Source organism: Candidatus Nitrospira salsa (assembly GCF_965152625.1).
Genome location: NZ_CBCUCO010000003.1, coordinates 461,372 through 576,714 on the forward strand (window position 1 = coordinate 461,372; position 115,343 = coordinate 576,714).

A 115,343-nucleotide genomic window follows, 5' to 3' on the forward strand; every position below is an offset into this window, starting at 1 on the left:
CGAAGACAATGATCTAATACTCGTAAATCCACATGTCTCACGACAAGAAGCGATCATTGAAATCGAAAATGGGAAAATGGTTCTGCATGACAAAAGCACGAATGGAATTTTACTGGATAGTCAGCGAGTTTCGGGGCTCATCACCTTACCGAACCGTTGCCTCTTAGAAATCTTCCCTTTCCAAATAGAATATCTCTGTTATCGTGAAGACGAGACCATTCCCTTACCCAAACTTAGCCAACCTCCTTCATCACCAAAGCCAGAACCAGTCGAACATTTTCGCAAACCTTCCCCCACTTCGTCTCATTTCACAGGACTCGTCGGGGAAAGTCAGGCGATGCATCAACTCTATCAACTCATCCAAGACGTTGGAGACAGTCCGGCAACGATCTTAATACGTGGGGAACATGGGACAGGAAAAGAGCTTGTAGCTCGTGCGCTCCACAACGTCAGTCAGAGACATCATAAACCATTTGTCCCAGTCAACTGTGCAGCCATTCCTCTAGACCTCATTGAAAGTGAATTGTTTGGCTACGAAAAAGGCGCCTTTACAGGAGCGCAAATCATGAAAACTGGGAAAATTGAAGAAGCACGAGGCGGAACAATTTTTCTCGACGAAATAGGAGAACTCAGCATGAGCGCCCAAGCCAAGATTCTTCGTTTCCTACAAGAAAAGGCGATCATGCGTTTGGGAAGCGCGAAAGAAGTTCCGGTGGATGTTCGGGTCATCACAGCCACGAATCGAGACTTAGAAAAAGCCATGCACGATGGTGATATTCGAGCTGATCTTTATTATCGTCTACGAGTCGTTCAACTGACGATTCAACCATTACGTGAGCGTGCAGAGGATATCCCATTACTTGTCAAACACTTTGTTCAAAAAATCACCAAAGAACTCGGATTATCGAGTGAACCCCTCATTACCGATGAAGCCAGAAATCGTCTGAACGGAGCACCTTGGCCAGGCAATGTGCGTCAACTGGAAAATGTACTGTATAGCGCAATCCTTCGTTCTCGATCATCTCATCTCATTGATGAGCCAGTACTCCTAGAAGATTCAACGACGTGGACATCCATTGAATTAACAGAACATGAAACGCCGTTGAACACCATCAATAAACAGGCCTTACTGCAAGTTCTGACTCAACATCATTGGGATACAACAAAAGCTGCCAAAGTGCTAAAAGTTAGTCGAGGAACTATCTATTATAAAATGAAAAAATATGGAATCGAACCACCGCGCCCACAGTCGAGAAGTACGAGCTCATAAGATAGGATGAGAATCTAATAAGAAGGGTTATACTGGGATACATGTTAATAGCATGTCTCACCTCACGGATCGCAGGGTCCGATCTATAACGCTGCAACGAGAGACCACCGTTAGTCCGAGGAGGAGAACATGCTTTCTGGGAGCGGAGCAGGAAACTGAAATCCAAACAATTCAGGGTCTTGTCCAATGACTGTTGCGGAAAAAATATATAACACATAATCTTTTGTTTGTTGTGGAATCTGAAACTGCTTCATGAGCTGCCAAAAATTTCGGTCTCTTGGATTCGGAGAAAGCTTTCGTATCAGCTTTTTGACACGAGTCGGCCCCCAATTATACGACGCCATCACGAGAAGCCCTGATGCCTGTGCTTCTGTCGTGTATAAATACCGCAAGTATTTTGCGGCAGCGCGCGTGGCCTTTTGAAAATTATGCCGATCGTCGCGGGGATCATACCGCTCAATATCAACTAACGGTCCGGTCTGCAAACCATACTCCACGGCCGTTGTTGGAATAAACTGCCAAGGTCCCTTGGCAATACCAAATCGAGTCTTTGGACCAACAGCCTTTAGATTAAATGCACTTTCTTTGAGTCCTAGATAAAAAAACTGTGGGGGCATATGTTCGGCGAGCATGGCTTTTGCCACACTGTCTCCGTAATGATGTTTATTGGCACGCGCAATGGCCTTCGCTAACGCATTAGTCGATTGCCATTTACGGATGTACCGTTTGACTTCTTGAACAAATTCTTCCGGCATTTCGACTTCACTTTCTCCAAATAATCTTGCCATCCGCAGAATAAGACGATCCTGTGGGGGCATAGTAGGTGAATAGATGCCAATATCCTCCAGGAATTTCTCATATTCTTGGGCCGTTCGTTGTCGGGCTAATTCAAGTTTTTTTTTCCTTTTCAACATATTTTCCACCTGTGTCGGACTTAATTCTCGCAAGACCATGTCCTCGAGATTCGCCAGCTCTAACTCCAGCGTCTTCATCGAATAAAACAGGTCAGACGCCATCACTCTGAGATGAGCCATCTTGGAGGTTTGATACCAAGCCACTCCAGCCAAAATCAGTGAAAGACAAAGACCAAGGGCAATAGCCATTTGATATTTGCGAGAGCGGCGTTTAAATACGTCATCGAATGTTCGTTTAATCATGATGGTCCGTTCGCCAGCCCCCTCGCCAGACCGCCGATCGAGCGCACTTCTGATGATTTGAGTCATCGAAGCTTGTTCGGGAGGAGAAGGCTCAGAAACCACCTCAGACCCCACGTCGGAAACAGGTTGAGATGGCGTCTCACTTGATGGCTGCTCAACAGAACTGGGCATCTCAGCCTCATCCTCAAATCGTTCCAAGAGTTCACAATTTTCCTGTGACTCTGGGATAGACTCACGATCGGTCGGCTTCAATCGCCGTGCTTCCGCAGCTTGTGCCGCTTTTTCTGCCAGCGCAATGCGGCGTTCAAGATCATCTGACGGATCTATAGGTCGCGGAACTTCCGGTTCAGGTGCCACTCCTAACGATGAGTTATCCTTGCTAGAATCTATTCTGACAAAACTAGCCGATGAAGAATCAACCGGAGACCGCTCCCGCAAATCCGCAAGCGCCTCAACCGTCACATCCAGAATGGGACCTCCACGTCCAAGTTCCAACCTATTCACTTCACCCAATGGTTCGCGTTCAACGCGAGTCCCATTCAGAAACGTTCCGTTACGACTCTGCAAATCATGAATCCACCACTGTCGTCCTTCGAACCGGATCTCCATATGCAATTTGCTCACAGAGCGATCCAGCAGCTGGAGATTGCATTCAGTAGATCGTCCGACACGAACGGTCGTCGTAAACCGATGTTCTCTCTCTTTTATCAAGCCTTTCTCCACGCGCACGATGATCGGGAACAATTCAGACAACTGAATAGTGCGATCATCGGTCATCGATACATCACTCCTTTGTGATCGAGGCTGACTTTACAGATGACAGAAAGACACATGAAACATTACAAAAAAGAGCACGAAGAAACCCTGAAGCTCCTACGGCTCTTTACTAGACATCAACCTTGCAAGAATTACCATTCCAATTTCCCCCAACTCTCTCCTTGCTTATCAATGGTTAATGTTTGTGTGCCAATAATGCGTTCACGCTCACGGCTAATCGGACGTCCCTGACGATCAATCATATTCTCTAATGTCACAACGACCGTCGCCGAATCAGGAGGATGCAACCGAACGCTCATTTTGATGGTGAACGAGGCCCAATACCGAAACAATCCTCGAAGCATGCGAGCACGACTTTCAGACATAGTTGTCATGTCCTCAAGTGAAGCTAAATCTTGGCGCTGATACGCTTCACGAAATTCTCCAAGAATTACGTCTAACCCTTTTTGTACTGATGGCTGCGCTTCTGGAAGAGCTAACGTCGTATTCATCTGAGTGACATATTGTTGCCATTCATTAGCAACTCGCGTCACCTGCGTTGACAAGCTTTGATGCGCAGCGAGGAGACCATTTCGTGTATGCTCTAATGTGTCCTGTATGGCTGGGGTCAATGACTTAAGAGGCAAAGAGACACTATCCTTCGATATCGCTTCGATTTCTGTCGAAAGACGCTCAATCATCTCATGTAAACCGACTGATTCCGATGCTCGTTCCTCCACAAGCACTTGCCAATTTTGAGAAATGATTTCCCGACTCCGCCTCTGTTCTGGGAGCAGGGATTGACGCCGACTGACTGCCACTCCTTGCTTCCGTTGTTCAAGAAGTTGTTGTGCAGCTCGTCCAAACTTCAGACCGTGTGAGGTCACCTGTGCTTCGATATTCTGGGTCTTTTTCTGAAGAACTACCATCTTCTCAATAATGTTTCTTGCGTTCTCGATTGCGACAGTGGCGTCTGGGACTGATCGATCTGCATCAGCGGAATCTTCCTCCTCAACCGGCGACACTGAGACAGGAACATCGAACGACGTTCGAAACCAAAGATACCCGCTCACACCCACAATCAAAATCACCGCAAACGACAGAAGCATCCAAGACGATGTCGCAAGAGGCTGACGTGCGCCACCGATTTCAAGAGTTGGAGAATCTTCACTGAATGACTCCGAAATGTCTGATGCCCCACGTCCAGATGTCGCATTTCCTTCACGTGAGAGCGTACCCGCAGTGGTGGAGCGTGCTACGGGCGGAGTAGAGGACCGATGAGATTCGGGGGATCCCTGAACATCTCGCTCATGGGCCAACTTGTGATCGCCAGGATTTGCTTGTTGTGATGAGGGTGGACTATCCAACACGACAGTCTTTTGCGATTGTGTAACATGAGAGTCAATGACACCACCCGCGGGTAAGAGAAAATCAGGATGATGTTGATAACCACGCAACGTCTCCAAGACAACAGTCGTGTCCTGTAAACGATCATACGGATTCTTCTTCGTGAGACCCCGAATAAGAAATTGTAACGACGAGGGCACGTGAGTCGGAAAAACATACTCGGGCTCAAAACTGTCATCGGCAAGCTTCAACAGTATAGTTTGGTAAGGAAGTCCCTTATAGGGAGTGATTCCCGTCACTATTTCGTACAACACCATTCCAAGTGAATACAGATCTGAACTTGACGTCAATTGCACTCCTTGAATTTGCTCCGGAGACATATACTCTGGTGTACCCAAGAGTGTGCTGGTCATCGTTGTAGACGACTCACCTAACGCCGCGGCGATTCCGAAATCAACAATCTTGACGTTGTACTGATTGTCAAGAAGCACGTTGCCAGGCTTAATATCTCGATGAATAAGTTCACGTTTATGTGCGTAGACCAGACCCTGCGTCACTGAAATAGCGATTCGAAGAGCTAATGGAAGCTCGAGTGGACCTTTATTCTGAAGAAGCTGTCTGAGATCTTGCCCCGGGAAATATTCCATCACAATGAAATGCACGCCTTCGTCTTCTTCGATTTCATAGATCCGAATTACATTTTCATGATTCATCTGCGCCATTCGCTGAGCTTCCTTGAGAAACTTGCGGACAAACTTAGGATCGCTGTTCAAATGTGGATGGGGCAGTTTAATCGCCACTTCGCGATGAAGCGTCTGGTCCACAGCCAAATAGACTGTTCCCATTCCCCCTCGAGCAATTTCCCGTTGAACGTGGTACTTTCCAGAGAAAATTTCGCTGTGCATACGGGTCATGTCAAAATAACTGAGACAAATGATGGGGCCATAATCAAGATTAGTATACCGATTTAACTTAATTTGGAAAGAGGGACGAAACGTATGCGGGCGAAGTATGTAGGAATAACGGGAAAACTCGGCAAGACAAACGAACGGTCTTTAGCGCAAGACAAACGTCTAATAGATATTACAGGCAACGAATGTAATCAGTCACATTCAAGCTCATTCTGGATAACAGAAGTCGTTATAGTCGAGACCACTTGCATCTGCACCCATCAAGGCACTCCAAATTTGAAATTCTGGTGTAAATGGTGGAAGTATTAGATAAAATCCTTGAGGAAAAATCATGATCTCAGACAAGCAAGTCTCTCTGATTTTGGAACTCAGGGGGCCGTATCAGATATATTCCCGGGCATGCGCGAGTCGAATGTCGGACAAATGAAGTTTCTCGCAAAACGGTTTGGCAACCAACCTATTCTCTGTACAGCCATTCGTTGTGAATGCCAATACTTGGTTTCTGGCGACAGAAAAGACTTCGGACATCTCTACGATCACACTGTTGAAGGGAGCACAATCATCAGCTTGGCTAAGCTAGCAAAAATTGTCGTGCAGATATGCAGGAGTTAGAACCTGTTTTACATCCGTTACCGACGATGGGCATCACTTATTTTATAGAGCTCCCAATATCAGGATTCACTCACAATCTATACCAGACTCTACTTGCATAAAGTCCATTATCCTGAGCTCTTCGGCAAGTGCATCCTGAGCGAAGTCGAGGAATCCAGAGCAGGCTTGTCAAAATGTCAAAGATGCTATCAAAGTATTCATGCTGAGCTGGTCGAAGCATGAGCCCGCCACAGGATGCATCCTGAGATCTTCGGCTTAGCTCACAATGTATTCATCGAAGGGTCGAAGGCTACATCCTGAGCTCTACAACCAATCACCCTGAGCCCAGTCGAAGGGTCGTTCTACACTTCTCACAACGGAAATGGTTCGACTCGTACATCATGAGCGGAGTCGAACGGCTCACCATGAAATCATCGGAAACGATCAAGGTATCCACTGGCCAGATATCGACAAAGACATTAGTGTCCGTGGCATACTTTCTTTTAAAGTATAAGAGTGTCTACCGATTCGAAGGAAGTCCATTTACGCATCAATTTCTAAATCGTAATTGCGCTAAGCCCTGAAGTAATGTCGCCATTCAGCAGCCCTATCATAAAGAACAAGCACACCAACAACAAAAAATGTATCGAAAGTTACAGAACTCATAAAACTAGATCTGACCCCTTTTTCTTTGTGACTACGATGTTCATCTGGTTAGGAGTCGAAAGTAATACTTATGGCAATTGGTTTACCCAACTTTTAAAGTTATACGGCAACAGTGGATTGGAACGATGGGACGCTGCAAATTCCTGTGGATAATTATAGGCCTTTTTGCAATTACCGAAGCAGACGTAATCACCAGACCCAGCAATGCGCCGATTAGAATCACTAAACTTTTTCAAACCAAAGGCTTGCAACCAAGCTGACTTTTGTACGGTCATTCCACAACCGAGTAGCGCCACAAATTTAAGATTAGGACTAGCTCCTTTCACGTCAGTAGGTCGTATAACTTGTCCATCTTTATCTGCAATATTTCCTTTCGGTTGATTAAAGTTGTTGTACTCACCGTGAGAATGCCAAACTAAGGCCCATGTAGACGGGTCAGAAATATGAGATAAAAGCCCCCGCTTGGATGTTAAGTCTTTCGACATTCCTAAGGTATATCCTTTATTCTGTAAATCCTTCTCATAACGTTTATAGATACTACGGAGTGTGGGGATTGCATTTTCAAAATCATGCATATCACCAAATAAAATCCAAACAATTTTAGTTTTCTCTGCCATTTTTGGCCTCACACATTGATTGATAAAATCAAAAAAGATCAATGCTTGCCTTTTAATCAAAGCATTTCTGCTGCCTCCAACCTGGCGCCCGAGTTTCGAAGAGTGGTGTGTCCGGTTGCCGGATCGCAAGTTCGATTGCGGCGGCTATGCGTTGACGTTGGTAGCCTGTCTTAAGAACTCCCTTAAGCGACTCAATCGTCATGGGTTTGCCACAGAGATACCGTGTTCCATTTTGATAATTCCTCTTGCTCTCATCCCTCCATTTATGAAGTAAATCGAAATTCGGCCAAGGCAGATCTTCATCAGCATCCATTTCCACATTTTCATCTTCGGGATCTTCTGTAGGTCCAGCCTCGAAACCTTCTGGCCATTCGCCCTCTAAATCATCGTAAGCCAGATCAACACCAGTGATCATGCTGAACGATTCCCCAGCGACTCTCGCCACTTCAGGAATAGCCATTTGATCAATCAACCAAGGCATAGAAACAGGATCACCAATCACGCCAACAGCTTGCACTGCCAATCGGTGTAACTCAGGTCGACTCGCTAACTCTCGTTGCCAAGCATGCGCCTCTTTGATCGGCATTCGTCGCAGAGCCATCGCGCTAGCTCGTTCGGCCAGCGACCCACTATTGATTGCTAATTCCTGTAAAACCTGGATAGACGCTGCATCGCCTAAACGAGCAGCAGTCCACGCAGCCGAAAACCGGCATGAAATATATTCAGAATGACAGTGGACTCGAACGTCGTTCAAAAGGTCCGATCTGCCTAATTCGCCAACTGCTTTCAGAGCACGAACTCGCAATTCTAGATTCTCATGAGCAAGAGCAGTTTTTAAAATTTCTCCAGCATCTTGTCGATGGATTGAACTCGCCGCAACTCCAATTCGTTTAAGAATTGTTGACTCTTCAGATAATAATTTTTGTATATGCTCAGAGGCTTGCTCAAAAGAGAGCCAACCCAAAGCAGAGATAACTCCGCGAGCAAGTTGATCAGACTTTGAGCCAACTTCTAAAACTAAATTAATCCAGTCTTGCTGGCCAGATTCAAAAGCGAGCCCAGATGCAGCAAAGACCTCCCCAGGCTCTTCTTGACTCAGCTGCTCTTTGCAAATCTCCCAGCCAGGCTCGCCAGCCACTCGAAGTCCATCAATATGCGCCTCAACTCGCTCATCATGCTCAGCCAGATCTTTGAGATTGTAATGCGGCGCCTTGGTCACCCCTTCCCTCAAGAGCCAAAGAAATGCGGCTTCTTCAGCATGTTGGGAAACAATTTCTGGAATTACTTTTTCCACCAAATTTTACCCCTGAATATAAATCCATTAGACTGGAATCTGATGACCAAAAAAGTACCTTGCCCCAGGTTCATAATTATCAACTTCGGAAGATTCTAAAAATGCCTCCAGAGTTGCCGATATATTTAATCTCTGTACCTCGGAATTCAGAAAAAACGCACTACAGTCAATCCCAGTACTAGCTTCAAATTTTTGTCTATAATCGATATAAGCCCCAACAACGTTACTTTTGATCTTGTACAAAAAATCTTTTGCAAAATTGACGACATCAAAAACCTGCCCATTCCAGACAACCACCTGATCAGTTCTGAATCGTTTTACCATTTCATCATACTTTTTCTGAACAAGTGTCGGAAACATTGGTTTCTTAAAAGCTAATTTTTCCCGAAGTTCAAACCCTTTTACGAAACGAGGATCGTCCAACATGCTTTGGGAAAGGGGAGGTGGAGGATATATAGATGCTTCAGCAGCAATTTCTCCAGACTCTGTTTCTAGTAGATCCGAAATTGCGTATCCAATTATCTCGTGATCGTGAAGCGAAATAGCTCTACCCCAAGCGTTCAGCATCGTCGGCACCAACCACAGATATCCAGTTTGGCATGCAGCTTGGCATGCAAATCTTCGAGTCTCTGAATCGTCACTTTGTATGGCCTGTACCAATAACTGCATGTCGTCATAAGTGCCTGCGTTACCAACCACTAGCAATGCAGTTCTGGCAAGAGCGAAAGGTTCCTTTAAGTGAAAGAACCGTCTCAGCTCTTTGATCGAAGAATGGTCCCTGACTTTTGCTCGTTCAACGACTCCAGCGAGGACAATCCAAGGGTTAGAGGAATTCAAAGAACTTGCATCAAGAAGATCGATTGACGAGGAAGCACTAATTTGGTAACCATTTTCCAACCAGTCAAAAGAGCCGTATAGAAATTCTGGAATTTCGTTGTCACTCATAAATATAACTATCAAAAAAAGTATTATTATTTTAGCGTCGGTGAAATTTTGCTATTTCTCCCTGCACACCACCGAGTTGATTCTCTACGTCGTAGCATTCTTGAGATACTGGAGAGGTATTTTTTTTCCCGAATGGGCACCCCCCGGCAGCAAGAGCGGTTTTATGCGCAATCGTTACTGCACCAGCTTTCTTTGCCTCCCTCAACTCCCGACCACGCTGACGAATTCTTTTCGCAGCCTTTCGACCGTATTTTTTAATAAGATAATTCCTAGGTGCAAGTGGGGACATCATTTCTTCGTCATACTGTTTACGTGCTGCCTGAGATTCATGGGTTTCTGCAGCATAGTGAGCAGAACATGGATCCTCAGGATCTTCTGATGGAAGAATATTTCCACATCCGCTTTCCTTGGCATACTCAAAGAGAAACTTGGCGTAGTCGATAGCGGCTTGCTCCTTCGCGTTTGGGGTTTTGTTAGAAGTGTCCGGGTTATACCACTCTGATGCGGACATTTTCTCTCCGTTCTTTTGTGCTTCAGAGTGCATCGGTGCTTTACAACAAGGACACATTTCTTCTTTATGGCTATCGCCCGAACCACTCTCTGCGCCAATCATAGGTCCAGCCGCGGTTGCCGTTGGGCTTGCATGATTCGATGTCGTGAGATCGAGATGCCGATCGACGTTTTGCCCTTCGAACTTAACGTCCATCGACCAAGCCACGTAGTAAGTCTTACCCGTAATGGTGTGAGTAATAACACCTGCCCCAAGACTCTTTGTGGCAGCCTCGTCGCCCAAGGGGGATGTCTTGTAGAACGACTTATCCTTGAGCATTACCTCTTTTCGATCAATTTTCACTTTCTTGCTACCCTTCTTCATATCCTTTGAGAAGGACGAATCGGGGTACGGAACAGGGATGGGTCCGGCAGGAGGCGAAGGCGGACTTAAGCAGACATCTGGGAATGCAGCAATGACCTTGGCATCCCCGGACTTACAAGCAACCTCCATCCCGTTTGCAAAAACTTCGTTGCTCATACGTTTGTCTTCCTGCCTACCCTGCGCGATGCGATCAGTGCCACGGCGCGTTTTCCCGAGTCCGCGCTCGTGAAACACATTACGATCTCTCCTTTAGCATAGCCTCTCTGGAAAGCATGGAACGCAATAATTAGCTGAATGACACCTGTCGCGGCACCTGTGTTACCAATGCACTCAGAACAGTGCCAAATAGGGTAATCCTCCTCACGGTGAACGCGGAGAATTCTTGCAATCATAAGTGCCTGCTCCCTGAATCCATAACTTTCTCCAGTCACATCTGAGAGGCGAAAACCGATCTCGTGCATTTGGATGCCCGCTTCTGAAAGCGCCATCTTGGAAGCCTCAGTCAACCCAAGGCCCAATAAAGGATCCTCATTCATTATCGTCGCTTGTTCGGTTCCAAAGCCAAGGCCGATGAGTTTCGTGCCGGTTACCGAATTCGTATTTTCATTGGCACAAGCCAATATTGCAGCTGCACCTTCTCCTGGAATGATCCCATCAGAATTCTTTTGTGTTTTGAGACGAAAAAATTGATCCAGCCAGAGTAATGATCGTGCATTTATGTAAGAGTCGACACTACAAATCAAACAGGTAGAAACATTTTTAGCCATAAACAACTCGCGAGCTATTTGAAGAGCCTGAAACCCTGAGGTATGTCCATTAGAAATCGTCCGAGACAGTTCTGGGTGGAATTTCAGTTGAAGTTTCTCCTCTATAAGCGCAATTATACGATCAGCCAATTCAACCGGTATTCCTGGCCTATCAGATTCAGGCAAGCACGCTATAAGTGGAATATTTTCTAGTGAGATAGTGGGAGAATCTTTCAAACAATCAGTCACTGCCGCTGTCATCATTTCTGTGAGTCGCTGTTCGAACTTGAAGTCGGGGTCTGATCCAGGCGTCATGGCACCAACGATAGGCTCACCATCATTATCGAGATATGGAAGTTCCCCGAACCCTGTGATACCTGCTCGCATGGCGGCACATGCGGATTCGGCGTTAAGACCAACAGGACAAACCATGCCGGTTGAGGTGATATACATCGAATTAGTTACTTCCTGCCTCCTGCTTAGGAGTCAAAAATATCCTGATTGCGGAATCATGGCGAGACTGTCGTTCCATATCTAAAGCCCATCGCCTTTCCTCACCCTTCGACAGGCTCAGGGTGAACATGCGAATTTTATGCGACCGCTACGCTATTCATTGCTCTGAAGCCCAATCACCTTTATTCCAAGCCACTAGGTCGTTGATGGACTTGAAGTGCAATTTTCCGGATTGAGTTCTCTTCGGGGGCACTGGAGTTGATGGCTTACCTATAATGACTTCACGAAGCGCATGGATTTTACGACCAAGAGGCACCATTGTCCGCCAAGTAACCATAACTCGGCCCACATCGGGTTCAATTATAAGCGTATCGAGTTTAGGCTTTTCTTGCACTTCACGGTTACGGAACTTATACATAATTGGAACCTTGACTATTGGCACGATAAACATCCAGGAACCCTGAGAAGTCATTCCCGAGCATCGAATGACCTCTCCTCCTGAAAAGTGAGGAAATTGTTGATCTGTTGGAGCCGACTGAAAGTATTGATAATCAAAATTGTTAGGCAAAAATGGAAAGCGATCTTTCAGCCATTGATCATCATAGGTACCAGCAAATTGAATACGAGGCTGCCAGCCTCGTCCCACAGGGCCGAAACCAGCAGGAGCCGGGGCATGCGACCATTTACGTATGAGAGATCGAGGATCTTCGAGATTCGGTAGCGGGGTATCGCGAATTGTCTTCGAGGCCGCGTTCTTGTGAAATCCTCTCCCCACCGGATTTCGCATCTCTGTTCCTTGTTTTTTAGGATTATCATGCGTATGGTCCGATCCCCCAAATGCCCGATCAAACGACAGCGGCATTTTAAGAAACGGGGTTGAGGTGGAGGGTCGAAGCCGAAATAGTCTTCGCCTCCATTGACGATCGCCAATTACCCGAACTTCTTTTTTGACTTTTCCTACCTCTAACGCAACAGTCATTTTCCTTATCGGCTTACCTGTTGGAGAGTACGCATGTCCGTTGAGGAGAACATCGGTACGAGACTTGAATGGTGCAAAGTCACATTCGTATTTTATAGCCGTTGTTCCTGGATCGCCATAGTGATCATCAGCATAGATCAGAGGTGTTTGCTCCTCCGCCAAAACTGCTGTGCCGTCCTTTTCAACGATAAATGTCCCTTTGACTACCACCACACAATGGTCTCGACCATCTTTATCGGTAAACATGGTGAGCCCAGCTTCCATTCCTGTGGTATTACTAGTTATTTGCATGGCCAATACTTAGTTGATTTGGACCGAACCACCCTTGACGACCACAACCAATAGTTCTCGACCATCGGGCTTCATCCCCATGGTATAGCCGGCTTGCATTTTTGTGGCATTGAGGAGTTCCATGATGACTGTTTTGTTAGGTGTCCATCCTTCGACAGGCTCAGGATGATTTATTAGATTTCATGGTGAGCCCGTCGAACCACTCAGCATGAACAGTTGGACATTGTTTCTTCCACCTTTTCAATTAATTTGGACTGATCCACCTTTGATGCGATTGACTCCAGAAGACCGACTGAGAAGATAGGACCCTCGAATTAGGATCTTTCCAGCTTTGGTTAGCGTGATGCTGGCCTTCCCGCACTTGAGCACGATTTCTTTCTTTCCCTCGATGACGACTTGTTCTCCATCCACTTTGGCTATTATTGGTTTGGTCTGAGCCAGTAGATTCTGTTCCTGGTGCCAGAGTAGCCCTACGATAAATGCGGATTTTGTTTCGCCTTCCTCAAACGCCACAAGTACTTCTCTTCCCACATCGTTCTGCGTAATCGGCACAGTGGACCGTGCCACCATAGGCTCTAGAAGAGACAACTGCGGCACCATGATTTGAATGCTTCCTGTCGTCTGATCGAACTCCGAGATGACACCTCGCATCACTCCATTCATCGAAGGAACTGTTCGCTCTGACGAATCTTCTATTGAGTGAGAATCCTTTGAGGTCAATACTTCGAAGACATTCTCAGTTGGGAATCTTTCCATTGCCCGATCCCTCCTAGTTTTGCAAAATCTTGCTGCCCTTCATCACGATGTCGCCAGAAGCCTTAATCGAAATTTTCTTTCCATCAATGATAATATCGCCATTCTTCTTGAGCGTGATCGAGGCTTTACCATTTTTGATGGTCACATCATCACCCGCAGAAAGGATCATGTTTTTCCCTGCGGTAACACTCACATCCTTCCCGGCACTCTCAGTGATATTATCTCCAGCATTCACACTTACATTTTTTCCTGCAGTCTCGGAAATACTGCCGCCTGCATCGACGGATTTATTGGCCGCAATATTTTCACTGCTTAAGGCTCCAACGACGACGGTTTTGGCACCGCCTATTTCTTCAGCCTTCAACCCACCAACTGTTTCGTTCATTGCCGCTCCTACAGTGACTTGATAGGCAGCGCCAATGGTCAGAGCTTTGGCTGCAGCAATCGTGTGAGCTGCCGCAATCCCAACCGTAACTGTCTCGTTACCCCCGATGGTTTCAGAGTGATCCCCACCGACACCAATCGTTTTATTGGCCCCTACAGTTTCACTTTGATTGACCCCGACGGTTTTGGTGCGATTGGTTGTGATCGCAATGACTTCGTTGTTGCCGACTGATCTCGTACGATCATTTCCTATGGCTTGCGTTTCATCATGGCCAACCGTTTGGTTCTTGTCGTTGTCGATGGCAATGGTCCAGTCTTTGGCGCCATGAAGATAGACTTCTTCAGATCCCGCTTTATCCTCAAAACGTAATTCGTTGGAATTGCCGCCGCCTTTGGAACTGTTCGACTTGATGGTACTCTTGGTTTGGTCGGCAGGAAGCGCATAGGGAACCGTCTGCTCGGCGTTATACACCCGACCGGTAATGATCGGGCGATCTGGGTCTCCCTCCAAGAATTCCACGATGACTTCCTGGCCAATACGCGGGATATTCATCGCCCCCCAACCTTTACCTGCCCAAAGTTGTGACACTCTCACCCAACAAGAGCTGTTTTCATCATTTTGACCTTCACGATCCCAATGAAATTGGACTTTGACGCGACCAAACTCATCGCACCAAATTTCTTCACCAGATGGTCCGACAATCACTGCCGTTTGAGGACCTTGTACCACCGGCTTCGGCGTCACTTGAGGTGGTCGGAAGGGCACCGAATGAGGGATACAGGTAATGGTGTTGGAATAGGCTTCTTCCCCTCCAGCAGCTCCACCGGGAGAATAGGCATCTCCCATGGACCCAACGTGTTGCACCTCGGTAAGGAGATAGGCTTGGTTCAGGTCGTCGGGTTTATAGTCAAGCAGATCAAATGTATATCCAGAGGTAAAGGCTCGACATGTGCTACTTCCACTAATAAGGTAGTGCTGGGCTTCTTCTTCCTGCATCCGGACTTTCGCTAAGGCCGCACCATCTGCTTTTTTAGGATATTCACCGGGATAGTCATAGATTTCGTACTTGCCATTTTCTCCAATATCGATCACGCTGGGTTCTTCCGCCACAAGGCTGGTACTGGGTGTTTTGAAGTTGTAATCGGTATGGGAGAATTTTCCAGGCCGTAGTTCTTTTTCAAATTCTAAGCTCGTAATCACATCTTCTTCTTGGAGACCGCTCCCTTTGGGTTCCCAATTCACTTTGGGTTGGGTGGGAATTTCCGGATGGGCATCTGGGGCATCAGCCAATACGAGCGTATGCTTGGTTTCTTCATGCTCGAAGAAATAATAGATCCCGTACTGTTCCATTAAACGGGCTACAAAATTGTAATCTGTCTCTCGATACTGAACACAATATTCTCGTGGTTGATAGGTACTCTGGAGTTTCAACTTATAATCAGTAAATCCAAGATCGTTAAAAATTTGTTCTATGATGTCGGGAATCGTTTTGTTTTGAAACATACGGCAATCGGACGTCCTGGTCAAAAACCAGATCCACGGCACCATCTCCGCTCGGTAATGAATGATGCCGGTTTCACTCCCGGTCTGGGCAAACCGGCTGATAAATCCATTGAAAAACCGTTCCTTCTCATCGATGAGTTCGACTCGAATCGTGACGTTTTCTCCGACAATGGCATTAAAGTCAATCGGTGGGCCTTCGGTGAACAGATCCAATTCAAATCGGGGCATTTGGGAAATCCCCTCCTGCCCGGTGAAGCCTTGAAGGAGGAGAACATCTTGACCCAACGGTGTGTCGATTCTGAGAAGTCGACCAGTTTGTGTGAATGGCATATGGACACCTAGCCTTGAGTTTTTTTACGGTGATCCTTCGACAAGCTCAGGATGAATCCTATTTACATTCATGGTGAGCCCTGAACTGGCCGAAGGGTCGAACCATTTCCTTGCTAAATCATGCATTCTATTTTTGGGACTCATAAATTATTAAGGCAAGGAAGATGCCATCCTTCGACAAGCTCAGGATGATACTTCAACTCGCTCAGGATGATACTTCGACCCTTCGACTGGGTGCATTCTGAGCCGTTCGGCTTCGCTTACGATGTACCTGTCGAAGAACTCAGGATGACTATTAGAGAGTGAGGCATTAACTGAGGTAAGGCCGCGAGGAAGTAGGCTTCAGGCCGTATTTTTTCATCCCCATACCTCGCTCATGACCTTCACTCACTCTCATCTCTCTTTTAATTTTTAAAACTGGTTTAAAGTTTTGAAACTTCTCCTTTAATTAATGCCCTTCGATCCTTCAACTCTTCGATCCTTCGATGACCTCAGGACACAGAGCTCAGGATGATGTATTAATCATCATGGTTCAACCTGAGCGCATCGAACTCATTTATCATTCATCCTGAGCCAGTCGAAGGATCACCTATATTCTTCTTTCCTCTCGACAACTTAGACAATTCGTTCCAATCTCCCTTTATCAGCGCTTCCTTTTTCTTTCGACTCCATCCTTTGATTTGTCGTTCTCTTGCAAAGACGTCTTGCCTTGACTTCATTTCTTCACAAAATACTAACTTCAATGGTCGTCGTTTGGATGTGTAGCCTGGTATTTCACCACCTTGATGTTCTGCAACACGTTTTTCTAGATCGTTTGTGTGTCCTGTGTAATATGAGCCGTCTGAGCATTTGAGAATGTAGACCCAGTAGGGCATTGGCACATTTCATTCATTTCAATATTGTTGCATGCTTCGAGACGCTCAGCATGATGATTAAATTGGGAAAATCACCCTGAGCCCGTCGAAGGGCGAACCGTAAATCAAGTGGCAGCGACACTTGGTTTTTCTGAAGGTTCAATACTAATCTTCAGCTTTGACTCTTTCGTTGGTTCCTTATTAGAAAACTTATACTGAAACTGCCCACCCTCGACCGTCACATGCACTCGCGAAATCGGTTCTCCGGAACTCATCCGTGATAAAAACTCACCAGACATTTCTGGAAGGAGCGTTCGAGTGAGAATGTGGTCGACATTTCGCGCTCCACTTTCGACTTCGGTACACCGACTGGCAATTTCGTTCCTTACCGATTCATCATAAGTAAACTTGGCTCCATGATTATCAGCCAACCGTGTTTCAATTCGACCCAGTTGAAGTTTGATAATTTCCCGCATGATGTCATCTGAGATCGGATAGTATGGGACCACAATCATACGGCCCAGCAACGCAGGCTTAAACACTTTGATCAACTCCGGCCGAATGGCTTCAACCAACCCTTCCGGTTCAGGCTTCGTATCTGGATCTGCACAAAGTTTCATGATGGTATCGGTTGCCGTATTCGACGTCAGCAAGATCACGGTATTTTTAAAATCAATTTCCCGCCCTTCTCCATCTTCAAGCATGCCTTTATCAAAGACTTGATAGAACAACTCCATCACATCAGGGTGGGCTTTCTCCACTTCATCCAGCAATACAACGGAGTATGGTTTTCGCCTGACGGCTTCCGTCAGGACACCCCCTTCCCCATATCCCACATAGCCGGGAGGTGAACCTTTGAGAGACGAAACGGTATGAGCTTCTTGATACTCACTCATATTAATCATGACGACGTTTCGCTCTCCCCCATAGAGCATGTCTGCCAACGTCAAGGCCGTCTCAGTCTTGCCGACCCCACTGGGTCCAACAAGCAGAAACACCCCAACTGGACGCCGTGGGTCAGTCAGATCTGCTCTGGCCGTTTGAATGCGTTGGCTGATAGCCTCCAATGCATGAGACTGTCCAATGACTCGTTGTTCCAGTTTATCCTTCAATGTTAAGACTGTATTGATTTCGTCGGTCAGCATTTTCCCTACGGGAATTCCAGTCCACCCAGAAATCACTTCTCCAATGGTCTGAGATGTCACACAGGCCTGCATTAATGGAGTTTCGCCTTGGATGGCGACCAACTCATCGTTGAGTTTCGACAGTTCTGCTCTCAAAGCCTCTACATTGATCTGTGGCGGTTCTGAGATGTTTGTTTCAACGTTGTCACTGCTCTCGTCTTTTTTCTTTGAACCCAAGGCCTGCGCTTCCAGTGTGGTTCGAATGTCACGGATGTTTCCAATCAGTTCCTGTTCCCGCTCCCATTGAGTTTGAAGCTGAGTCAATCTCTCCTCTTCTTGGGCTCTATCCGTTTTTCGTTCTTCGATCCGATCCCGATGATCGGCACCGATAACCGCTTCACGCTCTAACACATTGATTTCTACGCCAAGCTGATTGATACGTCGATTGGCATCTTCTATTGGCCCCGGTGTCGCAGCTTGACCAATCGCCACGCGGGCACAGGCCGTGTCTAACACACTGACGCATTTGTCCGGCAGTTGACGACCCGTGATATAACGGTGAGAAAGTTTGACGGCATCTTCAATCGCTTCATCGAGAATACGAACCTTATGATGATTTTCTAATGTTTCCGTGAGCGCACGCATCATGATGATCGCTTGCTCTTCAGACGGTTCTTCCACTTTCACCACTTGAAAGCGCCGCGTGAGTGCCGGATCTTTTTCAAAATATTTTTTATATTCAGCCCATGTGGTAGCCGCAATGGTCCGTAGTTCCCCGCGAGCCAGAGCCGGCTTTAATAAGTTCGCAGCATCGCCTTGTCCAGCTTGTCCTCCGGCTCCAATCATTGTATGGGCTTCGTCAATAAACAGGATAATAGGTTGTGGCGACCCTTTGACTTCTTCAATGAGCGTTTTTAATCGGCTTTCGAATTCGCCTTTTATTCCCGCCCCCGCTTGCAGTAACCCGAGGTCCAAGGTTTTTACGACAACATTTTTCAACGGACCTGGCACATCGCCTTGCGCAATCCGAAGTGCAAACCCTTCAACCACGGCGGTTTTTCCTACCCCGGCTTCCCCAGTCATGATCGGATTGTTTTGACGTCGTCTCGTGAGGATATCGACGATTTGACGAATCTCAAAGTCTCGCCCCAATACCGGATCGATGTGCCCTTCGCGAGCTTTGGCTGTGAGATCCACGGTATATTGATCTAAGGCCTGAGTCTTATTGGCGACAGGAGATCCTGAAGAATCCATCGCCGGTTTTTCTCCCAACCCCACCGCTGCTTTTTCTTCAACCGAACCATCTGTGATGGTTTGAAATTTTTTCACTAAAGCGTCCACAGAGATCGATGAAAAATCGGGAGATATATCCTGAACCATGCGAGCCAGATCCTCATTACTGAGAAGACCAATCACCAAATGTCCTGATCGGATTTTGGCGGAGCCATATTCGAGCGACCCAAACAGCCACCCTTCTTGAACCATCTTGATTAATTGTGACGAGATGACAGGATTACGGCCATTCCCCGTCTTGAATCGGTCAAGGGCTTGCGTGAGAGCCTTATTTGCTCGTGAGCTATTTATCTCAAAGTGTCGCAAGATATGGTCAAGGTCTGTGCTCGGTGTTTCCAACAGTTTGAGAAGGAGATGCTCAACCTCGACTTCATAGTGAGTCCGGCTGAGACACAGGCCCAAGGCCCCTTCCAAAGACGCCCGACATGTTTCGTTAAGGCGGCTCAATAATGATTTCATACTTACGCTCATAGCATCACCATCCCATTAGGAGGACTGTATCCTTCGACAGGCTCAGGATGATCTTAAAGACTTTCATGGTGAGCGCGTCGAACCATCACCTTACACTATGTTTTTTAAGTGCCTGGCCGAAGTTCTTCGACTCTTCGATGAACTCAGGACTCAGAGCGCAGGATAATCCTAATTTGGTTCACCCTGAGCTCGTCAAAGGGCGAACCATCACCTTACACAGAGTTCTTCTACAGGGCTCAGGATGAATCCAGTTGTAATCATGGTGAGCGCGTCGAACCATCATGCCACCGAAACCCTTCTCACACTCGGAGCCTGCCAGTCCGCTTCACCAGAAAAGACGACGTCATCGACATCCTGTGTAAACTCCTGACACTTGAGCCACGTCGTCCACCCTAATCGAGGAGCAAAGATCTCCGTCTCTTTCAACTTACAAGCGGGTACCTCTTCAGCTTTCAAAATGAGTCGTACGTCGAAATTGAGATCCTGCCCTGCAAAAAATCTAGTCAGCTGCACCAACGCCTTATACATCTTTCCGGATGGGACCATCTTCGTAAAGTCAGCCAAGTTTAACGGCCCTATATTAAGATGGAACCGAGCTTGCTGATCCCAGATATGCGTGCCAGCAACCGCCGTTTCTCCCAGAACATTATTCATTTCTCTTGACGAGAGTTTTGTTTGATCCTCCCCCGAGAGGTTGAGCCATTCACCAATGAATTGTTTCACCATCACCGGGAGTTGAAAGTAATCCTGTAACATCTGTTGGAGAGAGGTGGCAGAACGAGGACGTTGCCCCAGCAAGCCGACATATCCCAAAAGTGTCGAATCATGGAAACCCAGGTTTTCTTTCAGTCCTTTGGTCCCCATCCCCATCAACGCCATAAGCGATGCTGAAATAGGATCGTTGCCTTTTTGCCTTCCCACCGCCCGCTCATACAAATTGGGGACATAATGTTTTTCCCAAGCGCGATAAAAGAGAGAGACAAATCGATGGGTAAACAAATCGAAAAATTCTAAGAGTGTTCGATCTCTTTCTCTCAGACGATCCAAGACCATTTCGGTGTAGTGTCGGGGAAGAACCCCTTGAGGTCCTGTCAGCCCCATGAAGGCCACGGTCATATGAAGAGGTTCGTCTGGCCTTTCTCCAGCTTTCACCTCATAAATTGGGCTTGGAGGAAAACTCAGGGACGGAAGAGAATGGAAACGAACGACTTCTCGGCCAGGAGAAGCTTCCCTCCCTACTGGGTCACGCTCTGGATTCAGCCATTCCAAAACGCGAATAGCTTGGAAAAAGTTGAACCGATATCCTTCTTCCATTAACTGTTCTTGAATTGTTTTATCCGGCATATGCGTTCAACTCTCTTCTCTTAGTAGGACCTTACCCTTTTCCTAACGTCACTTTTCCGAAGTTCCTTGAAAAGCGTTGCCAAAGTGAACCATGATTGCTTACTTTTCATGCTGAGCCCGTCGAAAAATTCATGGTGAGCCCGTCGAAAAATTCATGGTGAGCCCGTCGAAAAATTCATGGTGAGCCCGTCGAACCATTCATGCTGAGTTGTTCGGCAAGCCTGTTCTGAGTTCCTCGACTGCGCTCGGAATGCACTTGTCGAAGAGCTCACAATGTTCGAGTCGAATCCATTCATGCTGATCCTTCGACGAGCTCAGGATGACTAGTTAAATTTCATAGTGAGCTCGTCGAACTATCGTAGCTATCCCTGAGCTGGTCGAAGGGTCGAACCAATCATGGTTCACCCTGAGCCCGTCGAAGGGTGAACCATCACAATAAAGTCTGCTCTCCTGCTCTTGGTGGCCAACGTCGTAATGCCCTCTCTCGTTGTGTCGTGTAGGCCACCAATTCAACAAACGAATTAATGGAGGTATAAAGACCTAAAAACTTTTCTAAAACCGAGGCAAACAGAAAGACTCCGCTTCCAACAAATTTATCCTCATCAAATTTCATACTGACTTCGAGCCCACGACAGAATCCGTTCCAGTCCATGGACGAGGGCCGTCGTACGACTCGTCGACTTGTCACGTTCACGATTCCAGCAATTTGTTGCCGAACGGCGGGAGAGCCCCCATAATCGTACAGTTTTAAGATTTCTTGTAAAGCATCCTGTCCCCCTTGCCCTAGCGATAAATAATTGAGGGAAAGATGCGAGATCAGCCGCCATTGATTGGCGCCACCCCAAGATGGACGAACCGACTTCGTGGGCTTCACTAAATACCGGATTCGAGACAGTGGGGCTGCATCTTCGAGCTCAAAGTAGCCTCCCTCCTCACTCATCGGAGGTAATTTTCCAGGCAGATCACGGTTCGTCCCCGTAATATGCAGAGTCAGCGTATCGGTAGCTGGCAACTTTGGATTAAATTTCAAATCGACTAATGAGATGTACATCTCACTTCCATCATCACCTTTTTTTTCAGATGGGCTTCTTTTGCCATACCAATACACTTCTTGTGGAGCTTCCGTTTCCGCATGCTTCACAGAATAAAACGGCAAGACAGTTTGGACGGATTCCCGATGTGGTGACGTACAGGTCACCGAATCGATTGAGTAGACTTCCATGGCTTTCTGTCGACGAACATCTGGAATGACACGGTATTCAAATTGTGTCTGATCAACTCGAATCGGTTCTGCTACTTGCTCAAATAGATTGACGATTGGGGCACATCCCAATCGAAAGAGTCCGGGATCAATAGCCTGTCCGATTTCCGGAGCTTGATCCATGAAGATTAAGACTTCGATCGTATCCCCAAATCCGGCTGCGGTGACTCGTTCGAGTTCGCAGAGATCAAAGAACAGAAATTTCTGAGGAAATGTGAAGTATTCTTGAAGAAGTCGATAGCCCATAAAGGAACGGGACAGATAGGGTAACAGTCCCTCATCCGGGCCAAACCCCACAGGCCGAAGACTATTTGACGATAGTTCGATTGCCTTCGTCTTGGGGCCCCCTTGAGCTCCCTGCACTCGAATACCGCATTCTTTGTTGAGCAATAATGTATTGTTCAGCAATAACTCATAGACATGATGCGTGATATGGGGCTCACCATGTAGATAGAAACGGAGCCGATCAAGTGGCAAGTCACTAAAACTCACCCCTCCCTGACCCTTCAACACCATACGAAGAGTCGTTTCAGCCTTTACCCCGAGCGGAGTTCGGTCAGGTGGTTCAAACCGGACATCTGTAACTTCGATAGGCCAAAGCGTGGTGGGGTAACACGTACGAAAACGGCATTGCGTTCCACCCACGGGACGAGAATACAACATCGCTCCCCGCTTAATCGTGTAGCCGGAAGTTAATTTTCCTTGCATCGGATCAGGAACAAACTGGACAACCGACATTGAAGGGATTGGGGCCAAATAATGCGGATATAAGATGCTCAACAAGGCATCCGTAATTTCAGGAAATTCATCATCGATTTTATGATGAATCCGTGCTGTCAGAAAGGCAAAGGCTTGGATGAGACGTTCCACATGTGGATCTTCACACTTACCGGTTTCAAGTCCCAATCGCCCAGCAACTTTAGGATATTCCTGCGCAAATTCCTGCCCCATTTTCCTAAAAAAGCTGAGTTCACGTTCGTAGTAATTGAGAAGGTTATCTTGCATAATATAAAAACTTCGTGAAACTGCCGTAGTTGTATATCTAGCCTTCCTACTCGATCGTCAGTGAGTCGTCATATCCTATTTGCATAAAATTTGCCGTACTCCACGCTAGTTGCTCTGCACATCATATGTGGCGGTACTTAATTGCAATACTGCATCAAACGTCACAGCTTCAGGATCTGGTTCAACTTGCAACAGCGCGTCAATGCGAAAGTGCAAAGATTGATCCAGGCCTGTCGGATCCAGAACTGTAACCTCCACAGATTTGAGTCTTGGTTCGAACGTGACGATCGTGTGCTGAATAACTCTGCGAATCTTTTTTCGATCTTTGTGACTCATGAGGCTCATGGCCGTAAAGTCGGGAAGACCGTAGTACAATAGCGATCCATCAAGCTCTTTAAAGGCAGCAGGTAATTCTTCCAGAAGTTCTCGTCTGGAGTTCAATAATGATTCAATATCGCGTGACACTGACTGCTTGAACTCTCGAATCGTATACGATGTCTCCTGTACCCGTCGGGTCCGTAAATATCGAGGATAGACATCTTCCAATAGATAGCGATTAAGAAACATGAGTCCCCGACCATCAGGTTTTTCCTGAATCAACCGAATCGTCGCTTCGGCCAATGAAACTTCTCGAAATCGTTCTGGTTCATAGAGGCATTCTCCATCGACTAGCTTGTTGAGCCCCTCAACAATGCCTTCTTGCAGAAGGCCAGGGACAGGAGCCCCGCTATTCAGGTTCTCCAAACTTCGTTGAATTTCAGAATTCATCTGCTCTCGAATATGAGCCGATACAGAGTCTTGAGCTTCTCGCAATTTCAACGCCAATCCGCCAGGGTTAACGAGATCAAACAATGTAAAGAGGGGAGAATTAATACGAGGATCATCGTCTATTAAACGATCCAACAGTGAAGGGGATAAGGTAGACGTGGAATCTATGATGGCCATAACGAAACGTGCTCTTCCATTATTCCTTTGGTCAATCGATCCTTTCACCTGTTCTATTGAAGATCTCAGCATCACTATTATTTACGGTTTTGCCTCAATCTTCATAAGAATTGCCAAGAACAACAGTCCATTCTTGAATAGTGGGAGGAAAAGGGTGAACAAAAAGGCTTCGCAGCTTTGAGCACTTTGTCCGTCAGCTCGGCCACCCGACATCAGAATCATGGGTGATCCTTCGACGGGCTCAGGATGATTCGTTAAGAAGCTGAAAGCCAATGCATGCTGCACTATGAGTTATTTGAAGAGTCGAAGCGTGTTGTGAGTCCGTCAGGGCATCTCACTATCGCTTCATTTAAGAAGACTCTTTGCCTCAGCCTTGTCCCTCCCGAATCAAGAGCAGTGCAAAAGCGAAGCCAATGCACCCTACTTTGTACTGGAATAATTCAGGCAAGGATAACAGTGGTTATGAAATGTTGACTTGGGGAAGGGATGAGTAATCGGCTTCTTGAACTCTCATGAAACGTATCCATTCAGATACAGGGTGTATCTAAATGGATAAAAACTCTGATTCTTATAGACAACAGGTTTTTAATGAGAACCCAATGAATATGACGATATCGAAATCAAAAAATCACTAATTGAATTGACCTGAAAAAGAGCGCGATGCCACACAAGGTTGGAAATTGATTGAAACATCTTAGGGCTTTTCCCACCACGTACCCATAAGATCATCGAAGGCAAGGGCGATATTCTGTCAGGCTCACTGTTTCATTAATAAACGCTCAACAACTCAACGCCATTTTTACTGTAGCCTTCGTACTTATACAGATATCATTCGAGGTGTACTTCGCGACGTTCATCGTGAATGATCCATTGCTTAATGTTACGATTGGCTTTTACTCGAAACGGATCGATAAGAATCAGCCATTCAAGATGTTCAATTTTTCCGTTACGAACACCCACGATTTCAATTTGATGAACTTCGTCACCATCCCGAACGCGGACTGGTTGCGGATCATTCGCTAAGGAAACGGCTGTGGTGATACCAGTCCAAACGAGTCCGGCTCCACCACTGACAAACCCAACACTGATACCCAAAAAGGTAGTAAGGATCGGATAGCTCTCTCCACCCGAAAGATCCTTATTTACCGATTTTCGAAATTTTTCGTTCTTTGGATTGAAGGAAAGCAGCTTGCGTCTTACGACATTCGTTTTTAATAGGTTCACATCTGGATCAGGAATCTGAACGTAGTGAGGCCCTTTGATCCAGCTACGCACTCGTTTCCCTTCGATTAGTTGCAACGGATCGCCCGTCATCGCGAAGCCGCCGCCAGCCTGTTCCGCCTTCAACCCAGCGATCGTTGAGGACATCAGTTTTCGATCAGTCTTCGCGGGAAGTTTAGAAAGTTTAGACAAAAGTTCAGATTTATCCACTATTGTACACTCCAACATTGAAAACATTCTTGTTGACTAGGATGGACTAGCGATCATCTATTCAATTAATAGTCGATCTAGCACTTCCGATTCTTCGCTCATTCCGTATAGGACTGGGACATAAACCGTCCATGCTTCCTTGACTTCCCAGGGGCCCTCGCACCCTGGATGAGCGGGGATGAGAGGGAGCTTCTTTTCCTACTCATTAATCGGTCGCGGCCTCCAGATTATAGGACGTGGTCGCGGTGCCGTAGCGCCAGGTGGCTTTTCGATAGCTGAGACAGATATTCTCATTGGGCCGAGTATCTCCCGTCGTATACCCCACCTGCACGTTCGTGATGATCACTTTTTCACACGTGATTGTCAGATAGGCTTCTGAGCCCGCCACCAGGTTTAACTCCACCTTGTCGTACTGCGTCTTATTCGCACAGGCATGCGCCAAGGCTGGACTGCCGTTATCCATGACCTTGCTAATATTGAGATCGCCAAACATGGTCACCCGCCCGGTGATTTGTTCGCCTTCTTCCCATTCGCCGGCTTGCGACACGCCATACGAGACCGCCTGCACCACGATTTGGTCTGTATACCCATCTACCGTCGCGTTCCCTTTGATGGCGCCGCCTCCGATGTCCAGAAAGCCATTTTGTTCGATTGCCATGATTCGTTCCTCCTAAACAAATGTTTAAGAATAAAATTTATTCTAGACGAGAATCCGCTCTATTAAATAGCCTATTCTCTTCTAACCGCTTGCTACTGCTTGATGATTGAGCAAAAGCGATGCCAAGGTAAGAAAGAGCCCGTCTTGGATTTTGAATGTGGCGTAACCACCTGAGTACACTCTATTTTCTAGAAAGTATATTGACTCAATCAAAGAACGACTGTTTAGATCATTTTGTCGTCTAGCGTTCAAAATCTTTGAAATCTTTCTGTAGATTTCAAAGATTCATCAGTACTCCACGGCATAAATCTATATGGACTTTCTCTCTCTTAGAGACGAGATAAACAAGTGAGTCACGTGTCTACTTAAACAACAAACAAATCGATCTGCATGCTTCGACCCTTCGACAGGCTCAGGGCGAAAAGTGCTACGTTGAACGACTCACTTTGATAGTTCGACGGACTCATCATGAATGACCAATCGATTCATCCTGAGCCTGTCGAAGGATCACCATGCTTCAAGACTCTTCGGCAGTTTCGTTCTGAGCCCCGTCGAAGAACTCAGGATAAATGAATATCAACGAGGTCGTTATCCCTTAGCCGGCGGTGGCAGCTCGGCCACTAGCCGCAGTGACACCGTCAGTTCATCCAACTGGAAGTGCGGTTTCAAGAAGGCTACGGCTCTGTAGCATCCTGGTTTCCCTGGCATCTCACTCACATCAATTCGTGCTTCTTTTAAGGGATATTTCGCCTTCACATCTTGCCCAGCCTCTTCCGTGCTCACCACATAATTTTTAATCCAGCGATTCAAATAGTCCTCACAATTTTTTCTGGTCATAAAACTACCGATTTTATCCCGCATAATAGATTTTAGATAATGAGCAAACCGTGAGGTCGCCATGAGATATTGCAACTGCGTTGATAAGCGAGCATTGGCATTGGCTGCATCCGTATCGTATTTCACCGCCTTTTGTGCCGATTGTGCTCCAAAGAAGGCCGCATAATCAGTGCCTTTACAATGGATCAACGGAATAAACCCAAGATCAGCCAATTCTTTTTCGCGTCGATCGGTAATGGCTATCTCTGTGGGACACTTCAGGGCAATTTCGCCGTCATCCGTATTAAACGTGTGAGTCGGTAAGCCTTCGACAAGCCCCCCACCCTCAACACCTCGAATCGCGGCACACCAGCCATACTTGGCAAACGCATTGGTTAGACGAGCACCCATAGCATAGGCCGCATTTCCCCATAAATACTTTTTGTGGTCTTTCCCATCCACATCCTCTTTAAAATTGAAGGCTTCCACCGGCACCGTTTCTTGTCCATACGGCAATCGCATGAGAATGTGAGGCAGGGTCAAGCCGACAAAGCGAGAATCTTCAGATTCTCTAAAAGACTTCCATTTGACATACTCCACACTCTCAAAAATTTTGGCCATATCTCGTGGATTGGGAATATCCGTATACGAATCTAAATTGAACATATGCGGGTCTGCCGCAGAGAGGAAAGGGGCATGCGCGGCTGCAGCGACATTGGAAATTTTCTCGAGCAGCTCCATGTCTTGTGGGCCTCGCCCAAATTCGTAGTCCCCAATCATGGCACCAAATGGAGCTCCTCCAAATGTGCCGTATTCTTCTTCATAGATTTTTTTAAACAACGCACTTTGGTCAAATTCCGATGCTTTTTGAAGATCCTTCAGGAGATCCTGTTTCGACGTGTTCATCACTCGAAGCTTGAGCATCGTGCTCGTTTCTGACTGTTGGACGAGATAGTGTAGGCCACGCCATGACCCTTCTAACTTTTGAAACTCTGGGGCATGCATGACGGCATTGAGCTGGCGGGAGAGCAGCTCATCGATATCCGCAATACGAGCACTAATCGTTGCCTCCACATCCTTCGAGACCGTCAATGTTCCCTTCATCACTTCTTCGATGAGCGTTCCGATCTGTTTCTTGGAAGCATCTCGTTGCTCTTGGTCTCGACCTATTCGCCCATCATCAATAATTTGATCGAGCAGACTTTTTTCTTCCTGCGTGGTCTCTGCTGTTTCCCCTTGTGCTTCTTGAACTTTGTCAGCCATCTTCATCCCTCCTTCGCCGGTTCTGCCCCTTCAGCACCAGGGGATTCAACGCCAGCATCTTTGGCCACTTGTTGTAGACTGTCTGTGTTGCCAATGATTTCTTGTAACCGTTCGCTGAGCCGATCGTTTCCATCGGTTTTGGCTAATAATTCAGAGAGTTGCCGCCGCACATCCAGAAGTTGCTTGAGGGGTTCAATTTGATTGACCACATGTTCAGGTTCAAAATCGTCCATCGAATCAAATCGGAGTTCAACACCCATCTTCGAATCATCATTCTTCAGTTTGTTCTCCACATTGTAGACAAGACGAGGCTTCATCCCTTTTAACACTGAGTTGAAATTATCTCTGTCAATTTCCACAAACTTTCGATCTTTTAATTTCGGGAGAGGGTCTTCTGGTTTGCCTGAAAGATCGGATAACACTCCCATGACAAAGGGGAGCTCTTTCATTTGTATGGCTCCTCCCGTCTCGACGTCATAGGTAATGTGAACTCTTGGTGATCGAATTCGATCCAGCTTATGTTGTGTACTTTCCTTCCCCATAAGATTTCCCCTTTCTTATTTGTTCCCAAAATTAATTATGACTTGGGCTTCTCATCCTTCAGTCCCAAGGTTTCTCGAACATTTCCAAGAACATCTTTACTTTTAATCACTTCATTCAACCATTCATCCAGTGGCATTTCTCCCCAGTTTGTGGCACGTTGAACTAAGTAGGAGACGGGGCTATGTGGTTCTGTTCTCCTAAAAAAGGTCGCAACAGCAGCCAATCGTCGAAGAGCATCAAGTCGATCAGCAGGCTCAATACCTCCAGAATGCTGTATTCCCGTGCTTATTCCAGGATTCACGCTTTTAGACACCTGTTGAACATCACCTTCCTGAGGAGCCTTTATTTCTGGACTACTCATGCCCGCCCCCCCTTTTTTTTGGATCGTCTCCTCCAAAAACACACGGCAATTGGCAACGACTTCCTTTACATTTCTGATACTAGGCCTATCTGGACTGTCCTCGCCAAATTTCTCCTGTATCACTTGGTCCAAGCTTTGAATTTCATCCGCGCATTGATTCACGTCCTCCAACAACGCCAAGCAATGTGTGAGAGGCGTGGCGACTTCAGCCTTGTCCAACTGCTCTTTGGTGACCTTCCCTTCGGCAACCGCCTCCGCCATCGCCTTTTGACTTTGACGTCCTAAATTATCAACGATTCGAGATTCCTCCCAATGATAAAATGAATACATTTCTCCGTCGGGGGAATGAAGTATCGGTATAAGTTTGACGGTGGAGGGGAAAAACGGCGATTTTTCTTTTTCATTCATCCACTCGATCGGCGAAGCTCGAAATTCCCGATCTCCATCTTCTATGATTGGATAGAGAGATTCCCAAAATCGTGCATGAAGTTCTCGAACTAATTTCAATCCGTCGCGAAGTCCAGCAAAGTAATGGCGTTTGACTAATGCCTCGAGCAACCACACGGCGACTTGAAGATCTTTGCTTTCAGCGGATAGGACTGCTGTCGAAATTTCGATAACTTTTCCCCAATCTGCAGTCTTCGGCGCACCTTTGGGTTTCCAATCACCTTGAGGCAAATCATCGTCTGCACGACGAGCCTCTTTGATAATGTCATAGCGCGTGTATCGCACATCAGCGCCAGCCGGATTCTCGCCAGGAATAGGAATCAACAAGGATTCAACGTCAATGGTAGGCGGCGATGCCATTTGTCACTCGTTCCCTTCCGACAATGGTTGACTATCAAATTCAACCTCGTGAACTTCAAGCATACCGCGATCTTGACCATCGATAAGAAAGAGACGTTGTCCAAGCCCTAACGTCACTCTTCCCTCGAGAGATTCCCATTGGGTCATTCTTCCTAATCGAACCTGATCATTATCAGAATTTGCCGAGTTGACGTATAAGACAGGGATGAAGGCCGGGCCGATCGGGCCATTGACTCCTTCCATGTCAGCATGAAGCCAAATGAGATCTCGAAGATATTTGGGAGCTGATATCACTATGCGCTTGATTTGTTCGAAAGGCACCCAAGCATACGAATCCTGTACGATGACCTCCAGAAAGGGAGAAATCCGATCATCAGCGTCCAGAAATTCAGTGAAAGGTCGGCCATCCGCATGACCAGTGAGAGGTGGTCGCTGTTGCTCTGACGCTTCCAGGAAGCTCTTGGCTTGCGCTACATGACCCATGCGCAACGATGACATCGCATCAAGATGAAACTGGACATATGTCGGTTTTTCAAAGAGAAAATCAGGCTCTTTTTCGGCGTAAAAAACCTGTCGCCTCTTCTCTTCGCCTTTGAGAACGTTTTGATAAATCTCGATCGCCAGCGCAGTAGAACTGTCTTGATGCGCAATGACATCCAGTTGTCGTTTCCCACCTTCTCCGTCCCCAACCAAACTCAGTAATTCAAACAACAAGGTTCGTAACTGGGCGTCAGACGGATGGGCTTTCACTTCCTGCTTGACCTCGGCAAGAGCCTCAGTAAGTTTTCCTTCATCAAGTAAGGACTTAGTCTTCATCATAATCCCATTGCCATTCACACCGTCCTCTCGCGACTCAGAGCGTTTCGTATTTCTGTGAGTGAAATCTTCGATGATGTATTCATTGTGAGTGCCGCCTCTGGAAGTTCATCTGTGACATGATCAAGGCTGTCGCTGTGTTGAAAAGGTTGAGAGTCATCATTGGTATTTTCATGAATAGCCGTATCCTGACTGTGACGCGATGCCTGAACGAGGCCCAGAAATATCTTTGGAGAGGCAGGTTGAGTCGTGACAAAGAGATACGGCATGTCGGCTTTTGGATGATGGACCCAGAAATACATTGAACCATTTCCCTGTTCATCCCATAGTTTGGATACGATTTCTATCCAAAATACGACATCAAATGCACTAAGAGTTTCTCTAGTTCGAAGCGGAATTCTGATGCTTGTGTCTGTTGAAGCCCCCTGGTCATCACGCAACGAAACCAGATGCTGCATCATAACCTCGCGAATATTTGACCTTCCCGTTCCAGCATCCTGTTCAAATATATCGTCAAAGAACTGAGGGACAGTGTGACTTTGAAGATATGTCTCGTATGCATCCTGCTGATCTTTCAATTCGGGAAATTCAACATTTTGAATTTGTGATCGAAATGTTTGAACATTTGAATTTTCCCATCCTCTTTCAGCCATCTCTCGAGCATGCTGTAAAAAATCGGCACACATCGCCGGCACTAAATACAAGGGTTTACTCCATTCCCTTCTATCTGTGCAGATGAACAACAAGAACGGAAAAGTGCGCCCAGCTCGATCCTGTTTCGGCGAAACGATACCAATTAAAAGTTCCTGATTATCTGGAGAAGTGAAGACAAAGTTCCATGTATCCATTTTCAGAAAATCCTCGCTCCACCCTTTGTGTTTGGTACGAGCATAGTGAATTCCCTCTTGCAACCACTGATCAAAGGCCTGCAGCGCACTCCCTGACGCATTCACCTTAATGAACTCAGGAGAAATGGGCAGCTTGCCAAAACATCCGATCTTCATGAAACGTCCTTCCTCAGACCTGCTTTAAACTCGACGTACAGGAAAACTTTTCGAAAAAATCGGGATGGAACGGATTTCTTGCACTTCGAGCTTTCAGATCGTATCGAAGATGCAATATCTTGGAATTGCTTGATTGAAACGCCCATTCGATCTTGAATGCGGTATCACTGATCGGCGTTATTCGTGCCCCGTCCAACAATCGAAACAATCCCCACCAGCCTTTCGCTTCACGCGGCTCCCAGGCACCATTCACTTTGACTTGAAGAGCAGCACCGCCAGATCCAGAGATTCCAGGCCACACCAATTGTTCCCATTCTTGAGGGCCCATCTGATACAGCATTTCTTGCTCTCCGAGAGCCAATCGGATTTCACTCACCAACGGAGCCGCGAGTCCTTGGTCAGGATAGGGAAAAAGATCAAATTCGACATGAGGACCGGATTGACCAGATGGAAACAAACTCTCCGAAAGAAATCGCGCATGTTCTAGTTTTTGAAGGACGGTTTCTGAAATCGGAAGCACAACTCCACGCCAAGGCTTGAGACGCCATCCATCTTGTCCTTGATGGATGAAGGGCTTCAATTGCTTGTCGAAAAAGGCCCAGAGAACACCACTTTGCGGATGAAAAAACTGACTCACATCATTAAGTGCCACGTCTTGGCCTGCCCGTTGAAATGGATAACGGCCAGCGATCGTCTGCTGACACGGCACAAACACCTCAGACTCCCATTGCGCATTCAGCACCGACAAGGAACGATTCATGACACTGCGCATCGCAATAGTCAGAGGTTCAAGTAGGAGCGGTTCGACAAGACGTCGCATATGTGGGTCCAACTTGAGACTGAGTTGTTCAACCTTCGTCATCGGGCGTGTCAAATCGTTCGCCTGTCCTCCTGCAATGGCTTGAGCCAGAGCGATCGGATCTTCGACGCTCCCGTCGGGCAAGACCGCTTGAAGAACAGCCCGGACGTTTTGCAATTGAGCGACATATTCCGAGACCGGAGGTTTGTCATCCTCTTGACCTGGCGGGACATCGACAAAGCGATGAATAGACCGAAATTCTCGATATACCGGATCTTCAAACGCAATTGCTGTCGTTGAGCTTTCCGGTAATGATTCCTCCCATAACAACTTACGTTTCATTTTTTGTATAAAACTTGAGTCACTATCGCCTATATGCATCATTGCATTTTGCATTAACCCCGTATTCACGCGAACTTGCTGTAGGACAAGCGTAATGGGAGACGGTTGCACACTCAGTTGCTCCATGAGTGTCAAGACATCTTCCACCGTGCCAGCTGAACGCACGTGCACTGATTGAAGAAACCGTTGCCAGTGTTTCGAGTAATCTCCGAAATAGAGCGCCTGAACCGAATTGGTCACCTCGCCTTCTAACGGTTGGGTTTCGCCCAAGACCCAATATTCCCGGCTGAACTCATTCAGTACTCGAGAAAGGGTCGGTCGAAACGCGACCTTCCATCCATTCCTCGTATAAATCCCTGGAATTTGATATTCACTTATTAAACTGCCTTCACCCTTTCCTTCTAGCGCAACATCCAGAGAGAACGGTTCAAGTGGTTCTGTCGCTCCATTGAGTGTTTGTGCATAGAGTCGTTGCGTGACTGGAATACGTCGTAAATAGGAACGTACCTTTTGAATAAGTGATTGATCCAGATCAGCTTGCATGGTCGCATCGCCAGCCATGTGATAACTATAGAAACGGAGGATCCGTTTAAACGAGTCAACAAATACCTCCATGTTCCCTTGAGCTGCAAACATCGATGGAATGAGGCTTTGAGACCAAACCTTCTGAAGTTGATGGTCGAGAAACTCAGAATCCAGATGAGTGTTGTCCGCCATCATTAAATAGGCTTTTAAGAGCGAATAGTGATTCGCTTCATAACTTGTGTCCGCACTAAACCTGATAGCATGCGCAAATAGGCCCAGTTGGCTTTCGACGATCTTTTTCACAGGCCGCGCTACCAGCAGATCAAATTCCCGACGATAGAGCGTTTTCAAGGGTTCGACAAGACGATCCCCCTCGTAAAATCCCCATAACCGAATCGGAAGCGATCCTTCGTCATAACTACTCAGTTGCTCCACACGCTCACGCATACGATCCAGACCAGTGATACTGGTGATATATTGAGGGGAATCGAGTTCATGAGTTCCTTCCCCTCGAATGAGAGGGAGGGCAACAGCTTCATCAAGGACCGAACCAATCAGAAACTTATTTCCCAAATAAGACGACGCGAATCCGAAAAGACTTAATCCAACACCCAAGATGGCTGCCCCAAAGACTGCGACACGCACATAGCCGCGCTGACGAAACACACTCGAGGAAGGATTTGACAGGCCTCGATCAGGGAAAATGACGTCGGTAAACAAGTTTTTTATAAAATAACTCTTGGGTTCCCCTTGCTCCTCTTTCTCTGATTGCACTCCCTGCAATCCAGCAGCTTCACTCACGGTGTGAATGATTCGATCGATAGGATTTCCCTCTTGGGTCCCGCTCGTAAAATAAAACCCTCGGAAGAAGGGACTTTCTTGATACGGGTTCTGATGAAACAATAGTTCGACGAATCGATGAAGCGCTGTCTGACATGTCGCAAACTGTAAAGGGAACCCTAACGCTCTGATCTTCTCTGAACCTCTTGCTGACATCAGTCGTTCAAGCCGCCAGGTTTGCAACGTCTCCAAGAGTTGACAAAACTCGCCGTCAAATTGTTCCTGAGGAGACGCATCCGACACCGTTCGTCTCTTCAAGGTACTCCCCCAAATCTGTTCGCGCTGTGCAACCGAAAGATTTCCAAAGAACTGGACAAACCCGTCTAGGAGGTCGCATTTGGTAAACACGAGATAGACGGGAAAGACCATACCCAGTCGTGTCATCAATTCATCAATACGCTCACGTATGGTTTTGGCATGAGACTCAATATCCTGGTCCGTCCCTTGAAGCAAATCAGCGATACTAATCGCTACAATGACGCCATTAATGGGTTTGTGTTTTCGGTATTTTTTTAGCAAGTCGAGAAATGAAAACCATTCCTCTCGATCTTCTTCTTCTGTCGTATACCGACCGGCGGTATCCAACAACACCGCTTCGCTTGTGAACCACCAATCGCAGTTACGCGTCCCCCCGACGCCTTGCACCCCTTTCCGATTTTCTCCAAGATACGGGAAGTGCAAACCCGATTCTCTCAGTGCCGTGGATTTACCGGATGCAGAGGGGCCAATGAACATGTACCATGGCAACGCATAAAGGGCGGATTGTCCACGATATTGTTTCCCTAACTTCGTCTGCTTGAGCGTGGACATGGCTTTCTGAAACTGCGTTCGTACGGCTTCAATCTCGTCTTTTTGATCGCTAGTCGCTTGGCTTCCAAACTCTTCGCTTTGCTGATGAAGTGATTGCTCCAACAACCGCGCACCCTGCTTCGCACGGTAACGATCATAAACGAGAAGTAAGATCCAGGAGAGAAGAATTCCTCCGATTAAGACGATTTTGACGGGGTCATCTTGCAGCCCGAGCGATGTTCCGCCAAACCAAATCAACAGGCATAACAGGATGACGCCAATCGCAACCAGCAGGTGTGGTCGACTCAAGAGAGCCAAAAACAGGTTTTTCGGAAGAGAGAAAAATCTTCTCATGGATTGGCCTGTACCGCTAATGTGTGTATTCGATCTGCCACGCTCAGACTCTCTTGATGAATCAACACCGAAAGCGCCACGTAAAAGAAGAACACGATGGAGACCGCACCAACGGCGACGATCCATGCAGGCAGATCCCGCTTGACGACATCGATAATTTCCTCATGCCGTTGACTATGTGGAGATAACGGCGAGGGACCTCCTCGCTTTGCGTGAATTTCACGAAACAGATCATGCCGAAGATCTTTCAAGCGCTCTCGTCCATGAACCTTGTACTGACCTTCAAAGCCCAACGTGAGACAGATTAAATACACTTCGAGCAAATCAGGATCAACTGGGAGTGCTTTTCGCAATGACTCCAAACGATTGAAAAATTCTTCCCCGGCGATGTTGGTTTCAAAAAATTGGTATTGTAGGGGTCGGGACGCCCATTCTTCCTTATGCGCCCATCCAGAGCTAAAGATCATCTCATCCAAAAACGCAATCACAGCAAAACGAGCATCGAGCAACACATCACGAGGGACCCCGATTTCCACGCCTTTCCCGTCTGCGTCATGTAGTAACTGCTCAAGACGTATGCGAAACGAATCTGGAGAACCAAGGTCCCGCGCATATTTGACTTGGGTCCCAAGTACGAATAAGTCGGAAAAGATATCGACGAGGACACCTTGAGATGATTGCGTCAGTTGTGGCATGGCTTTACTCTTTTGTGGCAAGCAATTCCAGTTCGACCCCCTGCACATCACTCGGGAGGTACACCGCCAGGATTTGAGCCTTCTTCACGCGATCCCAAAAGCCTCCATGGTTCTCCAAACTGAAATATTGATAGCCAGTCTTCGAGGGAATACTCGCCGGCGGTCTGGGAATATGATGAAACTTTATCCCAGGCATAGCGGCATTCAGAATCAGGTCCATATCATCCACCGCTCCAACCTTCACTCGCTTTAGTATCATTGAGCGAAGGTGATCTTCAGAGTCACCACCGACCACAGACAGGAAAAATTGTCCCTTATTAAGTAAGGCTTCGTCTGCGATCCGCCCCACCCACAGATATTCACCTCGTTTCTCAAGAGGGATCGTGACATATCGCGTAGGCGTGATGTGTTCCACTACATTGCGAATTCGATGATCTAATTCACGAAAGGATCGGTTCAAATTCGTGTGTTCATATTCCGGCAAATCCTTTGGGTGTGAATCTGATGACAAGACGGCAAGTTCTCCAGACAATCTTGCTAATGTCAGGTACAACCCTTCCGGATGAATTCGACCGACGTGGGTGTAATGAGATAAGATCGGAATATATGAATAAATGGTATGCAGCATGGAAAAACGTAAGAGATCCATGCCTCCATGCTCACGTATCCCACGTTGCTGATCGGCTAGGGCGCTACCCATCGACACCAGAAGCTCCAATAACGATCTCACTATTCGCATCAACGACTCGCATCCAGACATCCACAGCAACGGAGGAATGTAGGCATCACGTATGACCACCGTCCCGCCGGGTGTGCGAATAAGTTCCGCAATTTTCATAACACATGAATCTGGCATGTCTTCCCCTGAAAAGAATACGCGTAAGTTTTTTCTCGCCACCATAAGCTCTCGAGCATTTTCTCCAGTGTTTTGATCGGGAAGCGACACGTACTCCCCGGTATATCGTGATCGTCTTGAACTGGCAGTATTTCCGAGATCACAATTATTCATTCCCACGTGTTCCATGGAAATGCCCAGATACACATCCAGATGTTCTAGCGAAGGCAGGAAGAATTCTCCGATCGGACGCGTTTGTGGCGTAACATCCAAGTCAGGAATCCGAACTGGTAACCCATCAGGCAACACAGCACGTAACCCCAGCAATGTAAAGTTCTCGTTGGCAAGCCCGTCACGATCGATATCGATCTCACATACTCCCCAACCAAAAGGCATCAGTCCTTGAATTTTGTCTGACAACAAACCTTCATAGTACCGATCCCAATGCTGGAAATGATGAGGAGTCAACAGCATCCCCTCACTCCATACAATCTTGTGTCGTGCATCCATGAACGGCTATCCCTTTTGAGTTAGTTCAAAATGTCCATCACTCGATCTGCAATCCTGTATCTCAGTGGTTAGGCACAAGCTTTCTTTAGCCGATTAATCATCGTCAAACGGTCGTAGGCTGTTCTCGTCAAAACGAAGCTTCACTTCTGGTGTACCAAATGAAAAAAATCCAGGCTCTTCAATCGGAATAAGCATTCGCCACATATTTGGTATATGCTTACGAAACAGACCCATAATTCCGATGTAGTTTTCTTCTTTTTCTTGATCCGCCGTCATCTCGACAATATGTTCGTCATCTGGCTTCAACGTCATATCCATTCGTCGTATCAGACCATCGCCAAGAACCTCTGAGTCTCGTTTCCACAGCTCTTTGAAGGTAGACTGATGAAATCGATCCTTGAACCGCAAGATATAGATACGGACAACCAGTGGGGATGGTTGTCCTCCTTCTGTCAGATTCAACCGATTCGTTGAATGCATGATCAGCTCGAGTTCCTGTTTGGTCGAACCACACGCAACAAGCAGGGATAGCATCCCTCCACATAGCGCCCACATCAACCAGTGATTATTGCGACGTTTGCTGACCATAGACACTGAGGTATCCTTTCCCGAAATCTTCGCGCAGGACGTGTTTCATGGTATTGGCCTCTTCGTTCAGAAGGCTTTGATGTTTTGTAATAAATCGATCCCACGCGCGGCCCTTATTCAGCACCCCCGAAAACAGTGGATTCAGCCTGAAAGTCGAACGTTTCGCCTCCGATTCAAGTGTCACCGGATCTAGCTGCCGGAGGATTCCCCTCACACATTCGCGCAATCCCGCCATGACTCCCATTGGTTGCAAGGCGAGATCTTGCAGAGCTTCGCGTAACTGTCTCAGAACAACTTCAAAGTCGGCATCAGATCGTTGTTGATCAAAAAGATAGGATGTAATTTCCTCAGTAGAATCTGCCCACTTTATTGGATTTTGATTCTTCGATAAAATTCTCGTCACTTCGACTTCCATTTCCTGCTGAAAGATACGTCTGGCATTCAATGCATCAGTTAACGCTTGAAGAAATACGGTGAGCAGCGCTTCAACACGAGCTGAGTTCACAGCACGGGATGTGAAAGATTGAGAAACTTTTGGTGCGTGCGTCTCAACATAATTCGATTGAGCGGACAGTGTTGTGAGGATCTGTTCCTGTTGGTATTCCGTGTCAGGAAATGTTGCTTCGACATAGGCAAGCAGGCTCTCAGCTTCCAGCGGCTCCAATCCTGCGGTCGCTTCGGTCAGCACATTTTTTAAGGCCGTCACTCGTTCATGGGGTTGTTGATCAATCAGTTTTCGTGAGAGGGTCCTCAATTGTTCGACCACAAGCTCGAAACGTGAAGAGCTTGACGATAGACAAATCGTGGCATCCGAATCATCGTTTACGCCGGTCAACTGTTGAGTCACATCTGCAGGATGAAAGACTAGGACATATGGACCAATCCCGATTTCATCACCTTTCGACAGTGGATAAGCTTTTCCCGTTTCCAACAGCTCACCATTCAGTTGACTACCATTCGTACTCCCGACATCTTGCAAAACACATTGATCATGTGAAGAACGAATTTCTGCATGTCGAGACGAGACGAGCCGACGAGCATCCGGCAACACCACATCATTGACTTCACCTCGACCAAGCTTGATAACCGGGGCGCTCAACACATTCTCCAATGATGGAGGCAGCACATCCGCACCGGCTTTCATGGCTAGATAAAATTCCATCGGCAGTCTTAGTTGACGCGTGCACGTTCCTGACGGAGTTGCTGACAGACACTCAAGATTTCCCTGTTACGCTGCTGGGATTTAAATAATTCCTTGCTCAAGTCCTCACCAATGCTCATGACTTCGGACATCACGTCTTCCATCAAACAGTGCGGCTGATTCTTTACGTAGTCGCCAGCATGATGACAAAAGCTGAACCCTGGAACTCTCGTCATTAAGCGAAGCGCAAAGAGCAGGACCTTGTCCCATACATCATCAGAAACCTTCATCGCACCGGCTTGCGCAGAAACTCCTGGATATAACAACGCTCGCTTGCTAAACACCCCTCCATACTCTTTCAAGAGAGAACATAATCTCGCATGAAGAAGCTCTGGATTCTCAGGCCCGACACTTTTCACAATCTTTTGTATCGCCTCCATCACTTCAGGAAGGAGAGACACCACACGCTGCTTCTCCGGGCCTCTGGTACGTAAGACTGCATGGAGCGACAGCATTCCGAGGCTGTACAGATCGCTGGGAACATGAAAGGATCGATACACAAGAGTCCGTGTTTGATTCCAGACGTCGTGTTGTAGGGACTGAAGACATTCCCACGTCCTCATATCTATTGGCTCCGTCTTGCCATCGATAATAAGCCCTCGCTCAACTGATCCGACCTTTTTCCCCCACACCGCAATCGAACTCGTGTTCCCATTTGTCATGGACAGTGTGACCCGGAACATATCTTGGTCGGAAAATTCCGTAACAGAAAACTTATCTCCTAATATGTGGAGACGAACTATTCCCTGAACAGGTTCGGACAACGAGGTATTGTGGCGAATCTGTTCCAGTGAACGGATCAAGACGGTGGAAACCTCAGATTGTCCTAACGGCCAATAACGAATTTCCGGTGATTGAAAACTTTCCTCCATCCCTGCTGTCGGCCTGAACAGCATCACGTCTACACCTGAAGGCAAGCCGTCAGGAACTACGGGTACGGCAGAATTTGAATCGGCAATTTGGACCGTGAATTGCCAACGAGATGGCAGCAGAGGATCGATATTTTCAGGAAACAGTATGCAAAGATTATCTGGCTGAATATTCAGTAGCGGTCGTTGAGTTTCTGAATGAATTCGCAGTACCGCCCCACTGACTGTCGCCAAAAGACGCCATTTGAGCCAGAGGGTTTCCAAAGGCGCCACGGCACCCCCAGAATCAGCAAAATGAAATTGTGAACATTTCGTAAAACGAATTGCTAAGGAAGGAAGATCCACGCGTGCATCGGTGAAGACCTCTTCTTCCGTCCAATTCGCACACACGTCAGGCCATGAGGCGCCACTAAGAAGATCACAAAACGCCTCCCAGGGAAACCAGGAAAGTGAAGAAGAATAAATCTTCTCGATCTGAGGAGTGGGCTGACTCATCGTTGACTGCTGTTCCGGACAGAGAGGAGGCTCCTTCTTCGGCAGATGCCAAGAGCTATTTGATGTAGGTAAAACAGCAAGGCGGGATCCTGGCCGTGAATGAGGAATAAAGTAGGAATAAGGATCATGTGATATCATCGAATCCCTTTGCCTTGATACCAACGAACATGATGGAACCTCCCCACTTCAAGACCATTACGTTCTTCCGTGCTATTCCCAATATGCTTTTTTGATGCCAATTAAAAAGAACAAGCGTTTATTGCCAAACTGCTGTTAAGCTCAAGAAACCAAGAAATGTGCCAATTCAGATTGTGCTGATATCTAGTGAATCGAACACTTCAAGCGAACGTGACAATACAATGGGTGAGATAATGGAACAGGCACCTAAAATCTCTGTGTCCCTAAGACACATCCAGAAGACTGTATCTAAACAGATACAGCTTGTATCTGATCAGATACGCGACAGAGAAAGCGTGAAGTTTCGTGTTGTTTGAGAGAATAAACGATTGAGGATAGCCGAACGAGACAATGGAAAAGCTTTCTGGATAAGTAACAAGCTATTGACGAGGTTTTTCTACTGTGAGTGCACGCTCCAGGTCGAGAATCTCCTGACTTTTAGTGAAGATGGCGGCTGAGGCCCCGAGTAAAACCTTTACACCCCGCGTGCCTTCTTGATGACGGATCCCTTCTAGATTCCTCTCTAAGGCACGAACATATGCCTCGCCCTCACTGACGACGTCCTCAGATACGAGCTCTTGGGAAAATGGTCGTGTGCTGACAAAGGCTTTAATCACTTCGTCTCCAAAGGGTTGGGCAATGATAAAACGCTCAGCAGAATTTTCTCCTCCAAATTCATAGATCTCACCTTTCCGAATCCTCGCCTGCTTTCGGAACAGATTTGGGACTAAATGAACCACTTTCCCATCAGCCTGGAAGTAGTCTAACTTTAGATATCCATCTCTATCCGATTGCACATAAACGACTAAAGGTTCATTGTCCACGTATCGCCCGTCAGCATTATTCAACCAAATTTTGAGCGCAGTTGAAGGGCCGGGATTAAGAGACGGAGACATCAAGACATCCTTGCGCTGCTTGAGCTTTTTCCTTCTCGCAAGTTCTTGTGTGACTGACATTGGATCGAGTACCCCTGTAATACGAATACAGATCTCCTGACCTGTCTTGGTCGTATCTTTAATATGAACCTGCTCCAACATACCGGCACTAATACTATGAATAGAGTCTTTTTTTAGTTGAAAATCTTCAACCTGTGATGACGATTCCACCCAAACCTTATAACCACTGACGGCTTGCTCTCGAGCACGTGCCATGGCCTTCGCTTTTGCGTCACTTGGCGTTTCATCATCTCCATAGGCATAACACCCCAGACCTTCCACAGCCTCAAGCTCATTTGCGGATACATTCTGAATATACATTGGAGTGACGAACAACGAAACAATGATGACCAATCGCGACAATATATTTTTGACTTCCATCACACCCTCCTTCCTCACTAGGGCACACGCACAGGCTCCACTGCGAGCACCTGATACGGTAGAAATGACTGATTATCGATATCATCATGAATCTCGTTTAATGGCTTGATGAGACAGCTCTGATCTACATACGGGATAGTCTCAACTCCACAAATGATCTTGGGAGTGGACTGATCCCTGGATAAATCGAAGGCAACACGCTTAAGGCAAAGGGCCATGCGAACAGGTGTTCCTAATGTGGTGAATTTTAATCGTCCACGACTGCCTACTGTGGTTATCGTGGCACAGCCCGTACAGATTCCAGCGTACATATCCAATGGGGGGAGCTTATCACCTTTCCACCTTGCATGAATTTTGGCAAGAACGGCATGAATGGCGAATGCACATTGAACGGCATTCTGGGCATCTTGACGAATCTCACGCTCAGATTCACGCGGAACGGGAATTCCAAAATGTACAAGAAGTCCATCTTGCGCATAGTCCTCAACGACGCCACGATAGTGCATGATAGTTTGTTCGATTTCTTCAAAGTAATCGTTGGTCCATTCTAAGATCTGCTTTTGTCCGAGATGATCCATTGCGATAGAAACGCCATCCAGTCCAACCGCCAATGTCGTCACTGTAAGATCCTGAGACCGGTGACCATCTCCATGCAAGAGAGTCTCACGTCTATTCCATAGATGTTCCACAATCACAGGCGACATATATTGAGAAAACATCGACCGTAGTTGTTCTTTTTGTCGTGACATCAGATACCGTTGATACGCCATCCCAATCCCATAATGTGCGTTGACGAGCGACACGAATGGCGCAACATCCAACCAAAAATGTCGCACGTTAAAGAGCGCAACGGACACCACAACCACGAGCACAAGAAGGAGTAGTGAAAAGACTGACACTTGAGTCGCGTTGGTCGGATAGACCATGATAAAGATCCAACAACACACACCTAGCATTGCGAGGCTCCATTGGACGGTACTAGAGGACGAGCGATGGACAAACGATTTGTCGAGTATAGTTTGAACCACGTTTGCGTGGACTTCTAATCCGGCCATCAGTCGTCCTTCGCTTTCAGCATGAGACTGCGAGAGAGTTTTGACAGTTCCTTTGCCAAATGGTGTTTGATAATAATCATGCAACGTCACGGCTGTGCCTCCTACCAGAATAACTTTACCTTTCACGTCATCAGCATCAAATTCTCCCTTCACAACACGCCATAATGGTATGGAAGGAAACGTTCCAGGAGGACCGTAAAAATTGATGAACATTTTGCCTTGAGGATATGGAATCTCTATCGGACCAAATGTCGCAACGTCTGGAACAGTGACATCCAACGGAAATTGCCCAGTCGGATCTATAGAGAGACGCGCCACTTCTGCTCCGAATGTGATGAACGGTGTGAGCTGTGTGTTGGCATAGCTCACACCAAGGAATGGAATCGAACGGAGCACGCCATCTGTATCGAGAGAGAGATTGATCAGCCCTTCTCCCAACTCATATTTCCGAAATGTTTCAAGCGGACTTACGTGATCACCCGCTCCGATATATCGCGCAAGAACGACATTCCCAGCCTGCTGAATGGCCTGGCTCAGCGCCGCATCTTCCGCAGGAACTGTGCGTCCTGAAAACACCATATCAAACGCAATTAGGGCTGCACCGCTAGCACGAAGATGCTCGATCGCCTGCGCATAATGGATCCGTGACACTTTACTGGGAGACATTCCAAGATGTTCAATCGTCGCCTCATCGTTCTCGACCATGACAATTGATGTTTGGAGATCAGGTTCACCTTTCAATTGAACTCGCATATCGTATGTGCGCCGCTCCAACCACTCAAACCCATCAATGCGATAGAAAAAAAGAACGACAAGCGTAATGCCGATGCTGAGCCAGAGCCCAACGCACAGCTCGTGGCGTGATTTTCCACGAACAATCATAAATCTATTGAATATCTAGGACACTCACGTGCAGAATTCACCTTTTCCCATGATTACTTCCAATATCGCCTGACGTCATACCAGAGGCATCACCGTAAGACAGTGGTTATCCCGCATCCATAAAGAAATCGTAGATCAGATGCAATAGGCACTCGATATGCTCTAGAGTCGCAAATGACGGGTAACACATCTGGGGGAGAGGAAAGGACCGCACATTGTCGAGAATTCCTGCTCATCTTTCTATTACCTGAAAATGAAGAACGAACAAGTTCATTCGAATACCGTGAGTCCAAAACCAAGAATTCAGGAATATTAAAGAGTCGTCCTTCGACTCCTGCAACCAGAGGATCTGTGATGATAATCACCTTGGCACCATTCAATGCACGGAGAATCGATGAATCCTGACGAATCTTTTGCGCATCGGCATTGCTAATCATAATGTTGGCATTGAAGGTTCCTAATCGCTTGAGCCCTTTGATTCGAAGAGGCTTAGCTCCCACGCGGCCTAAGGAATTTGTCTTCTTCTTTTTTTCAACAACGCCAATGACATGGTTCATTGGGAGCGAAAGCTTCGAGTTTTCAAGCAGCATATATTGAGCGAGACCGTAGTCCTCTGCAGCTGTTCGCGAAACCACGTCGGGACCATAGACAAGCCGTTTATGTTCATCCACGACCGTAGGAAACACGACGGGCTTGAGTCGAAATCCCCGCGCATCGAACACCACGCCAGAGTACTGTCCGTGTGGGAGGTTGGCAGACAAGGAAGACTGAGAAAACGTTTTTTCCTCGAGAAGACTTGACGTAAGAGAATCCCTTCCATGTAAACGCATCGAGACTTTCAGCTCCACACTACCATCTGGATGAACCGTGCGTTCGATGACCTTGGCATTTCTGATTGCACCCCGAACTCGCGTATTAATTTCATCCTTCGTTACAATCAATTTCTCTACGACCGTTTCAGCATCAACTTGAATGCCTTGAATAATTTCCAACAGATTTCGTAGCGCCACAGACATTGCCGCACGTTCCGCCATAGCCTCAGCTGCAGCTGCAACTACGTTTGGAGGAGAGATACCAAATCCACTAGCCAAGACAGTTCCATCTGTCCAATTGACAGACCCCATGGCATGTTGATCAAGAACCGCTTGATGATGCCGACCTGATTCCTGAGCCAAAACCCCTGTTGGAGGCAGCGCAAAGAACACCCAAAGAGTCCAGATAAGGTTACGAACAATCATACTGAGACCTAAGTCATGAGCCTGCCGAAGGGTCGAAGGACGAACCATCATTCTGAGCCCTGAGCTTGCCGAAGGGTCGAAGGATCAATCCAACACGACTAACACTCTTGCGTTTTCAAGAAACTCAAAATGTTCAGGAACCACATGCAGCATCTGTGCATCAGCATCACTCACCACATAATCCGTCTTATTATCTCCATCAATTCGAAGCACCTTCACTTCTAACGGTACATTGGTGACACGAGCATGTTCCTTTGCTGCTGACAGACCCCTTACATAGGCCACAATACCTTGAGACTCGGCTACGGCCTTTTTCACATACTCGGCACTGTACACCTCACGCCCATCTTCCATGACAACTCGAGGACTCATCGCTCGTTGAACTTGAAATCCCTGTGCATCCAGAACTAATCCAGTGTACATGGAATCCTCCTCAGGAGATGGAGTACCTGAGATCGGTCCAGTATGTAGATCACCTGGAATGAGAGACGGATGAATCTCTGGAGCAAGGAGGTTCGGTGGGAATGAAATGGGCCTACGTGGTTCCGCCGGGGATAGAGACAACGCTGACGAGAGCTCAGAATTCAATCCCATTTCAACAGTAACCTGAAATGAACCATCTGGAAATTCCTCTTCGTGAATCACTCGAGCACCGTGAATAATCCCTTGGACTTTCGTGTTGATCGTATCCTGTTCGACCATATAGTTTTTAACCAGTGTATGGGAATTCACACGAACCCCCTGAACAATTTCCAACAAATTCCGATAGGCAACAACACGAGCAGCACGTTTTGCCATCTCTCGGGCATGCCGCGCACTCACCGCGTCAGCAGGCGGCACGCCTATCCCCGTGGCACGAATTGCCCCGTTCGTCCAATCCACTTCACCTTTCGACGGAATATGATCAACAATAAAGGCATCGGATTTTAAAGACTGAGCCAAGGGAACACCAGAATATCCAAGCACAATCCCAACTGAAATTAACAAGAGAAGCGTCATGACAACCCGCGTTGGATTTGAATTACTCTTTTTCATTATCGACCCTCCTTCGAAACAGAAATTGCCGAACCGAAAACCACTCCATTGATTCACGCAATCATTTCTAAGATTTCTTCACATTCAACAAACTCAGAAATCATTCATCAAGAAACTTACCCTGAGCATGCCATGATGCTTCGACAGGCTCAGCATGAATCTGTCGAATGGCCCTTCAGAGTATGCCCCCTGAGTTAAGACTGTCGAAGTGCTTACCCTGGGTTCATCCAGACACCCTCATATCCTAAAAAGCCTCGCCAATCAATTCATAGTAAGCCTGTCGAACTTTCACCGAATAGTGAAACCCCGTAACCGTAATTCTATTCTCAGAATGAGCAAGCCCTGTACCACGAAACCAAATCCCATCAAGAATAACGTTTAGATTCGGTATACGGTTAATGTATAGAAAGTTTTAGAACGAGCGGACTGCATATAAACAAAGATGCAACTGACTCGGAAACATAAACAAAACAAGCGGATCTAATTCTTTGAAACCAATTCTCAACATTTTAAAAGCTAAACGACACAACTTTAGAGACGGGATTAAAAAGGCAGGAGTGCTATTGAATAAAATACTATTACAAACTCTGGGTCAAGTTAGAAAGTCAATACATTAACAAAGCAACAAGTCTAGAACCTAACGAACTTACCCTCTGACATACATGTTATCCAAAAAGATACAACCTGTATCCAATTGGATAACATCGCAACTTCTTTCGGGAAATTCAAAAGATAAATCCAACCATACAACATGCATTTTGCCAACATTCATGAATGTTTTTATCTCAGAAGTCATCCTGCATAAAGAATGGACAATCGGTACTAAAATTGCTCCTGAATTTAGGAGATAAAATCTTTCTTTAGTGAAGGAAGAGTTTTTTCTTGACTATTAATTTCACAACCGTAAACTTGTACTGCTTTTCTTCCTGTTAGTCACATGGAGGTGGCAATACTTTTCATTCTACAGACAGATTAACTATGCTCAAAAGCACTGCTGAATATGAGATAGTTTAATTTTCAGAGATTGCAAATGTTCGACGGGATGGACAGTAGTTGTTACTACGGCACAAGCAAAAGATATTGCCGCAACACACCACTGAGGAATAGATAGGTGATTATATGAAAACTGCTGACAGTAGAAATTAATGTTTGGTTAGCTAAATTTAGTTTTCTTGATAGTAAGTCCTCTATTTTTACTCTTCTGGAGGTGCTCAGATGCAACTTTCTAATCCTCAACCCTGGAAATTTACACTTTCTTCGATTCTGTTTATGTTTCTTGCTCCGACTCTTGTATGGGGAGCCTCTCTCACGCCATCCGAATTTAAGGATCTTGGATTTTTCGTCGGCGGCACCGGCACTGGCACCCGTGTCTTTAGGTCTCCTAATCTAGCTCGTAATGCGAACAATATGAGTGCCAAAGCACTAGACGACGAAAATGTCGATAGGATTGGCGCAATCACGGTAGAGGATGATGGAACCACGACAGGCGGAGCCAACGGGATATTTTCTGGATTCGATGTCGATGCGATCTTCCTGGATCGCAATGGAGATCTATCGATGAATGATGTGGTTAACGGCATACCAGATAGAATCAATCCTGACTTTTTCCGATTCGCCCCTGGGTCGACTCGCCCCACTAATACATCTAGCTTAGAACCCACTGCATCACGACCCACATTTGGTTCTGAGTTTCCTCCTTCTACCGGGAATGGAGTGGACGAAGGGACTGCAACGCTCACGGTTTTAGGTGACGCAGATGGCAGAATCCCCCCAAATGCCTTTGGGTTTTTATCTCTTGGAGATCGCGTGGATCCAGGTCTCGACCCAAATGATCCGTTCGGTTCAAATAATGCACAGTTGGAAGCTAGCTTTGGGCCTCTGGGTGTAAGCAGAGGCAACGCGACCAACGGCAACACGTTATTTTTATTCGTTGGAGAAGTGGGGGGGCAACCGGGAGAGGTGTTAGGTGCTACCTTCGCAGTTAGGGATGTGCCAGAAATCCCAGAACCCTCAACTGCACTACTCTTCATAACTGGAGTGTTTATATTGGCAGTTGTCAGACTTAAAACCAATTGCAAAGCTTAGATTGGGCAATATAACAAATCTCAAGGGAGCTTTAATCGTGTGCTGGATCTACACTCAAGGGAAGATAAGGACGTATCTGTGCTTATCCAATTTACCCGTTAGGAGAGTCAAGATGGGATCTTCATCCAGGGAACTAAGGGCTTTATCAAAGGTTCTGAGAGCTGTGATTGCTGCAGTTTTCATTTTTCAAGGTATCAGTCCAACCTTTGTTCATGCCCAGGTTGTTCTCGATGGTACTCTTGGAGGAAGTATGGGTGATCTTGTGGGTCCTGATGGTTCTATGTTCGATCACAATATAACTGAAAATCTTGGGACGTTATCTAATAATGGGAAAAACATTTTTTTCAGTTTTTCTCAGTTTGATATTAATGCTAATAAGACTGCCAATTTTAGTGGGCCAGCAGGCATCAAAAACATTGTCAGTCGAGTTACTGGTGGACAATCAGAGATTATGGGAACCATTGCTTCAACAATTGATTCAGCCGATGTATTTTTACTTAATCCCAAGGGTATCTTATTTGGCCCGAATGCCACATTAGACATAGATGGATCATTTTATGCTAGTACTGCCAATAAGCTTGAAATCGGGGGAGGAATATTTGACTTTAATACGACGGTTGGACAAGCGTCAGAATTGATAACTGCTAATGTAGCCTCATTTGGGTTTACTAATGCTCCGCCGGAAGGAAACATAACCATTAAGAGCCTTGATACTAAAGGTGCGCAAACCTTTTTCGTAGGGCGAAATGTGCCAAAAGGATCTAGCACTATTCCAGGAATAGAAATAAAAGAAGGGGCTCTTCTAAGCCAAAATGGAAAAGTCAACATAGTCAGTGTGGGTACCCCAAATATTAATTCTAATGGGAAAGTTCCTTTAACTCCACTAAACCTTTCGGATTTTCGTGGAGTAGGCTTTGATTCTTTGGGTACTATCAAAATGCAAGACGGGGAAATAAATGTAGTAGGATCTGGACAAGGAAGCATTTTAATCCGTGGCGGCGAACTCATAATTGAAAATTCTTCAACTATAGAAGCGTCCAAGAACACCCCTGGCAGTAACCCTACCAACCCAGCAATCGACGTCTTTGCCAAAGAGTCAATATCAATTAAAAATAGCTCTGTTTTTGCAAATAACACCTCTACAGGAAATATGGGTGATATTCTATTTGAGACGGGAAACTTTATCTTTAGAGAAGGCACTATCAACCTAGACGTGGCTCCAGAAGCTATGAATAGCGCATCATTAGATGTAAATATCGCCAACGGAGGAAACCTAAACATCAACGCTGGCCGTGTAGAGATAGGTCGCATAGACCAGGAAGCGGATGCCAGTGGTTTACCGACACGTATTACTGCTGTCGCGGGACAAACCCGCCAGGGTGGTTCTGTTGAGTTTAATGTCACTCAACTTCCCTACGGCACAGTTCTACTTGATGAAAACTCTACTCCTGTACCTGCCAAAGATATTGGCTTGGTTGTTATTCAGAATGAATCGACAATTGAAACTGACAACGCAGGAAACCTCGGCGCTGGAGGAGAGATAACTATCGAAGCGAATGTTATTAATATGAAAAATAAAGTAAATATAAACAGCACCGCGCGGGGGCTTGCAAACGGAGGGAATATTACACTCACAGCTAACGAATTTCGGCTAGCCAACGGAGTTTCGATTGCCTCCGACGCAGGACCGCGTCGTGACAGCACTCTCTCTACTCTCGGCAACGCTGGAGATGTCACATTAAACATTGGGGCACTTATTACCGAGTCCGGGCCCAACCGAGTTAAACTTGATGACAGAATTCAGGATTCTCCCTTCACCGGAAATCTCATCAGCAGCACTAGTTTCACTCCAGATGGCCCATTCGGTGCTGCTGGGCAAGTGATAATACAGGGGAAGGATGTTGATGATAATGGGATCCGAGCTGCATCCCTAGTCGCACTCAATGATACCACTGTCCGAACCACTCTCGAAGGTGAAGGCCAAGCTAACGAGCGAGGCAACATCATCATCAGAGCCACAAACCTCAAACTCGAAAATGGCACCAGAATTCAGGCAGATACAACTGGCGCAGGCGATGCTGGTTCTATTGAGCTAAATGTTACGAACTTGACGACACAACCCGGCCAGGGCGAAAGTGCAATCCGAATTGGCTTGGATTTGGATAATCCGACTGACACCACAGACACCACAGGCGTACTCATCAGCAGTAGCAGCAGTAGCCCGTCGACAAGCTCCGGCAGTGCTGGACAGATCAATATTCAAGGCACGGGGGAAGGGGGTACCACTGCGAATAGCATCAACCTCACTGATACAGCCGTCCGCACGTCCCTGACGGGTGGAGGAGAAAGTACTGATGGAACGGCCACCGCAGGCGACATCCTCGTACAGGGCAGTACCATCACGTTTAATAATGGCACACGTCTGTCGGCCGATGCCTCAGGTGTTGGCGATGCCGGCACTATCACAATGAAGGTCGCGAACCTGACCTCAAACGGAACTAAAGGCGGCGACATCCGTATCCCACTCGCGGAAACTGACCCTCCTCAAACCACAGGAGTATTAGTCACCAGTAGCAGCGGAACAGAGAGCACTAACGCGAGTGCCCTCTCAGGAGCCGCCGGAACGGTTACTCTTTTAGGAACCGGTGATGAGAATAGCCTCGCAGCCAGCGTCAGCCTTACTGACACATCTATCCAGACTATTTTGCGCGGGCAAGGTCGAGGAGAGAATACAGACATGTCGGAAGACAACATTGGTGATAGCTCACTGAATCCTGCCAATATCACCCTCGCCTCCCAGGGGGTCCAACTCAATAACGGCGCCAGAATTGAGGCCGATACAACCGGTACTGGCGACGCCGGCTCAATCACGATGAAGGTTGCCAGTTTGACCTCGACCGGGGCTGGGCCTGTGCGCATTCCCGTCGATCCGGATGATGTCACACAGACCACCGGTGTCTTGATCAGCAGCAGTAGCACTAGCCCGTCGACCGGCTCCGGCAATGCTGGCACCGTTACCATTCAAGCCCCAGAGAACGATACCACCACTGCACCTGAAGTGAACCTTACCGATACAAGGATTGCAACGACCGTCGCTACAGGTGGAGATGGGGAAGGTGGCACGATTCAGCTCCTGAGCGATGAAGACATTACTCTCACTGACACCACCCTTTCAGCCAACGTGCACGATCGCGCGAGCAACAGTGATACTACCGTGGCCAGCGTGACAGTGACAACGCCGAAAAAACTCACCATTCAAGGTGGGGGCCTGACGGCTCAAACCACCGGCACCCGCGACGCGGGTGAAGTGGCATTAAAAGTGGGCGCCCTTGAGACTAACGCCGGCCCCACGATCGAGACCGTCCAATTAAGCAGCAGCAGTACCAGTGCGCAGCCCGGCGCGGGCAACGCCGGCCAAGTCACTATTGGGGGACCGGGCAGTACGACAACTAATCCCACCGCTGTCCCGGGCATGATCGACTTAGTAAACACCATGATCAGTACGGCCGCTGCCGATCCCACGAATGCCGCGTTTAACGGCGATGGCGAAGGGGGGCCGATCATCATCGAGAGCAGTGACACGATTACCCTCTCCGACACCACCCTCTCCGCTAACGTCCATAATGCCGCGGGCGATAATACCTCGACGGCACGAGGCGACATTACGATCGAGACCCCCGGGAAACTCACGATCATTGGAGGCGGCCTCACCGCAGAAACTTCTGGCTCGCGCGATGCCGGGCAGGTTGCCCTCGCCGTCGGAGAACTGGAAACCAGCAAGGGTGAGTCTGCCGTCATCCTCAGTAGTCGTAGCACCCGTCTGCAGACCGGAGGTGGCAACGCCGGTCGCGTCACCATCGGCGGCCCCGGCACCACGCCAGAGGCCCCCACGGCCGTCCCAAGTAACATCAATCTCGCTGAGACGACAATTGCTAGCTCGGTTGCAGTCGGCGGCGATGCCCAAGGCGGTACGATCCAGCTGCGTGGGGGCCAAGCCGTTACCCTCACCGATACCACGCTCTCGGCCGACGTCCATAACGTTGATATGTCAGACGCCTCTGACTCCGCCTCGATTGCCGCCAGCGTCACCATCACCACCCCCCAAAATTTAACCATTCAAGGTGGGAGTCTCACGGCTAAAACCACTGGGACCCGCAATGCGGGGCAAGTCAACATGCAGGTCGGCGCCCTAGAGACCAAAGCCGGACCCACGATCGAGACCGTCCAGTTAAGCAGCAGCAGTACCAGTGCCACGGCGGGCGCGGGCAACGCCGGCCAAGTCACTATTGGGGGACCGGGCAGTACGACAACTAATCCCACCGCCGTCCCAGGTACGATCAAATTAGCTAACACCATGGTCAGCACGGCCGCCGCCGATCCCATGAATGCCGCGTTCAACGGCGATGGCGAAGGGGGCCCGATCATCATCGAGAGCAGTGAGGATATTACCCTCACCGATACTACCCTCTCCGCCAACGTCCACAATGCCACGAGCGATGATAATACCGCGACGGCCCGAGGCGACATTACGATCGAGACCCCCGGGAAACTCACAATCATTGGAGGCGGCCTCACCGCAGAAACTTCTGGCTCGCGCGATGCCGGCCAAGTCACCGTGCAAGTCGGGGCTTTTGAGACCAATGCTGGTCCCTCGATCGAGACCGTCAAGCTCAGCAGCAGTAGTGGTGAAGGCAGTGGCAATGCCGGCGATGTGTTTATCAACACCGGCTCTCCTGGCGCTGGATCCACCCCAACCAGCTTAGCGTTCACCAACACCGATATTTCTACCGCCGCCCATGGCACTGGCGAAGGCGGGACGATTGAACTGGCCGCCTCCCAGACCATTAGCTTAGATGATTCTTTTATTGCGGCCGATGTGGCTGGGGGTACCGACAATCCGGCTGCAATCTCCACCGGCAACATTACTGTAACAGCCCCAACTCTCACCCTTACCAATGGCAGTGACGTGACCGCCGCCACCAGTGGCAGTCGCAATGCCGGCACGATCCGGCTGAATGCAGACATCGTGACAGTCAACGATGGCGCAGCGCCCACGGCAACCGACGACGCCCGGTCAAAAATCAGTAGTAGTAGTAGTAGTGGCACAGGCAGTGGCAATGCAGGAGATATCTTCATCAACACCGGCGCAAGCACTGGCTCTACCCCGACCTCCTTTGCCTTCACTAACACCGACATATCTACCGCGGCTAACGGCACCGGCGAAGGCGGAACCATTACGCTAAGGACTACTGACACAATCAGATTGGATCACAGTACCCTTTCGGCTGACGTCGCCAATGGAACGGATATCCCTGACCCGACGACAGTGTTGCTCACACCCACCGGGAATATCAGAGTAGAGACCCCCAACCTTACGATCACCGGCGGAGGCCTTACCGCTCAAAGCACCGGCGAACGGAATGCCGGTAACATCGACGTCCAAGTCGGAGCCCTTATCACCCAAGTTGGCGACCTTGCTATCCAGGTGGGTGGGCAACCGACCACTCGCGTCCAGATCAGTAGCAGCAACACAGGGGCAGCCGCGAACTCTGGAAACGCGGGAAGTGTGACCATTGAGGCAGACAGTGCCACGCCAAACGCCCCTGTCGACACAGCTGGGACCATTGTTTTGAATAACACCGACATCAGCACGGCCGTGGCCTCCAATGGAGCAGGAACCGGCGGCATTATTACGATTACCTCAAATGGGACGACTAACACCTCTCTGTCAGTCACAGACTCCAGCATCGTCGCTACGGTACATGATGCACCATCAGGTATGGCGAATGATGATCTCGCAAATGTAACCCTCAAAGGTCCATCGACGACCATCACTGGCCTTGGAGGTGAGAACCAGAACCGTGGAATCGAAACTGAGACAACTGGGAGCCGGAACGCTGGAGACGTCAATGTAAAGACGGACTCATTTTTATCAGATGGGGCTCTCATCACAAGTAGCAGTTCGGGAGCCGGCGATGCGGGGAAAGTTATAATTGAAGGTCAAAATAGTCCCGTCGCTGGACCCGTCACAATTATGGACACCACCATCCTCAGTGACTCTAGATCTACCGGTAACGCTGGATTAATTATGATTGATGCCGCCGGCGACATTACGTTAGCAAACAACACAACAATATCGGCCCAAGCTACAGGTCCTGGGGATGGCGGCAATGTCGACGTCACAACCACCAAAGTACTTGAAAGCACCAACACCAAAATCACCACAGAGGCCTTTTCTGGCAAAGGTGGCTCGATCAAGATTGCAGGACTCACAAAGACTGTCCTTGATTCCACAACGGTTTCCGCAGAAGTCAAAGATCCAAATGGAGAAAAGATTGGTGGCGATATTACGATCACTGGCGGACAGACAAATGCCCGTAACCCTAATTTCGGTAACGAACAACTTCTTCTCCGCAACGGTACTGATGTATCTGCATCAAGTGCAGGAAAAGGCAATGCGGGTACGGTTAAATTGCAAGCAGCAGGCACTCTCCGTCTTACTCAAAACAGCAACGTGACAACAACAGCTACACAGGCATCTGGCGGAGACATAGAACTTAATGCTGACTTTATGATTCACCTTCTCAACAGTAAGCTTGAAAGTTCAGTGGGTGGTGGAGACGAAACGACTGGCGGGAATATTCGCCTTGATCCAGAATTTATAATTATTCAAAACAGCCAAATTCTTGCTCAGGCCACCGCAGGAACTGGTGGAAACATCGATTTAATAAGTAATGTGTTTCTTCGTGACGCCTTTAGCACGATCGATGCAACTTCAAGTTTCGGAGCGAGTGGCATTATCACTGTCGCTTCAGCACTTCAAAATCTCAGCGGTGCGATCGCTCCACTGCCAGAAACCATTATTCAAACAGCGGCGTTGTATGGCGAACAGTGTGCGGCACAAAAGGGTGGAGAATTTAGTAGCTTGAGCCTTCGTGGACGAGATCGAATTCCGTTTGAACCGGGCGACTATCTGCTCACCCCGCTACTAAAAAACAAGCCCGGCGACGATCTGTTGCAACACTCACGTCCCTCTCTCACGCCCATGGCTTCTCGGCTTGGGCTTCCAGTCTTGGATACGGAACCTCTTGCCGTCTTTACTTCCGTTGGTCAAGGTGGTTGTCGTTCATGATGATTCAATGGCTGTTCATGGTTCTCCACCAATACAGACATCTACCTCTATGGTCCTCACGAGATTATTCTGTAAGGACTCGCAAGCATCCGCTTTCCCCTTCGCGGATACGAATATATAAGCCATTCATATATTTTCTTAGACATGCGTTTCACACTTCCGATAGAGAGCCTGCTGAGCTCGAGGGAATTGTGAATCGCTCACTTATCCATTCCACAGCGATGAGTTGATGAAATGTTTTTATATATTTCATTTGTATAATTCTTTCCCGTCCACAGCGAAGGAGCGCTTATGCAACCACGTCGCGACACGATGGCAAAGGGCACTGAATTCACACGTGTTGATTGGCTTTATACGTACGACTTACATCATCAATCTCATCATCCACACTCTGGACACACCGACCAGAGACAATCTGAATGGGAAAATCGCAGATTCTCAATCTGCCGATCTGTCATTCGTACCCTTGTTGTACTCACGACCCTCGTATCAAGTCCGAACATTCTCCTGGCTCTTGAGAAGGCTCAAGGAGAACTACCTCCCTCCACCGACCCTCGCGGTATATTTGGAACACCGCCTCCCATTACTCAAGAGACCGTTCCCCCTTCACCACGATCAACACAGCCAGAAATTCTTCCACCTGTATCACCGCTTCCGCTAGAAGAGGGAGAAGCTCCGCCTCTTCACGTGTTCGTCAAAGAAGTTCGTGTCGTGGGGAGTACCGCGGTATCGCCACAAGAGTTGGCTGAGGTAACTGCGCCGTATGTTAATCGTGAACTGACTACGGAAGGATTGGAGGAACTGCGTCGTGCCCTCACTCTGCTCTACGTGGAGAAAGGGTACATTACATCGGGGGCCATACTCCCAGACCAATCAGCATCAGATGGGATTATTACGTTTCAGATGATCGAAGGCAAGCTTTCTGACATTAACGTCGAAGGGACCGATTGGTTTCAACCTTTTTATTTTAGCAGTCGATTGCGGCAAAGCGCTGGCCCGCCGGTGAATCTCAACGAGCTTCGCGATCGCTTACAAATATTTCTCCAAGATCAACGCATTGCTCGTATCAACTCTGAACTTCAGCCTGGACTCGGACCCGGGTTAAGTGTCCTGAATGTCAACGTTCAAGAAACCAGTCCTTGGAAGGCGTGGCTCGAATTCAATAACTACCAATCCCCGACCGTCGGTGCCGAGCGTGGACTCGCCACAGTTGCACATTTAAATCCACTCGGGCTGGGAGATTCCGTGAGCTTTACCTACGGGCGCTCAGACGGGGTCGACCCGCTTATTGATCTCAGCTATGCCCTGCCCTTTACCCCTTGGGACACGACTCTAATCTTTCAGTATCGGAAGAACGATTTTGAAGTCATTGAAAATGCAGGATTTAGTCCATTGAATATTGAAAGTGAAACCCAAATATTTTCTTTATCCATCAGGCAGCCAGTGTATCGGACACCGTCTCAAGAATTTGCCGTCACCTTGACTGGGGAACGTTTACGAAACAAGAACTTCTTGCTCGGCATTCCGTTTTCCTTTACTCCCGGAACAACCGCTCAAGGGAAAGCAGTGATCTCTGTGTTACGGTTTGCTCAGGAGTGGGTCAATCGCAGTCCTAATCAAGTGCTGTCGGCACGTTCACGGTTCAGTCTTGGGATTGACACGCTCGACGCCACGGCCAATTCCGGAAAGTTTCAGCCTGATACCCATTTCTTCTCTTGGCTTGGACAGGTTCAAGGCGCGCATCGATTTGACCCCGTTGGCATTCAATTGATTGGACGAATGGATCTGCAATTGTCCAATGACGGATTGTTCCCACTCGAACAATATGCCATGGGCGGCCGATTCACGGTACGTGGCTATCGTGAAAATTCTCTCGTACGAGATAATGCAGCATTAATTACCGTTGAAACACGAATTCCAGTACTCCCCTCCATATTTGGCCTAGAGACGGTACAGTTTGCTCCGTTTGTCGACGTCGGGCGTTCATGGAATGCGAAGGGCGAAACGGAGCCGGAGACCCTCGCAAGTGTCGGTGCAGGGTTGAGATTTACATTCCGCCAGACGTCCATTCCTTTGCTTCAACATACCTATGCAAACATCTATTGGGGGCAACAATTACGACCCATCCCAGGTTCAATAGATTCAAACACGAATCTGCAAGATCATGGCGTTCACTTCCAAGTTGTCCTGGAGATCTTATAACATTGTCAAGATGAAACAGCAGTTGTTCTTTTATCGATGCGCAGTTGTTTTTTGAGAAGGATGAGAGAGAGAGTTTGAGGGGGTACGATAGACATATCGTCGCAGACGTCTTCGCTGATGAATTGGTGCCAGTTTAATTTTCTGAAGAAATTGAGATTGCTCAGTCGAGGAGAGTGGAAGGAATTCTTTTTTTACCCCCATGATCCCCAAACGGACTAAGCATCCTAATTTTGGTTGACTGATGGCGAGATACTTGAAAGCCGATTGTACGCGAACTCGTTCTTCCCAACAGACCGTGCTTTTTTCAGGACATTGGAGATCTTCTTTCCCATAGTTTGTTGTTAATATTCTAGAGTTTGGAATCTCCATGTATTGGACATACTCTCGTACTTGCCATGTCCGCTGGTTACTCAATGCCATCCCATACGCGGTGGCATTTCGTTGATCACAATAGGTTTCAACTAATAGTTTTGCGTGACGATGAGAGTCAAGTACCTCCAGACTTTCTTCTATAAACTTCGATGCGTCCCCTGTAATATAAGGACGCTCTTCATCAACATAGAGATCAAATAATGTGACGGATCTTTCGGTATGCTTAGGCAGCTTGCTGGTAGATACTGAAACTATTGCTAGTGGAGTGACGACCTCATTTTGCAGCATGAAATGAGTAACATCATCGCTCGAATCATCCGCATGGGCGATCCATTGGTCACTCGGAAAAGGTTGGAATATCGCAAAAAAGAGAAAACATGCAATGAACAGAGAGCCAAATCTGGCTTGCTGATTTCGTTTGTATCCATATCGCATTCCGGCTCGCGTGCTCCCTTCCTAGCGATCTTCCTGAAATCAAGAGATTGCTATCCCCTCTCTTTCTTTTTCGGGAGTTCGGGAAGGAACTTAAGCGCAAAGCGGCTCGATGTTGCCTTGACAAGAAGTGATCTGTGTGAACGGGAATGGGGCCTATAGCCAATTCAATTAACTTTTAATTTTGACGTGGGTAATCACGCTAAGGTACTTAGATACCTGTAATAAAGGCATCAAAAGGGTTAAGTCGCCATCATAGATTGTCCATTAGTTACGCTTGGTCTTGTGAACGATCGTATCCACTGAGGCCATCTATGATCACCATGTTGAATGTCCATAGGAATTCTCAGTGAAGGTTGAACAGATATGATGAGTAGTGTGTTGTACGTTCATGGCCTGAGCACACCACTGGAACCTATTTGGATTCGCTATAGTGCCCTAAATGGTATGGGCAGGGGTTAACCGGTATCCATCTTTCGCATCAATTAATGCGGAGAGGACGCTGTATTGAGAAATCAGTTTTGACGAGAACCCGTCAATGAAAAAGAACGAAGAAGATTGGAGAGTTGAGTCAGTAGATTGTTTAGAAATGGGACGTCGCGTGTCTTGAGTTTTACGTGAAAGTATCGACTGTGACTGCACACTAGAGAGCTGGGAATCTCTATCTTTCCAGATACGATAGGGTAAGCTAGCCGATCGCTATTCTTGGAGAGGTGAATCGATCGCACTCACACAAAACATTATAACCAATTATTGATGAGCAAGAATGGTGACCAATAATTAGGATGTTGATATTTCGGATTTTCCAACACTTTGATCTGCGCTCGCTGAAGGGCTTGCGCCTTTGACAATGACGGATCTTGCAATTGCCGATAAAACTCTCCGACGAGATCAGAAGCCACTTGATCGTCGATAAACCACAACGTCGCTAAGGCACTCCGAGCGCCTGCCTTCACAGCAACTCCCGCCAAGCCTAGTGCCGCCTTGTCATCTCCAGCCGCCGTCTCACACGCGCTCAGCGTTAGAAGTTCCAGCGGGGTCTTCCGAAATTTAAACAGTCCGACCAAATCTGCAAGACGATCCATGGTGATCTTCTCATCATACGCTAACACAAATGTATCTTCGACGTTACTCTCTACTAAACCATGAGAGGCGATATGGACGATCGTAAAGTCACTGTCTTCTAATTCCTCTCGCATGTTTGCCACCATGAATTCTTGGTTCAGTAGCTGTTTGCCACCATAGACTTCCTGAATAATGTCTAGCTCATGTTGAACATACGGCAGCGGTGGAAATCCCTGCACACCATCTGTCAGACCGAGCGACAACATATTCACCTTCTCACGATTAATCGGACTGGGATCTGTCAGCGTCAATCCTGGTGTCGTGGCCAACGCAAAGTTTTGAATCAAGTGGTTTTCCCCATTGTGAAGCGCTGCTATCGGAATTGTTCGTAATGCACCATCTGGAACGAAGACCAAGGTATCAATCGTTTCTTCCTGTAAGTCTTCTTCTAATGGTCGAATGAGCCAATCATACAGTTGCTGAGCCTCTGACAGATATCCACCGCCGACTGGATCTTGGAGCCGTTCACGCAGCGTTCTGACCTTGGTAACAATCGCTTCCTCACCAACTGGCACAGTGTATTGCTTAAGCCCGTTCGGAAAATTCACTAAGAGTTCCAATCGCTTTTTGAGCATGATGGGATAGATAATGGCAGAGGTTGGCGCTTCAGTTTCTAAGGTTGTGCTCAAAGATTGCGCCGTCTGCACGCACTCATCTTGAAAGTAGTCTTGAAGTTCTGCCGCTTTAAATTTTTCCATCGTATCACGAGCTTCTGCAAGAAAAGAGGTCGACTCACCCTTTTCCACTGCTTCCTTCCCTCGTTCTAGGAGTAGGTCTGCAAGCTCAAAAAACAATGGACCGACACCTTCACGAAATGACTGACGCCGTCCCTGGTAGGCGACAGAGACTTCCTGGCGAATCGGCTGTAACGCGAGAATGGCTCGGTGATACGCAGCTTGAGCTTCATCATATTTCCCTCTCGCTCTCTGTATTCTCGCAGTCTGCCAGTGCCATCGATAGAGAGATTCTGGAGCAATCGCTTTTTGAGCTAACGTCACGGCTTTTCTTGTGACGGATAAGGCCTCATCATACTGTTGACTTTCTTCGTACAATCTTCCCATATGACCCCACGCATAGGATTCACCTCGTGCATCACCAAGCTGTCGCGCAAGCTTTGCGGCTGACTGAAATGATTCCAGTGCACGCAGTCGCAAACTCTTACCTTCTGAACTTACACCCGGTTCAGCTCTTGGCTGATGTAGCTCTCTGTCGAATTTTTCGCGTTGAAGAGGCTCCGCGATTTCAGGGACAACAATGACTTCGTCGAGGACCGATGGGCCAGCTCCAGGCTCCACTCTGATTCCTCGGTCAGCTCCTCGACTCCCTTTTGCCCCTGAGCTGCTTGAGGCTGAAGTCGTGGAGATCTGATGTGACGTGTATTCCGAATCAAGGTCGTCATAGAATAACCCAATCGAGAGAAGGCCACGAAGCTTCATATGCGAATCATCAAGTAACGCCACCTTTCTACCTGCTAAATCCAGTCGTTCTTCTGCATTGACACGCAGCCCTTGTTGCATGGCCGCACGCACGGAGTTGACGAGCGCCGTCATTTCCAGGCGCGGGTTATTTGTCGCCTCTGCCAGCACGGCCGCCTCTGTATAAGCACCAATAGCATCCGTATTTCGATTATAGGTCGTGAGCACATTTCCTAGAGAATTGAGCAAACCTGCTGCGGTTTCAGAATCTCCATCTAGTCGTGCGATGCTCAATCCGTCGTTAAACAACTCAATGCCTTTTTTTCGTTTTCCTAACCCAAAGTAAACATTTCCCAAGCCTTCCAGAATTTGCGCACTCAACCTGGCATTGTTCAACGGCCCGGCTTTCTCAAACGCACGATCCAGGAGTATGCGTGCTTTTTCATACTGCCCCTCCTGTCGAAATGCTTGCGCTAAATGAATAAGTGAAGAGACATGCCCTGGATCATCCCCACCCTGTTCGTATTGTCGACCTGCCTCCGTCCATTTCGATACAGCCTCGTTAAATTTTCCTTGATCGTAGAGAATCTCCCCGCTCGCCATGGACTCGCTAGCGGTAGGTGCTATATCAGACGTGTCTTGAGCAAAGACGAGGCTTATAACTCCAAGTGTGCACAACGCGAGCACTCCTACGATAAGCCAACCATAGATAGGAAGATGGAAATAGGAGCAGTCGGGAAAATTCTCAACGCTGTTTACATTCATCAGGTCATCAAGGCTCCGATTCGTTCTGTCTTGTTTTAATGTTGAACTGGACTTCATTGGCGCCTCCCTGAAAAGACTTTTCTCATCGATCATCTTCGACTAGACCACACTCTTCCGTCCACAGGAATCTCAAACTGACTACTCTATGCCACATAACTTCATTTGAAGGAATGAACAAAATTGTAAAATTAACGTTACACAATAGCAATCATTTTACTCTGACCAATTTTCAATTATTTCAGGTTCTTGTTAGTACTGAGATAAGTTCAAGGTCTTATACTGGCGTCTCGCAATTACTATGAGATTGCATACACATCCAAGAAAAGAAATAAGCAACTGATATGCCATCGCTTCCTAACAGTGTGGCAGTGTCCGTTTACTTCTACTTATCCATTATTCCTTAGCCTTCATGTCGAGTACGACGAGATAACCATCCTTTGTGAGTAAGCTACTCTACCTGCCAGACATTTATCTCTTTGGATACACTATGTATCTGATTGGATACACCTAAACAGCTTGGAACTTCATAGTGTCCTCAGTATTTTCCTGTCAAACCTGGATAGGTAAGGCACATACGATACGACTCAGCATGTCATGTTCCACACAAGAAAATACCTCGTTTATGCTGCCCACTGTCGTAGACAGATATCTCGTTGGTACACAGTTCGCACCTGAAATCCACTTTTCATACACATAGGCATTACGTTTGCGTTCCTCAACACATACTAATAAAGAAATAGATCACGTATCGTGAAGATGGGCTACGCAATTTAAGGAAGGTATTTATTCATGATATTTTTTACTGCATAGATTAGCCCTATGCGTGACCACTATCATCAACGACAAAGTACTACAGGAGTGACGGTATGATTTACAGAATAAGAAAAGTTGTGTTGAACGCTCTTCCTTTCTGTTGTGTGTTGCTAACTTCCTGCGTGCCTCTAGACATGCGCACCTGGGAGGACACTACCGAGAGTCCAGTTATGGAAGAACAAATTGTGGGGGAGGATTCAAAGCCGGATAGTTCTGGGGTCGAGACCGGCACGCCAGAGATGATGGAAGCCTCTACTTCTACCGTGGATACATCGTTCCCGGAACCCGGCCAACTTTCACCACCAGCGACTCCCAGCGATCCATCTCACGCATCATCCTTCATTGAACATAAAGGAACGAAAACTAGTTGGGAGGCGTTACGAGCGAAGGTGACGGGAGAGATTAACGAACATCAACGACAAATTCAGCAATTGAATCTTAAGCTTCAACTCATTGATCAAATTGCCAATAAGCTTGAACTTACAACAAAAGCTCACTTTAGAAAAGGTCATTTGATTGTTGTCGACTTTGTGATTGAAAACCCGACGACATACGCCTTGAAGGATATTTCTATTTCATGCGACCAAATTGCTCCAACCGGCACAAAAATCAGCACGCATACAGAAACACTCTATGCCATCGTCGAGACCAATGCGACTCAAAGTTTTGAAGGGGTGGAACTAGATCAACTTCACAAGCAAACGCAGTCATTGAATTGTGAGATTAAAAATTTCACTGTGCATAACCAATAAGTATTTTAAGGAGCCATTTCCTGAGCATTTCCCAAAGTAACATCGCTTTGCAACAATCACGAAGGAGGAAATGAAGATACCTATGAAGAAGCCCCCCTATTCATACTATCTTCACATTATCTGCTCTCTCTCAACCAAATAGCTTCCCTCCAACCCGGTCCTGGACATTAAGTGGCTACCTGCCAACATAAATTTTACTTTCTGAGGATAAATCAAGAGTTGTGGCTCAGGCATTGACATCAACGACAATGCGGCCTCGAACGTTTCCCTCTAGAAGTGTATGAGCCTGATCGATAACTTCGGAGAGGGTGATTTGTGTGATCATTCCTTGTTGCTGTGTGTTATCCCATTCGGCTTCGAGTGCGCTCCAGGCTTCTCGACGTTTTTCCGTCGGGCAATACACACTGTCGATACCAATCAAAGATATTCCTCGTAAAATAAACGGCGCAACGGTCAGTGGAACTTCCATGCCCTGTGCTAGGCCACATGCTGTGACCACACCACCATACTCAGTTTGGGAACAGACGGTTGCCAATGTCTGACCACCCACGACATCAACCGCACCAGCCCATCGTTCTTTGCCTAACGGTCGATTCGTGCGATTCAGTTCTTCACGATCAATGATGTCAGCTGCTCCCAGGCTTGTAAGAAAATCTCTATTATCAGACCGACCGGTCGATGCGATAACCCGATACCCACGATGGGCCAGCAGTTGGATCGCAATCGAACCCACTCCACCCGACGCACCAGTAACCAGAATATCTCCTCTGTTCGAGGTTACGCCCTGGGCCTCAAGTGTTTGCACGCAAAGCATCGCCGTCAATCCTGCAGTTCCAAGACTCATCGCGTCGAAACTGGAAAAAGAATTAGGAAGTGGCAGAAACCAGTCGGCTTTCCCACGCGCATACTGAGCAAGTCCACCCCAATAGCACTCACCGACACCCCAACCGGTTAGCAGCACACGATCCCCCACCTCAAAACGAAAGTCCCTGCTCTCGGTTACGCGACCGGCAAGGTCAATTCCCGGTACCATGGGAAAGGTTCGCACGACTGGTCTTTTGCCAGTAATCGCTAACGCATCTTTGTAATTCAGAGTCGAGTATTCCACAGCGACCTCGACTTCACCCTCCGGCAGTGCACTGTTTTCCAATTCCGTCAAAGCAACCGAATACCTATTTTCTGCTTGATCGATGTAAATAGCTTTAAACATGATAAATAGTAAATAGGGGTCAGACTCGATTTAAAGTCCAGATCGATTGATTGAAGAGAAAATATTTCATGACTTGAGCCTGATTAAAATATCGAAACTGTTGGACAGAGAGAGAAGAAAATTTATTTTTTCTCACCAAAAAAACTGGTGAGCCGCGAGCGGCTCGAACGCTCGACCCTCGCCTTAAAAGGGCGATGCTCTACCAACTGAGCTAGCGGCTCACCTTTGGCGATGCTATACAACCCGCCTGGGAATTGTCAAACAACTCAGGCAAAGGTGTGAGAATCAACGGCGAGACTTTGACGTTTTCTTTTTGGTAACCAAGGGATTCTTCAAAATAATCGTATGTTCTCGTTTCGACCCAGTTGAAATCATATCAATCGGGCATCCAGTCAGTTCTTCGATTCTAGCTAAATACCGTTTGGCCTTCACCGGAAGGGCCTTGTAGACAGTGATCCCCGTGGTATCGGTCGTCCATCCCGGGAATCGCTCATAAACCGGTGTGCAGTTTGCCAGGATATCGAGGTCTTCGGGCATTTCTTTATAGAGTTTCCCTTGATATCGATAGCCATTGCAAATCTTCAGTTCTTTGAAACCATCAAGCACATCAAGCTTCGTCACGGCTAAGGACGTCAAGCCATTGACGCGGACAGCATGGCGAAGCAGGAGTGCATCAAACCACCCGCATCGGCGAGCTCGCCCGGTTGTTGCACCAAATTCTTGCCCCTTAGCTTTGAGACTTTCACCAATTTCGTTGGTGAGTTCCGTCGGAAACGGCCCTCCCCCGACCCGAGTGGTATACGCTTTTGTCACTCCAAGGACGGCGTCAATTTTCGTGGGTCCAACCCCGGTTCCGGTGCAAGCACCGCCGGCACAGGAACTGGATGAAGTGACATAGGGATAGGTCCCAAAATCGATGTCTAAATGCGTGCCTTGTGCACCCTCAAAGAGTATCGGTTTCTCTTGATTGATCGACTTCTCCAAAAGAAGCGAGACATCGGCAATATATCCCTGCAGCCTTTGCGCATAGCCCATATACTGCTCATAAATTTTGTCGACATGAAAACCGTTGGTCTTATGGATATGGCGTAACAGACTATTGATCTCCACAAGGTTATCTTCTAGCTTTCGCTTAAACCCTTGAGGGTTCAACAAATCTCCAACGCGCATCCCGATGCGGGCCATCTTATCGACATAGGCTGGACCGATGCCTCGTCCCGTCGTCCCGATACGGCGAGCTCCTTTGGCTTCCTCAGCCGCTCGATCAATCGCCTTGTGATACGGCATGATCAAGTGCGCTCGGTGACTGATTACGAGATTGCGCCCAACCTTGACTCCCTTCGCAATTAACCCATCTAATTCTTCGATGAATCCACCGGGATCGATGGCGACGCCATTTCCTAGCACACAGAGTTTCCCTCGATATAAAATTCCTGAGGGAACAAGATGGAAGATAAATGTCCCCCGGTTGGTAATAACCGTGTGACCAGCATTGGAACCTCCCTGAAACCGGACAATGACCTTCGCTTCTTTCGCGAGCAAATCAACAATTTTGCCCTTACCTTCATCGCCCCATTGGGAGCCTACTACAATCAGATTCGCCATAGAACCATCCTACCGTTGATGACCTGTGCAAAAAAATCACAAACAAAAAAGCTCTGACAAACGACTTGCCAGAGCTGCCAGTATCATCGTATGTCGCACGATAAACTTTGTCAATATACAAACATAGTCAAACCCTTAGCCCACCCCCCCGGTGATAGACCCACACGTTGTTTTAATTTGGTTTACTTGGGCAGAAGCTTGATTGGTCGTCATTCACTCAAAAATCCTCCCACGACATCCTCCGCACTTCACCATTTTACGCTGTACACCCCAGGGTTTACGCGTTTCCTTACCTTGACCGATACCACATCCCATGTTAGCATCATCCTTGCGAGTGGGGCTGTGGCGCAGTTGGGAGCGCGCGTGAATGGCATTCACGAGGTCGCCGGTTCAATCCCGGCCAGCTCCACCAAATAATACCTCAGTACAGACTCTTCAGCGAGCTACACCTTTATCTGTTTACATTCTGATGAACGCTGAGATCGCCGTATCATAGGAAAAATGCGTTAACCCATGTTTCATATCGAAAGCCTCACGAAGGAATATCCCACAAAAACCTTATTCGACAAGGCCTCGGCTCACCTGCGCCCTGATACTCGAATTGGGATCGTCGGCCCCAACGGCACAGGCAAAACCACATTACTTCGCATGATCATCGGAACTGACGACCCGGACAAAGGCAGAGTCCGAAAACGTCCTCACTTAAAAATAGGGTATCTCCCCCAAGAGCTCGAAACCCTTCCCGGTCGAACCATTATTGAGGCCACCCACCGGAACGAATACCCCGAACATGAGGCGAAACGAATCCTCGCGGGACTCGGGTTGGGTGAAGGCGACTGGGACAGGAGCATGAGCACGTTATCCGGCGGATATCGTATGCGTGTGGCTCTGGCGCATTTACTGCTTTCGGAGCCGGATGTCCTCATGTTAGACGAACCGACGAACCATCTCGATCAAGCGACCCAATCCTGGCTCGAAAACTTTCTGTTATCCGCCAGAATGACGCTGGTCATGATCAGTCATGATACAAGATTTTTAGACCGAATGGTGACGCACATCTGGGAATTACGGAATTACACGATCCAAGAATATCGTGGCAACTACACCAGCTTTCAAAAATTGCGGGCAGAACGGGATGCCCAAGAAACGTCAGCCGCGAATCGGCAGGCCAAGGAAGTTGCGCGCGTTCAAACGTTCGTCGATCGGTTTCGCTACCAGGCCAACAAGGCCAGCCAAGTGCAATCCCGCATCAAACAACTGGAAAAAGTCAAACTCATCGATCGTAAGCGTGACGGGAAACGCATTCGCTTCAAATTTCCAGAACCACGGCCTAGCGGGAAGCAGGTGATCGAGTTACAAGATATTCATAAAGCCTACGGGGAAAAAGTCATTTATGAAGGGATTGACTTTTCCATTGCGAGAGGACAAAAAGTTGCACTGGTTGGTGAAAACGGGGCAGGAAAATCAACGCTCCTCAAAATTTTGGCCGGCGTCTTGGAATTTGAACAAGGTTCGCGAACGTTAGGACACGAAGTCTCTGTGCATTACTTTGCACAGCATCAAGCCGAAATTCTCAACCCCGAACATTCGATACTCGAATCACTTGAAGAAGCGGCGCCCCAAGTCGAAATGAACTTCTTACGCAGCATTGCAGGCGTGTTTTTATTTTCCGGGAATGATCAAAAAAAGCCGATCAAAGCGCTCAGTGGAGGAGAACGAAATCGCGTGGCTCTGGCACGAATGCTGATTGAACCAGCCAACACCTTACTGCTCGATGAGCCGACGAACCATCTCGATCCAACCTCAGTCGATGTGCTCACCGATGCCCTCTCCACTTTCCCAGGGACTATTGTCTTCATTTCGCATGACCCCGTCTTTCTCTCTCGCGCCGCGACACGCATTGTAGAAATTGATGAGGGAAAAGCCAGGGACTACATTGGCGACTACGAATACTACCTCTGGAAACGCGCTCAGGAATGGGAATCAATCAAACAATCAACGCAACCCATTGATGTCGCGAAACCCACGAAACAGCATAGTCAGTCCAAACAACCCAAGCCCCAATCTTCCAATGGATCATCAGCTGAACCCTCCATCAAAAGCCCTTCTCGACGTGAACTCTCCAAAACAGTGGCACGGGTCGAAAAACAGGTGAGTAAAGCTGAAGAAGAAATTACCAAGCTTGAGGGACATATCGCCCAACGAGACAAAGAACTCGCGGATCCCACAACATACCAAGACTATAGTCGGTGGAATACACTACACCAGGAACGGGATAAATGGGGACACGAACTTGAAAAATTGACAGCCAAGTGGTCTGAACTCTCAACACAATTAGAGACGTCCAAAGAACAATTTAAAAAACTCACATCTTGAACATGATGAGGAACAGCACGTCGTATTTTCCAGAAGTCATCTCGCCAGTTTCTACACATAAAAAACCCCTGTTGGTCAATTGGATTCCTTGTCATCAGTTTTTGGTCGATAATATCGCTTTCCCTGTAATTCTTGCGGCAAATGATCTTGCTCGGTCTTCGCCTGAGGATCATCATGAGCATATCGATACCCTTTACCATAGCCCATGCCCTTCATCAATGACGTTGCCGCATTTCGAAGATGGAGAGGGACAGGTAAATTGCCAAACTCTTTCGCATCCTTCATGGCTTCTTTCAACCCAATATACGACGCATTGCTCTTGGCACTGCACGCTAAATAGGTGGTTCCCTGCGCAAGATTAATATGAACTTCTGGCGGTCCAATCACTTCAGTCGCTTTGAACACCGCAGAAGCGATCAGCAAAGCTTGCGGATTGGCATCCCCGACATCTTCTGATGCAAAGATCAGTTGACGTCGAGCAATAAACTTTGGATCTTCGCCTCCCTCTAACATGCGTGCGAGCCAATATAAGGCTCCATCTGGATCTGAATCCCGCATGCTTTTAATGTAAGCTGAGATCAGGTTGAAATGCTCTTCACCATCTCGATCATATCGAAGCGCCTTTTTCTGTAGCGCTGCTTCTACGGCTTCCAACCCAATGTGAGCAGGCACATCTTCCAAAGGCTTCAATTGATTGACGACAAACTCCAGGGCTGTCAGCATTGAGCGAGCGTCTCCATTGCCATACCGAATGAGCATTGAACGGGCTTCAGGCGTGAGCGAAATGTGGGCGGCACCAACACCACGTTCGGTATCCGTCAGAGCTCGATCTAAGATCTGTCCCATGGACTCACCAGACAGTTGTCGCAAGGTGACGACGAGTGAACGCGAAAGCAAGGGAGCGATCACTTCGAACGACGGATTCTGCGTGGTGGCTCCTATGAGCGTAATATCGCCACGTTCGACGTGAGGAAGAAACGCATCTTGCTGCGCTTTATTAAATCGGTGAATTTCATCAACAAATAATACCGTTTTCTGCCCGGAGACCGTACGTCGCTGCCTGGCCGTTTTCAGAATCGTGCGCAATTCCGGAACACCATTCAATACGGCAGAAAATGGCACAAACTCTCCTTGAACGTTGCGGGCAATCAACCCGGCCAACGTCGTTTTCCCAGACCCTGGAGGTCCCCAGATGATGAGTGAAGGGAGCCGATCAAGTTCGATCGCACGTCGTAATGACGTCTCATCACCAAGCACCTCATCTTGCCCGACAAATTCCGAGAAGTCTCGAGGACGCATTCGATCAGCCAAGGGCACGGGTACCAGAGACGCCTTATTCTCAGCCGGAAACAGATTCGACTGTTCAGAGGAAGTAGACATCGTCATCTCTCACTTAGCAAACGCAAATTCTTGGTCCATTTACACGTATAGAATAGAGCAGTTTTGCAGATGAGGACAACCTGACGGTCTATCTTTGTATTGGTCGTATCCGAAGAGGGTGACGGTTAATTACTCAAAACTAGAGGGAGGGTGCCTGATGGACGGACCCAGAAAACTTGACCTATGCGATAAACAAAAAAAGAGCCCTCTCTCTCTTACAATTAAGAGAGGGCTCTTTTTAATAATCTAGCCTGGGGATTCTAGAACGAATGCCGTAAACGCCACCCGATCATTCCCACAAGGCCTGTACCAAACAATAGTAACGTAGAAGGCTCAGGAACGGCATTGGGAGGAACAGTATTAGTTGAAAGTATACCTGAAAAAATGGTGCCGTCGGCGCGGGCAGACAATTCACTATTTGGACCATTTGCGATCCCGGTGGGATCGATCACAAAGTCAACGGTAGAACCGAGCAAGAGAGACTGGGTTATGGTTTGCTGCACTCCTACTCCATCCATATTGGCAATAAATTGAGAAAACACTTCCGTTCCATCCACCAGGATACGGCCAGTAATACCACCTCCATTGGGATTCAGAATATTTTGCTTACGCAGATCAAATGCAATATCCACATTCCCATTCACAGGACTCACGTATCGTCGCACGGCTAAGATGACGGCATCCTGTGCATCGGGGCCTAAGCCAGTTGGATGTCCACCCATTGAATTCAACGTTAAAAATTCATTGTTGTTCGATCCAATTTGTGCAGTTGAAGCCGCCCATCTATTGGCTCCAGGCAGAAAGGTGTCGAATTGTTCAAAACTCCTCCCTGCAGTCTGATCGATAAATCCGTAAAACCAACCATTTTGTCCTTGATTGCCGGAGAATGCGGACACAGAATTTGTCAGAGTTACAGCAAAAGCTGAAGCATTCCAGCACACTATCGACCACACACACAAAACCCCTATCCATCGAAGTTTCATAGCTCAACTCCCCCTAAAAGTTCATGACATCTACATAAGATTGGCACAAAAACCCATAACAAGCCTGTATTCATAGAGGAAGTAGAGTTGAAAGAAAAAATAATATGATTTCATCATACAAAAGAAACATGTTAAGACAAGGCATCGAAAAAAGCGAAGGGGAAGGTTCGTCTCGCCATCCTCACCGTGACATATGGGTATAATCAGAAGGAGAGAAAGTATGAAGACACCAATTAATGGGATTAATATCGCTTATACTGATTCAGGCCAAGGTCATCCGCTCGTCTTCATCCATGCATTTCCGTTATCGCATGAGATGTGGAAACCACAAGTTGCCGTTTTCGAACAACAGTATCGTGTCATCACACTCGACCTCCGTGGACATGGAGAATCTGACACGCAACTGTGGAATTTCACGCTGGAGGACTATGCAAAAGATGTCTATGAATTGTTATGTCATTTAGACATTCACCACGCGACATTTATTGGGCTCTCCATGGGAGGGTATACACTTTTAGCGTTCTACCGACAATTCCCCGCTATGGTATCAGCACTGGTTCTCGCAGACACTCGTGCTCAGGCAGACAATGAAGAGGGAAAGGCTGGACGATTAGCCATGGCGCAAACGGCACACACCCAAGGGCCAACAGCCATTGCGGATCTGATGATCCCCAAGCTTCTTTCAGCTACAACCACTGAAAATCGAAAAGATCTTGTCGAAGAAGTCCGGACGATGATTCTGAAGAATCAATCTGCAGGCATCATCGTCGATCTCATGGCCATGGCCGCACGACCCGACTCAACATCTCTTTTGTCGAAAATTTCCTGCCCGACTCTCGTGATTGTTGGTGAAAATGACGTTGCCACGCCACCATCAGAATCTCACTACATAGCGGAACGCATTCCCCAAGCTCAACTTGTGACCATTCCTCACGCCGGGCACATCTCGAACTATGAACAACCTGAAACCTTTAATCAGGCGTTAAAGACATTTCTCTCTGGGAATATTAAGGGCAAAGGATTTAAAAAGTCAGAAAATGATGCGATGAGATTTCGGAATGAAAAGGAATGAAAAAGCGGAGAGACTTACAAGATTCAAGTTACAGGCACTTTGTCCTTAAAAGCAAAATCAAAAGAGACAGACCTGATACTATTCAAATGGAAAACCAGACTCAAAAAAACCCCTGACGTCTCATTTACGTTTTGGCCAGTTGCATCTAAAACGTTCACGACGTTTGTTGAAAAATGAAACGGTATTAGACCAGCGCCTCCTGCGCAACGGTCCCATCCATGGAATATGAAAATACCCAATTAATGTAGGTGATCATACTCTCTTCCATGAGACGGGTCAATCAACTTCAATACTTTTGGCCTGGGCTTGGTCAACTTTAACGAATAAGCTTGAGAAATTCTTCCCGCGTTTGTTGTTGCTTTCGGAAAACCCCTTGCATTTCACTGGTGACCGCAATCGTATTTTGTTTTTCTACACCTCGCATGCTCATACACAAATGACGAGCTTCAATGACCACTCCAACGCCATGAGGATTGAGTTTTTCCTGAAGCGTCTTGGCAATTTGTACTGTCAGACGCTCTTGCACTTGGAGGCGACGGCTGAACGCATCAACAAGTCGAGGAATTTTGCTAAGCCCCACCACATGCTTACGAGGGATATACCCGACATGACATTTTCCGAAAAATGGCAACATATGATGTTCGCACAAACTATAAAAGTCGATATCTTTCACGATGACCATTTCGTCGTAGTCAATCGGAAACAACGCACCATTGAGGAGAACATCAATATCTTGTTGATACCCTTTGGTTAAAAACGTGAGAGCTTTGGCGACTCTCTTAGGCGTATCGTGAAGACCATGACGTGTCGAGTCTTCGCCAAGCTGCTGCAGTAACGTGTGAACGGTCGATTCTAATTTTGTGTATTGAACCTCTTTGACGGTGGTCTCAGAGGTGACCTTGGGTTTTCGAGAACCCGTGCTAACGCGTTTTTTCCCCATAGACTTGGGCCAATCCTTTCTCTTTAGCAATGGTCATCTTCTGTCAAAATATCGTACCGACAAATAGCTTACTTAACGGTCACCCGTATACTCAAAATAGTTATCACGAGTTTCAATCACGCCAATTTTTTGTAACTGGCCATCAGGAATTTCTTTGACTAATAAATCCCAAATGAGTTTGGCAAGATTTTCACCTGTGGTCACAACATTCTGAAAGGCCGGATCATGGTTCAAATGTTGATGATCAAAGCGGTCAACAATCCGTGCTCGAACTAATTGATCAAGGGCTTCGCGATCTATCATGACATTATGCGGTTCGGCTTCATTACTCACAGTCACTAACACGGTATAGTTGTGACCATGACCATGAGGATTGTTGCATTTTCCAAATATCTTTTGATTGACCTCAGCACTCAACTCTTCAGTATGCAGCCGGTGTGCAGCTGAAAAATAATAAATCTGAGTCATCATTACCTGTGTTGCCATGTCTTATTTCCAAATCAAGCCATGTGAAGACATATTGCTCTAATGGGCGAGGGGATCTCAGAGGGTTTGCTTCGACGTTACTGGGGTGTACTGGGGTTATTCAAACTGGAATCTTGATCGTTCAATGTGGTGTCTCCCCACTTTTGTTCAGGAACTTGCACCATCACATCACCCAATATGCGAGCTTGGCATCCCAGTCGGTGATAGGACTCGGTGAGTGCCTCCCGATCCAAAAGATCCTGCTCTTCAAAGTCAATCTCAGAAAGATTATCTTCACCCATAGCAACATCAACCCGGCACGTCGTACACGAAGCGTTGCCGCCGCAATCATGAGTCAGAGGAAAACCGAGAACGTCAGCAGCCTCTAACAACGTGAGATTCTCGGGAACATCACCACTTTTCCCTTCAGGATGTATAAAAGTCACACGAGGCATCGAAATTAAAAAGTCTCAATGAGTCATCATGAACAGTCTGTTAGTTAAAAGGGCAATGCTGAAGTTTGATATGTTCTTCGTATTCCTGCTTGAACATTCGCAAGCTATTTTGGACTAAGACTGACGCCCCCGTCACAAGGGTACAGAACCCTGTGCCTTTGACAAATCCGCAAATTTGTAAGAGCTGATCCAGGTCTTTCTGCGTCCCATTGCCTTCTTCAATTTTCTCAACCAATTTGGCCAACTCACCGGTTCCAATCCGACAAGGTGGACATTGGCCACAACTTTCGACCTCAAAAAATTTCGAGAGCTTTAGCGTTTGTGCGACCATGCAGGTCGCGTCATCAACCACAATGACTCCAGCAGATCCTAACCCGGTACCAGCCTTTTTGAGCGAATCAAAATCCATAGGCAAATCAAGTTGATCAGGCCCAATCATCGCAAACGATGGTCCACCCGGAAAGACAGCCTTGAGTCCCCGACCATTTGGAATTCCTCCGCCACATTCTTCGATAAGGTAACGAATGGGGGTACCCATTGGAAGTTCATAGACTCCAGGACGATTGATGGCCCCACTGAGTGAAAATAGCATAGTTCCTGGGCTTTTCTCGGTCCCAACCTGCATAAACCATCCGGCACCATTCCGCAGAATTGCGGGAATATTTGATAACGTTTCCACATTATTCACCAACGTCGGCTTGCCGTAGAGGCCAAATTCCGTTGGATAAAATGGAGGTTTCTGTTTTGGTTGTGCAGGCCGGCCTTGCATCGATTCCAACATGGCCGTTTCTTCACCAGCCACATAACTTCCATGTCCATCAAATATTTCTAGATCGAGATCAAGGGAGGTTCCCAGAATATTTTTCCCGATCAATCCCTTTGAACGCGCTTCATCAATAGCCTTCTCAAAATTTGCACGCTCTTCTTCAAATTCCGCATTCAGATAAATAAAGGCCTTTTTCGCGTTCACGGTAAACGCCCCGATAAGACAGCCTTCAAGTAATTGATGTGGGTAGTTTTTGAGAAGATAGCGATCTTTGAAGGTTCCTGGCTCATGCTCACCGGCATTACAGACAAAATATCGTTCTTTCTCTCGGTGGTTAAACACCTTTTCCCATTTAATGCCTGTGGGAAACCCTGCACCACCGCGACCGCGAAGATGGGCATGCTTGAGTACAGAAATCACTGACTCACGATCCTCTTTCAATACGCAAGTTTTCCACGCTTCATATCCGCCACGACGCATATACGGCTCAACTTTCCACGGCTCGTCCTCAACACCGACTAGCACTCGAGCAGCTATGGTTGGTTGTTCAGTCATCTTCGTCTCACTCACATGTACCCGATTTAAATAATTTTAGACATTTGAGGCGTAGGCCTTCCCTCGAACACTTGGATACATGTACTAGATTCTATAGTTGGTTGGATATTGATAAAAGAATTTATTTGGCACAATTCACCAACTATACGGCTCAATCTCTGATGCCGTCAAGCGCGTCATTATATAAAACTCACGGATTGTCAATGCGTTAGAGTCAGGCCTCATACTCTTGTTCTATCACACCTAATAATCTACGATTTCTACCGAGTAATCTGTTTCATACTACCATAGCGAATCCAAATAAGTTCCAGTCAAGCCAGACATTGGAGACGATTGTTCACAAGACCAAGCGTAAATAATGGGCAGTCAATAATGGCGACTTAAACCTTTGACGCCTTTATTATAGGTATCCAAGTACCCTACGTCATGACCCACTATAAATAAATATTGGAAAATTATGCCCGCTTGGATGTACTGACAATGATTGACGTATTATCTCACGTGTTGGATATCAACATTGTACAAGTTGGCGCTTTATCGTTTCGATATAACTGAATCAGCCATAGGACCTACCGGCTCAAAATTCATAGGCCTTATTCTCCACGGGAATGAATAAAGATAGAAAATAAATTGTCAGGAATCTACCGAATGCGTGAGAACAAGATAGTTATGTCACAAGAAGTAGGTCGACTTTTTGACATAAATCCTGGACTGCCTTACCCGATACTTGAAGAGCAGCTTTTTCTTCTGGCGTGAGTTGATATTCAATAATTTCTTCTACACCCCCTCCGCCTAATTTCACAGGGACTCCCATAAATACCCCATCAAATCCATATTCTCCCTCACACAGCGTTGCACAGGGAAGGATTTTCTTTTGATCCCGCACAATCGCTTCAACCATTTCAACGGCAGAAGCGGCAGGAGCATAATAGGCACTCCCGGTTTTGAGCAAATTGACGATTTCCGCACCACCCTGTCGTGTTCGTTTGACGAGTGCCTCAAGCCTATCTTTAGACATCCACTCATCAAGCGGACGACCCGCGACCGTGGTGTATCGAATCAACGGCACCATCGCATCTCCATGGCCTCCCAGAACCATGGCTTGCACATTATCCACTGAGACACGTAATTCTTCAGCAATAAATGTTCGAAAACGAGCAGAATCCAACACTCCAGCCATACCAAGTACTCGTTGTTTCGGAAAGTTGCTCGCGCGATAGGCGACATACGTCATCGCATCGAGTGGATTGGCCACAATAATGATGATCGCATCAGGAGAACGCTGAACAATTTCCTTCACCACAGACGAAACAATTTTGGTGTTTGTTTCAATCAAGGCGTCACGACTCATACCGGGCTTTCGCGCGATACCAGACGTGATGACCACAACGGATGATCCCGAGGTCTCATCGTACTGATTCGCGCCCACCATCTTGGAGTCATAGCCACACACTGGCCCAGCCTCAGCAAGGTCCAAGGCTTTGCCTTGTGGCATGCCATCCACAATATCCACGAGCACGACATCATACCAATTTTTTTCAGCAAGTCGTTGAGCGATCGACCCTCCAACATTCCCTGCTCCCACCACCGTAATTTTCAGTCTTCTCATGGTTTTACCTTCGTTGCAAGATTATTCGAATGACAGGTGCACTAGTGCACGGTTCTTCATATGGCATCACCACCTGCGGCCACATCCTTGTTGTGCATGGCTTCGCTGTTGAACATGAGAATGACAGGTGCACTAGTCATGTCCAGTCCAGCCATCGACTTTGAAATTAATGGTACAAACAAAATTATCGCCTTGATAAAAATTAATTTTGATTTTCTTTTTACCATACTCCCGGGCAAGAAAGGCTTCAGGACCATCCACAAGCTCTTGATAGGTTCCGGGCTCATAGCTGCCTAATTCTATAAAACTGACAATCATCCCGGTTTTGACTTCTTGTAGCACCTTCACCCAACATTCAGGGTAAATCTCCCAAAACTTTTCATCAATTTCTGGACGGGTCGGCTCTCGCGACTCTTCACCAGGTTTCCGGTCTTTCCGCCCAAATTTGGCCTGGCGTCGAACATAGGGATATTGATGACCAGTAAATAATTTATACAACCAAGGCGGCACTTGTCGGTCTGAACGTTCTTCACTCATAAACAATCTTTGCCTCTTACGTCGTAAGCCGTTGATAGATTCCCGGGAGCCGCATCGGTAAACCACTCACATCATCGACGACAACAAATCCCACATCACCATACATGCGGGTGAGATAGTCTCCCGCTTCCTGATCTACTGTAATACAAAATGGATGAATACCGTTCATGCGTGTTTCCCGCAACGCCATCTTCGTATCTTCCAATGAATATTCATCGCCATAGCCATCATCAAGCGGCTTGCCATCGCTGAGAATGACTAATAACCGAGTGCGTGCCGGCTGTTGCAGCAAGCGACGAACGGCATGACGAATCGCCGCGCCATCGCGATTCTGTTTCATCGGCGCAATGGCCCCAATACGCAATGCCGTGCGACTGAGCGAGCTATCATCAAAATCTTTGAGAACGGTGATCTCCACCTGCCCACGCCCCTGTCCGGAATATCCATATAGCGCATATTCATCACCAATGGCTCCAAGTGCCTCAGACAAAAGAATGAGTCCCTCTTTTTCAATATCAATGACTCGTCGTGATCCAGACCCAATTTGTCGTCCAGTTGACCCGCTCATATCAATCAAAAAGGCGACAGCCACCTGACGATCATGCCGTTCACGACGAAGATAGACACGATCGGAAGGCTCACCTCCCACTCGTTTATCTACAGTGCGATTCACGACCGCATCGATATCGATATCGTCTCCTACATCCTGCCCGCCAAGGCGGCGTAGTGCGGTCGGTCGAATGGTTTCAAAGTAGCGACGTAGCAACCGAATCTCTTGAGCATACGTCGCGAGCGTATGGTCGACAAATTCCGAGCTGCTTTCTTGGCCAATCGACTCAATCACTCGACACCATCGAGGCCGGTAATCGTGCAACGTCCCATCCCATTCGTCATAGAAAATTTCCTGTGGCCCATTTTGCGTCGCTCGCTGAATATTCCGTTGCCCTTGTTCCACGTCAAGCCATTGCTCGAGTGGGGACTGCCCATACTCTTGCTGAGTGTTTCCAGCATCACGTTGGTCCATATCTTTGCGTGGCGATTGGTCTGTCGGATGTTCCCGCTGTGATGAATAACCCTCATCTAAGGCTGCCGCTTTCTCCTCAAGAGCATCATCCTCCAAAGACTGTCCCCCAGAATCCTCAGCACCCTGTCCCTGGACTAAATCCGGATTCATGGCACCGCGATAGGTCAAATTTGTAATGGGTCGATACTCATCGGACGTTTCTTCAGCCGCTCGCGGACCTGCACCAAGATCTAAGGACTCTTCTCCATCAACTTCTCGAAGCTGGTTTTTGTCGGAAGAACTCAACTGAGCCACCATCTCATCCAAGATCTGGTACAGACGATCGGCCAGAACGATGACGTCTTCAGCTGTCGCCTCTGGATGCAAAATCGTTTGAGCCAACTCCCAAGTTCGGGCGACAACCTCTTGAAGATCTTGTTGTTCGCCAATCCCTGATGGCTCCCCAGCAAACCGTAAGAGTAGCGCATCGAGCACAATTTCACGAACCGTCATACCATGAAGAAATGATCGGGTGTTCACCGCCTCTTTCGTGAGCAATCTCAGATCATGATGTAACCCGGGATATTCATGCTGCAATAAAAATTCGACTCGCGCATCTTCTAAAATTTCCCACAGGTCCTGAATGACGCCCCGTTGTGGATAGATGGCAAAAAGCTCGCCAAGGTTCTTTGGCTGAGGATCATGGTCTGCTTCTGAGTGCGCAGCGTAGCGCGCACGCACCTCTTGAGCTAGGCCATGAAGTCGCTCCAAGTCAACGCGATAGGTTCCAAATTCCAAGTGCCCCGCTTCATGGGCCGTCATGACCGTGTACAATCGAATATTGTGCTCACGTGATAAGCCTTCTCGAATCAGCGTAGGAAGAAAAATAGATTTTCCATCAGGACTGACCTGAGCTCGACAATGCTTCACCTCTGCTTCTGACGGCGTCGAGGCGGGCGAGGAGTCAGGGAGCGCTTCGATCGAGATATCCGATCCACACATGCCTTGCGCAAATAATTTGAGAGTCCGTGCAATTTGACGAAGCGGTACTCCCTGCATTGACCGCTCAACCGCAGTCAGTGCACTTTTCGTTTCAAGAGCAAAGTACGCACGAGCCGCTTCTGCGCTGTACTCCAAAACCTCCATCCCACTGCGATACCATTCTTCAAACACGTCAATGGCATTATCCGACTCTCCAGTGAGCCGGAGAACTTCGGAAGCTCGGCTTACATAGGCAAGGGTGGCTTCAGCATCTCGATCAGCAAGAAGCAGTCCGTACTTGACGACACGCAATTTCCAATCGGTCGAGGGGAAAAGCCCGAACAGACGAGGACAGTCCGCAAGGAACGAAATCGCGAGTGACGGAGACTGCTCCGCAAGCGAGGCACCCAACTTGATCACCCATCTCTTTACCTCATCTTCTGGAATCTCACTCAAAATCGCAGGGCTCGACCGGAAATATTCGATGGTGCCCACATAGTCCGTTTTCCCCAACGAATTATTCGTCACCAACTTCATCCCAAACCCAATCCAATCTCTGACCTGCTCTTGAGAGATCACATGAGCAATCGATGGGCTTTCATGAAAGAATTCGTTTCCTAAGACATAATCCCACTGCGCCAATTCCATACCGATTTCTGCCCATGCTTGAAGTTGAGACATGGGAATTTCGAGTAACAGTTCAGGGGCTTTCTTAAAGAATTCTAAGGCGCAGTTCGGAGCAACATCTGACGATCCATCGGCCAACTCAAGCGTCAATTGCAATATGGTCATGCGCGCGTCTGACGTCTCAAGTACCCCAAGTATCAACGGACTTTCCTTAAAGTATCGTAGGCCAAGTGCTCCCCGTGACTGCGTAAGACTGATGCCAAGATCGAGCCACGGAATGACCGTATCGAGCCCACAACGGCGATGCAATTCGGCTAAGGTCCAAACCGCTTCACTCGCGATTTTTGATGAGGCATCCTGAAGCTCTTCACAGAGTTCCAGGACGGTCTCGGCCACTCCTCGACCAACAAGATCGTCTCGAAGGCCATTGGCCGTCGCTTGATCGTGACGATCCAAAAGCAAGTTCAGCAAAGTGGAAATGGGTGAAGAAGGCGCGTTCATATCAAATTGCACAGTGAAAGGTCTGTAGATTATAAAAATGGAGAATTCTCTTGTAAATGAAGCCATTTCATCGATCTGAGACCTTAACATCATCTCACAAGAATTTCCCACCCTCTCATACGTTTCTAGCGAAAGACTTGCTTCGCTTTGTACAATGCGGCTTCCTTCTATAAGGCCAGTACCATGATCACCATCAAGCGAAAGCTTTAGACATGCTTGCGATTGACCCCACTTCACTAACAATCACCTCCAAGCTCGCTCACCGTCTGCGAGGTCATGTAGAGTTTCTTGCTAGCCAAGAACTTGAAGGCAGGAAACCAGGAACTCCAGGACATGAAACAGCCGCTCGCTATATCGTCAACACATTTCAACAAGCTGAACTCGAACCTCTTTCTTCTTTGAATGGCTACCGGCAACAAATCTCACCGGAGATTGGAGACAATCTCATTGGCATCCGTCGCGCGCATTCTCAAACCGCCACCAATCGATGGCTTCTGCTCGGAGCCCATTATGATCACCTGGGAAAAACTGGAGGGCGCATCTATGCTGGAGCTGATGATAATGCTGCAGCCGTGTCGATGCTTCTTGAAACAGCCATGGCATTGCCGTCACTCAAACATTATTCAGTGGTGTTTGTCGCATTTAATGCTGAAGAACCCCCATACGCACTGATTGGCTCACAATACTTTTTAGATCATCTGCCTCGTGAAATAGAAAATCCCCAAAACCTGCAAACTGTGATTATCCTTGAGCTCATGGGAGGCGTCCATTGGGAACCGCTTCAACACGTCGTCTTTGCCGCAGGCGCCGAACACAGTCCAGGCCTGTATCGGCATATTAAAAACCAGTCATTTCCCAGTTTGAAGAATCAAAAACTTCTCATCAAACCATTGGGCATGCATGTGATCGAAGAAATCCCCCTATTAGGCCGCACACCATTTAGCGACTATCACGCCTTTCGAAATGCTTCGGTACCTTTTTTGTTCCTCTCTGCCGGACGAACTCCTCGATACCATCAGCCGACAGACCTTCCTGATACGCTACATTACGAACGCATGGCCTTGACCACTCAATGGCTCATTAACGTATTTCATCAATTGAATGAAGACCGCAAGCCATTTGAGTTTCTACCCAACAGGATTGATTTTGTTGAGGAAGTCAAGACGCTCCAACCACTCATTACCAAAGCCGCAAGCCGGAATACCTGCATACCCAATACGTCTTTCGCTTCACTTTTGAAATTAAAAGCCGATGAACAATGGATCAAAAAGCTTCATTTTGACAAAATTAGTCATCATGACGTCAAACGATTAGAACGAGCCTCACTTCGCATGCAGGGCCTCTTAGCCAACTTTCCTGCCGCGTTTCTCCTTTAGAGATTTATACCGAATCCAACAGTAGGAATGTCTGGACACAATACCATGCAAGAAGGTGCAATCTTCTATGGCATTCAACTGCGTGACCTCGCCATCGACCTGATGTATCAATGACATGTGTCCAGGTCCAGCTGAGGCCTACCAACTAACCCCGCGCGATAACTCACCACAAAGATGCGGAATTTATTGGAAACGGCTATAAACGTGATCTAGCTGTTTGTAAAAAGCTATCACCGTCCATAGCAGCCTAACCTCTGCTTCACGTGCTCCACCGACAGACCTTTCAGCAAGACGCGTTTGTGACGTCCTCCGGTCCCAGATTCAATAACCACAGAACGTTTGGGGATATCAAACTGGTCCGCAAGATATTGACAGAGTGCTGCATTGGCTGCTCCATCTACTGGCGGAGCAGCGACTCGAAACTTTAAGGAATTTTGACCGTAGACACCAACATATTCTGTTTGAACAGCCCGAGGTTGAACATGAATCGTTAAAATTACTCCGTTAGCTGTTTTCTGTATACAATCATCAAACATGTGACTTCCTCAAAACACGACATCCTCACGACACACCATACTTCGTTTAACAACATCAAACAACTAACAGAAACTGATAGGGTTAAACATAAAATATCATTATTTTTCAATAACTTACATGACGCAACTTTCGAGAGAATTTTATGCGTCCTAGGGTTGACAGCCTCAAAAGCAACGAGTACAATTAACTATATTGAAAATGGTTATCAATATCGTATTTAAATAAAAATCACATTTATTCAAGAGGGAAGACATGTACATCTGTGTTTGCAAAGGCATCAAAGAATCAGATGTTCGAACCTTAGGACGTGAAGGCATCACCTGCCCGAAACTCTTAGCTTCCACGCTCGGAATCGATGACAAAAACAGCTGTTGTGGCCGGTGCATCAAAAATGTTTCAAACTATGCCGCCATCGCCATTGATGAACATTCTCGCATGAAGCTTTCGGTGAAAGCTTAGTACATCACGTTGCCCAGCCTTTCAAATACCTTCACGATTCTCTAGCGTGAAGCGTTTTTCTGTGGCCAACCCATCTCCTCGTTCAAAATTCAGCACGATTTTCTTATAATTCTCCAGTGAGATAAAGCGTTGTCCATGCCTTGCGGCACGCCTGACCATCGCATTGTGGAGAAAGATTCACGTTATGCCTACACCGCAAACTGCCCCATTTGGTTCATGGAAGTCCCCACTGACATCTGAATTGATTGTTTCCGAAGCTATTAAACTCGGCCAACAACGTCTGGATGGGGAAAATATCTATTGGGTGGAAAGCCGTCCAACCGAAGGCGGACGGAATGTTATCGTTCGTCGAACGCCAGATACCTGCATGACTGATCTGACTCAATCCCCGCTCAATGTTCGAACACGCGTACACGAATATGGGGGAGGCGCGTACCTCGTGTCACATGGCACGCTTTATTTTTCAAACTTTTCTGATCAACGGCTCTATCGACAGGATCATCATGATTCGGCCGCCACCCCCTTGACGGCCGAAGGCCCGTATCGCTACGCCGACTTCACGATGGATCATCACCACAACCGAATTATGGGTATCAGGGAAGACCATTCGGATTCTCACCGCGAACCGACAAATTCTATTGTCAGTATTTCGTTGAACGAAGATTCCCAGAAGACATACGGACAAATCCTTGTCAATGGACACGACTTCTATGCCGCCCCGCGATTGAGTCCCAATGGCCATCAACTCGCCTGGCTTGCATGGAACCACCCCAACATGCCTTGGGACGGAACCGAATTATGGGTCGCCGACATTCACTCCGATGGATTGTTACTACACGCCAGGTATGTAGCAGGAGGGGAAAGCGAGTCAATTTTCCAACCGGAATGGTCTCCGTCGAGTAAACTTCATTTCATCTCCGACCGAACCGGGTGGTGGAATCTGTACAGCTTTCACAACGATCACATTGAAGCCTTATATCAGTTGGAAGCCGAATTTGGTGCGCCTCTATGGAACTTAGGCCTCTCAACCTATGCCTTCCAAGATTCTCACCACATCATCTGTGCCTATACGAAGAAAGGTACATGGCATCTTGGCTGCCTGGATACCGAGTTACACACGCTGACTTCATTTGATTTACCTTATACAGATATCGAGGGAATTCAAGTTAAAGGAAATGGTGTGTATTGCACGGCAAGCTCTCCAACAGAACCTACCGCCTTCATTCGAATTGACCTGATCACGAAAAAATCTGAGATCCTTCATCGGTCGTTCAATGCTCCCGTTCATCAAGACTATCTTTCCACTCCAGAGGCTATCGAGTACCCAACTGACGATGGAGAGCATGCTCATGCCTTTTTCTATCCACCTCAAAATAGAGATTTCCGTCCCCCCTCAGATGAACGTCCTCCACTGATCGTAAAAAGTCATGGAGGCCCTACAGGGTCGTGCGGACAATCGTTCAACTTGATGATCCAATATTGGACGAGTCGTGGCTTTGCGGTTTTAGATGTGAACTATGGAGGCAGTACGGGCTATGGACGATCCTATCGAGAACGGTTACATGGACAGTGGGGAATCGTCGATGTAACCGACTGCATTAACGGCGTCCAATTTCTTATTCATCGTGGAAATGTTGATGCGAGGCGAGTGGCTATAACCGGAGGTAGTGCCGGTGGGTATACGACATTATGTGCACTGACCTTCCACAACATCTTTATGGGAGGGTCAAGTTATTACGGCGTCTCCGACCTTGAAGCCCTTGTTCGCGATACTCACAAATTTGAATCACGCTATTTAGATCGGTTAATCGGCCCCTACCCGATACAGAAAGAGCTGTATCGCCAACGTTCCCCTATCCATTTCGCCAATCAGCTTTCTTGCCCCATTATTCTTTTTCAAGGACTAGAAGACAAAGTGGTCCCGCCTAACCAAGCGGAACGAATGGTTGAAGCACTTAAAGAAAAAGGACTTCCAGTTGCCTATGTTGCATTTGAAGGTGAACAACATGGCTTTCGAAGCGCGAAAAATATTAAACATGTTTTGGATGCTGAGTTATATTTTTATTCGAGAATCTTTTCGTTTTCTCCTGCAGACCCCCTTACGCCAATACAAATCTTCAACGAATAAGACGCAACCCCATCACAACTAGGCTCCTGAAATAAAAAGTCATGGGGTGTCGACTTTTTTAGCTGGTAGATTTCATCATAAAATACCTAGTTATAGACGTTTCAAATAACTTCCGATGTTTGAGGCCGCAGTATTGCACTGTCTAGGCGACCTATCATCAGAGGCAAACAAGGTCTCACCATTGGCAACCCCTTCAACCCTGCGAGAGATATGCAACCACCGTCGCCTGGGTTTCCTTTCCTCATTCAACTGGAAATTAATTGGATTCGCTATAATTTATGATTTTTATGACACGAGATTGAACCTTATATTGTAAATTATTGAAATATTTTTTCATTTTGTCAGACTTTTTTTCACTTTCTGTCTCATTTTTTACATTTTCTCACAAAATTCAAGCATGATATAACATACGAATTCATTATAATACTAATAAAATCAATATATTATGAACTAAAATATCAAAAAATAAATAAATGGTATTAATATTGCCTAATTACTAAAGTAATCTTGTGAGAATATCTAAATTGCACATAAGAATAAAAGATTAAATCTAATTAAGACATTAAATTTAGAGGAAAGTTAACAAGTTCAGCGATAAAGTCAATTCCACGAATCGCATCAATCGACGCTCAGTCGATTCACAAAATAGGAGACTTCGTGACATGAAGACAGTAAGCCATATGAAAAAAGCAACAATAGCCTTACTTTTAGGTTGTTCTTTCTTGCTACCGACCCCATCACTCGCGACATCAGTGTTGGGCGGATCCCTGGCAGTTCAAAATGACGGGAATGTCACGGCCACATTTCAGGGTTCCAATGCGGGCTACATCAGCTCACTGTATCTGGGGGACACAAAGATCTTTACCTCAAATCAGACAAGTGGCTCGACATTTGATTTAGGAAACTTTACTGCTGGCACCCAGTTACAGTTTCGACTTGAAGTTCACAACACCGGCCAGACTTTTTATACTGGAAGTGGCGCAAATAATGTCGATGGCCTCGCACATGCAATCGTCAATGATTCTTTTGGGCAGGGTGAAACACTAGTCAGCTTTGAAGATCTTCTTGGAGGAGGCGACAAGGATTACAATGACTTGCTATTCTCTTTCTCCAACACCAACACCGAGCTTGATGCAGACACAAACAAAAGCCTCGTGCAAAATCCAGAACCATCCACCGTCATCTTATTAGGGTCAGGGATTATCGGACTAGCCGCTTGGCGCTTGAGAAAAGAACGATCCTTCAATAAGTAGTTTTCGTTCAACCAAAAACGAGTGTTCTCACATACCGCTCTTTTCATTATCTTTGAAAAGAGCGGTATTTTTTTAATGATCTAGGCGACCTTCAATCGCCATGCCGAAGGGAAAACAGAGTTCAACGTTGGCGGCCCTTTAGCGAGACTCGGGAGACACAACCATCGTCGCCTAGGCGACCTTCAATCGCCATGCCGAAGGCAAAACAGAGTTCAACGTTGGCGGCCCTTTAGCGAGACTCGGGAGACACAACGGTCGTAGCCTAGGCTTCCTTTTCCTCATAAACTAGAAATTAATTGGATTCGCTATAGATCTTGTCGAGATTATTTCCAATACTGACATCCCTAAATCTTCAGAGTTCTTTTCACTTCCATCACATATCTGTTGAATGATGCCACTTAGGTCCTGACTTATGACGAGAACTTGTCAAATACCTTTTCAGCTTTCACATTGATGGCTCATCTTCAATTGCCCTTCATCAGACGGCAGACCTAGAAGAGAGCAAAGAAACTTGCAGGAAATCTTAGCAAAGAAACGAAACGATACCGTATCGGCGAAACTCTTCTCCTTGGTCTCATATTTGCTACTTTATATAGAAAAATAAACTTTACTCAAACCTCGTAGCAATCTGCATGATCATCATATTCTTGAAAGATAGTAGGCCAATAGTAAATTCATACATTGTCATAACTGGAGGAACGCAATCATGAAACCACTAACACACCTCAAAGGGTTTACTCTCGCTCTCATAGGATGTGGAATCTTTTTATTTCCTGGGCATTCCATGGCCACGTCAGTCTTGGGAGGAAACATCGTAGTTCAACATGACGGCAATGTCACAGCCACCTTTCAGGGAAGCAATGCCGGCTACACCAGCTCACTGTATCTGGGAAACACAAAAATCTTTACAACAAATCAAGCAAGTGGTTCGACCTTTAATTTAGGAAACTTTACTGCGGGAACGGCACTGAACTTTCGACTGGAAGTCCACAACACAGGCAACACGTTTTATTCCGGTAGTGCAGCCAATAACATTGATGGCATTGCACATGCATTTATCGATGATTCATTTGGAAACAATGAGACTTTAGTCAGCTTTGAAGATCTTCTTGGTGGCGGAGATAAAGATTACAATGACTTGATTTTTTCGTTTTCAAACACCGAAGCCGGAAAAAATTTAGTTCAAAACCCTGAACCATCGACTGTCATCTTATTAGGGTCGGGAATTATGGGATTAGCGGCCTGGCGCTTACGAAATAAACCATCCGTTAAACAGTAATCAATATTCTCAAGATTGTAAGATTCCAAGGCATAACGCCCTCACCATGAAAATGGAGAGGGCGTTGTCTTTTGTAGATTCTCAACTGACCTTACAATGAGCGAAATTTACACCACGGATCAAACTCCATATCCCATGACTCGCAATCGCCAACTCACCCCAACCATTACAACTGCCACCAACAAGACACCGTAGTCAAGAACGTTCATTTGTGAATGGATATAGGTATGACGACGACGGCTAGGACTGAACCCTTTCGACTCAAGCGCCATGGCCAGGAGTGTCGTTTGTCGAAGCGTATGACCAATGAGAGGAACAACCAACGGCGAATAACCGCGAATCTTATCAATGAGAGTGCCTGAGGAAAGGTCTAATCCGCGAGACCGTTGTGCTTGGACAATCATGCTACTCGAGCGAAGCAATGTCGGAACCCAGCGAAACGCAAGAGACAAGGCAAAACTCATTGAAGAAGGCAGGCCAAACCGCTGAAGACTGAGAGCGAAATCCTCAAGCTTTGTCGTCGAAAGCAATAAGATTCCACTCATAACCATAATATTCAGTCGTAAGCCCATACCGATCCCAAATGTCAAACCCTCTGCCGTTATCAGAATAGAAGACAAATGAAAGACAGGCGTAGAACCTTCAACGAAAAATGGCCAAATTACGGCACTGTACAAAAATAACAGTACGAGAAGAACCAAAATTTTTCGGATATTGGCGAATGCCTGGGCACTGGCCACTCCTAGTATGACCAGACTCCAGACAACCGCAAGATATAATGGGCTAGTATACAACAACGCGAGGGTAAATAGAGCCAAGACGGCAAGGACCTTGGTGCGGGCATCTAACCGATGAATCCAGGTATCATGATCGAGATAAAGAGAAATGTTCATGAGAGTCGAAGTGCCTCTTTTACTTCTTCAACAGTCAATAGCGTATGCCCCCAACGTTGACTAAACCTCGTCACAGCTGGAACTTCAAGGGCAGCGGCCTTCATCAGTGATGGATCAGAAAAAATTTCACGGGTCGGCGCATCAGCGAAGACCATTCCGTCATGCATCAACACACAACGAGTCGCATACTCAGCAACAAGTTGAATCGTGTGGGTAATCATGACAATCGTGTGCCCCTGCTCATGTAAGAGGCGAATCATCTTCATCATTCGATCAGTTTCTTTTGCATCAAGCCCCGTCGTCGGTTCATCGAAAATCAGGATATCTGGTTTCGCAGCAAGAATCGAAGCGACGGCCACCCGCTGTCGTTCACCTTTAGTTAAAGAAAATGGGTCTTCGAATCGGTAGTGTCTCACATCCAAACCGACGGCCATCAACGCATCCACAATCCGTCGCTCATATTCATCAATAGGGAATCCATAGTTTTTCATACTAAATCCCACTTCATCCCATACAGTTTCTGCGAAGATCTGATGATCGGGGTTTTGAAAGACATATCCAACCTTACGTGACAATTCACTCATTGAAGTGTTTTTCGTATCATGACTAGTCACGATAATATTACCGTCAGATGGAAGCAGGAGTCCGTTAACGAGTTTTCCTAACGTCGTTTTTCCCGACCCATTTTCGCCTAATATTGCGACAAAATCACCTTGCATGATTTCCAGTGATACATCGTTCAGCACTCGAACGCCTTGAGTATATTCAAAAGAAACACGATCAAAGCGAATCAGCGGCACAGACCCATTTCCTACTAAATATGCCCCATCGATACGTTCATCTTTTTTATTCTTGTCACCTTCTGGGACTAATGTGAGACCAAGTTCATCGGTCATGCGCCACGCCTCTTCGACGGTCACCGGTAATGTCGGGAGGTCGAAATCAACAAAACATTCTGCGAGTGGAGACGATGCAAGGCCAAATTTCGTTGTCAGACTGGGAGATCGAAATAATTCATGCGGAGTTCCTTCCCAACAAACTTGGCCGTGATCAAGAACATAGAGACGATCGGCCTGCAACACATCAAAAAACTCCTGCTCTGAAAGAACGATCGTGACACCTTGCTTTTTTAAAATGTCAAACAGGTCTTTGAGTTTTTGCCGTGCTTGTGGATCAAGATCAGTCATCGGTTGATCCAAGACCAACAAATTCGGATGACAAACCAACACGGAAGCCAGGACTAACCGTTGACGCTGCCCTCCTGACAACGTCAAAGGGTCACGAGAAGAGAAGTCTTCGAGACCAACTTGACGCAAAGCCGATTCAATCCGCTCTCTCAGTTCATTCAACGAAAGGGGTGGAATAACATACTCCAGAGAATGAATTATTTCTCGTTCGACATTCGTTGAAATTAATTGCGTATCAAAATCCTGAAAAACAAGTCCAACGTTAACGGCTATACTCGAAACTGACTGATGTGCCAGGACTTGTCCATCAATGGTAATGACTCCAGAAAATTGTCCAGGAATCAATGCCGGGATTAACCGATTCAGGCAATAACATAAGGTTGATTTCCCTGAACTTCGTTGTCCCATGATCGCAACCCACTCACCTTTTCGAACCTGCAACGAAAGACGATTCAACGCTAACTCCTCATGAGAACGATAGCGAAATGTGACATCTTCTACCTTGACCATCAATCCATCATCTTGAGTCGTCGTGGGTGATCCATTTAGATATTCCGAGTCTAATTGAGCGAATTTCGAGTCTTGCAACTCCATCTGCTCATCGTAGAAATCTTGATAATACAACCCCCACCGTTTCACACGGGGATACAGAAACACGAGCAACGGTGGTCCGAGCAACATTCCCATAACGACATTATTCAAAAAAATGGCGGGAGCAAGGACCATAAAAGGGAGCAACCCTAATAATTCAACGCCCCAAGCGATCGTCACTGCACACACGGCAGATGACACTATGCAAATCGTCATCAGTTCCACGCCTTGCTTCCATGATTTCAGATAAGGAGGGGTTCCCGATGAAAGCGGACCAAGATTTCCCCACATAACATACGGAATCCAGCCCAACAAAAAGTTTCCCAAAAACCCAAAGATACTGGCTGGACCTAATGTTCCAAAGCAATCGCCAATGAGATTGCCAATTCCGGCTCCCCAAGCAGCCGGGGGACCAAAGAGGAGAGAGGAAACGAGAGGAATCGCATTCGCAGGACGTAGCTCAACAAAACCTGGAATAATGGGTATACCAACTTTGAAAGGAATAAGAATGGCCGCGTAGATGGCGGCAATTTGAGCAGTTAACACAATCAGCGTCGTGTTTCGCCAGACAGATGTCAAGGAAGACATCCCATCACACGAAGGCCAACACGAGCGACCACGATTCATGATGGACCAAGTCGGTTAGGTAGGAATAAAGGTCGGGCTGAGCGTTATCATTCCCACCCTCACATTACGAACCATTTTGAACACATCGAAACCCGACATGAGCATAAGGGTAATTAGGACGGAACCAATTTCTGAAGGATCGACGAAGCAAGCAAGCCGCCGTTTGAGGACCTGCCCCCTTCACCACATAGTGATCCTCATCAAAAAACCTGGTTGAATAGCCAGGATACGTTGCATGAGGGGTAAACCCTTCAAAAGGGTGAAACAGCGTGGACGTCCATTCCCAGCCATTGCCAACGAGCTGAGCCACTCCAAAATCACTTTCTCCTGCAGGATGAGCGGTGACAGAAACGGGGTCCCAATGTTTCAAGCCAAAATTGCCATGAATGCCTTTGGGCCATTCGTTTCCCCATGGAAACAATCGTTCCTCTCCATTCATCGTGCCGTAAGCCGCTCGATGAAATTGCGCCTCAGTCGGGAGTTCCATCCCAGCCCACGTGGCATAGGCTTGTGCTTCACTTTGAGAAACATAAACTGGCCAATCATGGGGCAACGGACATTCCCCAAACATGGTCCGGAGAAACCACGCACCCCCGCGTTGGAACCAAAACGATGGAGGGGCTGCGCCTTCATGAACAAATTGAAGATACTGACCATTGGTGACCTTATATTTACTGATTAAAAATTCCGGGACAACGGTCTCATATCCATTAAACTCATTATCCCAACCAAATTTGTCAGACACATCACTCCCAAGGGTTGTGAATCCTTCGGGTATTTCAAGCATTTCGTGCACAGGAGGCGAGATCACAGGAGGCGTAGGTAAAGTCGGGGTATACTTAGCATTCTGAGCGAGGTGATGAAAAATAAATGCGGTAGTCTCAACATGCATCCATCGATGCTCAATGGCAATATGCAAAATATCGGTAGGGGCCTCATCAACACAGCGATCGATCTCTTCGCGTACTCGACGGTTATACTCCAATACTTCATCAAGCGATGGCCAGTCAGAAGGTTGATCAAGAGGCAACGTTCCTTGTTCTGGATCAATTCCAGCTTCAAACAATTGGTCAAACTCTTCATGAAACGAAGGCTTTCCCAGCGTCCATCGGCAAATTTGATTCCAATCAAAGGCCTCAACATGTCCCAGATAAAAAATCAGCCGATGACGTTCCGGAATTCCCCGTTCATAAAACGAGGTAGGATGAATGAGTGAAAACATCTCATCCATATATGAACGAACTTGATGTAACGCCTCAGGGAGTACAGCTGAAGAAATCATAAGCTCCTCCTTACACGCAGACAAAACATACACACGTATAGCTGTCAATAAAAAACCCCTCAAAAGGGGTCATACCAATTAGCTCAATATATTGCGGCACCTATCATGTAGATACCAACCCCATGAAGGTTAGCAAAGCTTATAGGAACGTGACAATATTTTAAATGGATATTCCTTCCGTCAACAGGTAATCTTCATATCACAAGACAATCTCTGGCAAGACAAGACCGTCCTTGGTATTCTTCTTCAGAAGCTCACAGTAAATGTTAGTATGAATTATCCGACAAATCGATAGACCTTTATCTGGGATACGTGGTTCTTTTGTCCAATGTCTCACCTTGCACTTGAAGCCTGCCATGTAACGAAACAGTTTCCGAATGGGGTTCACGCGTTACATGATATTAATTGGAACGTGCAGGTAGGAGAAACGATGGCACTCATTGGCGAAAGTGGGTCGGGAAAGACCACGCTTTTGCGGCTACTCAATCGACTAGACGAACCAACTTCCGGCGAAATTCGCATTCAAGACAAGAGCGCCAATCATGAAAACCCCATTGAACTGCGACGAAGGCTTGGCTATGTCCAACAAGATGGCGGGCTTCTCCCACATTGGACAGTCGAACAAAACGTCGGCCTCGTCCCGACACTTCTTGGGTGGTCTCCCCACCAATGTCACGCCCAAATCAAGACCATGCTTGAGCTTGTGAGCCTTGCTCCCGAAGAATACCTAGCACGCTATCCGGCAGAACTTTCCGGGGGTCAGCGACAACGGGTCGCCGTCGCAAGGGCATTAGCTGGCAACCCGGACATCGTTCTGTTAGATGAACCATTTGGTGCACTTGATGCCCTCACGCGGATCGACATACAAAATCAGTTTTTAGATCTCAAGCAACGTCTCAACAAAACCATGGTTCTTGTCACACATGATCTTCGTGAAGCCATTCGTCTCGGAGATCGAATCACGGTGTTAAGACAAGGACACATCATGCAGGTCGGGTCACCAAAAGAGCTCATGAATTGTCCAACGAATACATACGTCGAAAGCCTACTGCAACATGTTCTCGCCCCTTAAACTTGGAAACCCATGATGCTAGCACGCCTCGCGCTACATATCTATCCGTTACTGTTCATCCTCTCTCCAGTATGGCTGTACGCATCAAATCCGCAGACCCCAACACCTGAAAAACGTCTCGTGGTTGGGTCAAAAAATTTCATGGAAAATCGACTGCTTGCAGAAATAATGGCACAACTCATTGAGGCAAAAACCGATATCACCGTGACTCGTCGATTGGGACTTGCTGGCACCCAAGTCGCGTTTGAAGCACTCAAATCGGGATCTATTGATTTATACCCGGAATACACGGGAACAGGGTTGGTGAGCATCCTTGGTCAACCTCATATGAAAAGCCCACAAGATACACTCAACCATGTCCGTGCTGAATTCTTGTCACAATGGAATCTGGTTTGGATAAGTCCACTAGGATTTGAAAATTCGTATGCCTTAGCCGTTTCAAAAACCCGGGCAGAACAATTGAATCTCCACACGATTTCTGATCTGACAAAAATTGCCTCAACTCTGCGAGCAGGATTGGGCTATGAATTCGTCCAACGTCCTGATGGGATTCCTGGATTGCAACGAGAATATGGTCTTACCTTTAAAGAGATCGTGACCATGCAACAGACGATCAAATATCAAGCTATCGATACCGGCGAGGTGGATGTGCTTGATGTCTACACAACTGATGGACGACTTGCCGTCTATGATTTAACGGTTTTACAAGATGACCGTCATTTCTTTCCACCCTATGAAGCTGCCGTGTTAATTCGAGGCGAAACCCTGCAACAATTCCCTCAACTTGGAACAACCCTCGCTTCACTCACCAATTCTCTCGATACCCAATCGATGCAAACGCTCAACCTTCGGCTTCAAGAGAAAGGAGATTCCGTCAAACATGTCGCCCATGATGCGCTCGTATCCATCGGTCTCCTTCAAAAAGCCAAACAGACATCTTCTTCAGAAACTTCGACATCCACACATCTTTTCCCATATTTATGGGAACATAAACATGTTCTGGCATCTCACTTGGGAGAACATATCAGCCTCGCTGGACTGGCATTGGGCTTGGGAATTCTTCTCGCCGTTCCGCTCGGCCTCATACTGGAACGTCAACGAAACCTTGCAGAACCCCTAATCCGCCTGATTGGGATGACTCAAACGATTCCATCGATCGCACTATTAGCCTTTATGATTCCAATATTTGGGATAGGTGCTCTTCCAGCCATTATGGCCTTGTGGCTCTATTCATTATTTCCCATTCTTCGCAACACTTATTCGGGGCTGCGAGATACCGCTCCATCTGCGGTCGAAGCTGCGAAAGCACTCGGCATGACCGAATGGCAAATTCTTTCATGGGTTCGCCTCCCCCTCTCAGCACCAGTCATTATGGCGGGCATACGAACCTCTGCTGTCATCACTGTTGGCACCGCAACATTAGCGGCATTCATCGGTGCCGGCGGGTTAGGCGTTCCAATTGTGTCAGGACTTCAACTCGCCAATACGACGCTCATCTTGTCCGGAGCGTTACCTGCAGCTCTTCTGGCTTTGATTGTCGATGGAATACTCAGCATCGTTGAACGCTGGGTCAAACCAAAGGGAATTGTGGCAAGATAAATACGGTGAACGCTGGCTATGCTCGAAAAAAAAGAAGAGTTGCAACAATTTCCATTCCCTTTTATACTATGTCTATCCGGTCAATTATTCCTCGTCGGTGATTGTCCCTCTTGTCGACGTTTTCTTTATTTCCCGCAAATCACCATAGCCAAATGCGACAACAAAGGTCTTTAAGGAAAGTATGATAACTTTTGCAGTATACGTTCCATTGGCAACATCAACATGCTTTGCCGATCATCTCATGAACCAAAGCTTCTTACGCAACAACCTTCTCACGGATTCTTACCCTCGTTCCCTCAATTAACTCAATCGTCTCACATTCAACGACACACCCCCATGAGGAGGAAGTATGGACTGTACGACAGAATCACAGAATATCATTATTGATGTACATGTGAGCGATGAGACACCGACAAATGTTCAATTGGAATTACGAAAAGGTCTTGAGTCAACGCCTCGCAGATTGCCAACAAAATATCTCTATGACGATCGTGGCTCTGAATTGTTTGAGGCTATTTGCGAACTTCCCGAATATTATCAAACACGAACAGAACGACATCTCCTCAATCAATATGCCGATCAAATCATGAGTTTGACCAAAGCTGAAGAGTTAGTTGAGCTGGGGTCAGGCGCCGCCACGAAGACCCGAGTCTTACTTGATGCCATGGCCCAGGCTAATCAACTACGATTTTATGTCCCTTTTGACGTGAGTGAAGGAATTGTTCGACGCGTAGCTCAGGAACTCGTCAAAGAATATAAAGGTCTGCATGTCCATGGGGTTGTGGGAGATTTCTTGACTCACCTTGAACATATCCCTGACGGTGGCCGTAGACTTGTCGTTATTTTGGGTGGAACAATTGGGAATCTCGATTCTCAATCTGCGCTCAATTTTGTCTCATCCATTCATGCTGAAATGGCTTCAGGAGATTTTTTCTTGTTAGGAGTACAATTGGAAACAAGCATCAAGCGCATTGAAGCCGCCTATAATGATTCCACTGGCGTCACGGCTGCGTTCAATAAAAACATTTTGAACGTCATGCACGAAATGTTCGGAGCCACACTCAATCCTGACACCTTTGATCATGTGGCGCTCTACAATAAAACGGATCACCGAATAGAAATGCGGCTTCGATCAAAAGAATCACAATGCGTGGAGATTCCGGGTCTTGATTTTTCATTCGAACTAGAGAAGGGTGAAGACATCCTTACTGAAATCAGTACGAAATATGATCACCCTCGTGCAGAAAAGCTTCTCAAGCAATCCGGCTTTGACATGATCAAATGGTACTCCGACTCGGAAGAACTCATTGGACTCGCACTTGCCAGAAAACCGTAATCGACTTACGACCAGCCCCACCCCAAACACCTCTTCATCTTGACTCCATGAAGAGGCAAGACCCTTTTCAAGCACGAATCACAGAACTGAAGAGCCAGGATTATCGTGGGCCTTTCGTTCTAGTTCGGTTAGGATTTTATCAGCCCAAAGAATCGTTTCATTTCGCTTGTCACGAGCCTCTTGGATAAGGCGAAGGTTGCGAGCGGTCGTTTCGGCTTCCCACGTTTCACGCATGACCGCCAGTGCGGCATGGGCAGCCTCGGTAGCCTGTTGTTCTTGTTTTCCTAAGACAGCTAGTTCTAGACGAGTTGCATGGTCCCAATAATCAGGTATTCCTCCTGCCATACGTCGTTCGACTGCATAGGCAACAACGGGAAGTAATTGTTCACGACGAGGGTCAGGGGGATCCTTCAATTCCATCAACGTCACCGCATTGATTCCTGGGTACGCATCACGCCAGTCGGCTTCAAATCCTCTTAGGTATGCTTCAATTGCCTGATTCAGCAATCCATGTGCTTGAAAAGTCTCACCGGCATCATGTACCGCCTCCCATCGATCTTTATAGACTCGGCCTAAGATTCCATAAGTTTCACTACTGGCTCCTCGCACTCGAATAAGCTCTGTTAACACTTCTTCAGCTTCTTCGCTTTTTCCAAGTCGATTTAATGCAAACCCAAGCTGCTCTTGCACCATCACGGTGTTGACGAGAGGCGGCGCCATTTGGGACACCATATCAATCATCTCCTGCCAACCTTTCACCCCTCGATAGGAAAGGTACAGATCAATCACCACCCCAGAATCGCAGGATGCAATTGGTTGAAGCTCGCATGCAAGATTTTTTAATGTTTCAAGACCTTGCTGCCTCGCCTCACGCAGTCGTGCTTTCATCAATTTGGAATATTCCACACGATCGCGAAATACATCGGTCTTCGTATGACTCACCTCAGGAAATCCCTCAACCAGCTGATAAATGGGGCTATCACGCGTTGCCTGCTGCGCATCATGAAGACGGCGAGCCATGATGTTTCTAACACTCAGGATATTATCTGGTGTCCCTTGGGGCGTGAGTTGATAGGGGATAGCCCGCAGAGACACAACATCAAATGGCAACTGGCCTCCGCCCTCGGCAAAGATCGTGATCGTACTCCATTCTCGTACGGCATGACGAATGCCTAATTCGTAAAAAACATTGGCATTTGCTGTAGTCAAATCTGCAATGGCATATTCGCACAAAATCAGTCGTTCGAACATTGGCTTATGAATAATCCCTCCTGTCATTTCCTCATCTGCACGTAACGGTTCTAAGTCAGCCTCTTGAATCGCTGGACGGATCAGTTTTTGATACACTTCGTCAAAATCGATGAGTGTACCTGCGATATTGGGCTTCTTCCCAAATGGCATCAACACAAAACAGAGTGGACGGTTCATGCCTCTGTCCTTCCAAAAACATTCAACAAGCGATCTGCAGCCTCTTCATAACCTAAAACACTGGTCACTTTCATCGCTTGTTGCAACATGGAGTCAACTTCTCGTGGAGTTGGGGCAGGCTTCGCAGCTAATGCCGCCTCATAAGAACGAACGGCCTCATCAGCATCGCCAAGAAGCAATTGCGCTTCACCAAGAGTTGCATGCTGCCATTTGCTCTGTCTGGCTTCTTTGCAATGCTCAACCGCGTGTTTGGCAAAATTCTGGGCCGCCACAAAATTTTCATCAAATGCCAACGCCATAAACGCAAGATTGATCCCATGATAATAGGCTTGATCAGAGTTATTCCTTCGGACCGATAGTTCAAACCCTTTTTGATAGAGATCTTGCGCAGCTTTAGCATCTTGAGCTTGTCGTTCAAGTAACCAACGGCGCTTTAACCGACCCGCGAGAACGCCCATGGCATCGGTATCGTCAGGATGCCGTCCTTGTAATGCAGCCAACGCCTCGGCATGACGACCAACGCTTTCATATGCCAAAGCCAATTCAACGACTCCTCGCTCATCAAGGCCTTCCTTCTTAGGCTCAAGCTGCGAGATAGCCTCCTGAAACTGCCTGTTTTCGATTGCCCGCTGAGCCGCGTCTGCGATCCCGATCGTATTCGCGCCTCCAGTTAACCCGTTTAACACAACCTGCACACTCAGACTCCTTGCCGTCTCTGGCTTCACGATACTTAAATGATCACCTGGAACAACGCAACAACGATGATCTAAAAACCCAATCTGCGACGAATGTCTCGGAACAAACTCGTCTTGATCTCCGGCCGTCACCCAGTATTGAAAAGGCGTCTGCTCATTGGCAAATTTCTCATCCCACCGTTCACGCAAGTCAAGAATAAACGGACTACCCTCCGCCATATCGTCAATTTGCCTCTTCCAAAACTGAAAAAATAACGCTTTCTTTAACCCTTGACTTGGCGTACCAAAGAAAAATACATGACCAACCTGCTTCGCAAAATCGGGATTGTCAACCAACGCATGTTGAACCACTAACCCACCCATACTGTGTGCAACCAATGCGAGTCGTTGATAGGATTTAAATTGCACTTTGGCGTAGGTCGTTAAATTTTTGGCAATCGTGTCAATTGAGGGATTCGCTTTCCAAATTCCCACCAGATCAAATCCTAAACCGCTTGGATACCCTAAGCTATAAAGATCCCAATTGTGCAGACGAGAATCTTGCAAAAGAAAGTCGGGAAACTGCCCCCAGGTCTTTGTCGGTTCTCCACCAAATCCATGCACGAAGATCAAGGCAACATCGTTCGACGCGTTTTGATGAGTCACAAGAGTTTCAGACATGATCAAACATTCCTTTCTTCGCGAATCGGCCGGCAGCAATATGACACATCTAACATCAGCCTAGCCGTCAGGTTATAAGAATTCAAGAAAAATCTTTTCCTTGAATGAGTCATGAAGAAGATGGCAAGGTAGAGTCTGTCTAGTATTGGAATTTCACCTCATGGCTTATCTTAATTACGCTGGCTCCTGTCCTATCCTCCCTGAAGCTGAACAGGAAGTCGAGCGCACGCTCACAGAATATAAAGACTTTTTATATTCTGAAAAAGGCATTCAATGGTATCGCACCAAAGTTCTGCAATGTCGTGAAACCGTCGCAGCGTTACTCCACGTCTCCAATCCATCTTCTATTGCGTTCGTCCCCAACGCCTCCACGGCAAATTACTTGCTTATCTCTTCGATAGATTGGAAACGAGGAGATATAATTTTGAGTTCAACCCATGAAAATCCTTCTATTCGCAACGAACTACTTACGCTCAAACACCGAGACGTTGAAACACAGTTTTTGCCAACGACTGCTTCGCCACAAGAATTTCTGACATCTATTCACCATGCGTTACATGAGCCCAGAGTGAGGGCGATCATTTTGAGTCATGTATCCCATGTAGATGGACGGATTTTCCCAATTGCGGGAATTTCGGCTCTTGCAAAAGAACGCGATACACTCTTGATTGTTGACGGCGCTCAGGCCGTCGGACATATTGCCGTGAATTTCGACCATCTGAATTGTGATGCGTACTTTTTTTCAGGCTATAAATGGTGTCGCGGACCTTTGGGAACAGGAGGCCTGGTCTTCTCCAAGCATTATCTGGAATATGCACCCTCTGTTCTTTCAACATCTACAACTTCAACACAACATCCTGCCTCTCGATTTGAAATTGGCACGCATAATATCGGTCTCATTGCAGGGCTCGCCAAAGCATGCGAGAACATCAATCAAGGGGGGCTCAACACGCAAGGATTGAAGACCATACGGGAAATTGCGAAACAACAACTAGGAGAGATGCAAGAAATACAGGTGAGAGAATGGGATGGCCCCCATGCCCCAGGGATACTGACCTTTGAATCGCAGCATCACAACGCAATCATGGAGGTTTTTCAAAAAGATAACATTGTGGTGAAGCCATTCACGGACTATCCAGAGGGTGAAACGCCTGCCATAAGAATGTCCTGGTTGAAGGAAGCCGATGCCAATAATGTCACGAACATATTCAATAAAATCAACAAACAACTTCCTGTGTAGCATTCTTACCGATAGGCCAGCCACCTCACCCTTCGTCTTGAATGATCGCTTCAAACAGACTGTTGACTGGTCTAACGACAGCCTTGGGGTACAACACCCATTTCACCAAATGAAACGTCCAATAACCTGAATGACCGCGTTCTCCCAATCGCGGAGCGAACAAGTTCCACTCTGCAATACGTGCTGAGGTGACTTTGGACTGCTCAAGAAACCATTGGCGAACCCCATCATCTGTCGACCCAGATTCTTGAACGGCATTTAGAAAATTTTTCTTTCGCAAGTGAAAATGACGTAAAAAATGTCCGTCTAAACCCACTGGGCTACAAAATGCTATTCGATAGAAAAGGGGCAACGTTCCAGAATTCCACAAACGACCCTTATCGATAAATCGTGGCAACCAGCAGCAACCAGCAAGTTGGTCGGTGGGCTTACGCATTTGTCATCTCACGAATAGAAAAAGCTGCCTGCGAACACTATGAGTCGATGAGCAAGAGTCCAAACCCATGCTGTCGAACAATCAAATCCAACCGAGACCTATCCATTCCAACGTAATCCTTGCTGGGCAGGAAAGTGATCCAATAACGCAAAATTTTGTCGACGGGCTCGAATGGATTCACCTCGTTGTTCGATATGGGCTTCGCTAATGGGACCCAGCCAATCCTCGGAAGTATTCAGGTAGGGAACTTGATAAGGATCAATTCCCATTAATCGAGCACAGGTGGCATCGACAGCGGGAAAACTCCTCCCCATGACAATCACTCCCACAGATTTCGGATCGCCCATGATTGGGCCATCTCCTTCCATCCCGACAATTCCATCCACAATCGCAAAATGCGGTTTGAGCGTGGCATAAATATCCAAGATGGATTCATGAATGCCTTGATGGTGCAACACATTTTTCGGCCACCCGTAATAAAGACCCGGCAGCACACCAAAGAGATTTTTCATGGACAATGTCACGCCTGCCCAATGATGCGTTTTCAGCTTTGGCATTGAGACGATCCAATCGATATCGCGAAAAACGGCAGGAAACGTCAATGTGGAGAGAGCCGTCCATTGACCTTGGTTTCTCACGGCATAGCCCATCTGTTCATTTAAATTCATAAACGGAATTCGGCCTTCGTGCAAGATCGATCCTAGACCTGACTCTTCTAAGATGTGCAAGGCATCTCGCCGGTGCCCTGGGCCCTCACCCACGACGACTTGATGAGCCCCAAGACTAAGAAAAGCCTCAACCGCAGCACGAATGACTAACGGATGCGTGTTAATATGCGCGCTTGCCGTATGGGTTTCAACAAGGTTCGGTTTGAGTAAAATCTTTTTCCCCTGAATTTCTGAAGCTGAGACCCCGAGTTCTTGAAACCCTCGCTCCATCACACTGCGAAGATTACCTTCATACGAATCCTCCTGGCCAACAAACACCTGGGCTTGTGAACCCAACTCTCGCCTCACCGGAGTCACGCACGACGACGAGGCGACAAGCGCACTCCCAGCCAAGAGAAATTTAAGAAAATTACGCCGCGTCCATCTTGAAGGAGTGAGTGAATGATGAAACATACGTAGAAGCGTCAATTTATCCAGAATGATTTAAGAAGGTGTGGCACCCTCGACTTCTTGAACGATAAGACTTTCCAATCCTTCAGTTGCCAGACTAGCAGCTAACAACAGACATAACGAGGGTGTATCGTACCCCCCGTATTGAGCTTCCCGTTCAAGCGTTTCAACAATCCATTCCTGGGCTTGATCTGGCGAAACCGACCACGCCTTGAGACCGAGAACTGACCAGCCTAGCGAAAGAGGCGTCCGAAGTGTGGAAATTCGACCCTGAAGATATTGAAGACTGGGTTCGATTGCTTCACGCGGAACACGACCAGCTAGAGCATTTAAAGCCATTCCGGTTGTTTCCGGAAAAGGATGAAGCGATTTCCCAAGTACCGATGTGTTCCCGTAATTCCATCCGCCGGTCGAAATTTGTCGATCAAGCAACAAGTTTGCCCCTGCTGTCACTCTGGAATGATCACCATATCCCGCTACCGTTAAGGCCATCATCGATAAAGCGGTTGGAGTGACCCAGGAATGAGTCCGATCAGTCCAAGACCAACCTAGAATCCCCGTATCATGTCCAATGAAATCATTATCCGGCTTTTCCCAGTGAACACCTGTAGCCTGAAGCATAAACAGCACCGCGCGTTGCCATGCGCTATGATGAATTTTCGAATTCTGCCAGGCTAAGACAGCTAAAGGTGTGGGCCAGAGGACATCAGGATGATCAATAGAAATGACCACTCGTCCATCAGGCATTTGATAATTCAATAATCGATCTCCAGCCAATCTTACGATTTCAGACTCAATGCCCTGTTTCTTGAGGACCATCATAGCCCAGGCGGTCGCATCGGGACGAAATTTTCCATGGAGATGATCCGCAAAACCATGGTCTGGCAAGACACGCTCTAAAATTTCTTCGAGAAAGGAGTGGATACTAAAATTCATGACATTCATAGCCCATTGAACACAGGAGGTTAATCAAACGAACAGCCGAATCCTAAAATGTTAGACCAGACACATATGATTCACGCAAGACCAGTCACCTATCACAGAATAAATTCTGTACACCATAAGGCGATTGACTTAAGATCTTTCGAGTACAACAAATTATCCATTAGACTTATGACTCAAATTATGACCACACTCATCAATAGCTTCACGCTGATCATTGTCGCAACGTTGAGCCTTCCTCTAGAATCTTCAAATAACAACCTTCTCCAAATATCGAACGACCATCAGTCTACATTGAAAGGAAATCCTCAGCATACGTTACAAAACCTCATCCTGTCTCCACAGACTGCCGACCAGCTCAAAGCCCTCTCGCAAAAATTCAGGCAAGACTTGGCCTCACAGAGTATCATGAGTAAGCCGCATCATCACAAATTACGTCCAACCTCAGTTATTTTTGCAGGATCTGATCAAAAGGGAAAATTAGCCGCCGCCGAAGCCTTGGCTGTCGATTTGACACGGCCACTCTTGAAACTCAATGTAAAAAATGTGATTCAGAAGTATATTGGAGAAACTGAAAAACATTTATCCTCGGTCATACGAAAGGCGAAAGTGCAAAAATCCATTGTGTTCCTTGACGAAGCCGATGCCCTTTTCGGAAAAAGACCTGGCCTCTTCGATACTCATGATCGCTATGCCAACCAGGAAATCAATCATCTTTTACAAGCTATCAATCAATACCCTGGTCTGATTATCATGAGCACACAAGATTTCCCTCAATCCCGTACAATGCAAATCACGACCATTCAATCCATCATCCAATTTCCTTGCATACCATCTCGAAAGTGCGTCCCCCAGTAACAAAAAGATTACATAAGCCTTTGACATGCCTTTCTCTTATTTCATTCTAGAGTGCCTATAGCCGTTTCAGTTATACTGAAACGATAAAATGCCGACTTGCACCATTTTGATATCCAATACGTGATATCCAACGTCAATCATTGTCAGTAAATCCAAGCGGGTATAACCTTCCGATGTTTGATGCGTAGCATAACGCTGTCTAGGCGACCTTCTATCTACACTTCAGGGACAGCACGGCTTTCAAGCATCGTTGCCTATCGGAGGCACCGAGTTACGGAACAACCGTCGCCTAGGCGACCTTCAATCTACACCTCAGGGACAGCACGGCTTTCAAGCATCGTTGCCTATCGGAGGCACCGAGTTACGGAACAACCGTCGCCTAGGCGACCTTCAATCTACACTTCAGGGACAGCACGGCTTTCAAGCATCGTTGCCTATCGGGGGCACCGAGTTACGGAACAACCGTCGCCTATGGCTTCGTTTCCCCATACAACTGGAAATTAATTGGATTCGCTATAATACCCGTGACTGGTTTGTGAACTCCAATTAATATAGACCTAAAAAAAAAGGACTCATTTGGATGAAACCAAATGAGCCCTTTGTACCGGTAGAGCCAGCAAGTATGAGGGGGTATTAAAAGCCAGCCCTACAGCGTATATGTTTGCTTTAAAACTATTTCACTATCCGGCTAATTCCTCATAAACCAAAATTCTTTAATTTTGAGACTTTTTAGATCCTTTATTCACGACATTTTTCATAGCCTTTTTGGCTTTCTCTTTTTCCGCCCCGCTCTCTCCAGTTGCCTTGCCCGCCGAGCTGGCAGAGTGAGCTTTAATTCCTGATCCATTTTGTTGTCCCTGCAACTTTTTGAACGCATCCTGTGCAGAACCTGCAAAACCCGAGACAGGAACAAACATCAAAACGCCACCAATAGTAGCAATGATAAGTGCTGATGTCAGACGTACAACCATGCCCCCCCTCCTGTTAAAACCTATACATGAAATGCTTCTCTTCACTTGGCCTGTTATGAGTCGGTAAAAGAGTAAGAATGCCACCAATGGCGACAACCATGAATACGGAAAATGCTGATATGACACGAGCAATCATGAAAATTCCTCCTCCAATAAAACAAAAGGTCTCACCCTCCTTAACTCACAGCTAATTCAGGCAAGAACAAAAAAATCTAACCATACTCGCTATAAAAGACAGCAAGACGTGTTCCCTAGGATTCGGTCAGACCAAATGTTCGTTCAAGCCTAAACAATTCAAACACTTGGAATTCCATGAAACAAGGTGATACAGATGATCAGACGAGAAATGCTGTATGCTTTAGCCTTCACTTCTTGACATGAAAGCCTTCACCCTAACAGGCTTGCGAACCATAAAATAGGGAATAGGGCGCGATGGCCTACCAGGCTTTGGCCGACCCAAATAACCTCACATGTTTGAAGTAAGTAATCGCGCGAGGTTAGTTGATGTACCTCAACTGGACCTGGACACATGTAATTGATACATCAGGTCGATGGCTGAGTCACGCCGCTGAATGCCATGCAAGATTGCACCTTCTTGCATGGTATCGTGTCCAGGCATTCCAACTGTTGGATTCGCTATAAAAAGTGAAAATGACAATCATGACCAAAAAAGAACGGAAGAGAAAAGAGATAGAGGAAGGGTTCTAGGGGTTTAAAAATTTTTGCATTTGGCGCTGCTGACCAAGAAGTTTACTTTGGCGATATCGAATCAGACATTGGATGGCTTTGATGCCATCTTTCCAGGTAATCTTTTTCCCATCGGCTCGACTGCGAGGACAATAAGAAATAGGCACTTCGCAAATCCGGCACTTTTCGTACGCCACTTTACTGGTCAGTTCAAGTTCAAGTTCAAAACCTGGTTCATTCAGAGCCATAGGGTAAACCACCGATCGTTTGAAGACCTTGTACCCTGTCCACACATCTGTCAGAGACAGTCCAGTAAAAAAATTGGAAAGTGCCGTCATCAACTTATTTCCTATGTAGCCCGCCATGGTCCAGGCAGGAGTTTTAGAAGCGAGAAATCGCGAACCATAGACCACATCAGCCGTATCCTGACAAAGAGGTATTAAGAGATTGGCATAGTCATGCGGGTCATACTCTAAATCCGCATCCTGCACCAAAATCATATCTCCACTGGCCTCTTGAAACCCTCGGACCAATGCAGCACCCTTCCCGTGATTATGATCGTGGAAGAACACCCTGACGTTTCGATAGGTTACATGACTTTCAGATTGAGCTGAATTTCCAAAATGTCCCTCGGCATCTTGGGTACGCAGAAATTCTTGCAGCCATTCCGTCGTTCCATCAGTAGAGCCGTCATCCACGATAACAATATCTTTCTCCAGTTCACCCAGTTCGACCTGTAACACTCGACGCAGAAGTTCCTCGATCGTCTGACGCTCGTTAAAAACCGGGATGACGATAGAAAGGGTCTGAGGTTGATCCATAAAGACACGTCAATCTTTGCGGCGTCTACTCATCACAATTCGAGTAGATACCGTGAGTTGAGACCTATGACGTCCCACCTCAACGGCATAGGGAGCACACCACCAACACGTCCAACTTATTGATGTCCTAGCAAGGTATAGTAAAACTTAGCATGTCTCCCCACTAACTACTAGATGGTCAATGAGTCGATTGTCTTTTCCACACTGAAGTGTAATAAAGGTAACCGGCATGCGCCATTTCCTAGGACTGGATGAAAATGATCGTGACTATCACGTAAGACATATGACGTCACTTCGCCTAAACGTGCGCCACCTGTCCTAGTACGCCTACCACCATCTCCATCAAACGATTCTCCTGTTTTTTCTCCCTATAGCCGATTCAGTTATACCGAAACGATAAAGCGCCAACTTGTACAATGTTGACATCCAATACGTGGCAGAAAACGTCAATCATTGGCAGTTATAGCCGATTCAATGATTTTTCGTACTCTTGACACATGGGATTCGCGTTGAAAGTCCTCATGGTTGACCTGGAGCGTATTTGTATTCGCTATAATCCAAGCGGGTATAACCTTCCAATGTTTGAAGCAGGTACCCACGCTGGCTTAGCGACCTCAAGTCGACACCTCATGAGCAAAATCGTGTTGAATGTCAGTTACCTATTGAGGTCACACAGGACAACACAACAATCGTCGCAAAGGTCCCCACTGGAACTTATTTGGATTCGCTATGGCTATAGTATGATAAAGTGCGTTTCTCGAATCTGATCAACGACGCTTTTTTTCATTCTCAAGAATCGTCGCCTTTTCACGCCGACTTTCTGCCAGATCAGACAAAATCACATGCCACTCATCCCACTCCTCAGTCAAACCATCGTATTCATCTGGCTGTTATCTAGTGCTTCCACGTCTCATGCATCTGATCAATCTGAGATCACGCAACTCGATCCAATTATTGTCAGCGCCTCTGCGCTTCCAACTCCATTAACTCAGACTCCTGCCAGCGTCACCGTTATCACTCGAACAGACATTGATAATCAACAAGCCCATCGATTCAGTGAAATTCTTCAGCAAGTGACCGGTCTCCATGTTGATGAGATGGGCGGACGAGGCGGGATCAATTCCGTCTATATTCGAGGAGGTGATCCGAACTTTACGTTAATTATGATTGACGGTGTCCCCATCAATGACCCCACCAATCAACGAGGCGGCTCGGTTGACCTCTCGACACTGACACCTGAGCGAATCGAGAGGGTTGAAATCATTCGCGGTCCATTATCAGCACGGTATGGGTCCGAGGCCGTTTCAGGAGTCATCAATGTCATTACGCAAGCAGGCGGAAAGGAATCGCACCAGCTCATCCGAGGTGCGGCCGGACGCTTCGGTTTTACTCGAGAACTGCTCCAAGCTAATGGCCCCGTTGGTCCTCTCACGTATGCCGTCTCGCTGTCACACACTCGAAATGAGGAACAGGTCGAAAATGATCGATTTGAATTGGGAACAGCAGGGTGGCATATCAATTGGGATGACGATCTTCCTATCAAGCTACGTCTTACCGGGCAATTCACCCATACCTCAACACGGAGCTTTCCAGAAGGAAGTGGTGGACCACGGCTGTCTTTCATTCGAGAAACCGATAAACGTAAAACTTCTGAACTCGTATCTGGACTCCACCTTAGCCACAATCCGACAAATGCTTGGGAACAAAACCTTTCGTTCAGCCTCTTTCGACGGACACAAGACAGCGATAGCCCAGGAGTCGCATCATCGCCTCTGATTTTTCGAATTCCTCCAAATAATTTTGACACCACCTACACTCGTATACAACCAACATGGCAGCATACGTTAGCCCTCTCTCCAACTTGGTCCCTTGCTGGCGGCGTTCAACTCACCACAGAAATTGGCAAACGAAAGGGTATCCAGGAACTCACAGCTCTCGGAGCACCAACCGATCAGAAAACAGATTTTCATAACACACGATCAACTCCTGCTTTCTTTGCTGAAATGTCTGCAACACTCCTTTCTAACATACAGGCCACTATGGGTCTTCGGGTCGATATCCCTGAAGGATTTGAAGCAGAGGTCAGCCCGAGGGTCGCGCTAAGTTATCAGATCACACCTTCAACGCGTGTCCGCACCGGCTATGGAGAAGGCTTTAAACTTCCAAGCATGGCAAGCCTCGGCGACCCGACGATTGGGAATGCCCAGCTTCAGCCGGAAAGTAGCCAAGGATGGGACGTCAGCATTTACCACAGCATGGGTCACGAAGCTCCGCAGATTGAACTCACCTATTTTCGCAATCGGTTTTCAAAACTCATTGATCTGGACCCAGCATTAGCCAGGATGAATATCTTTCGCCTTGTAAATCTTCAAACAGTCAAAACCCAGGGCCTTGAATTGTCAACGCAGTTCACTCCGCTGACTGGACTTTCAGTCAAAGGGTTTGTGACATATCTTGATACAGAGATCCAGGGCACGCCGGATCCACTTCGGAATCGTCCTGAGTGGAGTGGTGGTGTTATCCTGACAGCTCATCCTTCATCAACATGGACCGTGCGTACACAGGTCCGAGTCATCGGCAGACGCTTTGACCTTCAAATTCCTACAGAAGAAGACAGGGTAGGCGGGTATGTCAAAGCCGACCTTGCGATCACCTACCGTCCAACACCCGCTTGGCGTCTCTTCGGAATATTTGAAAACTTCACCAATGCCGCGTATGAAGAATACCTTGGATTTCCCGGCCCCAGGCTTTCTTTCAGACTGGGTCTGGAATACGCTCTCTAGTAGACATCCGCTATAGCCGTTCCAATTAGTTTCCGTACGTATGAAGCGGTGTTTTGCGCTGAAGTTGGTTTATTTGAATCGGCTGGAAGTTATTTGGTTTCGCTATAGTATCTCACAAGAACTGACCAAAGCTCACAACTGCCTCACAGATGTGCCTGTCAAAACAATATGTTCTCGTATTCCCTTAAGCCTGAACGTTTTTCACCGAAACTATATGCAGGCACACCCTCACCGTCATTTGAACGCTAGAGGATACAGTATTGATTGACAACCGCACCCAAATGCCTACGACGCATGCTGAAGATTCACACTGGCACCCCGGTGAAGATGGATCACTGTTTGACCGCTTACGTCGGTCACTGAGTCTACCAGCCCTTCCGCCAATTGCTTCCCAGATATTAAAAATGTGTCGAAATGAAGAAGCCGACATTGAGAAACTGGCAGATTTAATGAGTCAGGACCCTGCAGTGGTGGCTCGACTTCTGCAAATTGCCAATTCCAGCTATTATGGTGGGACTCGCCATACCGTTACCAACATTGCTCAAGCCATTACGTTACTCGGGATGAATGCCGTCAGTTCTCTGGCACTATCGTTCTGCTTCTACAGATTGTGTCAGGATATGAACCATCCCGAACATGTCGGGATGGACCATGCAAAATTTTGGCGACGGTCCATTATCGCAAGCATTGCCGGTCGAACGTTAGGGCATTGGTGCAAACTCCCTGACCCTGAGTTGGTATTTATTGGTGCACTCCTACAAGACATTGGGCTCCTGGCATTAAATGAGGTAGCGCCAGAAGTCACACGGACATTAACCATGGATGCGAAGGACAACCACACACAACTCCAACGATTCGAAAAGCAGTACTTCGGATGTGATCATGCCAAGATGGGGAGTTGGATTGCGGAATCATGGCAACTTCCAGAGGAATTTCAAAATGCCATCAGCGCCAGTCATCAACCAGATGTCAGCCATGAGTGCACCGAAGAGCAAAAAGCCATCATGAGCTGTGTCGCGCTTTCAGGACTCCTTGCGGACCTCTGGTGTCGTCATACTGAGACAGAAGAGGCCGTGTATGAGGCCGTCTTAGCAGCAAAAGAATGGCTAGAATTCAGCGCTGACGATGTTCTGGCTATCATCAATCAAATTCCAGAAGGCCTTTCAGAAATCGCCAGTTTTTTTCAAGTGCACATCGGCAGTACAGCAGAAGTTGAACGGCCACTTCACGTAGCCACGACCATACTCTCTCCTCACCTGATACACGAGACTCAACCCGAAATCGCGTAACGCAGACCCCATTCATTCCAACATTTAGATCGCTAAGGTCTTGGACGCCACACAGACACGATCACGCCCAGTTTCCTTGGCCTGATATAACGCACGGTCTGCTCGCTCAATCCATGAAGCCACGGACTCCCCCGGGTTGAGTTCCGCCAAGCCAATGGAAACGGTTATCGGAATCTCTAGCCCTTCATGATTAAAGGGCTTACTTCTGATCGTTTCTAAAAACCGTTCCGCAATTCTTGAGCTGACATCCAATCCATCGCTCTGGAGCAACACCGCCATTTCTTCACCTCCATAGCGAGCGATGAAATCTAATTTTCTCGGAAACGTTGATACCAAACGATCGGCAAATTGTTGCAGCACAGCATCCCCAGCTCGATGGCCATAGGTGTCATTCACATGTTTGAAATGATCGACGTCAATCATTAAGACACTGGCCGCTGAACCGGCAAGCAGACTGAGCCCGACGATACGCTCTAACTGAGTATCCAGCGCGGCCCGATTGTAGAGCTTCGTGAGCGGATCCAATGTCATTTGGACACGAGCCTGTCCCAGTTCTGCTTGCATGGTTTGAAGTTTTGAGCCCAAGATCTCGACGTGAGCTTGCTGACGCTGTTTTCGTTCAACCATGACCTGGCTGATCCCGTCCACCGCAAGAAGCAGAGCCTTTTTCATTTCTTCGGCAGAGCTCGTTTCTGAAGCCGTTTGCAATCCGCCAAGATGCAGCACCATTTGCCGATCGGTTTCCTGGTCATCGAGCACCGTCTGACCAATGGTTTGGGTAAAGGTTAACAAGACTTCTCGAAGATCTCCCAAACTTTCCAAAACGTACTTTTTTTCATGTTGTCGATGAGCGTTGACAAATTGATTGAGCCCCCCCCAATCCCGTCGACCGTCAGTCAATGGCTCCTCATTTTCCACAATCGAGGTTCCCACAAGCACGTGCATTGCCCACCGTTCAAAGTCTTTTTCAATATCGTTAACAGCCATGTGATCAAGATCAAATGAATGCCGGCCTAATAAACGCAAAACTTTGGCTAATGTCTCAGTAACCTGAGCTGTTTGATCGTGCTCATGGACTGATGGAGATGTACTGGTCGGAAGATGTTCTGGTGTTGTTGGACTCGGCTTCTTCTCGTTTCCAGACCATAGCTTAAACATCCATCTCTCCCCTTACGAAAACATTATTGCTTCAATCGCACCATTGTCACCTTGCCAAAGACTCATAGCCAAACCCCGTCAGGTCAACGAATTGAGAATCATGGCTCCATAGCGAATCCAGTGAAATTCCAGTTGCGGTATTCAGACCGCCGTCGCGAAGGCATACGCCTCAAACATCGAAAGTTATGTGAAACGGCTATAGATCTCTATCGGCTAAACCTCCAGTTTCTGAATGCTGATTCTGTTAGAATGCTGTTCATTGTTGTCATTGAAAATGAACTCAAAATAAGACGGTCTTCCCATATCTATGGCCCCTCGTATTCAGACTACTCCCTCTCGACTTTCACAGACTTTAGGCAATCGGCAACGATTCATCACGAGTGCGAACAACAACCACATCAAACGTTGGCTCTCGTTATTGGACCGTAAAGGGATTAAGAAACATGGGCAATGTTTGGTCTCGGGTAAAAAGATTGTTCTAGAAACGTTGACTCATCATCCAACTCTTTGCCAGGAACTTCTCTACTCTGAAAAAACCCCAGATCTGCCGAAACTCCCAAGACACGTGATGTCGTTCGAACTAGCAGATGCACTCTTTCAAAAGATTGATACAGTCGGAACCGTATTTCCCCTCTTAATCTGCCAAACCCCAAAGGTCTCATCGGCTGACCTTTCCGTTCCCCCGGAAGGATTGGAAGTTCTTTGCCCGCTAGGCAACCCCATGAACCTGGGAATGGTCATCCGCAGCTGCTCGGCTTTTGGCGTACAGAAACTCATATTGCTACAGGAAGCGGCCAATCCGTTTCATCCAAAGACGATCCGTGCCTCAAGTGGAGCGGTCTTCAATTTGTCGATAGATGAAGGACCGGAAATTCAAAATCTGACTGATCATGAACTCCGTAGGTGGGTTGTGTCGCTAGACCTTAAGGGAATAAACCTTTCGACGTGGCAATGGCCTCAACACGTCAGGCTGCTTGTCGGAGAAGAGGGTCTGGGATTACCAGACATCACGTTTCATCACACCCTCATGATCCCCCATACCAATGCAGTCGACTCATTGAATGCCGCAATGGCCACAAGTATTGCCTTGTTCGCCTATCGACAGCAATTTCCACTTTCAGAATACTATAGCGAATCCAATTAATTCCCAGTTGAATTATTAAGACTGTCGCAGCGTAAGTCTACGCCTCAAGTATTAGAAGTTATTTGAAACGGCTATAGATCGCACAAGGAGAAACTTCATGGTTCCCAACGGGCGATATCGTCATTACAAAGGGAAGGACTACCAGGTAATCGGCTGTGCTCGACATAGTGAGACCGAGGAAGAACTGGTGGTCTACCGAGCACTCTATGGAGATCAGGGCCTGTGGGTTAGACCAAAGCAGCACTTTGAAGAGGAAGTGGAGAAAGATGGAAGGCGAATGCCACGCTTTCGACGACTTGAAGAAGAACAAGAATCTTCGCTGTAAACAACCCGCAAGACCGCATCTGTCACATTGCTCCGCTCAACTCACGAACTGATCAGCTAAGACTTTTTTCGTCTGTTCTTCTCGAAATGCCGTTAAACGGTCACGAACACCGTGATCAGATAATGCTAAAATGGCTGCGGCCAACAACCCGGCATTGGCTGCCCCGGCAGTGCCAATCGCCAATGTCCCGACCGGTATCCCTTTGGGCATTTGTACAATGGACAGTAAAGAATCCATGCCCTGCAACGCTTTCGATTGCATCGGCACCCCCAAAACCGGCAGCATCGTTTTCGCCGCAATAACACCGGCCAAATGCGCGGCTCCACCGGCTCCAGCAATAATCACTTGAATTCCGCGTTTTTCTGCATCCCCGACATACTCCAAGAGTGCATCCGTCGCTCGATGCGCGGACAGAATTCTCACTTCATGAACAATCTGTAATTTTTTGAGCATGTCGCTCGCATGGTTCATCGTTTCAAGGTCACTTCGGCTACCCATTAAAATCGCGACACGAGGCGGTGAACTTTGGCTCTGCTGAGTCATAATGGTCTTCTCACTGTTAGGTTAATCAAGGATAAAACACGAAGCGATACCATACCTTTTCTGCACATAAGAGGTCTACCAAAATTTCGAGATATTTATCATTCGGACGACACTGACAACACCATTCGAATAATGGTACATATGTCAGCACGAGAATCACCCTTAGGTACACTCACACAAAGAGAAGACACTGCCCCAAGACACTCACGTAAAGGAGCGCATCCGATGCACAAAACAGAATTCCGAGTAGGATTTGTCGGAATTGGGCGAATGGGGGCCAATATGGCCAGACGGCTTCATGATCATGGCTATTCACTAACGATCGTCTTTGATAAAAACCCCGCCACCATGACCTCGTTATCGGAAGAATTAGGGTGTGGAACCGCCACGTCGCCTGCAGAAGTTGCTCAATGCTCCAATACCGTCATCACTGTTGTCAGCGATGATCAAGCCATGCGGGATATATTCAAACCAGACTCACCAGACAGCCTTCTCGCTCATGCCGAAAATTGCTTGTTTATCAACTGCGCGACCAATACCCCAGCTGTCCACATTGAGGTTGAATCGTTAGTCGAACAACACAGAGGACAGAGCCTTGAAGCTTGTATGGCTAGTAGCATCACCCAAGCTCGCGAGGGCACACTGTACTTGATGTGTGGAGGGAAGCCAGAAGCGTTCCAACGCGCCGAGCCCTTGCTTCAATCGATGAGTGCGGCACTTCGACATATCGGGCATGCTGGGGAAGCCGCCAAAGTCAAAGCGCTCGTGAACATGGTGATGAATATTAATACGGCAGGATTGGCTGAAGGCCTTGGATTAGGCGAGGCCCTTGGGTTCAATCTCGCTATGTTACAAGAAGTATTTGCCCAAACAGGCGCCGCATCTCGAGTGCTGGAAACTGATGGCGACGATATGGCCAACAGAGACCACGAATGTTATTTTTCAGCCGCCCATGCGGCAAAAGACTCTGGCATCGCCGTTGACTTAGGTAAACAGGAAGGTCTCTCACTCCCACTCGCAACGGCCACACTCGAACAGTACCGTCGATTAGTCAAACAGGGAAAAGGCGACCTCGATAAATCTGCAATAGCGGAGTTAACATTTCGAGGACGAGGGTAAGTGCCAACCACGATACGGATTAGGCCGACATAAGGCTTGAGACCCGCTTGATCTTCCGGTTAAAAACCTTTGCTTTTCAACTCTCTCCTATCCATACCATCAAGATCGTCCAAACAATCACTCCACAACGCGCAAGCTCAGACTCCTCAATGGTCTTTTGACCCGTCGCATCACTATAGCGAATCCAAATACGTTGTTCAGTGAGGTGCCTAGGCCACAATAGGTTAACGGACCAATGGCTCTTGTCCAAGTATGCCTTCCTGGCAATACATGTGCAACATGGATATGGATTATAAGTGCCCTAGTGAATATGATCGTTCGCAAGACCAAGCGTCACTGTTGGGCAATCTATCGTGGAGAATTTATCCTTTTGATGCCACCAGTCAGAGATATCCAAGTAACCCAGCGTCATGACCCACATCAAACATTGGAAGATAATAGAATCGGTTATAGAACCTTGAAGCGAGGACAACACTGCACCATATGCGGGAAGATATAATAATCGTCATTGATAGTTGAGAGATATCCGTAAGCCTGTGAGGTTCGATGCAGAATAGCGAAAAGATTTGATTCGGTGGGTTGCTCATTACCTTCCTATCAGCCAAGATAGATAGACACTGGAAAGAGAATACAACCTTTGACAGACAAAAAGCCCTTGTTCGAGCCGGTCTACTTTATATGGGAAAATCACTTGAGAATGCCGCATGTTCGCAATATGAGGACGAGATGCATTGCGATAGTAAAAATTTCAAGCGCAACCATCAAACCCCGAGACCGTTACTCGAGATCCATTTGAGCAAGACCACCAACTTGATCTATGTCAAGATGTCATGCCGATACAACTTCATGTAAATTCTGATAGAGAAGATCTTCACCTTGATTACCTAGATGTATAGCCTGATGAAACAAAAACTCGCAAAACCTCAACGGCTCCCAC

82 protein-coding genes, 2 tRNA genes and 2 pseudogenes (2 of these 86 running past the window's edge) are annotated in these 115,343 nt (G+C 47.1%); 26 read left to right on the forward strand and 60 right to left on the reverse strand.

All coding sequences use genetic code 11. The features are described from left to right. Nucleotides 1-1,270: the 3' portion of a sigma 54-interacting transcriptional regulator gene (locus tag ACWQXP_RS13535; RefSeq protein WP_454063406.1), read on the forward strand. The gene continues 83 nt to the left of window position 1, outside the view; only the last 1,270 of its 1,353 coding nucleotides appear in the window; the start codon falls outside the window, past its left edge; the stop codon is at nucleotides 1,268-1,270. 110 nt (nucleotides 1,271-1,380) lie between these two features. Here the strand turns inward: ACWQXP_RS13535 and ACWQXP_RS13540 are convergent, their stop codons facing one another. Beyond that, nucleotides 1,381-3,204 (reverse strand): FHA domain-containing protein, encoded by a 1,824-nt coding sequence (locus tag ACWQXP_RS13540; protein ID WP_454063407.1) that lies wholly within the window; start codon nucleotides 3,202-3,204, stop codon nucleotides 1,381-1,383. Between the two features lie 131 nt (nucleotides 3,205-3,335). Then, nucleotides 3,336-5,435, reverse strand: coding sequence for a serine/threonine-protein kinase (locus ACWQXP_RS13545; RefSeq protein ID WP_454063408.1), 2,100 nt, complete (start codon nucleotides 5,433-5,435; stop codon nucleotides 3,336-3,338). A gap of 979 nt (nucleotides 5,436-6,414) precedes the next feature. Between ACWQXP_RS13545 and ACWQXP_RS13550 the strand changes: the two genes are divergently transcribed. Then, nucleotides 6,415-6,546 carry a DUF2442 domain-containing protein gene (locus tag ACWQXP_RS13550; protein ID WP_454063409.1) on the forward strand — a complete coding sequence of 44 codons (132 nt, stop codon included), beginning with the start codon at nucleotides 6,415-6,417 and terminating at the stop codon, nucleotides 6,544-6,546. A 220-nt stretch (nucleotides 6,547-6,766) separates the two neighbouring features. Here ACWQXP_RS13550 and ACWQXP_RS13555 read toward each other — a convergent pair whose 3' ends face one another. The 31 genes and pseudogenes from ACWQXP_RS13555 to ACWQXP_RS13705 form a co-directional block, all read right to left on the reverse strand. Then, entirely contained in the window at nucleotides 6,767-7,315 is a 549-nt protein-coding gene (locus ACWQXP_RS13555) for a hypothetical protein (protein ID WP_454063410.1), read from the reverse strand. A 52-nt stretch (nucleotides 7,316-7,367) separates the two neighbouring features. Further along, on the reverse strand, nucleotides 7,368-8,609 hold the full coding sequence (locus ACWQXP_RS13560; RefSeq protein ID WP_454063411.1) for a TIGR02270 family protein: 1,242 nt from the start codon (nucleotides 8,607-8,609) through the stop codon (nucleotides 7,368-7,370). Nucleotides 8,610-8,636: 27 nt separating this feature from the next. Continuing rightward, nucleotides 8,637-9,569, reverse strand: coding sequence for a hypothetical protein (locus ACWQXP_RS13565; RefSeq protein WP_454063412.1), 933 nt, complete (start codon nucleotides 9,567-9,569; stop codon nucleotides 8,637-8,639). Between the two features lie 16 nt (nucleotides 9,570-9,585). After that, a complete protein-coding gene (locus ACWQXP_RS13570) occupies nucleotides 9,586-10,584 on the reverse strand; it encodes a DUF4150 domain-containing protein (protein WP_454063413.1) in 999 nt (332 codons plus the stop codon). Continuing rightward, nucleotides 10,581-11,627, reverse strand: a complete 1,047-nt coding sequence (locus ACWQXP_RS13575; protein WP_454063414.1) for a 3-oxoacyl-ACP synthase — start codon at nucleotides 11,625-11,627, stop codon at nucleotides 10,581-10,583. Before ACWQXP_RS13575 ends, ACWQXP_RS13570 begins: the two co-directional genes overlap by 4 nt. A gap of 157 nt (nucleotides 11,628-11,784) precedes the next feature. Beyond that, the gene (locus tag ACWQXP_RS13580; protein WP_454063415.1) at nucleotides 11,785-12,897 is read right to left on the reverse strand and encodes a DUF2169 family type VI secretion system accessory protein; all 1,113 of its coding nucleotides are present in this window, start codon (nucleotides 12,895-12,897) and stop codon (nucleotides 11,785-11,787) included. A gap of 240 nt (nucleotides 12,898-13,137) precedes the next feature. Beyond that, a pseudogene (locus ACWQXP_RS13585) lies at nucleotides 13,138-13,275 on the reverse strand (DUF6484 domain-containing protein); the annotation flags it as partial. 96 nt (nucleotides 13,276-13,371) lie between these two features. Next, nucleotides 13,372-13,653: pseudogene (locus ACWQXP_RS13590) on the reverse strand (DUF6484 domain-containing protein); the annotation flags it as partial. A 13-nt stretch (nucleotides 13,654-13,666) separates the two neighbouring features. Then, nucleotides 13,667-15,871: a type VI secretion system Vgr family protein gene (locus ACWQXP_RS13595; RefSeq protein WP_454063416.1), complete on the reverse strand. Its 2,205-nt coding sequence runs from the start codon at nucleotides 15,869-15,871 to the stop codon at nucleotides 13,667-13,669. A gap of 563 nt (nucleotides 15,872-16,434) precedes the next feature. Beyond that, a complete protein-coding gene (locus tag ACWQXP_RS13600) occupies nucleotides 16,435-16,746 on the reverse strand; it encodes a GIY-YIG nuclease family protein (protein WP_454063500.1) in 312 nt (103 codons plus the stop codon). 104 nt (nucleotides 16,747-16,850) lie between these two features. After that, nucleotides 16,851-19,613 carry a type VI secretion system ATPase TssH gene (gene tssH / locus ACWQXP_RS13605; RefSeq protein WP_454063417.1) on the reverse strand — a complete coding sequence of 921 codons (2,763 nt, stop codon included), beginning with the start codon at nucleotides 19,611-19,613 and terminating at the stop codon, nucleotides 16,851-16,853. A 279-nt stretch (nucleotides 19,614-19,892) separates the two neighbouring features. Beyond that, the gene (gene tssG / locus ACWQXP_RS13610) at nucleotides 19,893-20,957 is read right to left on the reverse strand and encodes a type VI secretion system baseplate subunit TssG (RefSeq protein WP_454063418.1); all 1,065 of its coding nucleotides are present in this window, start codon (nucleotides 20,955-20,957) and stop codon (nucleotides 19,893-19,895) included. 430 nt (nucleotides 20,958-21,387) lie between these two features. Continuing rightward, complete coding sequence (tssF, locus tag ACWQXP_RS13615; RefSeq protein WP_454063419.1) at nucleotides 21,388-23,223, reverse strand: type VI secretion system baseplate subunit TssF; 1,836 nt, start codon at nucleotides 23,221-23,223, stop codon at nucleotides 21,388-21,390. A 105-nt stretch (nucleotides 23,224-23,328) separates the two neighbouring features. Beyond that, entirely contained in the window at nucleotides 23,329-24,168 is an 840-nt protein-coding gene (tssE, locus tag ACWQXP_RS13620) for a type VI secretion system baseplate subunit TssE (RefSeq protein ID WP_454063420.1), read from the reverse strand. Between the two features lie 828 nt (nucleotides 24,169-24,996). Then, nucleotides 24,997-25,599 carry a hypothetical protein gene (locus ACWQXP_RS13625; RefSeq protein ID WP_454063421.1) on the reverse strand — a complete coding sequence of 201 codons (603 nt, stop codon included), beginning with the start codon at nucleotides 25,597-25,599 and terminating at the stop codon, nucleotides 24,997-24,999. 205 nt (nucleotides 25,600-25,804) lie between these two features. Further along, nucleotides 25,805-26,257: a type VI secretion system tube protein Hcp gene (locus ACWQXP_RS13630; RefSeq protein WP_454063422.1), complete on the reverse strand. Its 453-nt coding sequence runs from the start codon at nucleotides 26,255-26,257 to the stop codon at nucleotides 25,805-25,807. 588 nt (nucleotides 26,258-26,845) lie between these two features. Beyond that, nucleotides 26,846-28,336, reverse strand: coding sequence for a type VI secretion system contractile sheath large subunit (gene tssC, locus ACWQXP_RS13635; RefSeq protein WP_454063423.1), 1,491 nt, complete (start codon nucleotides 28,334-28,336; stop codon nucleotides 26,846-26,848). Nucleotides 28,337-28,338: 2 nt separating this feature from the next. Then, nucleotides 28,339-28,878 (reverse strand): type VI secretion system contractile sheath small subunit, encoded by a 540-nt coding sequence (gene tssB / locus ACWQXP_RS13640; RefSeq protein WP_454063424.1) that lies wholly within the window; start codon nucleotides 28,876-28,878, stop codon nucleotides 28,339-28,341. Between the two features lie 35 nt (nucleotides 28,879-28,913). After that, the gene (gene tssA / locus ACWQXP_RS13645; protein WP_454063425.1) at nucleotides 28,914-30,047 is read right to left on the reverse strand and encodes a type VI secretion system protein TssA; all 1,134 of its coding nucleotides are present in this window, start codon (nucleotides 30,045-30,047) and stop codon (nucleotides 28,914-28,916) included. Between the two features lie 3 nt (nucleotides 30,048-30,050). Then, nucleotides 30,051-30,866, reverse strand: coding sequence for a type VI secretion system accessory protein TagJ (locus ACWQXP_RS13650; RefSeq protein ID WP_454063426.1), 816 nt, complete (start codon nucleotides 30,864-30,866; stop codon nucleotides 30,051-30,053). A gap of 14 nt (nucleotides 30,867-30,880) precedes the next feature. Continuing rightward, nucleotides 30,881-31,867: a type VI secretion system-associated protein TagF gene (tagF, locus tag ACWQXP_RS13655; RefSeq protein WP_454063427.1), complete on the reverse strand. Its 987-nt coding sequence runs from the start codon at nucleotides 31,865-31,867 to the stop codon at nucleotides 30,881-30,883. Between the two features lie 13 nt (nucleotides 31,868-31,880). Continuing rightward, the gene (gene tssM, locus ACWQXP_RS13660) at nucleotides 31,881-35,516 is read right to left on the reverse strand and encodes a type VI secretion system membrane subunit TssM (RefSeq protein ID WP_454063428.1); all 3,636 of its coding nucleotides are present in this window, start codon (nucleotides 35,514-35,516) and stop codon (nucleotides 31,881-31,883) included. Then, entirely contained in the window at nucleotides 35,513-36,211 is a 699-nt protein-coding gene (gene icmH, locus ACWQXP_RS13665) for a type IVB secretion system protein IcmH/DotU (protein ID WP_454063429.1), read from the reverse strand. The genes tssM and icmH overlap by 4 nt, the downstream gene beginning before the upstream one ends. Nucleotides 36,212-36,215: 4 nt before the next feature. Next, complete coding sequence (tssK, locus tag ACWQXP_RS13670; protein WP_454063430.1) at nucleotides 36,216-37,556, reverse strand: type VI secretion system baseplate subunit TssK; 1,341 nt, start codon at nucleotides 37,554-37,556, stop codon at nucleotides 36,216-36,218. Between the two features lie 93 nt (nucleotides 37,557-37,649). After that, nucleotides 37,650-38,144, reverse strand: coding sequence for a type VI secretion system lipoprotein TssJ (gene tssJ, locus ACWQXP_RS13675; protein ID WP_454063501.1), 495 nt, complete (start codon nucleotides 38,142-38,144; stop codon nucleotides 37,650-37,652). Then, nucleotides 38,122-39,306, reverse strand: a complete 1,185-nt coding sequence (locus ACWQXP_RS13680; RefSeq protein ID WP_454063431.1) for a type VI secretion system-associated FHA domain protein — start codon at nucleotides 39,304-39,306, stop codon at nucleotides 38,122-38,124. Before ACWQXP_RS13680 ends, tssJ begins: the two co-directional genes overlap by 23 nt. A gap of 8 nt (nucleotides 39,307-39,314) precedes the next feature. After that, a complete protein-coding gene (locus ACWQXP_RS13685) occupies nucleotides 39,315-40,709 on the reverse strand; it encodes a hypothetical protein (protein WP_454063432.1) in 1,395 nt (464 codons plus the stop codon). 557 nt (nucleotides 40,710-41,266) lie between these two features. Continuing rightward, nucleotides 41,267-42,202 carry a DUF4384 domain-containing protein gene (locus tag ACWQXP_RS13690; RefSeq protein ID WP_454063433.1) on the reverse strand — a complete coding sequence of 312 codons (936 nt, stop codon included), beginning with the start codon at nucleotides 42,200-42,202 and terminating at the stop codon, nucleotides 41,267-41,269. 17 nt (nucleotides 42,203-42,219) lie between these two features. Continuing rightward, on the reverse strand, nucleotides 42,220-44,139 hold the full coding sequence (locus ACWQXP_RS13695) for a CHASE2 domain-containing protein (protein ID WP_454063434.1): 1,920 nt from the start codon (nucleotides 44,137-44,139) through the stop codon (nucleotides 42,220-42,222). Nucleotides 44,140-44,228: 89 nt separating this feature from the next. After that, nucleotides 44,229-45,428, reverse strand: coding sequence for a hypothetical protein (locus ACWQXP_RS13700; RefSeq protein ID WP_454063435.1), 1,200 nt, complete (start codon nucleotides 45,426-45,428; stop codon nucleotides 44,229-44,231). A 33-nt stretch (nucleotides 45,429-45,461) separates the two neighbouring features. Further along, a complete protein-coding gene (locus tag ACWQXP_RS13705) occupies nucleotides 45,462-46,412 on the reverse strand; it encodes an LPP20 family lipoprotein (RefSeq protein ID WP_454063436.1) in 951 nt (316 codons plus the stop codon). Nucleotides 46,413-47,627: 1,215 nt separating this feature from the next. Between ACWQXP_RS13705 and ACWQXP_RS13710 the strand changes: the two genes are divergently transcribed. From ACWQXP_RS13710 to ACWQXP_RS13720, 3 genes are all read left to right on the forward strand, one after another. Further along, nucleotides 47,628-48,497 (forward strand): hypothetical protein, encoded by an 870-nt coding sequence (locus ACWQXP_RS13710; RefSeq protein WP_454063437.1) that lies wholly within the window; start codon nucleotides 47,628-47,630, stop codon nucleotides 48,495-48,497. Nucleotides 48,498-48,609: 112 nt separating this feature from the next. After that, nucleotides 48,610-55,629: a two-partner secretion domain-containing protein gene (locus ACWQXP_RS13715; RefSeq protein WP_454063438.1), complete on the forward strand. Its 7,020-nt coding sequence runs from the start codon at nucleotides 48,610-48,612 to the stop codon at nucleotides 55,627-55,629. A 291-nt stretch (nucleotides 55,630-55,920) separates the two neighbouring features. Beyond that, complete coding sequence (locus ACWQXP_RS13720) at nucleotides 55,921-57,831, forward strand: ShlB/FhaC/HecB family hemolysin secretion/activation protein (protein ID WP_454063439.1); 1,911 nt, start codon at nucleotides 55,921-55,923, stop codon at nucleotides 57,829-57,831. 30 nt (nucleotides 57,832-57,861) lie between these two features. Here the strand turns inward: ACWQXP_RS13720 and ACWQXP_RS13725 are convergent, their stop codons facing one another. Both ACWQXP_RS13725 and ACWQXP_RS13730 read right to left on the reverse strand, forming a co-directional pair. After that, a complete protein-coding gene (locus ACWQXP_RS13725; protein ID WP_454063440.1) occupies nucleotides 57,862-58,638 on the reverse strand; it encodes an OmpA family protein in 777 nt (258 codons plus the stop codon). 737 nt (nucleotides 58,639-59,375) lie between these two features. Then, a complete protein-coding gene (locus ACWQXP_RS13730) occupies nucleotides 59,376-61,997 on the reverse strand; it encodes a CHAT domain-containing protein (RefSeq protein ID WP_454063441.1) in 2,622 nt (873 codons plus the stop codon). Nucleotides 61,998-62,923: 926 nt separating this feature from the next. Here ACWQXP_RS13730 and ACWQXP_RS13735 point away from each other — a divergent pair. Next, on the forward strand, nucleotides 62,924-63,505 hold the full coding sequence (locus tag ACWQXP_RS13735) for a hypothetical protein (RefSeq protein ID WP_454063442.1): 582 nt from the start codon (nucleotides 62,924-62,926) through the stop codon (nucleotides 63,503-63,505). A 226-nt stretch (nucleotides 63,506-63,731) separates the two neighbouring features. Here the strand turns inward: ACWQXP_RS13735 and acuI are convergent, their stop codons facing one another. The 3 genes from acuI to ACWQXP_RS13750 all read right to left on the reverse strand — a co-directional run bounded on the left by acuI (nucleotide 63,732) and on the right by ACWQXP_RS13750 (nucleotide 66,320). After that, nucleotides 63,732-64,715, reverse strand: coding sequence for an acrylyl-CoA reductase (NADPH) (gene acuI / locus ACWQXP_RS13740; RefSeq protein WP_454063443.1), 984 nt, complete (start codon nucleotides 64,713-64,715; stop codon nucleotides 63,732-63,734). 145 nt (nucleotides 64,716-64,860) lie between these two features. Continuing rightward, nucleotides 64,861-64,936: transfer RNA gene (locus ACWQXP_RS13745), tRNA-Lys, on the reverse strand. Between the two features lie 64 nt (nucleotides 64,937-65,000). After that, nucleotides 65,001-66,320, reverse strand: coding sequence for an adenylosuccinate synthase (locus ACWQXP_RS13750; protein ID WP_454063444.1), 1,320 nt, complete (start codon nucleotides 66,318-66,320; stop codon nucleotides 65,001-65,003). A 336-nt stretch (nucleotides 66,321-66,656) separates the two neighbouring features. On the opposite strand from ACWQXP_RS13750, the gene ACWQXP_RS13755 reads away from it, so the two are divergent. Together ACWQXP_RS13755 and ACWQXP_RS13760 are read left to right on the forward strand one after the other, a co-directional pair. Then, nucleotides 66,657-66,732: transfer RNA gene (locus ACWQXP_RS13755), tRNA-Ala, on the forward strand. Between the two features lie 101 nt (nucleotides 66,733-66,833). Continuing rightward, nucleotides 66,834-68,696, forward strand: coding sequence for an ABC-F family ATP-binding cassette domain-containing protein (locus tag ACWQXP_RS13760; protein WP_454063445.1), 1,863 nt, complete (start codon nucleotides 66,834-66,836; stop codon nucleotides 68,694-68,696). Between the two features lie 75 nt (nucleotides 68,697-68,771). On the opposite strand, the gene ACWQXP_RS13765 is transcribed toward ACWQXP_RS13760, so the two are convergent. After that, nucleotides 68,772-70,076, reverse strand: coding sequence for a replication-associated recombination protein A (locus tag ACWQXP_RS13765; RefSeq protein ID WP_454063446.1), 1,305 nt, complete (start codon nucleotides 70,074-70,076; stop codon nucleotides 68,772-68,774). Between the two features lie 260 nt (nucleotides 70,077-70,336). Next, complete coding sequence (locus ACWQXP_RS13770; protein WP_454063447.1) at nucleotides 70,337-71,059, reverse strand: PEP-CTERM sorting domain-containing protein; 723 nt, start codon at nucleotides 71,057-71,059, stop codon at nucleotides 70,337-70,339. Nucleotides 71,060-71,279: 220 nt separating this feature from the next. Between ACWQXP_RS13770 and ACWQXP_RS13775 the strand changes: the two genes are divergently transcribed. Continuing rightward, the gene (locus ACWQXP_RS13775) at nucleotides 71,280-72,131 is read left to right on the forward strand and encodes an alpha/beta fold hydrolase (protein WP_454063448.1); all 852 of its coding nucleotides are present in this window, start codon (nucleotides 71,280-71,282) and stop codon (nucleotides 72,129-72,131) included. A gap of 316 nt (nucleotides 72,132-72,447) precedes the next feature. Here the strand turns inward: ACWQXP_RS13775 and folE are convergent, their stop codons facing one another. The 7 genes from folE to ACWQXP_RS13810 all read right to left on the reverse strand — a co-directional run bounded on the left by folE (nucleotide 72,448) and on the right by ACWQXP_RS13810 (nucleotide 80,570). Further along, nucleotides 72,448-73,071, reverse strand: a complete 624-nt coding sequence (gene folE / locus ACWQXP_RS13780) for a GTP cyclohydrolase I FolE (protein WP_454063449.1) — start codon at nucleotides 73,069-73,071, stop codon at nucleotides 72,448-72,450. A gap of 72 nt (nucleotides 73,072-73,143) precedes the next feature. Further along, complete coding sequence (locus ACWQXP_RS13785; protein ID WP_454063450.1) at nucleotides 73,144-73,557, reverse strand: 6-carboxytetrahydropterin synthase; 414 nt, start codon at nucleotides 73,555-73,557, stop codon at nucleotides 73,144-73,146. A gap of 77 nt (nucleotides 73,558-73,634) precedes the next feature. Beyond that, complete coding sequence (locus ACWQXP_RS13790) at nucleotides 73,635-73,991, reverse strand: 2Fe-2S iron-sulfur cluster-binding protein (protein ID WP_454063451.1); 357 nt, start codon at nucleotides 73,989-73,991, stop codon at nucleotides 73,635-73,637. Between the two features lie 40 nt (nucleotides 73,992-74,031). Continuing rightward, nucleotides 74,032-75,312 (reverse strand): NADH-quinone oxidoreductase subunit NuoF, encoded by a 1,281-nt coding sequence (gene nuoF, locus ACWQXP_RS13795; protein ID WP_454063452.1) that lies wholly within the window; start codon nucleotides 75,310-75,312, stop codon nucleotides 74,032-74,034. A gap of 667 nt (nucleotides 75,313-75,979) precedes the next feature. Beyond that, the gene (mdh, locus tag ACWQXP_RS13800; protein WP_454063453.1) at nucleotides 75,980-76,921 is read right to left on the reverse strand and encodes a malate dehydrogenase; all 942 of its coding nucleotides are present in this window, start codon (nucleotides 76,919-76,921) and stop codon (nucleotides 75,980-75,982) included. A 132-nt stretch (nucleotides 76,922-77,053) separates the two neighbouring features. Next, nucleotides 77,054-77,458: a hypothetical protein gene (locus ACWQXP_RS13805; protein ID WP_454063454.1), complete on the reverse strand. Its 405-nt coding sequence runs from the start codon at nucleotides 77,456-77,458 to the stop codon at nucleotides 77,054-77,056. A gap of 16 nt (nucleotides 77,459-77,474) precedes the next feature. Continuing rightward, a complete protein-coding gene (locus ACWQXP_RS13810) occupies nucleotides 77,475-80,570 on the reverse strand; it encodes a VWA domain-containing protein (RefSeq protein WP_454063455.1) in 3,096 nt (1,031 codons plus the stop codon). Nucleotides 80,571-80,782: 212 nt separating this feature from the next. Here ACWQXP_RS13810 and ACWQXP_RS13815 point away from each other — a divergent pair, with 212 nt between their 5' ends. Then, entirely contained in the window at nucleotides 80,783-81,946 is a 1,164-nt protein-coding gene (locus tag ACWQXP_RS13815; RefSeq protein WP_454063456.1) for a M28 family peptidase, read from the forward strand. Between the two features lie 230 nt (nucleotides 81,947-82,176). Here the strand turns inward: ACWQXP_RS13815 and ACWQXP_RS13820 are convergent, their stop codons facing one another. Beyond that, nucleotides 82,177-82,482, reverse strand: coding sequence for a DUF167 domain-containing protein (locus ACWQXP_RS13820; protein WP_454063457.1), 306 nt, complete (start codon nucleotides 82,480-82,482; stop codon nucleotides 82,177-82,179). 253 nt (nucleotides 82,483-82,735) lie between these two features. Here ACWQXP_RS13820 and ACWQXP_RS13825 point away from each other — a divergent pair, with 253 nt between their 5' ends. The 4 genes from ACWQXP_RS13825 (at nucleotide 82,736) to ACWQXP_RS13840 (ending at nucleotide 87,602) form a co-directional block, all read left to right on the forward strand. Then, on the forward strand, nucleotides 82,736-82,942 hold the full coding sequence (locus ACWQXP_RS13825) for a hypothetical protein (protein WP_454063458.1): 207 nt from the start codon (nucleotides 82,736-82,738) through the stop codon (nucleotides 82,940-82,942). A gap of 184 nt (nucleotides 82,943-83,126) precedes the next feature. Beyond that, the gene (locus tag ACWQXP_RS13830; RefSeq protein WP_454063459.1) at nucleotides 83,127-85,070 is read left to right on the forward strand and encodes a prolyl oligopeptidase family serine peptidase; all 1,944 of its coding nucleotides are present in this window, start codon (nucleotides 83,127-83,129) and stop codon (nucleotides 85,068-85,070) included. 662 nt (nucleotides 85,071-85,732) lie between these two features. Next, on the forward strand, nucleotides 85,733-86,323 hold the full coding sequence (locus ACWQXP_RS13835) for a DUF4114 domain-containing protein (protein ID WP_454063460.1): 591 nt from the start codon (nucleotides 85,733-85,735) through the stop codon (nucleotides 86,321-86,323). A gap of 706 nt (nucleotides 86,324-87,029) precedes the next feature. Beyond that, on the forward strand, nucleotides 87,030-87,602 hold the full coding sequence (locus ACWQXP_RS13840) for a DUF4114 domain-containing protein (protein ID WP_454063461.1): 573 nt from the start codon (nucleotides 87,030-87,032) through the stop codon (nucleotides 87,600-87,602). 119 nt (nucleotides 87,603-87,721) lie between these two features. Here ACWQXP_RS13840 and ACWQXP_RS13845 read toward each other — a convergent pair whose 3' ends face one another. The 3 genes from ACWQXP_RS13845 to ACWQXP_RS13855 form a co-directional block, all read right to left on the reverse strand. Beyond that, nucleotides 87,722-88,495, reverse strand: coding sequence for an energy-coupling factor transporter transmembrane component T family protein (locus ACWQXP_RS13845; RefSeq protein ID WP_454063462.1), 774 nt, complete (start codon nucleotides 88,493-88,495; stop codon nucleotides 87,722-87,724). Then, nucleotides 88,492-90,852 carry an energy-coupling factor transporter ATPase gene (locus ACWQXP_RS13850; protein ID WP_454063463.1) on the reverse strand — a complete coding sequence of 787 codons (2,361 nt, stop codon included), beginning with the start codon at nucleotides 90,850-90,852 and terminating at the stop codon, nucleotides 88,492-88,494. The genes ACWQXP_RS13845 and ACWQXP_RS13850 overlap by 4 nt, the downstream gene beginning before the upstream one ends. Before the next feature lie 112 nt (nucleotides 90,853-90,964). Continuing rightward, the gene (locus ACWQXP_RS13855) at nucleotides 90,965-92,182 is read right to left on the reverse strand and encodes an SUMF1/EgtB/PvdO family nonheme iron enzyme (protein ID WP_454063464.1); all 1,218 of its coding nucleotides are present in this window, start codon (nucleotides 92,180-92,182) and stop codon (nucleotides 90,965-90,967) included. 328 nt (nucleotides 92,183-92,510) lie between these two features. Here ACWQXP_RS13855 and ACWQXP_RS13860 point away from each other — a divergent pair, with 328 nt between their 5' ends. The 3 genes from ACWQXP_RS13860 (at nucleotide 92,511) to egtD (ending at nucleotide 96,189) form a co-directional block, all read left to right on the forward strand. Then, nucleotides 92,511-93,254, forward strand: coding sequence for an ATP-binding cassette domain-containing protein (locus ACWQXP_RS13860; RefSeq protein ID WP_454063465.1), 744 nt, complete (start codon nucleotides 92,511-92,513; stop codon nucleotides 93,252-93,254). 12 nt (nucleotides 93,255-93,266) lie between these two features. Continuing rightward, nucleotides 93,267-94,853 (forward strand): glycine betaine ABC transporter substrate-binding protein, encoded by a 1,587-nt coding sequence (locus ACWQXP_RS13865; RefSeq protein ID WP_454063466.1) that lies wholly within the window; start codon nucleotides 93,267-93,269, stop codon nucleotides 94,851-94,853. 349 nt (nucleotides 94,854-95,202) lie between these two features. Beyond that, on the forward strand, nucleotides 95,203-96,189 hold the full coding sequence (gene egtD, locus ACWQXP_RS13870) for an L-histidine N(alpha)-methyltransferase (protein ID WP_454063467.1): 987 nt from the start codon (nucleotides 95,203-95,205) through the stop codon (nucleotides 96,187-96,189). A gap of 78 nt (nucleotides 96,190-96,267) precedes the next feature. Here egtD and ACWQXP_RS13875 read toward each other — a convergent pair whose 3' ends face one another. Then, nucleotides 96,268-97,617, reverse strand: coding sequence for a TRAFs-binding domain-containing protein (locus ACWQXP_RS13875; RefSeq protein WP_454063468.1), 1,350 nt, complete (start codon nucleotides 97,615-97,617; stop codon nucleotides 96,268-96,270). Further along, on the reverse strand, nucleotides 97,614-98,972 hold the full coding sequence (locus ACWQXP_RS13880) for an alpha/beta fold hydrolase (protein WP_454063469.1): 1,359 nt from the start codon (nucleotides 98,970-98,972) through the stop codon (nucleotides 97,614-97,616). Before ACWQXP_RS13880 ends, ACWQXP_RS13875 begins: the two co-directional genes overlap by 4 nt. 160 nt (nucleotides 98,973-99,132) lie before the next feature. Here ACWQXP_RS13880 and ACWQXP_RS13885 point away from each other — a divergent pair, with 160 nt between their 5' ends. Next, a complete protein-coding gene (locus tag ACWQXP_RS13885) occupies nucleotides 99,133-100,212 on the forward strand; it encodes an aminotransferase class V-fold PLP-dependent enzyme (RefSeq protein ID WP_454063470.1) in 1,080 nt (359 codons plus the stop codon). A 25-nt stretch (nucleotides 100,213-100,237) separates the two neighbouring features. On the opposite strand, the gene ACWQXP_RS13890 is transcribed toward ACWQXP_RS13885, so the two are convergent. The 3 genes from ACWQXP_RS13890 to ACWQXP_RS13900 form a co-directional block, all read right to left on the reverse strand. Further along, nucleotides 100,238-100,648, reverse strand: coding sequence for a DUF5069 domain-containing protein (locus ACWQXP_RS13890; protein WP_454063471.1), 411 nt, complete (start codon nucleotides 100,646-100,648; stop codon nucleotides 100,238-100,240). Nucleotides 100,649-100,746: 98 nt separating this feature from the next. After that, nucleotides 100,747-101,769: a DUF362 domain-containing protein gene (locus tag ACWQXP_RS13895; RefSeq protein ID WP_454063472.1), complete on the reverse strand. Its 1,023-nt coding sequence runs from the start codon at nucleotides 101,767-101,769 to the stop codon at nucleotides 100,747-100,749. Between the two features lie 30 nt (nucleotides 101,770-101,799). After that, on the reverse strand, nucleotides 101,800-102,702 hold the full coding sequence (locus ACWQXP_RS13900; RefSeq protein WP_454063473.1) for a prenyltransferase/squalene oxidase repeat-containing protein: 903 nt from the start codon (nucleotides 102,700-102,702) through the stop codon (nucleotides 101,800-101,802). 189 nt (nucleotides 102,703-102,891) lie between these two features. On the opposite strand from ACWQXP_RS13900, the gene ACWQXP_RS13905 reads away from it, so the two are divergent. Further along, nucleotides 102,892-103,566 carry an AAA family ATPase gene (locus ACWQXP_RS13905; RefSeq protein WP_454063474.1) on the forward strand — a complete coding sequence of 225 codons (675 nt, stop codon included), beginning with the start codon at nucleotides 102,892-102,894 and terminating at the stop codon, nucleotides 103,564-103,566. Nucleotides 103,567-103,816: 250 nt separating this feature from the next. Next, complete coding sequence (locus tag ACWQXP_RS13910; protein WP_454063475.1) at nucleotides 103,817-104,116, forward strand: hypothetical protein; 300 nt, start codon at nucleotides 103,817-103,819, stop codon at nucleotides 104,114-104,116. Between the two features lie 163 nt (nucleotides 104,117-104,279). Here ACWQXP_RS13910 and ACWQXP_RS13915 read toward each other — a convergent pair whose 3' ends face one another. Then, a complete protein-coding gene (locus tag ACWQXP_RS13915) occupies nucleotides 104,280-104,537 on the reverse strand; it encodes a hypothetical protein (protein ID WP_454063476.1) in 258 nt (85 codons plus the stop codon). A 704-nt stretch (nucleotides 104,538-105,241) separates the two neighbouring features. Further along, nucleotides 105,242-106,045 carry a glycosyltransferase family 2 protein gene (locus ACWQXP_RS13920; protein WP_454063477.1) on the reverse strand — a complete coding sequence of 268 codons (804 nt, stop codon included), beginning with the start codon at nucleotides 106,043-106,045 and terminating at the stop codon, nucleotides 105,242-105,244. A gap of 842 nt (nucleotides 106,046-106,887) precedes the next feature. Between ACWQXP_RS13920 and ACWQXP_RS13925 the strand changes: the two genes are divergently transcribed. Further along, entirely contained in the window at nucleotides 106,888-108,828 is a 1,941-nt protein-coding gene (locus ACWQXP_RS13925) for a TonB-dependent receptor plug domain-containing protein (RefSeq protein ID WP_454063478.1), read from the forward strand. A gap of 260 nt (nucleotides 108,829-109,088) precedes the next feature. Next, nucleotides 109,089-110,117 (forward strand): HDOD domain-containing protein, encoded by a 1,029-nt coding sequence (locus ACWQXP_RS13930; protein ID WP_454063479.1) that lies wholly within the window; start codon nucleotides 109,089-109,091, stop codon nucleotides 110,115-110,117. Nucleotides 110,118-110,141: 24 nt separating this feature from the next. On the opposite strand, the gene ACWQXP_RS13935 is transcribed toward ACWQXP_RS13930, so the two are convergent. Next, nucleotides 110,142-111,275: a diguanylate cyclase gene (locus ACWQXP_RS13935; RefSeq protein WP_454063480.1), complete on the reverse strand. Its 1,134-nt coding sequence runs from the start codon at nucleotides 111,273-111,275 to the stop codon at nucleotides 110,142-110,144. Between the two features lie 307 nt (nucleotides 111,276-111,582). Between ACWQXP_RS13935 and ACWQXP_RS13940 the strand changes: the two genes are divergently transcribed. Beyond that, the gene (locus tag ACWQXP_RS13940; protein WP_454063481.1) at nucleotides 111,583-112,419 is read left to right on the forward strand and encodes a TrmH family RNA methyltransferase; all 837 of its coding nucleotides are present in this window, start codon (nucleotides 111,583-111,585) and stop codon (nucleotides 112,417-112,419) included. Between the two features lie 97 nt (nucleotides 112,420-112,516). Beyond that, nucleotides 112,517-112,744 (forward strand): DUF1653 domain-containing protein, encoded by a 228-nt coding sequence (locus ACWQXP_RS13945; protein WP_454063482.1) that lies wholly within the window; start codon nucleotides 112,517-112,519, stop codon nucleotides 112,742-112,744. A 36-nt stretch (nucleotides 112,745-112,780) separates the two neighbouring features. On the opposite strand, the gene purE is transcribed toward ACWQXP_RS13945, so the two are convergent. Beyond that, nucleotides 112,781-113,287, reverse strand: coding sequence for a 5-(carboxyamino)imidazole ribonucleotide mutase (gene purE, locus ACWQXP_RS13950; protein ID WP_454063483.1), 507 nt, complete (start codon nucleotides 113,285-113,287; stop codon nucleotides 112,781-112,783). A 225-nt stretch (nucleotides 113,288-113,512) separates the two neighbouring features. On the opposite strand from purE, the gene ACWQXP_RS13955 reads away from it, so the two are divergent. Then, nucleotides 113,513-114,406 carry an NAD(P)-dependent oxidoreductase gene (locus tag ACWQXP_RS13955; RefSeq protein WP_454063484.1) on the forward strand — a complete coding sequence of 298 codons (894 nt, stop codon included), beginning with the start codon at nucleotides 113,513-113,515 and terminating at the stop codon, nucleotides 114,404-114,406. Between the two features lie 900 nt (nucleotides 114,407-115,306). Continuing rightward, on the forward strand, nucleotides 115,307-115,343 hold the start of the coding sequence (locus ACWQXP_RS13960) for a PAS domain S-box protein (RefSeq protein ID WP_454063485.1). It continues 2,330 nt past the right edge of the window; only the first 37 of its 2,367 coding nucleotides appear in the window; it begins with the start codon at nucleotides 115,307-115,309; its stop codon lies beyond the right edge, outside the window.

What these genes read in the sequence shown, in the direction of transcription:
- ACWQXP_RS13540 (WP_454063407.1), bottom strand. Translation starts at nt 3,204, where the DNA reads ATGACCGATGATCGCACTATTCAGTTGTCTGAATTGTTCCCGATCATC.
- ACWQXP_RS13545 (WP_454063408.1), bottom strand. Translation starts at nt 5,435, where the DNA reads ATGCACAGCGAAATTTTCTCTGGAAAGTACCACGTTCAACGGGAAATT.
- ACWQXP_RS13550 (WP_454063409.1), top strand. Translation starts at nt 6,415, where the DNA reads ATGGTTCGACTCGTACATCATGAGCGGAGTCGAACGGCTCACCATGAA.
- ACWQXP_RS13555 (WP_454063410.1), bottom strand. Translation starts at nt 7,315, where the DNA reads ATGGCAGAGAAAACTAAAATTGTTTGGATTTTATTTGGTGATATGCAT.
- ACWQXP_RS13570 (WP_454063413.1), bottom strand. Translation starts at nt 10,584, where the DNA reads ATGAGCAACGAAGTTTTTGCAAACGGGATGGAGGTTGCTTGTAAGTCC.
- ACWQXP_RS13575 (WP_454063414.1), bottom strand. Translation starts at nt 11,627, where the DNA reads ATGTATATCACCTCAACCGGCATGGTTTGTCCTGTTGGTCTTAACGCC.
- ACWQXP_RS13580 (WP_454063415.1), bottom strand. Translation starts at nt 12,897, where the DNA reads ATGCAAATAACTAGTAATACCACAGGAATGGAAGCTGGGCTCACCATG.
- ACWQXP_RS13595 (WP_454063416.1), bottom strand. Translation starts at nt 15,871, where the DNA reads ATGCCATTCACACAAACTGGTCGACTTCTCAGAATCGACACACCGTTG.
- ACWQXP_RS13600 (WP_454063500.1), bottom strand. Translation starts at nt 16,746, where the DNA reads ATGCCCTACTGGGTCTACATTCTCAAATGCTCAGACGGCTCATATTAC.
- tssH (WP_454063417.1), bottom strand. Translation starts at nt 19,613, where the DNA reads ATGAGCGTAAGTATGAAATCATTATTGAGCCGCCTTAACGAAACATGT.
- tssG (WP_454063418.1), bottom strand. Translation starts at nt 20,957, where the DNA reads ATGCCGGATAAAACAATTCAAGAACAGTTAATGGAAGAAGGATATCGG.
- tssF (WP_454063419.1), bottom strand. Translation starts at nt 23,223, where the DNA reads ATGCAAGATAACCTTCTCAATTACTACGAACGTGAACTCAGCTTTTTT.
- tssE (WP_454063420.1), bottom strand. Translation starts at nt 24,168, where the DNA reads ATGGCCATCATAGATTCCACGTCTACCTTATCCCCTTCACTGTTGGAT.
- ACWQXP_RS13630 (WP_454063422.1), bottom strand. Translation starts at nt 26,257, where the DNA reads ATGGCAATCGAACAAAATGGCTTTCTGGACATCGGAGGCGGCGCCATC.
- tssC (WP_454063423.1), bottom strand. Translation starts at nt 28,336, where the DNA reads ATGGCTGACAAAGTTCAAGAAGCACAAGGGGAAACAGCAGAGACCACG.
- tssB (WP_454063424.1), bottom strand. Translation starts at nt 28,878, where the DNA reads ATGGGGAAGGAAAGTACACAACATAAGCTGGATCGAATTCGATCACCA.
- tssA (WP_454063425.1), bottom strand. Translation starts at nt 30,047, where the DNA reads ATGGCATCGCCGCCTACCATTGACGTTGAATCCTTGTTGATTCCTATT.
- ACWQXP_RS13650 (WP_454063426.1), bottom strand. Translation starts at nt 30,866, where the DNA reads ATGATGAAGACTAAGTCCTTACTTGATGAAGGAAAACTTACTGAGGCT.
- tagF (WP_454063427.1), bottom strand. Translation starts at nt 31,867, where the DNA reads ATGAAGATCGGATGTTTTGGCAAGCTGCCCATTTCTCCTGAGTTCATT.
- tssM (WP_454063428.1), bottom strand. Translation starts at nt 35,516, where the DNA reads ATGAGAAGATTTTTCTCTCTTCCGAAAAACCTGTTTTTGGCTCTCTTG.
- icmH (WP_454063429.1), bottom strand. Translation starts at nt 36,211, where the DNA reads ATGCCACAACTGACGCAATCATCTCAAGGTGTCCTCGTCGATATCTTT.
- tssK (WP_454063430.1), bottom strand. Translation starts at nt 37,556, where the DNA reads ATGGATGCACGACACAAGATTGTATGGAGTGAGGGGATGCTGTTGACT.
- tssJ (WP_454063501.1), bottom strand. Translation starts at nt 38,144, where the DNA reads ATGGTCAGCAAACGTCGCAATAATCACTGGTTGATGTGGGCGCTATGT.
- ACWQXP_RS13680 (WP_454063431.1), bottom strand. Translation starts at nt 39,306, where the DNA reads ATGGAATTTTATCTAGCCATGAAAGCCGGTGCGGATGTGCTGCCTCCA.
- ACWQXP_RS13685 (WP_454063432.1), bottom strand. Translation starts at nt 40,709, where the DNA reads ATGAGTCAGCCCACTCCTCAGATCGAGAAGATTTATTCTTCTTCACTT.
- ACWQXP_RS13690 (WP_454063433.1), bottom strand. Translation starts at nt 42,202, where the DNA reads ATGGAAGTCAAAAATATATTGTCGCGATTGGTCATCATTGTTTCGTTG.
- ACWQXP_RS13695 (WP_454063434.1), bottom strand. Translation starts at nt 44,139, where the DNA reads ATGATTGTTCGTGGAAAATCACGCCACGAGCTGTGCGTTGGGCTCTGG.
- ACWQXP_RS13700 (WP_454063435.1), bottom strand. Translation starts at nt 45,428, where the DNA reads ATGATGGTTCGTCCTTCGACCCTTCGGCAGGCTCATGACTTAGGTCTC.
- ACWQXP_RS13705 (WP_454063436.1), bottom strand. Translation starts at nt 46,412, where the DNA reads ATGAAAAAGAGTAATTCAAATCCAACGCGGGTTGTCATGACGCTTCTC.
- ACWQXP_RS13710 (WP_454063437.1), top strand. Translation starts at nt 47,628, where the DNA reads ATGCAACTTTCTAATCCTCAACCCTGGAAATTTACACTTTCTTCGATT.
- ACWQXP_RS13715 (WP_454063438.1), top strand. Translation starts at nt 48,610, where the DNA reads ATGGGATCTTCATCCAGGGAACTAAGGGCTTTATCAAAGGTTCTGAGA.
- ACWQXP_RS13720 (WP_454063439.1), top strand. Translation starts at nt 55,921, where the DNA reads ATGCAACCACGTCGCGACACGATGGCAAAGGGCACTGAATTCACACGT.
- ACWQXP_RS13725 (WP_454063440.1), bottom strand. Translation starts at nt 58,638, where the DNA reads ATGCGATATGGATACAAACGAAATCAGCAAGCCAGATTTGGCTCTCTG.
- ACWQXP_RS13730 (WP_454063441.1), bottom strand. Translation starts at nt 61,997, where the DNA reads ATGAAGTCCAGTTCAACATTAAAACAAGACAGAACGAATCGGAGCCTT.
- ACWQXP_RS13735 (WP_454063442.1), top strand. Translation starts at nt 62,924, where the DNA reads ATGGAAGAACAAATTGTGGGGGAGGATTCAAAGCCGGATAGTTCTGGG.
- acuI (WP_454063443.1), bottom strand. Translation starts at nt 64,715, where the DNA reads ATGTTTAAAGCTATTTACATCGATCAAGCAGAAAATAGGTATTCGGTT.
- ACWQXP_RS13750 (WP_454063444.1), bottom strand. Translation starts at nt 66,320, where the DNA reads ATGGCGAATCTGATTGTAGTAGGCTCCCAATGGGGCGATGAAGGTAAG.
- ACWQXP_RS13760 (WP_454063445.1), top strand. Translation starts at nt 66,834, where the DNA reads ATGTTTCATATCGAAAGCCTCACGAAGGAATATCCCACAAAAACCTTA.
- ACWQXP_RS13765 (WP_454063446.1), bottom strand. Translation starts at nt 70,076, where the DNA reads ATGTCTACTTCCTCTGAACAGTCGAATCTGTTTCCGGCTGAGAATAAG.
- ACWQXP_RS13770 (WP_454063447.1), bottom strand. Translation starts at nt 71,059, where the DNA reads ATGAAACTTCGATGGATAGGGGTTTTGTGTGTGTGGTCGATAGTGTGC.
- ACWQXP_RS13775 (WP_454063448.1), top strand. Translation starts at nt 71,280, where the DNA reads ATGAAGACACCAATTAATGGGATTAATATCGCTTATACTGATTCAGGC.
- folE (WP_454063449.1), bottom strand. Translation starts at nt 73,071, where the DNA reads ATGGGGAAAAAACGCGTTAGCACGGGTTCTCGAAAACCCAAGGTCACC.
- ACWQXP_RS13785 (WP_454063450.1), bottom strand. Translation starts at nt 73,557, where the DNA reads ATGGCAACACAGGTAATGATGACTCAGATTTATTATTTTTCAGCTGCA.
- ACWQXP_RS13790 (WP_454063451.1), bottom strand. Translation starts at nt 73,991, where the DNA reads ATGCCTCGTGTGACTTTTATACATCCTGAAGGGAAAAGTGGTGATGTT.
- nuoF (WP_454063452.1), bottom strand. Translation starts at nt 75,312, where the DNA reads ATGACTGAACAACCAACCATAGCTGCTCGAGTGCTAGTCGGTGTTGAG.
- mdh (WP_454063453.1), bottom strand. Translation starts at nt 76,921, where the DNA reads ATGAGAAGACTGAAAATTACGGTGGTGGGAGCAGGGAATGTTGGAGGG.
- ACWQXP_RS13805 (WP_454063454.1), bottom strand. Translation starts at nt 77,458, where the DNA reads ATGAGTGAAGAACGTTCAGACCGACAAGTGCCGCCTTGGTTGTATAAA.
- ACWQXP_RS13810 (WP_454063455.1), bottom strand. Translation starts at nt 80,570, where the DNA reads ATGAACGCGCCTTCTTCACCCATTTCCACTTTGCTGAACTTGCTTTTG.
- ACWQXP_RS13815 (WP_454063456.1), top strand. Translation starts at nt 80,783, where the DNA reads ATGCTTGCGATTGACCCCACTTCACTAACAATCACCTCCAAGCTCGCT.
- ACWQXP_RS13820 (WP_454063457.1), bottom strand. Translation starts at nt 82,482, where the DNA reads ATGTTTGATGATTGTATACAGAAAACAGCTAACGGAGTAATTTTAACG.
- ACWQXP_RS13825 (WP_454063458.1), top strand. Translation starts at nt 82,736, where the DNA reads ATGTACATCTGTGTTTGCAAAGGCATCAAAGAATCAGATGTTCGAACC.
- ACWQXP_RS13830 (WP_454063459.1), top strand. Translation starts at nt 83,127, where the DNA reads ATGCCTACACCGCAAACTGCCCCATTTGGTTCATGGAAGTCCCCACTG.
- ACWQXP_RS13835 (WP_454063460.1), top strand. Translation starts at nt 85,733, where the DNA reads ATGAAGACAGTAAGCCATATGAAAAAAGCAACAATAGCCTTACTTTTA.
- ACWQXP_RS13840 (WP_454063461.1), top strand. Translation starts at nt 87,030, where the DNA reads ATGAAACCACTAACACACCTCAAAGGGTTTACTCTCGCTCTCATAGGA.
- ACWQXP_RS13845 (WP_454063462.1), bottom strand. Translation starts at nt 88,495, where the DNA reads ATGAACATTTCTCTTTATCTCGATCATGATACCTGGATTCATCGGTTA.
- ACWQXP_RS13855 (WP_454063464.1), bottom strand. Translation starts at nt 92,182, where the DNA reads ATGATTTCTTCAGCTGTACTCCCTGAGGCGTTACATCAAGTTCGTTCA.
- ACWQXP_RS13860 (WP_454063465.1), top strand. Translation starts at nt 92,511, where the DNA reads ATGTCTCACCTTGCACTTGAAGCCTGCCATGTAACGAAACAGTTTCCG.
- ACWQXP_RS13865 (WP_454063466.1), top strand. Translation starts at nt 93,267, where the DNA reads ATGATGCTAGCACGCCTCGCGCTACATATCTATCCGTTACTGTTCATC.
- egtD (WP_454063467.1), top strand. Translation starts at nt 95,203, where the DNA reads ATGGACTGTACGACAGAATCACAGAATATCATTATTGATGTACATGTG.
- ACWQXP_RS13875 (WP_454063468.1), bottom strand. Translation starts at nt 97,617, where the DNA reads ATGAACCGTCCACTCTGTTTTGTGTTGATGCCATTTGGGAAGAAGCCC.
- ACWQXP_RS13880 (WP_454063469.1), bottom strand. Translation starts at nt 98,972, where the DNA reads ATGTCTGAAACTCTTGTGACTCATCAAAACGCGTCGAACGATGTTGCC.
- ACWQXP_RS13885 (WP_454063470.1), top strand. Translation starts at nt 99,133, where the DNA reads ATGGCTTATCTTAATTACGCTGGCTCCTGTCCTATCCTCCCTGAAGCT.
- ACWQXP_RS13890 (WP_454063471.1), bottom strand. Translation starts at nt 100,648, where the DNA reads ATGCGTAAGCCCACCGACCAACTTGCTGGTTGCTGCTGGTTGCCACGA.
- ACWQXP_RS13895 (WP_454063472.1), bottom strand. Translation starts at nt 101,769, where the DNA reads ATGTTTCATCATTCACTCACTCCTTCAAGATGGACGCGGCGTAATTTT.
- ACWQXP_RS13900 (WP_454063473.1), bottom strand. Translation starts at nt 102,702, where the DNA reads ATGAATTTTAGTATCCACTCCTTTCTCGAAGAAATTTTAGAGCGTGTC.
- ACWQXP_RS13905 (WP_454063474.1), top strand. Translation starts at nt 102,892, where the DNA reads ATGACCACACTCATCAATAGCTTCACGCTGATCATTGTCGCAACGTTG.
- ACWQXP_RS13915 (WP_454063476.1), bottom strand. Translation starts at nt 104,537, where the DNA reads ATGGTTGTACGTCTGACATCAGCACTTATCATTGCTACTATTGGTGGC.
- ACWQXP_RS13920 (WP_454063477.1), bottom strand. Translation starts at nt 106,045, where the DNA reads ATGGATCAACCTCAGACCCTTTCTATCGTCATCCCGGTTTTTAACGAG.
- ACWQXP_RS13925 (WP_454063478.1), top strand. Translation starts at nt 106,888, where the DNA reads ATGCCACTCATCCCACTCCTCAGTCAAACCATCGTATTCATCTGGCTG.
- ACWQXP_RS13935 (WP_454063480.1), bottom strand. Translation starts at nt 111,275, where the DNA reads ATGTTTAAGCTATGGTCTGGAAACGAGAAGAAGCCGAGTCCAACAACA.
- ACWQXP_RS13940 (WP_454063481.1), top strand. Translation starts at nt 111,583, where the DNA reads ATGGCCCCTCGTATTCAGACTACTCCCTCTCGACTTTCACAGACTTTA.
- ACWQXP_RS13945 (WP_454063482.1), top strand. Translation starts at nt 112,517, where the DNA reads ATGGTTCCCAACGGGCGATATCGTCATTACAAAGGGAAGGACTACCAG.
- purE (WP_454063483.1), bottom strand. Translation starts at nt 113,287, where the DNA reads ATGACTCAGCAGAGCCAAAGTTCACCGCCTCGTGTCGCGATTTTAATG.
- ACWQXP_RS13955 (WP_454063484.1), top strand. Translation starts at nt 113,513, where the DNA reads ATGCACAAAACAGAATTCCGAGTAGGATTTGTCGGAATTGGGCGAATG.